Annotated in this window: 95 protein-coding genes, 3 tRNA genes, 1 other RNA gene and 4 pseudogenes (2 of these 103 cut by a window edge); 32 read left to right on the top strand and 71 right to left on the bottom strand. The window is 36.7% G+C overall.

Going from position 1 to position 115,343, the window contains the following annotated elements; translation table 11 throughout:
* The 4 genes from ACFX5U_RS04785 to ACFX5U_RS04770 all read right to left on the bottom strand — a co-directional run.
* Nucleotides 1-474: the 5' portion of a porin family protein gene (locus ACFX5U_RS04785; RefSeq protein ID WP_400262644.1), read on the bottom strand. Its footprint begins 297 nt before the window's first position; the window shows 474 of its 771 coding nt (coding positions 1-474); its start codon is at nucleotides 472-474; its stop codon lies off the left edge, out of view.
* Entirely contained in the window at nucleotides 471-1,538 is a 1,068-nt protein-coding gene (locus tag ACFX5U_RS04780) for a PCMD domain-containing protein (protein WP_400262643.1), read from the bottom strand. Before ACFX5U_RS04780 ends, ACFX5U_RS04785 begins: the two co-directional genes overlap by 4 nt.
* A 329-nt stretch (nucleotides 1,539-1,867) precedes the next feature.
* Nucleotides 1,868-2,149, bottom strand: a complete 282-nt coding sequence (locus tag ACFX5U_RS04775) for a hypothetical protein (protein WP_400262642.1) — start codon at nucleotides 2,147-2,149, stop codon at nucleotides 1,868-1,870.
* Between the two features lies 1 nt (nucleotide 2,150).
* On the bottom strand, nucleotides 2,151-2,666 hold the full coding sequence (locus ACFX5U_RS04770) for a type I methionyl aminopeptidase (protein ID WP_400262641.1): 516 nt from the start codon (nucleotides 2,664-2,666) through the stop codon (nucleotides 2,151-2,153).
* A gap of 248 nt (nucleotides 2,667-2,914) precedes the next feature.
* Between ACFX5U_RS04770 and ACFX5U_RS04765 the strand changes: the two genes are divergently transcribed.
* A complete protein-coding gene (locus ACFX5U_RS04765; RefSeq protein ID WP_400262640.1) occupies nucleotides 2,915-3,757 on the top strand; it encodes a helix-turn-helix domain-containing protein in 843 nt (280 codons plus the stop codon).
* Between the two features lie 141 nt (nucleotides 3,758-3,898).
* Here the strand turns inward: ACFX5U_RS04765 and ACFX5U_RS04760 are convergent, their stop codons facing one another.
* The 8 genes from ACFX5U_RS04760 to ACFX5U_RS04725 form a co-directional block, all read right to left on the bottom strand.
* Nucleotides 3,899-6,160, bottom strand: coding sequence for a GH92 family glycosyl hydrolase (locus tag ACFX5U_RS04760; RefSeq protein WP_400262639.1), 2,262 nt, complete (start codon nucleotides 6,158-6,160; stop codon nucleotides 3,899-3,901).
* A gap of 78 nt (nucleotides 6,161-6,238) precedes the next feature.
* Complete coding sequence (locus tag ACFX5U_RS04755; RefSeq protein ID WP_280569856.1) at nucleotides 6,239-6,940, bottom strand: DUF3823 domain-containing protein; 702 nt, start codon at nucleotides 6,938-6,940, stop codon at nucleotides 6,239-6,241.
* 17 nt (nucleotides 6,941-6,957) lie between these two features.
* Complete coding sequence (locus ACFX5U_RS04750; protein WP_400262638.1) at nucleotides 6,958-8,856, bottom strand: RagB/SusD family nutrient uptake outer membrane protein; 1,899 nt, start codon at nucleotides 8,854-8,856, stop codon at nucleotides 6,958-6,960.
* A gap of 1,257 nt (nucleotides 8,857-10,113) precedes the next feature.
* Nucleotides 10,114-12,036: a SusC/RagA family TonB-linked outer membrane protein gene (locus ACFX5U_RS04745; RefSeq protein ID WP_400262637.1), complete on the bottom strand. Its 1,923-nt coding sequence runs from the start codon at nucleotides 12,034-12,036 to the stop codon at nucleotides 10,114-10,116.
* A gap of 312 nt (nucleotides 12,037-12,348) precedes the next feature.
* Nucleotides 12,349-14,868 (bottom strand): hypothetical protein, encoded by a 2,520-nt coding sequence (locus tag ACFX5U_RS04740; protein ID WP_400262636.1) that lies wholly within the window; start codon nucleotides 14,866-14,868, stop codon nucleotides 12,349-12,351.
* Nucleotides 14,869-15,156: 288 nt separating this feature from the next.
* Nucleotides 15,157-15,981, bottom strand: coding sequence for a DUF5694 domain-containing protein (locus tag ACFX5U_RS04735; RefSeq protein ID WP_400262635.1), 825 nt, complete (start codon nucleotides 15,979-15,981; stop codon nucleotides 15,157-15,159).
* Nucleotides 15,982-16,266: 285 nt separating this feature from the next.
* Nucleotides 16,267-16,914 (bottom strand): flavodoxin family protein, encoded by a 648-nt coding sequence (locus ACFX5U_RS04730; RefSeq protein ID WP_400262634.1) that lies wholly within the window; start codon nucleotides 16,912-16,914, stop codon nucleotides 16,267-16,269.
* Nucleotides 16,915-17,034: 120 nt separating this feature from the next.
* On the bottom strand, nucleotides 17,035-18,018 hold the full coding sequence (locus ACFX5U_RS04725; RefSeq protein WP_400262633.1) for an aldo/keto reductase: 984 nt from the start codon (nucleotides 18,016-18,018) through the stop codon (nucleotides 17,035-17,037).
* A 395-nt stretch (nucleotides 18,019-18,413) separates the two neighbouring features.
* Here ACFX5U_RS04725 and ACFX5U_RS04720 point away from each other — a divergent pair, with 395 nt between their 5' ends.
* The 4 genes from ACFX5U_RS04720 (at nucleotide 18,414) to ACFX5U_RS04705 (ending at nucleotide 21,245) form a co-directional block, all read left to right on the top strand.
* A complete protein-coding gene (locus tag ACFX5U_RS04720; protein WP_400262632.1) occupies nucleotides 18,414-19,106 on the top strand; it encodes a histidine kinase in 693 nt (230 codons plus the stop codon).
* Nucleotides 19,081-19,419 carry a sensor histidine kinase gene (locus ACFX5U_RS04715; RefSeq protein ID WP_400262631.1) on the top strand — a complete coding sequence of 113 codons (339 nt, stop codon included), beginning with the start codon at nucleotides 19,081-19,083 and terminating at the stop codon, nucleotides 19,417-19,419. Before ACFX5U_RS04720 ends, ACFX5U_RS04715 begins: the two co-directional genes overlap by 26 nt.
* Nucleotides 19,420-19,425: 6 nt before the next feature.
* Nucleotides 19,426-20,178 carry a LytR/AlgR family response regulator transcription factor gene (locus tag ACFX5U_RS04710; RefSeq protein ID WP_400262630.1) on the top strand — a complete coding sequence of 251 codons (753 nt, stop codon included), beginning with the start codon at nucleotides 19,426-19,428 and terminating at the stop codon, nucleotides 20,176-20,178.
* 197 nt (nucleotides 20,179-20,375) lie between these two features.
* Nucleotides 20,376-21,245 carry a helix-turn-helix domain-containing protein gene (locus ACFX5U_RS04705; protein WP_280569878.1) on the top strand — a complete coding sequence of 290 codons (870 nt, stop codon included), beginning with the start codon at nucleotides 20,376-20,378 and terminating at the stop codon, nucleotides 21,243-21,245.
* 117 nt (nucleotides 21,246-21,362) lie between these two features.
* On the opposite strand, the gene ACFX5U_RS04700 is transcribed toward ACFX5U_RS04705, so the two are convergent.
* The gene (locus ACFX5U_RS04700; RefSeq protein WP_280569881.1) at nucleotides 21,363-21,932 is read right to left on the bottom strand and encodes a sugar O-acetyltransferase; all 570 of its coding nucleotides are present in this window, start codon (nucleotides 21,930-21,932) and stop codon (nucleotides 21,363-21,365) included.
* 381 nt (nucleotides 21,933-22,313) lie between these two features.
* Nucleotides 22,314-22,976 (bottom strand): alpha/beta hydrolase, encoded by a 663-nt coding sequence (locus tag ACFX5U_RS04695; protein ID WP_400262629.1) that lies wholly within the window; start codon nucleotides 22,974-22,976, stop codon nucleotides 22,314-22,316.
* 545 nt (nucleotides 22,977-23,521) lie between these two features.
* Between ACFX5U_RS04695 and ACFX5U_RS04690 the strand changes: the two genes are divergently transcribed.
* Nucleotides 23,522-24,076 (top strand): ferritin, encoded by a 555-nt coding sequence (locus tag ACFX5U_RS04690; RefSeq protein ID WP_235212356.1) that lies wholly within the window; start codon nucleotides 23,522-23,524, stop codon nucleotides 24,074-24,076.
* 110 nt (nucleotides 24,077-24,186) lie between these two features.
* On the opposite strand, the gene ACFX5U_RS04685 is transcribed toward ACFX5U_RS04690, so the two are convergent.
* Nucleotides 24,187-26,379 (bottom strand): FUSC family membrane protein, encoded by a 2,193-nt coding sequence (locus ACFX5U_RS04685; protein WP_400262628.1) that lies wholly within the window; start codon nucleotides 26,377-26,379, stop codon nucleotides 24,187-24,189.
* Nucleotides 26,380-26,648: 269 nt separating this feature from the next.
* On the opposite strand from ACFX5U_RS04685, the gene ACFX5U_RS04680 reads away from it, so the two are divergent.
* Entirely contained in the window at nucleotides 26,649-28,823 is a 2,175-nt protein-coding gene (locus ACFX5U_RS04680; RefSeq protein ID WP_400262627.1) for a DPP IV N-terminal domain-containing protein, read from the top strand.
* 64 nt (nucleotides 28,824-28,887) lie between these two features.
* On the opposite strand, the gene aroQ is transcribed toward ACFX5U_RS04680, so the two are convergent.
* Complete coding sequence (gene aroQ / locus ACFX5U_RS04675) at nucleotides 28,888-29,310, bottom strand: type II 3-dehydroquinate dehydratase (RefSeq protein ID WP_038696676.1); 423 nt, start codon at nucleotides 29,308-29,310, stop codon at nucleotides 28,888-28,890.
* A 21-nt stretch (nucleotides 29,311-29,331) separates the two neighbouring features.
* Nucleotides 29,332-30,978, bottom strand: a complete 1,647-nt coding sequence (locus ACFX5U_RS04670) for a hypothetical protein (protein ID WP_038696674.1) — start codon at nucleotides 30,976-30,978, stop codon at nucleotides 29,332-29,334.
* 197 nt (nucleotides 30,979-31,175) lie between these two features.
* On the opposite strand from ACFX5U_RS04670, the gene ACFX5U_RS04665 reads away from it, so the two are divergent.
* Together ACFX5U_RS04665 and murI are read left to right on the top strand one after the other, a co-directional pair.
* A complete protein-coding gene (locus ACFX5U_RS04665) occupies nucleotides 31,176-32,600 on the top strand; it encodes a glycoside hydrolase family 125 protein (RefSeq protein ID WP_400262626.1) in 1,425 nt (474 codons plus the stop codon).
* Between the two features lie 53 nt (nucleotides 32,601-32,653).
* Entirely contained in the window at nucleotides 32,654-33,484 is an 831-nt protein-coding gene (gene murI, locus ACFX5U_RS04660) for a glutamate racemase (protein ID WP_280569895.1), read from the top strand.
* A 236-nt stretch (nucleotides 33,485-33,720) separates the two neighbouring features.
* On the opposite strand, the gene ACFX5U_RS04655 is transcribed toward murI, so the two are convergent.
* Together ACFX5U_RS04655 and asnB are read right to left on the bottom strand one after the other, a co-directional pair.
* Nucleotides 33,721-34,269 (bottom strand): asparagine synthase-related protein, encoded by a 549-nt coding sequence (locus tag ACFX5U_RS04655; protein ID WP_400262625.1) that lies wholly within the window; start codon nucleotides 34,267-34,269, stop codon nucleotides 33,721-33,723.
* Nucleotides 34,270-34,354: 85 nt separating this feature from the next.
* On the bottom strand, nucleotides 34,355-35,410 hold the full coding sequence (asnB, locus tag ACFX5U_RS04650; RefSeq protein ID WP_400262624.1) for an asparagine synthase B: 1,056 nt from the start codon (nucleotides 35,408-35,410) through the stop codon (nucleotides 34,355-34,357).
* Nucleotides 35,411-35,704: 294 nt separating this feature from the next.
* Between asnB and ACFX5U_RS04645 the strand changes: the two genes are divergently transcribed.
* The 3 genes from ACFX5U_RS04645 (at nucleotide 35,705) to ACFX5U_RS04635 (ending at nucleotide 37,311) form a co-directional block, all read left to right on the top strand.
* Complete coding sequence (locus tag ACFX5U_RS04645) at nucleotides 35,705-36,268, top strand: Crp/Fnr family transcriptional regulator (protein ID WP_038702201.1); 564 nt, start codon at nucleotides 35,705-35,707, stop codon at nucleotides 36,266-36,268.
* A 219-nt stretch (nucleotides 36,269-36,487) separates the two neighbouring features.
* Nucleotides 36,488-36,931 carry a VOC family protein gene (locus tag ACFX5U_RS04640; RefSeq protein WP_038696665.1) on the top strand — a complete coding sequence of 148 codons (444 nt, stop codon included), beginning with the start codon at nucleotides 36,488-36,490 and terminating at the stop codon, nucleotides 36,929-36,931.
* Nucleotides 36,931-37,311, top strand: a complete 381-nt coding sequence (locus tag ACFX5U_RS04635; protein ID WP_038696663.1) for a VOC family protein — start codon at nucleotides 36,931-36,933, stop codon at nucleotides 37,309-37,311. The genes ACFX5U_RS04640 and ACFX5U_RS04635 overlap by 1 nt, the downstream gene beginning before the upstream one ends.
* 103 nt (nucleotides 37,312-37,414) lie before the next feature.
* Here ACFX5U_RS04635 and ACFX5U_RS04630 read toward each other — a convergent pair whose 3' ends face one another.
* The 10 genes from ACFX5U_RS04630 to ACFX5U_RS04585 form a co-directional block, all read right to left on the bottom strand.
* A complete protein-coding gene (locus tag ACFX5U_RS04630) occupies nucleotides 37,415-38,386 on the bottom strand; it encodes an arginase (protein WP_038696661.1) in 972 nt (323 codons plus the stop codon).
* Between the two features lie 246 nt (nucleotides 38,387-38,632).
* A complete protein-coding gene (locus tag ACFX5U_RS04625; protein ID WP_400262623.1) occupies nucleotides 38,633-42,475 on the bottom strand; it encodes a TIM-barrel domain-containing protein in 3,843 nt (1,280 codons plus the stop codon).
* A 313-nt stretch (nucleotides 42,476-42,788) separates the two neighbouring features.
* Nucleotides 42,789-45,173, bottom strand: a complete 2,385-nt coding sequence (locus ACFX5U_RS04620; protein ID WP_400262622.1) for a mechanosensitive ion channel family protein — start codon at nucleotides 45,171-45,173, stop codon at nucleotides 42,789-42,791.
* 307 nt (nucleotides 45,174-45,480) lie between these two features.
* Nucleotides 45,481-46,158: a M15 family metallopeptidase gene (locus ACFX5U_RS04615; protein WP_400262621.1), complete on the bottom strand. Its 678-nt coding sequence runs from the start codon at nucleotides 46,156-46,158 to the stop codon at nucleotides 45,481-45,483.
* Between the two features lie 188 nt (nucleotides 46,159-46,346).
* A tRNA-His gene (locus tag ACFX5U_RS04610) sits at nucleotides 46,347-46,420 on the bottom strand.
* A 301-nt stretch (nucleotides 46,421-46,721) separates the two neighbouring features.
* Entirely contained in the window at nucleotides 46,722-48,500 is a 1,779-nt protein-coding gene (locus ACFX5U_RS04605; protein ID WP_038696657.1) for a long-chain fatty acid--CoA ligase, read from the bottom strand.
* Between the two features lie 222 nt (nucleotides 48,501-48,722).
* Nucleotides 48,723-49,220 carry a thioredoxin family protein gene (locus ACFX5U_RS04600; protein ID WP_400262620.1) on the bottom strand — a complete coding sequence of 166 codons (498 nt, stop codon included), beginning with the start codon at nucleotides 49,218-49,220 and terminating at the stop codon, nucleotides 48,723-48,725.
* Between the two features lie 79 nt (nucleotides 49,221-49,299).
* The gene (gene fbp, locus ACFX5U_RS04595) at nucleotides 49,300-50,316 is read right to left on the bottom strand and encodes a class 1 fructose-bisphosphatase (protein ID WP_038696653.1); all 1,017 of its coding nucleotides are present in this window, start codon (nucleotides 50,314-50,316) and stop codon (nucleotides 49,300-49,302) included.
* Between the two features lie 32 nt (nucleotides 50,317-50,348).
* A complete protein-coding gene (pckA, locus tag ACFX5U_RS04590) occupies nucleotides 50,349-51,917 on the bottom strand; it encodes a phosphoenolpyruvate carboxykinase (ATP) (RefSeq protein ID WP_038696652.1) in 1,569 nt (522 codons plus the stop codon).
* Nucleotides 51,918-52,181: 264 nt separating this feature from the next.
* Nucleotides 52,182-52,556, bottom strand: coding sequence for a YkvA family protein (locus tag ACFX5U_RS04585; protein ID WP_400262619.1), 375 nt, complete (start codon nucleotides 52,554-52,556; stop codon nucleotides 52,182-52,184).
* Nucleotides 52,557-52,694: 138 nt separating this feature from the next.
* Here ACFX5U_RS04585 and ACFX5U_RS04580 point away from each other — a divergent pair, with 138 nt between their 5' ends.
* Nucleotides 52,695-52,886 carry a hypothetical protein gene (locus ACFX5U_RS04580; RefSeq protein WP_038696650.1) on the top strand — a complete coding sequence of 64 codons (192 nt, stop codon included), beginning with the start codon at nucleotides 52,695-52,697 and terminating at the stop codon, nucleotides 52,884-52,886.
* Nucleotides 52,887-52,936: 50 nt separating this feature from the next.
* Here ACFX5U_RS04580 and ACFX5U_RS04575 read toward each other — a convergent pair whose 3' ends face one another.
* From ACFX5U_RS04575 to ACFX5U_RS04560, 4 genes are all read right to left on the bottom strand, one after another.
* Nucleotides 52,937-54,391 (bottom strand): L,D-transpeptidase family protein, encoded by a 1,455-nt coding sequence (locus ACFX5U_RS04575; protein ID WP_400262618.1) that lies wholly within the window; start codon nucleotides 54,389-54,391, stop codon nucleotides 52,937-52,939.
* Nucleotides 54,392-54,553: 162 nt separating this feature from the next.
* Complete coding sequence (locus ACFX5U_RS04570; RefSeq protein ID WP_038696646.1) at nucleotides 54,554-54,973, bottom strand: SH3 domain-containing protein; 420 nt, start codon at nucleotides 54,971-54,973, stop codon at nucleotides 54,554-54,556.
* A 20-nt stretch (nucleotides 54,974-54,993) separates the two neighbouring features.
* A complete protein-coding gene (locus ACFX5U_RS04565; RefSeq protein WP_280569942.1) occupies nucleotides 54,994-55,488 on the bottom strand; it encodes a BON domain-containing protein in 495 nt (164 codons plus the stop codon).
* Nucleotides 55,489-55,576: 88 nt separating this feature from the next.
* Nucleotides 55,577-56,041 (bottom strand): GreA/GreB family elongation factor, encoded by a 465-nt coding sequence (locus ACFX5U_RS04560; RefSeq protein ID WP_235212355.1) that lies wholly within the window; start codon nucleotides 56,039-56,041, stop codon nucleotides 55,577-55,579.
* Nucleotides 56,042-56,187: 146 nt separating this feature from the next.
* On the opposite strand from ACFX5U_RS04560, the gene ACFX5U_RS04555 reads away from it, so the two are divergent.
* Nucleotides 56,188-56,275: transfer RNA gene (locus ACFX5U_RS04555), tRNA-Ser, on the top strand.
* Nucleotides 56,276-56,680: 405 nt separating this feature from the next.
* Here the strand turns inward: ACFX5U_RS04555 and ACFX5U_RS04550 are convergent.
* The 3 genes from ACFX5U_RS04550 to ACFX5U_RS04540 all read right to left on the bottom strand — a co-directional run bounded on the left by ACFX5U_RS04550 (nucleotide 56,681) and on the right by ACFX5U_RS04540 (nucleotide 58,210).
* Nucleotides 56,681-56,839 (bottom strand): hypothetical protein, encoded by a 159-nt coding sequence (locus ACFX5U_RS04550; protein WP_400262617.1) that lies wholly within the window; start codon nucleotides 56,837-56,839, stop codon nucleotides 56,681-56,683.
* Nucleotides 56,826-57,470 (bottom strand): NIPSNAP family containing protein, encoded by a 645-nt coding sequence (locus tag ACFX5U_RS04545; protein WP_400262616.1) that lies wholly within the window; start codon nucleotides 57,468-57,470, stop codon nucleotides 56,826-56,828. Before ACFX5U_RS04545 ends, ACFX5U_RS04550 begins: the two co-directional genes overlap by 14 nt.
* A gap of 515 nt (nucleotides 57,471-57,985) precedes the next feature.
* Nucleotides 57,986-58,210: a CDGSH iron-sulfur domain-containing protein gene (locus ACFX5U_RS04540; protein WP_038696638.1), complete on the bottom strand. Its 225-nt coding sequence runs from the start codon at nucleotides 58,208-58,210 to the stop codon at nucleotides 57,986-57,988.
* A gap of 370 nt (nucleotides 58,211-58,580) precedes the next feature.
* Between ACFX5U_RS04540 and ACFX5U_RS04535 the strand changes: the two genes are divergently transcribed.
* From ACFX5U_RS04535 to ACFX5U_RS04520, 4 genes are all read left to right on the top strand, one after another.
* Complete coding sequence (locus ACFX5U_RS04535; protein ID WP_400262615.1) at nucleotides 58,581-58,985, top strand: hypothetical protein; 405 nt, start codon at nucleotides 58,581-58,583, stop codon at nucleotides 58,983-58,985.
* A gap of 122 nt (nucleotides 58,986-59,107) precedes the next feature.
* Entirely contained in the window at nucleotides 59,108-60,391 is a 1,284-nt protein-coding gene (locus ACFX5U_RS04530) for an efflux RND transporter periplasmic adaptor subunit (RefSeq protein ID WP_400262614.1), read from the top strand.
* A gap of 16 nt (nucleotides 60,392-60,407) precedes the next feature.
* The gene (locus ACFX5U_RS04525) at nucleotides 60,408-63,503 is read left to right on the top strand and encodes an efflux RND transporter permease subunit (RefSeq protein WP_400262613.1); all 3,096 of its coding nucleotides are present in this window, start codon (nucleotides 60,408-60,410) and stop codon (nucleotides 63,501-63,503) included.
* A gap of 10 nt (nucleotides 63,504-63,513) precedes the next feature.
* Nucleotides 63,514-64,692, top strand: coding sequence for a TolC family protein (locus ACFX5U_RS04520; RefSeq protein ID WP_400262612.1), 1,179 nt, complete (start codon nucleotides 63,514-63,516; stop codon nucleotides 64,690-64,692).
* A gap of 139 nt (nucleotides 64,693-64,831) precedes the next feature.
* Here ACFX5U_RS04520 and ACFX5U_RS04515 read toward each other — a convergent pair whose 3' ends face one another.
* The 6 genes from ACFX5U_RS04515 to ACFX5U_RS04490 all read right to left on the bottom strand — a co-directional run bounded on the left by ACFX5U_RS04515 (nucleotide 64,832) and on the right by ACFX5U_RS04490 (nucleotide 71,929).
* Nucleotides 64,832-65,503: a hypothetical protein gene (locus tag ACFX5U_RS04515; protein ID WP_400262611.1), complete on the bottom strand. Its 672-nt coding sequence runs from the start codon at nucleotides 65,501-65,503 to the stop codon at nucleotides 64,832-64,834.
* Nucleotides 65,504-65,663: 160 nt separating this feature from the next.
* Entirely contained in the window at nucleotides 65,664-67,517 is a 1,854-nt protein-coding gene (locus tag ACFX5U_RS04510) for a cytochrome-c peroxidase (protein WP_400262610.1), read from the bottom strand.
* 29 nt (nucleotides 67,518-67,546) lie between these two features.
* A complete protein-coding gene (locus ACFX5U_RS04505) occupies nucleotides 67,547-67,849 on the bottom strand; it encodes an alkaline phosphatase family protein (RefSeq protein ID WP_400262609.1) in 303 nt (100 codons plus the stop codon).
* Entirely contained in the window at nucleotides 67,782-68,891 is a 1,110-nt protein-coding gene (locus ACFX5U_RS04500; RefSeq protein ID WP_400262608.1) for an alkaline phosphatase family protein, read from the bottom strand. The genes ACFX5U_RS04505 and ACFX5U_RS04500 overlap by 68 nt, the downstream gene beginning before the upstream one ends.
* Before the next feature lie 318 nt (nucleotides 68,892-69,209).
* Nucleotides 69,210-71,048: a UbiD family decarboxylase gene (locus ACFX5U_RS04495; protein ID WP_038696625.1), complete on the bottom strand. Its 1,839-nt coding sequence runs from the start codon at nucleotides 71,046-71,048 to the stop codon at nucleotides 69,210-69,212.
* Nucleotides 71,049-71,125: 77 nt separating this feature from the next.
* The gene (locus ACFX5U_RS04490) at nucleotides 71,126-71,929 is read right to left on the bottom strand and encodes a hypothetical protein (RefSeq protein ID WP_400262607.1); all 804 of its coding nucleotides are present in this window, start codon (nucleotides 71,927-71,929) and stop codon (nucleotides 71,126-71,128) included.
* A gap of 271 nt (nucleotides 71,930-72,200) precedes the next feature.
* Between ACFX5U_RS04490 and ACFX5U_RS04485 the strand changes: the two genes are divergently transcribed.
* From ACFX5U_RS04485 to odhB, 3 genes and pseudogenes are all read left to right on the top strand, one after another.
* Nucleotides 72,201-73,460, top strand: a complete 1,260-nt coding sequence (locus ACFX5U_RS04485; RefSeq protein ID WP_038696621.1) for a deoxyribodipyrimidine photo-lyase — start codon at nucleotides 72,201-72,203, stop codon at nucleotides 73,458-73,460.
* A gap of 173 nt (nucleotides 73,461-73,633) precedes the next feature.
* A pseudogene (locus ACFX5U_RS04480) lies at nucleotides 73,634-76,373 on the top strand (2-oxoglutarate dehydrogenase E1 component).
* A gap of 64 nt (nucleotides 76,374-76,437) precedes the next feature.
* Nucleotides 76,438-77,674: pseudogene (odhB, locus tag ACFX5U_RS04475) on the top strand (2-oxoglutarate dehydrogenase complex dihydrolipoyllysine-residue succinyltransferase).
* Between the two features lie 70 nt (nucleotides 77,675-77,744).
* Here odhB and ACFX5U_RS04470 read toward each other — a convergent pair.
* On the bottom strand, nucleotides 77,745-78,164 hold the full coding sequence (locus ACFX5U_RS04470) for a SufE family protein (RefSeq protein ID WP_038696615.1): 420 nt from the start codon (nucleotides 78,162-78,164) through the stop codon (nucleotides 77,745-77,747).
* Between the two features lie 15 nt (nucleotides 78,165-78,179).
* Nucleotides 78,180-79,418: a cysteine desulfurase gene (locus ACFX5U_RS04465; RefSeq protein WP_051959770.1), complete on the bottom strand. Its 1,239-nt coding sequence runs from the start codon at nucleotides 79,416-79,418 to the stop codon at nucleotides 78,180-78,182.
* 183 nt (nucleotides 79,419-79,601) lie between these two features.
* On the opposite strand from ACFX5U_RS04465, the pseudogene ACFX5U_RS04460 reads away from it, so the two are divergent.
* A pseudogene (locus ACFX5U_RS04460) lies at nucleotides 79,602-80,604 on the top strand (acyl-ACP desaturase).
* Between the two features lie 62 nt (nucleotides 80,605-80,666).
* Here the strand turns inward: ACFX5U_RS04460 and ACFX5U_RS04455 are convergent.
* The 8 genes from ACFX5U_RS04455 to ACFX5U_RS04420 all read right to left on the bottom strand — a co-directional run bounded on the left by ACFX5U_RS04455 (nucleotide 80,667) and on the right by ACFX5U_RS04420 (nucleotide 92,132).
* The gene (locus tag ACFX5U_RS04455; RefSeq protein WP_038696611.1) at nucleotides 80,667-82,199 is read right to left on the bottom strand and encodes a peptide MFS transporter; all 1,533 of its coding nucleotides are present in this window, start codon (nucleotides 82,197-82,199) and stop codon (nucleotides 80,667-80,669) included.
* 52 nt (nucleotides 82,200-82,251) lie between these two features.
* Nucleotides 82,252-84,018: a peptide MFS transporter gene (locus ACFX5U_RS04450; RefSeq protein ID WP_400262606.1), complete on the bottom strand. Its 1,767-nt coding sequence runs from the start codon at nucleotides 84,016-84,018 to the stop codon at nucleotides 82,252-82,254.
* Between the two features lie 183 nt (nucleotides 84,019-84,201).
* Complete coding sequence (locus ACFX5U_RS04445; RefSeq protein WP_051959769.1) at nucleotides 84,202-85,794, bottom strand: peptide MFS transporter; 1,593 nt, start codon at nucleotides 85,792-85,794, stop codon at nucleotides 84,202-84,204.
* A 59-nt stretch (nucleotides 85,795-85,853) separates the two neighbouring features.
* Nucleotides 85,854-87,437, bottom strand: coding sequence for a peptide MFS transporter (locus ACFX5U_RS04440; protein ID WP_081918310.1), 1,584 nt, complete (start codon nucleotides 87,435-87,437; stop codon nucleotides 85,854-85,856).
* Nucleotides 87,438-87,793: 356 nt separating this feature from the next.
* Nucleotides 87,794-88,681, bottom strand: coding sequence for a sugar phosphate isomerase/epimerase family protein (locus tag ACFX5U_RS04435; RefSeq protein WP_280570001.1), 888 nt, complete (start codon nucleotides 88,679-88,681; stop codon nucleotides 87,794-87,796).
* Nucleotides 88,682-88,711: 30 nt separating this feature from the next.
* A complete protein-coding gene (locus ACFX5U_RS04430; protein ID WP_038696605.1) occupies nucleotides 88,712-89,440 on the bottom strand; it encodes a (Fe-S)-binding protein in 729 nt (242 codons plus the stop codon).
* 24 nt (nucleotides 89,441-89,464) lie between these two features.
* Nucleotides 89,465-90,763, bottom strand: a complete 1,299-nt coding sequence (locus ACFX5U_RS04425) for an MFS transporter (RefSeq protein WP_038696603.1) — start codon at nucleotides 90,761-90,763, stop codon at nucleotides 89,465-89,467.
* Between the two features lie 52 nt (nucleotides 90,764-90,815).
* Nucleotides 90,816-92,132, bottom strand: a complete 1,317-nt coding sequence (locus ACFX5U_RS04420) for a D-alanyl-D-alanine carboxypeptidase (RefSeq protein ID WP_400262605.1) — start codon at nucleotides 92,130-92,132, stop codon at nucleotides 90,816-90,818.
* Nucleotides 92,133-92,418: 286 nt separating this feature from the next.
* On the opposite strand from ACFX5U_RS04420, the gene ACFX5U_RS04415 reads away from it, so the two are divergent.
* The 3 genes from ACFX5U_RS04415 (at nucleotide 92,419) to ACFX5U_RS04405 (ending at nucleotide 94,435) form a co-directional block, all read left to right on the top strand.
* Complete coding sequence (locus tag ACFX5U_RS04415) at nucleotides 92,419-93,543, top strand: CofH family radical SAM protein (protein ID WP_038696599.1); 1,125 nt, start codon at nucleotides 92,419-92,421, stop codon at nucleotides 93,541-93,543.
* A gap of 3 nt (nucleotides 93,544-93,546) precedes the next feature.
* Entirely contained in the window at nucleotides 93,547-94,107 is a 561-nt protein-coding gene (scpB, locus tag ACFX5U_RS04410; protein ID WP_038696597.1) for an SMC-Scp complex subunit ScpB, read from the top strand.
* 154 nt (nucleotides 94,108-94,261) lie between these two features.
* Nucleotides 94,262-94,435, top strand: a complete 174-nt coding sequence (locus tag ACFX5U_RS04405; protein ID WP_158500266.1) for a hypothetical protein — start codon at nucleotides 94,262-94,264, stop codon at nucleotides 94,433-94,435.
* Nucleotides 94,436-94,545: 110 nt separating this feature from the next.
* Here the strand turns inward: ACFX5U_RS04405 and ACFX5U_RS04400 are convergent, their stop codons facing one another.
* The 7 genes from ACFX5U_RS04400 to ACFX5U_RS04370 form a co-directional block, all read right to left on the bottom strand.
* The gene (locus ACFX5U_RS04400; protein ID WP_038696596.1) at nucleotides 94,546-94,875 is read right to left on the bottom strand and encodes a helix-turn-helix domain-containing protein; all 330 of its coding nucleotides are present in this window, start codon (nucleotides 94,873-94,875) and stop codon (nucleotides 94,546-94,548) included.
* Nucleotides 94,876-94,948: 73 nt separating this feature from the next.
* The gene (locus ACFX5U_RS04395; RefSeq protein ID WP_400262604.1) at nucleotides 94,949-95,365 is read right to left on the bottom strand and encodes a hypothetical protein; all 417 of its coding nucleotides are present in this window, start codon (nucleotides 95,363-95,365) and stop codon (nucleotides 94,949-94,951) included.
* Entirely contained in the window at nucleotides 95,346-96,320 is a 975-nt protein-coding gene (locus tag ACFX5U_RS04390) for a Mur ligase family protein (protein WP_400262603.1), read from the bottom strand. The genes ACFX5U_RS04395 and ACFX5U_RS04390 overlap by 20 nt, the downstream gene beginning before the upstream one ends.
* Before the next feature lie 4 nt (nucleotides 96,321-96,324).
* Entirely contained in the window at nucleotides 96,325-97,167 is an 843-nt protein-coding gene (gene prmA, locus ACFX5U_RS04385; protein ID WP_400262602.1) for a 50S ribosomal protein L11 methyltransferase, read from the bottom strand.
* 9 nt (nucleotides 97,168-97,176) lie between these two features.
* Complete coding sequence (gene tpiA, locus ACFX5U_RS04380) at nucleotides 97,177-97,944, bottom strand: triose-phosphate isomerase (protein ID WP_038696590.1); 768 nt, start codon at nucleotides 97,942-97,944, stop codon at nucleotides 97,177-97,179.
* A gap of 6 nt (nucleotides 97,945-97,950) precedes the next feature.
* Nucleotides 97,951-99,171, bottom strand: a complete 1,221-nt coding sequence (locus ACFX5U_RS04375; protein WP_280570016.1) for a putative sugar nucleotidyl transferase — start codon at nucleotides 99,169-99,171, stop codon at nucleotides 97,951-97,953.
* Between the two features lie 78 nt (nucleotides 99,172-99,249).
* Nucleotides 99,250-99,498, bottom strand: coding sequence for a type B 50S ribosomal protein L31 (locus tag ACFX5U_RS04370; RefSeq protein WP_021189727.1), 249 nt, complete (start codon nucleotides 99,496-99,498; stop codon nucleotides 99,250-99,252).
* A gap of 238 nt (nucleotides 99,499-99,736) precedes the next feature.
* Between ACFX5U_RS04370 and ACFX5U_RS04365 the strand changes: the two genes are divergently transcribed.
* Nucleotides 99,737-100,075 (top strand): DUF2853 family protein, encoded by a 339-nt coding sequence (locus tag ACFX5U_RS04365; protein WP_280570025.1) that lies wholly within the window; start codon nucleotides 99,737-99,739, stop codon nucleotides 100,073-100,075.
* A 23-nt stretch (nucleotides 100,076-100,098) separates the two neighbouring features.
* On the opposite strand, the gene ACFX5U_RS04360 is transcribed toward ACFX5U_RS04365, so the two are convergent.
* Complete coding sequence (locus ACFX5U_RS04360; RefSeq protein WP_400262601.1) at nucleotides 100,099-100,749, bottom strand: carbohydrate-binding family 9-like protein; 651 nt, start codon at nucleotides 100,747-100,749, stop codon at nucleotides 100,099-100,101.
* 62 nt (nucleotides 100,750-100,811) lie between these two features.
* Nucleotides 100,812-101,924 carry a phosphotransferase enzyme family protein gene (locus ACFX5U_RS04355; protein ID WP_400262600.1) on the bottom strand — a complete coding sequence of 371 codons (1,113 nt, stop codon included), beginning with the start codon at nucleotides 101,922-101,924 and terminating at the stop codon, nucleotides 100,812-100,814.
* Between the two features lie 252 nt (nucleotides 101,925-102,176).
* On the opposite strand from ACFX5U_RS04355, the pseudogene ACFX5U_RS04350 reads away from it, so the two are divergent.
* Nucleotides 102,177-103,521 (top strand): annotated as a pseudogene (locus tag ACFX5U_RS04350) (Gfo/Idh/MocA family protein).
* Nucleotides 103,522-103,657: 136 nt separating this feature from the next.
* Nucleotides 103,658-104,956, top strand: coding sequence for a hemolysin family protein (locus ACFX5U_RS04345; RefSeq protein WP_038696577.1), 1,299 nt, complete (start codon nucleotides 103,658-103,660; stop codon nucleotides 104,954-104,956).
* Nucleotides 104,957-104,968: 12 nt separating this feature from the next.
* On the opposite strand, the gene trxA is transcribed toward ACFX5U_RS04345, so the two are convergent.
* Genes trxA through ACFX5U_RS04330 form a run of 3 tightly spaced genes read right to left on the bottom strand, consistent with a single transcriptional unit; the run spans nucleotide 104,969 to nucleotide 106,854 of the window.
* On the bottom strand, nucleotides 104,969-105,265 hold the full coding sequence (trxA, locus tag ACFX5U_RS04340; RefSeq protein ID WP_038696576.1) for a thioredoxin: 297 nt from the start codon (nucleotides 105,263-105,265) through the stop codon (nucleotides 104,969-104,971).
* Nucleotides 105,265-105,996 (bottom strand): rhodanese-like domain-containing protein, encoded by a 732-nt coding sequence (locus ACFX5U_RS04335; protein ID WP_280570038.1) that lies wholly within the window; start codon nucleotides 105,994-105,996, stop codon nucleotides 105,265-105,267. The genes trxA and ACFX5U_RS04335 overlap by 1 nt, the downstream gene beginning before the upstream one ends.
* Nucleotides 105,997-105,999: 3 nt before the next feature.
* Nucleotides 106,000-106,854 carry a glycoside hydrolase family 25 protein gene (locus ACFX5U_RS04330; protein ID WP_038696573.1) on the bottom strand — a complete coding sequence of 285 codons (855 nt, stop codon included), beginning with the start codon at nucleotides 106,852-106,854 and terminating at the stop codon, nucleotides 106,000-106,002.
* 275 nt (nucleotides 106,855-107,129) lie between these two features.
* Here ACFX5U_RS04330 and ACFX5U_RS04325 point away from each other — a divergent pair.
* A tRNA-Ser gene (locus ACFX5U_RS04325) sits at nucleotides 107,130-107,217 on the top strand.
* A gap of 344 nt (nucleotides 107,218-107,561) precedes the next feature.
* On the opposite strand, the gene ACFX5U_RS04320 is transcribed toward ACFX5U_RS04325, so the two are convergent.
* Together ACFX5U_RS04320 and ACFX5U_RS04315 are read right to left on the bottom strand one after the other, a co-directional pair.
* Entirely contained in the window at nucleotides 107,562-108,221 is a 660-nt protein-coding gene (locus tag ACFX5U_RS04320; protein WP_235212354.1) for a sterol desaturase family protein, read from the bottom strand.
* Between the two features lie 166 nt (nucleotides 108,222-108,387).
* The gene (locus ACFX5U_RS04315; RefSeq protein ID WP_280570045.1) at nucleotides 108,388-108,885 is read right to left on the bottom strand and encodes a hypothetical protein; all 498 of its coding nucleotides are present in this window, start codon (nucleotides 108,883-108,885) and stop codon (nucleotides 108,388-108,390) included.
* Between the two features lie 236 nt (nucleotides 108,886-109,121).
* On the opposite strand from ACFX5U_RS04315, the gene ACFX5U_RS04310 reads away from it, so the two are divergent.
* The 3 genes from ACFX5U_RS04310 (at nucleotide 109,122) to ACFX5U_RS04300 (ending at nucleotide 111,406) form a co-directional block, all read left to right on the top strand.
* Nucleotides 109,122-109,496 carry a hypothetical protein gene (locus ACFX5U_RS04310; protein WP_038696567.1) on the top strand — a complete coding sequence of 125 codons (375 nt, stop codon included), beginning with the start codon at nucleotides 109,122-109,124 and terminating at the stop codon, nucleotides 109,494-109,496.
* 159 nt (nucleotides 109,497-109,655) lie between these two features.
* Nucleotides 109,656-110,111, top strand: coding sequence for an acyltransferase family protein (locus tag ACFX5U_RS04305; protein WP_400262599.1), 456 nt, complete (start codon nucleotides 109,656-109,658; stop codon nucleotides 110,109-110,111).
* Between the two features lie 626 nt (nucleotides 110,112-110,737).
* Complete coding sequence (locus ACFX5U_RS04300; RefSeq protein ID WP_038696563.1) at nucleotides 110,738-111,406, top strand: HAD family phosphatase; 669 nt, start codon at nucleotides 110,738-110,740, stop codon at nucleotides 111,404-111,406.
* A 15-nt stretch (nucleotides 111,407-111,421) separates the two neighbouring features.
* Here the strand turns inward: ACFX5U_RS04300 and ACFX5U_RS04295 are convergent, their stop codons facing one another.
* The 5 genes from ACFX5U_RS04295 to ACFX5U_RS04275 all read right to left on the bottom strand — a co-directional run.
* Nucleotides 111,422-112,837: a sigma-54 dependent transcriptional regulator gene (locus tag ACFX5U_RS04295; protein WP_038696561.1), complete on the bottom strand. Its 1,416-nt coding sequence runs from the start codon at nucleotides 112,835-112,837 to the stop codon at nucleotides 111,422-111,424.
* Between the two features lie 57 nt (nucleotides 112,838-112,894).
* Nucleotides 112,895-113,275: RNase P RNA component class A (gene rnpB, locus ACFX5U_RS04290), an RNA gene on the bottom strand.
* Between the two features lie 68 nt (nucleotides 113,276-113,343).
* On the bottom strand, nucleotides 113,344-114,537 hold the full coding sequence (locus ACFX5U_RS04285) for an aminoacetone oxidase family FAD-binding enzyme (RefSeq protein ID WP_280570057.1): 1,194 nt from the start codon (nucleotides 114,535-114,537) through the stop codon (nucleotides 113,344-113,346).
* A gap of 11 nt (nucleotides 114,538-114,548) precedes the next feature.
* Nucleotides 114,549-114,875: a Gfo/Idh/MocA family oxidoreductase gene (locus ACFX5U_RS04280; RefSeq protein WP_400262598.1), complete on the bottom strand. Its 327-nt coding sequence runs from the start codon at nucleotides 114,873-114,875 to the stop codon at nucleotides 114,549-114,551.
* A gap of 4 nt (nucleotides 114,876-114,879) precedes the next feature.
* Nucleotides 114,880-115,343, bottom strand: partial view of a Gfo/Idh/MocA family oxidoreductase gene (locus tag ACFX5U_RS04275; RefSeq protein WP_400262597.1) — the 3' portion only. It continues 286 nt past the right edge of the window; 464 of the gene's 750 nt are visible here — the last part of the coding sequence; its start codon lies off the right edge, out of view — the gene reads right to left on this strand; it ends in the stop codon at nucleotides 114,880-114,882.

The following is a 115,343-nucleotide window of genomic DNA, read 5'->3' as shown; positions in this document are numbered from 1 at the left end:
GAAATACATTCCGAACTTAAAATCCCATTCTCCTTGACGATAACCTGCAAAAATAGGTAAGGTTAAATATACATTTCTAGATATTGTCGCATTTGTCCCAGTAAAATCACCTTCGAATGACCCAAGTTCACCATTTCCATTATCCACAGAAATGATGGTATGAAAATACTGAACACTATCTGTAACTTTCATGCCTTTAACATCCACCCGCAATCCTACTCCCATCAACCACTTTGAAGAAAGATCATAGGTTGCTTGGTATCCAAAAGATGGTGTGAATAACGGAGCATAGCTATTGATTTCCCGAATCGTATTCGGTAAGGAAAAAGGAACTGTAGCGCCAATATTATATCCTAAAGTAATGGCATGTTTAATATTATTATATTTAAATTTCGGTTGTATTTCCTGTGCATTTAGAATACTTGAAAATGCTATTGAACAACAAAACATGGATATTGCTATATATTTCTTCATAATAGAGGTACAATACTTAAACTATCCACAACCAGTCGAGATCCTATAGCTCCTCTATATTGATCACCTTCAGCACTAGAGGACGTCACAATCGCCATCATCAAATTTTTACTAATAACAGCCTGCTGTTTATAAACAAAAGGAATATCAAATCGTGTAAAATTTGCTTTATCAGAACCATCCCGAAGCTCGGCCATTGCAATCACCTGATCAGAGGTCATGATATTAGTGGCATTGAGTCTATCCGGACCATTGAACAAAACAGCATATATAGCACATTTATCTTTAACACCGGGCTGAACTTGCCCTGCTTTATTAATAAAATCTGGTCCAGCACTATATTTATAGTACCCCGTAAACGATTTAGGTAAACCTTTATAGGGTACTCCAAATTCTGTCGCTTTAAGGGGGTTGAGCATTGCTTGTGAGGCATTGAAATTCCCTAAAAATAAGGACCCAGCGTACAATCGTATACCAATGAGCTCCGACAATGGAGTTCCTTTGATAGTGACCAACTCGGCTGCTTTTGTACCCAGATAACCATCAGTTGTCGATCGCGTAGGATACGCATCACTACGTGCAGGTACTCCAGAAAGGGCAACTCCAGCATTACCCGAAGACCAAAGCTGTAGCCCATCGTCATCTACAGGATATTCATATTTATCGGTTGAGTGACTTTTCCAATTTTCAAAGGCAAAATCCCAATGCCCGATGTTTACGACTTTAACCGTATAGCGTTTCGTATTTTCACCCGACTCGGATGTGACATCATATACAACATCTTGATCAGCATCAAACTTGATTAGGGTACCACTAGCAGGTTTTACAGATGCTCCCTTAGATAAAATCAATACTGGCGATATGCCCGATTCATAAGCTTCGTTGGTTAGATTAAGAGTTATTGTCCGATTTACCTGATCGACAAAGATATTACCTGTCAACAAATGTGGATCAACTACAACGGTTTCGATATCTGCTTCCGGATTTAGTGGAGCATCCTTAATACATCCCTGTAGCATCAGAGCATATAAAAACAGGGGGGCGAATAGCCAATTTCTCATCATTCCTCGATTAGTAGTAATAATCACATTAGCATATGCATCCATAGTAAAACTTAGTATAGGCCTTATTCAGTAATTGGGTCTCATAAAGTATGAGAGCAATAACGGTTCAGTGTTAGTTCCTATTCAAATCTAACAATTTATATTCAAGTTTTTCACTGTTAATTCATGTGTTCTCAACAGATTAACAACTAATACATAAGCGCCTTAATAAAGTAAACCTATACTACTACAAAAAATGAAATCAGCACAAATCAAAAAAAGGATATTGGTAATTCCTCTTCTTAAAAGTTAACATCAATTTTAGACTTCAACAGAGCATATGGGTGTTATTAGTAGTAAGAAGAATTCAAATTATCATTAGCTTTTTCGGATTTTTCAATAATTTCGATATCTGTTAAGATCATGGGTACATTTTTCTTTATGCATACGTCCTGTTCAAAATGAACGGAAGGTTTACCATCGGCAGTTCGAATAGTCCAGCCATCTTCATCAGTATAATTATCTTCCGTTCCTAAATTAATCATCGGTTCGATAGCGATCACCAGATTTTCCTTCAACATTTTACCTTTACCTCGCTGTCCATAGTTAGGGATATCAGGTCCTTCATGCAATTCACGGCCTAAGCCATGACCAACCAGTTTCCCTAACTAAACCATATCCGTAAGGAACAATATGAGATTCGATAGCATAGCCTATATCCCCTATTCTATTACCATGTATAGCTTGCGCAATTCCTTTTGCCAATGATTCCTTTGTTATCTTAACCAATTGGATTAACTCTTCAGCAACGTCACCAATGATAAATGTATAAGCCTGATCACCATGAAATCCATTTTTATAAGCCCCTACATCTATGGAAACGATATCACCTTCTTTTAAGGGCTGATGATTTGGAAAGCCATGTACAATGGCATCATTGACAGAAGCACAAATATGGAAAGGGAATCCGCCAAAGTTATGAAAGGAAGGAAGCGCTCCATGGTCACGAATAAATTCATTCGCATATCTATCAATATCAAGGGTTGACATACCCGGTTTGATGATCGAGGCTATAGCAGCCAAGGTGCCACTCGTCAATTTGGCACTTATTTCCATTAATTCGATTTCTTCGTCTGTTTTATAAATCATGTGATTCTTTCTAAATATTCATTTAAATTTTCTCCTTGTTATTTGAAAATGACTTGAAGAATAATTATTCTTTGTCGTTTGTATTACATGACGAAAATTTGCACATAGGCAAATACCCACGCCACATGTAACCAACTGACTCAATGATCATTTTAAACAAAAATAGTAATATACCGAGGAGCCAAAAAGTAAAAATTGGACAATATTTCAACATGATATTGACATTATTTTAAGTAATTTTGCAAGGTATGCCCATCAATTTTTTAGGAAATATTAAATTATCAGGCTCCCTTGATATGGGAACGATAGATCACCTGACGGTTTCAGATTTATTTTTTAAATCTGAGCATATCTTAGGTGCTTATGTATTTTCATGTAAGGATTTACAAAGCAGCCAGCCCTTATTTAACGATGGTCTTCCCACCCTAATTTTTATGCCCGAGAAAACCAATGTCGTTCATCTTAAAAAGGCCGATGTAGAAATTAAGTTAAATGCAGCATGGGTCTGTTGTGGCGTTATAGAAAACACCTACTGGCAATTACCTGAAGACTTGCCGTATATAATCGTTCTACGCTTTAAACCTTCATCATTTTATGAAATTTTTAATGTGGAGCCAGCATTCTTTCTTACAAGACCGTACTGTAGTCTAAGTGAAATCATGAGTAATCGTTGGATTCAGATCATCGATCAATTGTATCAAAAGGAAACTATCTCTGACCAGTTCGAACTATTGAAAGAGACCCTTAGCACCTACACTGTAATTGAAAACCGCCCCTACCTATTGCAGGCTGCTTTAGAAAAAATTGATTACAACAAAGGCAATATAACTGTATCAGAATTAATTCATGATCTTGGTGGAAAAGTTAACCGCAAATGGTTGCAAAGAAGTTTTGTGAAATATATCGGTATTTCACCTAAAAAATACATCTCTTTACAACGCTTTATATTTATGTTCGGCCATTGTCAAAACAAGTCCCAAAAGGAAATAATAGACAATACTTTTTTATCAGGATACTACGACTATAATCATTTTTTAAAAGAATTTAAACAATATATTGGCGTCTCTCCAACAAAATACAACTGGGAGTAAGCAAATTAAAGTAACGTTTTCTTCACCAGTTTAATAACTAAGCAAAAATTATAAAAAATTAAGGAGTATAGTGCCAACACAGATAAAGCCCAATGACATCATTGGGCTTTATCTACTTTGACGCAATCATCAATAGCAACGCTAGTATTTAAAGGAAGGTGGTGCATCTTCCATTTTCGCCCCCCATTCCTTATTGGGGTATTGTCCCATTACAAATTCAATTAAGCCACCGTTTACGATATCATCATGCGCAAACCAAGCCTTATTCCATTCCTTTCCATTGATTTTAGCAGACTGGATATACTTATGTTGTTTCGATAGATTTTCAGCTTTGATCATCAATTTTTTACCTCCTGATAATGTAATCTGCGCCTCCTTAAAGAAAGGAGTTCCGATTACATATATAGGCATACCTGGAGTCACGGGGTAGAACCCCAACATGGTAAACACAACAAATGCCGACATACCACCACCATCTTCATCACCGGGCATACCCATTAGGTCATTTCTAAACCATTGATGTACCAATTGATGAATCCTTTTTTGAGATTTCCAAGGCTGACCCACATAGTTGTACAAGTAAGGAACATGTAGACTGGGTTCATTTGCCATCGAAAACTGTCCAACATTACCCGTATGATCGGGAAGTTGACTGTAAAACTCAAACTTACTTTTCCCCAGAGGTTCTCTGAACGTCTGATCCAGATTTTCAATGAATTTATTCCGCCCTCCCATCAGATCGATCAGATCTGCAATATGGTGCGGTACATCCCATCGGTATACCCAGCCATTATTTTCTCCATAATACTCGCGCGCTCCCTGCCCTCCATCATACCGGTAATCAAATGGTTCTATAAATTTTCCATCTTTATCTTTAGGATGAAAAAAGCCCGTTTTGGCATTAAAAACATTTCTATAGTTGAGCGCACGTTTACTATACTTTTCATGATCTTCCTTTTTACCCAATTGCATTGCCAACTGGGCCAAACACCACTCATCGTATGATGTACCCAAGGTCACAGCAATGGGTTGACGTTTTTCAAAATGATGCACTTCAGGTACTGTCTCTTCCTCTCCAGGTTTCAATGCAGGGATGTATCCATGAGTTTTATAAAAATCATCCAACCAACCCGCAGGTTGTGCCGACCAAGGTGCTAATGTTTTATCTTCAATTGCTCCTTTAGCACTTTGGTATGCTTTCTCCACATCGAATGAACGCAATCCTTTGGAATAGGCATCAGCTATAGTCGCCACACCATGGTTAGAATTCATACGGCGCGAATCGCCGGTAATCTCAGGAAAAGTAGGTAACCAAAACTGGTCCATCTGCTCTGCCATCCTAACAAAGGATTGAATCATATCAGACTCAACGTCCTGATCGATTAATAACCGTAACGGATGCGTAGCACGATACGTATCCCAAATCCAATCATCGGTATAAAAAGGTCGTTCAGCCGCATGCACCTGACCATCAAATGCACTGAAATAACGACCATCTTCAGTTATATTAACCGGTCTTTCATAACAGCGATAGGCCGAGCTGTAAAACAAAGCCTCATCATCTGGAGATAATCCTTTCACTTGAATTTTACCCAAAGCATTATTCCATATATCACGCCCCTTATTAGCAAGCACTTCCAGATCATAATCCTTTATTTCACGTCTTAGATTTAACTCCGCCTGCTCCTCGCTGATGAATGATATACCATATCGTATTTTCAACAACTCCAATCCGGGTTCAAAATGAAGAATAGCAGCGACCTGATCACCCGATTTGGAAGTCATTTGATCATCCAACTGCCCTTCGCCATTTAATGTCCCTATTTTAATTGGCTGCTGGTCTACCTCAGCATATAGATAGACAATTGTCTTATTATCCAAGTTCTGAGAAGCTTTAATCTTATTTCCACTCACTGATATTGTTCCAGATTGGGTATTTAGGATTAGTGAAGGTGCATAGCGTTCCCTAAATCTGATTTCATACAATGCCGACTGATGGGATGGTGCATATTTGACATCCATATCCCCGTTCTGCAGATTTGACGTGTATAAATAGGGTTTTATCACCTCATTATCATAGTCTAAGGCATATACATTATTAAATTGTGTTTTCGCAGTTCTATCTAGCGGGCTCAGGTTAAAAGCAGACCGTCCCCGATGACTGGTCACAATCATAGGTAAACCATAGAGTTGATCCGTGGTGAAATCTTGTCTTTCTGGATATACCCGAAGCATACTATTAGGTAGATGTATCGTCGGATATGTGGGCACCAACAGGTGGCTGATATTGCCCATATAAGGATTGACCTGGTCTACTGGCGAATCAATTTTTTTATTCGTTGCACAGCCCACGCAAAGCATCGCCAATACATATAAGCGTCCTCTTTTTAATATTGTTATCATATACTTTCTCATAAAGAGGTTGCGCAAAGCATACATACTTTGGCAACCTCCATTAAATTAACTTAAAACATTTCGGCACTACAGGACAGTCAATTGAATCGTAGAAGCATAATTATACTTTGCTTCACTCGCATCAATCAGTGCACCAACCCTAAAATAGTACGATTTTCCTTTGACTAGTTTAGTGTTGTTAGCCACTAAGTCTATTTCCAATTGATAAACCTGACTTTCATCCAATTGCCCATTGATATCCTCTTGCTTATTCACAATATTCAAAGGTTCACCAACATTAATCTCTTGATGCGCAAATAGTCCGATACGTTTTACAGCGTTCGCTACTGTTTGCTGCACCTTAAATGTGGCCACTACCTGATCTCCTACTTGCTTAATTACAGCATCTTTGATACGGATATAAGGTTGCACCTTAAAATCCATGACTGTATTACCAGCTACCGCAATCTCCTGTTTTTCGATAGGCACAAAATTTCCTCTTACAGGTTGTACCGTATACCGATTTGCAAACATGATGTTATTACGGTAAGTACCGTCATTTTTTACGACAATGTACTGCGTCTGTGGATTTTTAAATCCGAGTTCAATATATTCGATCTGCGAACCTCTAATGATATCTTGCTGGATAAGCTCACCAGTCTCCACATCATATAGGCCACCTGATATCGTGGCATTTGGTCCTTCATAATTGTCAATATCACTGAGACCGCAAGCTGTAAACAACGCAAGCTGCAGCGAGACGAAGGATAGATACAATATTCTTTTCATAGCTTTCATTTTAGGTGTTATTGTTGTGGATTTTGGACTACGCCATTTCCAGCGACATTTGGAATGTGTCTATAATAGTCCTTTTCTGGAAAATTCTGACTATTGGATCCTGCCACATTTTTACGGACATAAATATACTGAGGTTTATTTCCTCTCAAGTCGATTAAAGGAACCAGTGCCTCTTTTATCTTATTTTTAAACGTGGTATGGAATGTTCTCCTGCGTATCAAATCCCAAAAGTTTTTATTCTCAAATGCGAGTTCCACCGTACGTTCTCGAAGCACATTTTCTAAATTAAGTGTTATCGCTACCGTATGTCCAGCTCGAAATCGGATATCATTAATCGCTTTTGTCGCCAAACTAACAGCATTTTCCTGGGTGTATCCGCTTTCCACTACCGCTTCGGCAAAATTGAGCAACACTTCTGCATAGCGCATATCCATGTAGTCCGTGGTTGATTGTAGCCATGTCGTGAACCGCATATTTTCATTCAAGAACTTACGCATCAAGAATCCAGTTCTTGTCATATCCGCAGAGCCATCAAAGCCCGAATACTGATTAGGTTGTTCCTTACCATATGTAAAATAAGTAATGCCTTCATGTTCAAAAGAAGTTCGACTATCGATCAAAGAGCCGTCTGGTTTAACTATTCCACCATTGATCACAATAGTTTGGTTTTTCCAAGTGGCATTCGGATAAATAATCGACGCAAAGAATCGTGCATCCTTATTTTTAAAGATTTCATCTGGTGAATCGAAATGGCGATAAGCAACCCCTTCTTTGTACCCCTCAGCCGATGAAACTTGACCATCAGCTGTCGTCACAACCGGTGAAGCATGACCTGGGTTATCATAACTTTCGTATAAATCGACCATCTCAAGGATTGGATTAGTACGTCCACGATGTGGAAAACCCTCCCCAGTCTGATTCGGCCCATTCCAACCATCAAGATCGTGCGAAAGATCATTACCGACCTGTGCATAGCCTTTAATTAATATCGCTTCTGATGAGGCAATACTGGGATCGACAAACATCTCCTGATAGTTTTTGATGGCTTCAGCTGGGTTAGCAGGAGTTGCTTTATACAAACTGAATCTACCTGAACTAATCAACGCCATGGATGCGTCTATACAGGCCTTATAATAAGCTGCTGCTTGCGAAGCCTCCATGCCTACAAATTTCAATGAGACCGCTTCTCCAGACAAAGGAGCATTATTCCAATACTTAGCTACCGATGCTGCATGTAATGCTGCTCGCGATTTAAGGGCATAAGCAGCCCATTTGGTTGCTCGACGCTTACTTTCATCGCCATTAGCATGCTCCTCAGGAAGCAACTCTATCGCGCGATCACATTCACTTAAAACCAGATCCCATGTTTCCTTTTCAGTACTTCGAGGTACTTTCAACATTTCAAAATCATTGGTAAAATCCTGGTTATCCAAAATCAGAGGTACTCCGCCATAACGTTTAGCAAGTGCAAAATAGGTATACGCTCTTAAAAATGCGGCTTCACCTGCCAGTACCTGCTTTTCTTTATCCGCCATATTCAACGTCGGTATAGATTGGATAAGAATATTGATACTTCTATTCAGCTTATAGCCCTTCTCCCACCAGTCATTTTTATATTCATTCCAATTTGGCCACTCCGAGTGGATCGCTTCCATACCATACTGTGCAAGAGAAAGAAAACCCGTATTACCTCTGGCATTGAATCCTTCTCTAGGGAAATAAACATGATCCTCGATTGGTGCTTGATAATATAAATTGGCTAAGAAAGCTTTCACACCGTTGGGATCCGATAAGACCGCATCTCCAGGTATCTTATTACGCGGCGTAACATCTAAAAAATCGGAACATGAAGTCGAAAAAGCCAATAATGCTCCACAAAATATGCTGGATATATGATGATATTTCATAATTCTAAATATTAAAATGTAAGATTAACCCCTAAGTTGTAACTCTTGATCAGCGGATAGTTATAGCCTGCATTGTAATCCCCCTCAAAACGCTCTGGATCAAACTGCTTGATAAATGAATCGGCAAAAGTGAATAGGTTATGAGCATTTCCATAAACCCTTATCTTTTTGATAAATCGTTTATTCGCTTCGCTTAAAGGAACGGTATAACCGAGCTCTATACTTTTCATACGGAGATAATTGGCCTTCATACGCCAAGCATCACTCTCTCTATAAGATGAACCCATATATTCAGAGAATCGGTTAGCTGGCCACTTCCCTGCTATCCACTCACTATTAACATCATAGGGATCTGCCAGATGCCATCTGTCATAGAAATACTCAGGAAGATTACCGTTATTGAAAAACATCTGTGAAAACACTTCGTTATAGCGCATGGTATATAATGATGCTCCTTGCATCACCATATTCAAATCTATATTCTTCCATTCCGCATTCAAGGTAAATCCATAGAACATCTTCGGATCACGATTCCTGAAAATAGGCATTAAGTCTTTATCATCGATAACGCCGTCTCCATTAACATCCTCATACGTGAAATCACCTGGCAGGATTTGTGTATTGCCACGATCACCACCATAGACAATAGACTGATAAATTTGTTCCATATTTTGAAATTGACCCGTGTTATTAAATCCCCACTCCAAATCATTCCAACGGTCAGCATATCCATTTCGCCAACGATCATAACTGCTATTTGCTTCAGGCTTATCTACAATCAAGTGTTTAGTACGTGCTAGATTCATATTAATACTAATACCATACTTAAAATCATTGACCTGATTTTGATGTGAGATGACGAAATCAAATCCGCGTGTAAGCTCACTTTCAAAATTTTCGATAGGCATATCGCCCCCAAATGTATTTGGTAGTCCTCCGCTTCTCTGAATTAATTTCCCAGTTTTTTCACGTTGATAGTAATCGGCCTCAAAAGCTATTTTCCCACCAAACAATGCTCCTTCTATACCAACATCGGTAATCTTGGATTTGATCCAGGTAAAATTCGGATTGATTACTCCTGGAGCTCCCAGGCCACCTACATAGGAACCATTCACAAATTCAGCCCCCTCCTTTGGTCGTGGAGAAAAACCTAAAATATGTTGAAATGCATTTCCTTGGTTCTCACCAATCATCCCATGTGAAGCTCTAATCTTTAGATTATTTACAAAAGGGAGATTATCTTTCATAAATGCTTCTTCAGACAATCGCCATCCGGCCGAAATATTGGGAAAGAAACCCCATCTTTCTCCTGGGGCATAACGATAAGAAACCATCGTATCGAAAAGAAGCGCCCAATAAGTACTTCCCTTTGAAATCATAATTAACACGACCAATGTATGACATGTTCCGTTCCTCAATTTCATCACCATTATTGGTCTGTCTTCCCGAAGCATAATCCATGACATCAGTGGTATAAAAATCATACTCACGCCACAGATAACTATGTTTTTTGGTATACTGCTTCATTTCAAATACACCAGTTGCGCTTAGGTTATGGTGCGCCGCAAAAGTACGGTCATAATTAAGTTGCCCCTGAAACACAAGACGTTCGGCATCATCAATATTATTAGCAATCCTTGGATTATTAAAGACCATGGAAGTGAGGTCCTCATTATAGATTCTATAGTTCTTCCATACGTTCTTATTGTAAACATTATAACTATCGTAAGAAACAGTACCAATAGCCTTTAAACCGTCAATTCCAGGCACGTCATAAGTAAGTGCGATGGACGATTGGAAACTTTTATTCCGATCTTCCGTGTAGCCAGCATAGTCCTTCTGAGACATGATGACGGCATTTTGTTGATTATAGATATTTGCCGGATAATTTGGATCTCCATTGATAAAAGGGCTTTCAGTTGGATGACTGATGATGGTTCCCTTATACATCCAGATAAAACCATCTCCTCCAGGAAATTCACGTTTAGATCGACGACCAGATACCATGACATCCGCCTTAAGTCGGTCACTAAGTTTAGCTGAAAGATTGCTTCTAAATGTATAACGATCATAGCCCATATCACCACTTTTGAAGAGTCCACCTTCGTTAAAATAGCCAACACTTGTAAAATAATTAATAGCGTCGGTACCACCCCTTACCGAAAAATCATGTTGATGCTGCGGTGCTGTATTCTTAAAAGTCTCCTTATACCAATTGGTACTCTCATAACCTGGTCCACCTTCACGCCATTTATTCAATTCTTCCTCAGTTATATTATGAACACCATCCCTAAAGAATAGCGCATTATCGTACATTTCCAAATATTGGGCAGCATTCGCCATCTTAGGCACATTAGTCGGTTGCTGCAGTCCTACTGTTCCAATATAATTAAAAGCAGGTTTTCCATTAACACCTTTTTTTGTCGTCACCAGGATTACGCCATTAGCAGCATTCAATCCGTAAATAGCTGCTGAAGCATCCTTTAGGATCGATATACTTTCGATATCATTTGGATTTAACTGTTGAAATTCAACTCCCCCATCACGCACGATACCATCAATGACATAAAGAGGTTCACCAAAACCTCTAATATTGATACTGGACCTAAATGCTCCTGGTTCTGAACTCTGCTGCCTAATTTGCAACCCTGGTATTTTTCCTTGTAGACTTTGGGTTAAACTTGAACTGGTCGTGGTATTGATATCTTTAGCCTGTATGGTGGAGATCGCAGCTGTTACATTCCCTTTCTTTTGAGTTCCAAAACCGACTACTACAACTTCCTCCAATCCCGTTTGATTCAATTCCAATTGAATATTGATATTTTCGCCATTGATGACTGCACTTTTTGTCGCATAACCGACATAGGTCACCTGCAATATATCCCCATTGTTTGCTTGGATACTAAATACTCCATTCGCATCAGCAGCCACTTGTCGATTTGTTCCAACAACTTTGATGCTAGCACCACCAATCGGTATACCACTGACATCAGTTACCTTACCACGCACTTGCTGTTGCATAACAACAAATCTGTTGTTTTTATTTAATGGTATGGAAGATCCTTCAAACGGCATAATAACCGTTCCGATGAGCAAAGCACATCCCGACATCTGCTTCGTCCACCTGAATAATACACTCCCCGTAGTCCATAATTTTCGATTACTTTCCAAATTATTCATATGATTTATAGGTTTTACTTTGGTTATAGATAAGCACCCCATCTGATTAGATTCGTTAAACGACCAAATCAAGGGCTATTAATCCTGCATATTTCACTATTAATACGTGATCATCAAGACGCAATAAAATAGGTCATCATATCATAAAGTCCTCCTGTTTTTAATTGGTTATACAAATGAAACTGGAAGAGCTTAATTTTGACTTAATTTTATATTAATTTGAAACAACCGCACAAATTAATAATACAACAAGCTGATTGTCAGGTTAATATTTTAATAAAATATACCACACTAGTGGCCTTGATAAACGTTTTAGGAACGTTTTAAAATTTCTTTAAGGGATATAGGATAGGCTTCTCCATAAAGCTTAAGGTATTCTTGTGCAAAGCTTTCATAAGTTATTCGAGCTTCCTGATGCATACCTGATTTAGACATCAACAGACAACCTACATACATCGCTTCTTCATTCATCGGATTAAATTGCATAATCTTATTAGCAATCATGAGCTGCACATCTTCTTTTTCATTTCCTGCATCCATCACTTCCTGATAGCCGGTGTAGACCTCCGTCACAATTGTCGATACCTCGCTTTTATATTCATCCATCCATTCGTAATTCATATCCTCTAAAAAGCTTCCTTTTTGAACGATATCTGCGATGACCATCATTTTTTCACGAAAGTCTAATCTTGTATTTTTCGACACTGCTTTAAAATATGCATAATCGATATAAGCGTTATCCTCACCCAGTTTTATCGCCCAATAACCCGTTTCTTTAGAGATCTCGAGTCCAACAACATCCGAAAGAAGCGTTTTTAACTTACCCATATTGACCAATAGATTATTACGCGCACTTTTAGTAGATTTATCCGACCACAACAATTCATATAAACGCTCGGAGCTAATACCCTTTTTAGATGAAAAAGTATATAAGCAAATACTGAGAAATAATTGTCTAAGAACAGGAGTGAATTGACGAGTCACCTCCAATCCCATGTGATCAAACACGCGAAACGGGCCAAATAAATAGATGTGATTGACTACTTGTGGCTCAACATGTAATTCTGGTTCTATTTTTAAGGGTGAAATCAATTCTTTCTTATCAGGAGTATCCAATCTACTTGGTATCTTTTTTCTAATTCTCCACAAGAATGCCATTGAAATTATTACTCCACTCAAAAGCAATAGGAGAAATATCACACCTTTACTCATGAATGAACTACCACTGATAGAAACACGATCTAAAAACTGGGGAGGAAAATTAAGACTATATATTTTCACCTCCGTTTGTTCACCATTATCAAACAAAGTAACCGCCAAGAGTTTTTGAGAACGAGAGGCAAAAAAGAGATCCGAATAAGACTTAATATCACTAAATTTATACGGTATACTATCCTCAAGCACTTTAATATCTGTACCATCTAATCCACCACCTAAAAGTCGGATACTGGTGTCGAATACATTTTTCGTATGCATCAGGGTATAGAATTGCTGACCAACGATGACCATAGAATTACCAAAAATATATTCTTCGTCAGTCATAGGAAGGTTTGCAACCTTACGGATTGTGGCTTTTACAGGATCAAAATAGAGCAAATCATAATAATAATGTGGATTCAACTCCTGCTTACCTGACTTATTACCATATCCACCCAAAATATAAGCACCTTTATCAGTTACACCTAGGCTAGACAAATATCGAGGTGTATAAGCAGACTCCTTCAATATTACTTCCTGCCATTGACCATCTTTCATTGAAATTTTGGAAAGCTGATTTTTATAGGTAAAATATCCATAACCACCTAAGACATAAATTGCGGAATCAGACTTACTAAAAAATTTATTGGAATGCCAATAAGCAGTCGTTTGTCCAGTTGTATATCTTTTGCTCCAAGTTCGAGTTTTCTCATCAAAGGAAGTCAGTAACTGTTGGTCTGGGAAATAATTAAAGACCTGGTTCCCCTTACCAACATAAAGAGATTGATTGCCTGGCAAGAGACCCAATGGTCCATCAGCATATATTATACGTTCCTGTTTACCTGTTGCTATAGCATATTTAGTGATGTATTCATTGCCCACAATATAAAGGATTTCCCTTTCCTGATCAAAACATACACTTGCAGCTGGGCTCGCATAAAGTGTATTCGAAGCTAACCATTTACGATGTAAAGACTGTACCCATACTGGGTTAATAGCAATCGCCTTTTCATTTCGCAGTGTATCTAAAAGATTTCCTTCTTCCAGGAGTGTCCATTTATAGCGCTCTTTTCCCCCTTGATACAATTGAATATCTTTTACATAGATTGGTGGTACATCAGTAGTAGAGTACCTTGTCATATTGTTCGCACCAAAGGAAATCCGAGCTGCAATCTGTTTAGGAAACGACAGAGGAATATCAACTTGTTGTTCACCAATGCTAAAGTGCAAATTTCCTGATTTCAAATCCAACATAATATGCACATTGAGCCATTGATAGGGATCAAGTGCATTATTTTTCAATGCAATCGTATACTCTTGATCACCAACCACTAGACTTAACTTTCTATTTTGCGTACTATAGTCACGGCTGATTAAGTCTATATTATATTGATCGTTAAGGATAATCCGAAATACGTAACCAAAATAAGTCTCCTGACCTGGACGGTACTTCAATGCAAACTTCATATCAAATTGATCCTGTATGGAAAGCACATTTTCGCCAAATAATTCAAGTCCAGTTCGTTTATTCTGTACCTCTTCATGACTTACAAAATACAAACCCTGAGCATAACTAGATATTGTACCGATACCCAGCATCCAAATACATAACAACGATATTACTATACTCTTCATATTTTTATAGACTCCCTCTCCAACTTCGTTCAGCTCCCCTTCAAATCATTCCGACTTATATACCCACACAATATAACTTTTAAGCGAAAAATAGCTATCCTACCCTAGACAACTCGAATATCAAATTAAAAGCTATAAATAAAATGAATTTGATGACAATTGGTTCAATTACAGAGCTCCCTTCTTATCTGGATACTGTATTTTATATTCCATTTTAATAGTCTTTAAACTTAGATAATTTTGCTTAGATACACAATATAATTGTATTGATATTAGCATCAGATATGTCTAATCCTTTAAATAATCAAAAACATCATACAAAATATATTTAGGGCTTCTTTTCATCAATTCTTTCAGAAATGCCGTGTGCGTAGCTCCCATTAAAATGAATATTCGGTCCTTTTCAGTTACTTCAATTTGATTCAGATTGGAAAAAATAACTAAATTTCGATGGTAAAACTTGGCGGCCTCATCCGCCCCCTCAGCCTTACCTTTGGTCGAGACATAGGTGAGCAGATCTGCATTGGCATTGATTAGGAAATTCAAATATTCAGGCTGGTTAGTTCCTATCAACATATCCTGAATAGTCGGTTTTCTATCTAGTTTTTTAATATACTCTGACTCATGATTTTGCATCATTTTATAATAAGCTGGGAAAGTTATTGCGTCCACCTTGTTTTTTAAAGAATTAAACAGATCGTAATTGTATTCTTCTTTATAATCTATGCCATAGATGCGTTGCGTTCCTGCCAATCGACCTATTTCAAATGCTAACAATTCAATTTCATCAGGTCTCTCAAATTTCATATCAGGTTGATGAAGATACTTCTGATACGATTGCTCCAAATTATCCTGATTTTTCAAAAGTGATTCGACAATAAGAATTGTAGGTTTAAAAGCAGCCAATTTCTTTGCTATCTCATGAATTTCTTTAACATTATCCTCGTTATGCTCATCAAATTCAACTTTGCTTGCATCCGTAGTTTCCCCCATATGGAAAGTTCCCAAATTAAGAACAGGTATAGCATCTTTAAATTTTACATTCAATTTTTCCTGTGCTAAAATCATTGTTGACAATAGCACAAAGTTAATTATTAGCGTGAGCTTGGTCATAATTTAGGATTAAAGATGGCACCAGTTTTTGTATAGGCTCAAGTTAAAGAAATAATGTGAATCGCTAAAGCATGTCAATAAAATTAACGACTATTTTTTATAAAAATCAAATAGTAGTCTAGATGTAGATATTACAACAGCATAGAATGAAATTTTCAAAAATTTCAATGATAAAAAAAGCAGGAAATATTTCCTGCTTATCCAAAATAGAGCTTGAATATCATATCGAGCGCATCATATCCTCTTAATACTTTTTCTATATGATGTAACTATACGTTGTGTCCTCTAATTTATGCCTATTTTCATTAACCATTTTTTAATATTGGCCTGAACCTCCAATTCTTTATCCCCCTTCATCACCATAAATAACCCTTCTTTTTCTTTGCCCCCTTTTGTAGAAAATCCTTCCAAAATGGTGCTATTAGGGCATAATTGCTTTACCATTTCAAAACTATTCCCAATACCATAACCCGCATTGGTATTAAATGTGACGACAGTTTTTCCGCTTAAATCATATTGGTTCAAAAAACTTTTTATAGGTGGAGGCAACTGCATTCCCCAGGTCGGAAATCCAATAAAGACAATATCATATTGTGTTATATCGGAAATTATAGTTTTCAAAGGAGGCAAATAACCACTTTCGTTTTCTCGGGCAACCTGATCTACCGTAGTTTGATAGTCTAGGGGGTAATCTTTTATCAATTCGACAGCCACAAGATCACCTTCAACTTCTTGATGAATCATCTTTGCAATGGCCTTAGTGTTATTAGTACGAGATAAATAAACAATCAATATCTTCTTACTTTGCTTCCATTTATCCTTTTGGGCATGCGGTTTAGATCGATCATTTACGGTATCATTTGCATGAGTACAAGCCATCATCAGGAATAAACTTATACATATTAGTAGACCATACTGTGTTATTGCTTTCATCTTTAACTTATTTTAATAAACAAATATCCCCACAATCAACCTAAAGGTTAGTATACCCTTTACTGAAGTTACTACCATTATTACTTATCTAAACCCCTAATCCGTCGCCAATCTACCTTCCTATTTCCCTACCCTATTTTGCAGAGCCTCAGGATACCTTGCTCCCTGAATAGAAATTTTTGATGCTGCCAATTTAATCTGCTCAAGATCTGTTGTTGACAGTCTGATGAAAGCAGAACCGATATTTTCCTGCAAACGGTGTATTTTTGTCGTTCCAGGGATAGGTACGATCCATGGTTTTTGTGCCAATAACCAAGCTAATGCAATCTGTGCAGGTGTTGCTTCCTTATCGATAGCAATTGCTTTCAATAAGTCGACCAAGGCCTGATTCGCTTTTCTATTCTCTGGCGAAAAGCGAGGTACTATATTCCTGAAATCAGTAGGATCAAATTGTGTGGTTTCATTAATCGCTCCTGTCAGAAAACCTTTACCTAAGGGACTGAACGGAACAAAACCAATCCCGAGCTCTTCCAGCGTCGGAATAATTTCTCTTTCCGCTTCGCGAAAGAATAACGAATATTCACTCTGTAAGGCAGCTAAAGGTTGCACCGCATGGGCAATACGGATCGTCTCTGCTCCTGCTTCCGACAATCCCCAATGTCTTATTTTCCCTTCATCTATAAGATCTCGAATCGTTCCTGCAACAACTTCAATGGGTACTTTAGGGTCCACACGATGTTGATAAAACAAATCAATATAATCTGTTTTGAGCCTCTTCATGGACGCTTCTACCACGGCTCTTATCCGTGCAGGACTACTATCCAATTCTTTTTTAGAGTCGCCATCCTGAAACCCAAATTTGGTCGCAATCACGACCTTATTCCGAAAAGGAATTAAAGCCTCGCCTAGCAATTCTTCGTTCGTAAAAGGACCGTAACACTCGGCTGTGTCGAAAAAAGTGATCCCTTCATCATACGCTTTCTGTATCAAATGAATTGCTTGTTGCTTATCCGTAGCAGATCCATAGCCGAAGCTCAACCCCATACATCCCAGTCCCAAAGCCGAAACTTCAAGTCCGCTAAGTCCTAATTGTCTTTTTTCCATGTTTCTATTTTTTTATACATGAAAGATTCATTTTCTTTCACTACATGTTTATAATTACCTGTTATCTATCACTTGAATAGATTTTATGATTCAAAGTTCGAATATGCTTTTCACTACTCCTGTATACAGATTACGGTTTCCCTTACCATTATTACTGACTACAAGCCACTTAATATTATACTTACATCATTATGCATTCTTTTGTTTCAGAAAAAAATGCATGGGCCAAGCTAATAACCGCACCACTATTGATTAGGGTACACGGTATACTTCGATTAGATTTCGCTTTCATACTATATTTTTCGCTTTAGTTCGATTAGGTATTCCTTTTAGAAAAAGAAGATCGTACCTTTATCTTAGGTACTATTTTATTGTTGTACAAAATCGAATAAACATTGTTAACAAAATACAACTCATGGCAATTACTGCTAATAAGTGTCGCTGCTGCTATATTTGTTATATATCCAGATATCACCTGGTTGCCCTTTGAATTAAAAAATCTTGACGAATCAAGAAAAATGGCTCATATCATTTTTTTTCTGTTTCGTTATGCATTCTTTGTGTCATTGATTTTTTTATTGATCAAAACCAATTTAGCAAATCTTAAAACCTCCTCTTTCAAAAAAAGATTTGGATATAGCCTCTTGATTTCTGCTATTGCGTACGTTGTTTATGGTGGTATTTCAGTGTTACTCTTTACCAAGGTGAGGCATTTCGGAAGTTTTGTCCTTTTCCAATTCTTTGTTGTTTCCCTATTAAGTTCATTGATGGGACATATTATACAACTGTATATCGAAAGGAGGAAAAAAGAACAGCAGATTGAAGAACTTACAGTCAAAAATCTGGAAAGCCGCTATGACGCACTTACCAATCAGATCAACCCCCATTTCTTTTTCAATTCGCTCAATGGTTTAACCTCTTTGATACGAAAAAAGAATGATGAAGTCACATTGACCTATGTCAACAAGTTATCCGATGTATTCCGATACATCCTACAGAGTGATAAAAAAGGGCTTGTTACCTTAAGGGAAGAAACTAGCATTTGTAGATGCCTTCAAGTATATGATGGAAATCCGTTTTGCCAATAAGCTGGCATACCATATCCATATTGACCAAAACGTATTGGATTACACACTCCCCGTCCTCTCCATCCTTCCCCTGCTGGATAATATTGTTGTTCACAACACAATAGACAGCGACCATAAAATGGTTATTGACATCTACTTGAACGAGAATAATGAACTGGTTATCTCCAATCCGATTTATCCTAAATTAACAACAGCCAATACCAATGGTACAGGACTCAAAAATCTGGAGAGCCGATTTTTATTATTGTTAGAAAAGTCAATCCGGGTAGAAGATGATGGAAAGACATTCACCGTTTATTTACCCTTAAAGTAATTATTTATGCAGGTATTGATTGTAGAAGATGAAACTGCAGCTTACGAAAGCCTAGTTGAAATATTAAAAGAAATCGACCCTTCGATACAAGTTTTAGGAAATACAGAGAGTGTAAGCCAAACCATCAATTGGTTAAATACACATCCAGCACCCGATCTCATTTTAATGGACATTCACCTATCCGACGGATCTGCATTTTTGATATTTGATCATATCCAAATCGAAGTACCCATCATATTTACAACAGCTTATGATGAATATGCCATCGATGCATTTAAAGTCAGCAGCATCGGCTACTTACTCAAGCCCATAAAATCAAGTGATCTCGAGCGAGCGCTTCAAAAATTTAAACGGTTTTCCCAAAATGATCTGGTTTCTTATATCACAAAGATCACACAATTGGCTCCTACTTCGCAGTACAAAGACAAACTCCTTATTTCCGTCCAGGACAAGCTACTTCCTATTGATTTACAAACTGTTGCTTTTTTTTATACGACGGATAAGAACACCAGCATTTATATAAAAGATGGCAACAATTATCGCTATTCGAGAACACTCGATTATATCTTTACGACTTTAAATCCGACAAAATTTTACCGTGCCAATAAACAATTTATTATTGCCAGAAGTTCAGTTCAGAGCATCACGATCTGGTTTGATAATCGTCTCCTTATCACACTTGACATAGATACTCCCGAACGTATTTATATCAGTAAAAACAAAGCATCGGATTTCAAAGAGTGGATAGTTAGTGGATAAAATCGTTTTCAGTAACCAATTTTTCGTTTTCCTCCCCTTCCATATATTGACCTTAACTAATTTCCTGATGTTTGTTGATATCTATCGGGATAGCTTATTATAGGTCTTGTCAACTTCCACACTAGGATCGAATAGCTATGGAGATTAGATATCTATCTCAAATGGCAAAAATTAATCAAATAGTAAATGTCAGTAACATGAAAACACTCACTCATCTAAACACCGTTTCTGCATTCAATACTTTCAATCAATTTGAAACTCGTCATCCACTCGTCAATATCGTAGACTGGTCTAAGGCGATAGTACGTCGAGACAGTACTGTGCATTTAAATCTATATTGTATCGCACTATCTGTTCTTGACAATCATGAAGGGCAATTAGCGTTTATTGCTCCTGGACAAGTTATCGGAATAGAGCATAATACTGCTGAAATTAAAGGCAAAGGACATGCACTTGTATTCCACCACGACTTAATAACAGGAACGTCTCTTGCAGAAAAACTGAGCGCTTACTACTTTTTCCATAAAGACTGTCATCAGATCATACAATTATCAGAACGGGAAACAAAAATTGTTGCCGACTGCTTTTCTAAAATCGAATATGAATTGAGTCAATCAATAGATAAGCACAGTAAAAAATTACTGACTTCGAATATTGAACTGTTCCTAAATTACTGTGAACGTTTTTACGATCGTCAATTCATTACGCAGGAAAGTCTGAATCAAGGTATGGTGAAAAATTTCAATGATTTGCTTAACCAATATTTCTCATCTGAAGATCTCATCGAAGTCGGAATACCTTCCGTTGCCTATTTTGCCGAAAAACTGAATATATCAGCGAATTATTTTGGAGATCGGATAAAAAAAGAAGCTGGAAAATGTGCCCAGGAATATATCCAAAAAAAAATCGTAGCTGAAGCAATAAATAAGATACATGACCGAAGTAAAACTATCAATGAGATTGCTTACGAATTAGGCTTCAAATACCCACAACATTTTTCTCGATTTTTTAAAAAAAATGTTGGAATCAGTCCAAATGAATTTAGAACTGCAGGGTCGGATTACTAAATCATAAAACTTGTACGTTCATCTGCAAATAAGAAAAATGAACGTACTATTTATCCGCAAGTATAACAACCAGCATTCATCAGCTTGAGAAAGTCTTCCTGCATAAGAATAAGGCAATCATTCGGTAATCTTTTTTATAAATTTAGCAGGTATACCACCGACTACTACATTATCTGGTACATCCTTTGAAACAACTGCCCCCGCAGCAACCACCGAATTTTCCCCAACTGTTACTCCTGGCAATATTGTAGCCCCCGCCCCTATCCAGGCTTTACGCTTGATGAGGATAGGTTTTGTAACTAAAGCGCTTCTGTCAGCTGGATTTAAAGGGTGGTTTTCTGTAATGAGATTTACTTTAGGACCAATTAATGCTCCGTCCTCAATCGTTATCCCCCCCATATCTAAGAAAGAACAGGCATGGTTAATAAAAACATTTTCCCCAATCGAGATAAAACGTCCAAAATTAGTATAAAATGGAGGAAATATAATGGTGCTATCGGCTACTTTTGTCCCGATTATTTCACTCAAGCAATTGCGTAATTCATTGGTATCTGCTGAACTATTAAGTTTTTGAGATAACCTGATTGTGTTATCAACAACCTCATAGATTTTATAGTAATCAGGATCACTTAGGCTTACTTGTTCCCCAGCTTTAAGTCTGTCAAGAATGTCTCTTTTGGATGTCATGCTTATGTTTAATTTATAGATATAATAAAGTTAACAATTAAACGGCATATGGACAGTAAAACACAACAAAGCAGTATTAGAAACTGTATATTTCTGAATTCGATATTAAAAAAACAAAGTTTACCAACTGATATCGGGTTCAACGCAACATCAATCTGATATAAACATCGTTTGATTTATTACAAGAAGATTCCGAAGAATTTTGATTTCAGCAGCGCAGCTCTTTCTGCAGCTAGTTATTTTGATTGCTTTTCAATCCAATTAAGCATTAACAGACAGCCAGGTGCATAAACGCCTCCATGATCAAAACCTTGCAATTGATACAATTGTATATTAGGGTGTTTTAAATTTTCTAATACAGCAGCCAGATGGGCATTCTCTTCATATCTCGCAGGCAATTCCAACTTTGGATCTCCAGTAATCAATAGAAACCGGTGGTGCATCGTTTCTAGCAAAGGTCAATGGGGCATACTGATCGATAATTGGAATTTCCATCGATTGTCCTCGTTCTTTCTTAATGGTATAATGCGTATTGGTTTGCCCACTGATCGGAGCCAGTCCCTTAATGCGATTAGCATCTATATTATACTGTTTAAGGTATGCTTTATCCAAACCAACCATCAATGCCAAATACCCACCAGCAGAATGACCTGAAACATAGATTTTTGAAGGGTCACCCCCATGAGATGCAATATGATTAAAAGCCCAAGCAACAGCTGCCGCAGCATCGTCAATATAAGCCGGACCCTGTACTTTCGGACTTAGTCTATAATTAACTGCGATAACCGCTACTCCTTTTTCTTTAAGCTCCAATGGAATGAATTTCTCCCCTCCTTCTAGTCCTCCACCATGAAACCACACAATGGTAGCAAAATTGGGTTTACCCTGCGGAAGATAAAGATCGAGTTTACATCGCTCTTTTTTATACGCATCATTTTCATTTTTTTCTCGGTAGGATATATCCTTTATCAAGGTATACTCCTGCGCTGAAGCAGAAAATTGTGCGAAGATTAAAAAGAGAATTACAATAGTCTTATGTAGCATTTGGTTTTAATTTAGTAAGGTTATATGCTAAGATACCAAAAAAATAAAAACAGATCAGTAAATTTTCATAGAGACTATTATTTCAGTATTTCTAACGTTAGCGGAAAAAATGTTTTTATATCAGCACATTAAGACTCCTAAAGTAAGAATATGTTCCCTGTTCTTCAGATTAATATTCCGCAGATATTTACGCTAAAAAGCAAAGGAGATAAACAAATCGATAGATAATTAAAACCAATCGAATGTGAACTATCAAAACAATCTGATGGAAAAATTTTAAAATAAAGTAAAGCTTCTATAAAGCAGTCTGAAGGGATAAAAAATGCTGTTAAAAGTTGCTCAAAATTGTAGACAAAAGAACACGAATCATATTTATTGATTTTATTAAACAATGGGAATCAATAATTGCTAAAAACATTTATACTATCCAATTGTTACTTGATAAAGAGCCTGAATTTCTAACTTTCATGCTTTATTGAGGTTATATTTCTTTAACATTTCACCTGGATTTACACGGTAAATTTGAGGTACTAAATCTTACAATAATGGCAATTAAAACAGATCGATTATCAAAAACACTTTGTAAAGCTTTAAATGAACAAATCACACTGGAAGCCTATTCAGCACAAGTATATCTAATGTTAGCCTGTTGGGCTGACGACAATATGCTGGACGGCGTCAAATCTTTTATGATGAAACACTCTCAGGAAGAGCGCGTACACATGGCGAAAATCATCGAGTATGTACAAGAAAGGGGAAGCTCGGTGAAGATTGATGCAATCAAAAAACCAGAACCAGAGCCTAAAAACACCTTGGAATGCTTTGAAATGGTTTTGCAACAAGAGATTGAGAATACCGAATCGATTTACAAAATCGTAAATATGAGTATGAAGGAGGGTGATTGGGCAACTTGGAACTTCCTACAATGGCTAGTCAATGAGCAACGTGAAGAAGAAAAATTAGCATTGGAATTATTGGATAAAGCAAAACTTGCCGGAGGCAAAGACATGACAGACAATGCACGCTTTGAGTTGAACAAACTAATTGGCAATACCGGACAAGAATTTCCTGTAGCCGATCATATCAATCCACTCGCATAACGATACAAAACACAATAAAGGTAGCTTGAAAAGTAGACCGAACAAATAGCTTTTTTTGATCCATCTAAATATCCCGCTACCTTTATTTCTAATTTTTCAGAAAATCTAATTTACCGCTTCGACAATAATGATATATCCAGAGAGGTATGATACAATTTTTCAACTAGGTCCAGCATCAACTCCAACTGCTCCCTGACCAATATGCCTTCACCTACATCATCATGACCAGGTTTTAACCGGTTAGACTTTAACCCCATACCATCCCAAGTATCTGTTGCAAACAATGCATATGATTTCTTTAATTTCGAAAGAATCTTATTCATCAACCTTTCATGTTCATCCTGAAAACTCAAGCCAGATTTATGGTCTAACATATTGGTAAAGGCCATCGCATATGAAATCAATTGATGCGTAAAAATCGAAAAGTCGTTCAATTCTTTAGTAAAAGGACGTTGATAACTCGGTTCATTCACTATTCTTTCATTCAAGGCATTTAATTCTGCTAAACTTAAGTACACTTCTTTACGGGCAAACTTATAATCTGCAAGGTCTATCCCATCACCAGAAAACGTTCTAAAGCTAACAGATAAGAAATGTAAATTAGCGTGTATTGCCTTCTTCAAATAAATATGAACAGAATCGCTCTCCCACGTAGGAAGAATCAGATGAAAAGCTAAAAAAGAAAGCACACATCCTATAACAGTATCTATCAAACGTTCTTTCAATAAGAGCACCCCAAAATCATTTACTCCCGTAAAAAAGTAATACGCAATCAGAAAAAAAGCGGTCAGAAAAAATGATCCATAGACGTACTTACTGCGCAAAAAAGTAAATGTCAGCAGCATATAGACTAACATCACAGCCAATAACATAAAGGCATTAGTTATAAAATAGATACTTAACAACCCTAAGATCCCTCCTAAGAAAGAACCTTTCAGTCGATCGATACTTCTTTGCTTACTTAAACTAAACCCTGGTCGTAAAATAACAATAATGGTGATATAAATCCAAAAACTATGCTGTGTTAAAGCAAGGTAAGCCGGAAAATAAACCGGAAGTGCCTTTGTAATCACAAATGCGATTAACATCACTATAGCGACACGTAGTGAATGTCTAAAAATTGGAGATTTGATATTCAAATGAGCCTGTAAAGCTGGCCAAGAAAACGTACGTTGTTTAAAAAATCTTTCCTTATGTAACAGTAATTTAGAATGATCATCCACATCTCCCGATTTAGATAGTATGCGATGTATTTCCCTAATTTTCTGCATTACATAACGGATATTGACGAGAATTTTCTTCAGGACGATTGTCGTACTCTGCTCCTGATTTTCCAATGAAACAATTTCCTCATAAGCTTTATCCCATTGTCCTGTAAATTGTATCGGATATTTTGGTGATTTTAGTAAACTTATAGCGGTAGAGAGCAGCTCCAATTCCTGGGCACAACTTACCAACAGATCCGGAACCATTTGATAGACCTTTGTATGTCCATATTTTTCACGAATCTGATAATAATCATGATGTGAGGCATTTATTCGTTCGAATAATTCCATCAACGTAGCGAAAATAAAAGTGAGTTGCTTATACTGATCACTGGCAAATTGTTTCTCTGTAGCCGCAGAGAACAAGAGCTCCCGTACATTTTCTTGACGTTGATTAAGGATAACATTCACCTGAATAACACGTTTGTGTGTCTTTGCAATGGCAGTAGTAGCATCAAAAAAATCAGCTTTAACCCTTAATAAGAGACCGATTCGATATGCACATTCAGCCAAAACCTGCTGACTGACCCGATAAGGTCTTAAGTAACGCACCAACAATACAAACAACATATACCAAATTGCACCAGCTGTCAACAGTAAAGCTTCCGTAATCGGATGACTACTTTCATGCGTAAGTGTCAAACTAAAGAATAGCGCCAGTAAACAAGAAGCACCTATCCCCATTGCCCTAATTCCAAAAACCGTTAGCATGCAAGCAGCAAAAGAGAAAAAAGTAATAAATAACCCTAAAAACAAATCTGAAAACGGGAGAATACGAGTGAGCATACTCATACAAAACACGACAACAACAGTGATAAGCAAAGATTTACGACGTTCTCGGTAGGGACCTACCAAATCTGGTGTACTCGCAATGATACTACCTATGCCTAACGTTACACCATAATGCAATTGACCAAAACAAGTAAATATAAGAACAGGAATTAGGACAGCAATGGTAATTTTTAATCCTTCATGAAACGGTTGGCTATTGATGAAAAACCGAGTCTTTTGCCATACTTTTTCTATACGTTCACGCAATGTAGGTTATCTTATTAAAGTGGATATTAAGCGATAAAAGACTAAACACATGTTAATCGTTTTACTTTCGCAAAAGTACCAAATTAAATATTACAAAAAGAAATTATCATTTGGCAGATAGTTTACAAATAGAGGTAAAACATATATATAATATTGTTTTTAATCGAAATTCAATATCTTACTCCCTGTAAAAAAGTTGTGTTTTATCTGGAATATGATAAATAGTCAAAAGAAAACAATAATTTTAGGCACTAAAAATTTTTATAAGCATGAAAAAACTCACGCTACTTTTATTATTAGCAAGTTCAATGGCTTACGGCCAGCGCAACTTGAACATAGAAGAGACAGTCTTCGGACCCCGTACATATGCACCTACTGCCCTTGTTAGCAGTAATTGGATTCCAAATAGCAATAACTTTAGCTATTTAGACAAGAGCTATCAAAATTTGGTGCAAAAAAGTGCCAATGGCAATGGTACCGAAACAATTATAATAAGTAAAGATGATTTACAATCTGCTTTAAAAGCAAAGCTTCCAACAGAGCAAATTAATTTGCAAACTTTCCCAAGTGATTACCAGTGGGAAGACTCCAATACCATTAATTTTACACTGCGCACAAAACTATCCTTGTATCACATCGCTTATGATGTTAAAAATAAACAAGTCGTTCATGCACTACAGTCTGACCAAGCAGGTAGCAACCAAGAATATGCTGCTAATTACAGTAAAGTTGCCTTCTTAATTGGGAATAACATCAACTTAAAAACTGCTGATGGCAAATTAACGGCAGTAACAACAGACACCACCGATGGCATAGTCAATGGTAGCGACAATACACATAGACAAGAGTTTGGCATAAAAAAAGGTATGTGGTGGAATTCGCAAAATGACAAGTTGCTATACTATCGCAAAGATGAAACCATGGTGAGCAAATATCCATTGATCCAATGGGATACACGTGTGGCTTCTGTCAAAGATATTCGTTATCCTATGGCAGGAATGAAAAATGAAGAAGTTACTTTAGTAATATATAACACAAAGACAGCTGAAAAAGTAACCCTGGCGATAGGTGAACCACGTGATCATTTTTTAACAGCAGTAACATGGGATCCCTCTGGACAAAGTATCTACGTTGGTGTACTGAACCGCGAACAAAATCATCTGAAGCTGAACCAATACAGTGCTCAAGATGGTCGTTTTATCAAAACATTATTCGAAGAAACGGCTTCCACTTGGGTCGAACCACAAAATGATCTTCTATTTTTACCCAATAACCCAAAACAGTTTCTTTATCAGTCTGATAGAGAAGGGTTCAATCAATTGTACCTGTATAATACAGACGGTAAATTGATAAAAAAACTAGGTCATGAAAATCTTATCGTACAGCAATTAGGTGAATTTTCACCAAAGGGAGATAAAATTTCGTATACCGGTGTTACCAATGATGGTCTAGACCGTCAACTATTTGAACTGGATATCAAAACGGGAAAAACGACACAGTTGACCCAAGTTAGAGGGACGCATAATGCGAAATTAAATAGTGATGGTACGTATGTATTGGATCAATACAGCAACCTAACAACACCCAACATTGTACAGGTAAAAGGTATAAAGACAGGTAAAGTTGATCAAGTAATCTCTTCCCCTAATCCATTTTTAGGAAAAGTCAATCCGCCTAAAATCGAATTTGTGACATTGACTTCTGCAGATGGTGCTACTCCTTTAACAGGACGTATCATTTATCCAAATGATTTCGACCCTGCTAAAAAGTACCCCGTCATGTACTACCTATACGGAGGTTCTCATTCGCAACTGGTAACCAATAAATGGTTAGGTGGTGCTGGTTACTTCGATATGTATATGGCACAACAGGGCTATATCGTATTTACAATGGACAATAGAGGTACCGATGCAAGGGGGCGTGCATTTGCAACCGCAACACATCGCCAATTGGGACAAGCAGAAATGGCCGATCAGATGAAAGGTATTGAATACCTAAAATCGAAGTCATTTGTAGACCAAGAAAAAATGGGTATTTTCGGATGGAGCTTTGGGGGATTTATGACAACTTCATTTATGATCCATCACAACGACATCTTCAAAGCCGCTGTAGCTGGAGGTCCGGTCATGGATTGGAAATACTATGAAATCATGTATGGAGAACGTTATATGGATATGCCTCAGGAAAACCCAGAAGGTTATCAGTTGACATCGCTTATCAATAAAGCCGACCAATTGAAGGGCGATCTTTTGATTATTCATGGTGCACAAGATCCGGTTGTATTGCAGCAGCACAGCATGGAGTTTGTAGAAGCTTGTATCAAAGCGGGGAAACAAGTTGATTATTTCCTATACCCTACCCATGAGCATAATGTTTCAGGTAAAGATCGTATTCATATGTACGAGAAAATAGCCAAATATTTTGATATTCATCTTAAAAAGTAAAAGACAATCGCATAAAAAAACCTCTTGATTTAGTTATCAAGAGGTTTTTTTATTTCACTATATATCAACGTGCTAATAGCGCTTCTAAGCCTAATCGATAGCTATCTAGCCCAAAGCCACAAATCACCCCTACACAATTTTTTGCAAGATAGGAATGGTGCCTAAAAGCTTCCCTAGTATGGACATTAGAAATATGCACCTCTACAACGGGAGTATTGATAGCAGCAATGGCATCTGCTATTGCGACAGAAGTATGTGTGTAAGCCCCTGCATTGAGTACAATGCCATCAAATTCAAAACCTACTTCATGCAATTTATCAATAATAAATCCTTCTGTATTACTTTGAAAATAATGCAGTGCGACAGATTCATACTTACTTTTTAACGTTGAAAAATAGCTTTCAAAATCTTGCGCTCCATAAATCGACTTTTCGCGTACGCCTAATAAGTTGAGATTAGGACCATTGAGGATTAATATTTTTTTCATCAATTATATATTTTTCAAACCTTAAAAATCTCTGTACATCGATCTAAAGCTCGAACGAAGACCAATACTAAACACACCAGATTTATTTGTAACTGGAGTTTCATATTCAATTTTTTGATAACGTTGCGTATAGCCAAGTTCAAATCTCAAGTTATATTTAGGATTCAACACATAAGCTGCTTTTGCATCCGCATAGACGACTTGACTTTTGAGTCCTTGCCCAATATGATTACCATATTTATTTGCAAAAGTACGATAAGATTGAAAAATATCACCGCCCATATTCGAGCCGTCCTCTAAATCCAAGCCTTTTTCATTATAGTTGAGTTGTGCCGAAAAATCAAATCTTTTCCAAGCATAATTCGCGATACCGACCACTTCTCTAAAGTTGGCACCTAAAGGATGCGCCAATGGCTCAGCATTATTACTATAATTTGAACCCGAATCAAAATGCGCATAGGTATAAGGTCTCGCTGTATTATATTCAACTAAAAAGTTTAAGTTTTTAACGTCAAAAATATCATAGCCCCTTACACCCAACTGTGCTCCCCATTTGTTATGCACATAACCTTTTCCCGCAAAAAACTCCTTTGCTGTAAATTCTCCTAGTAAGAATTGTCCATAAGCAGTTACATTTTTAAGTACTTTATATTTAGAATTCAATCCCAAAAACATCTTATCAGGCGAAGAGGAGTTATTTGACTCCACAGGGCGTAAGAACATCACTGGATTGATATAGGTGAAATCAAAGCCTCTTTTTCCAGCAGCATCTTGGTTAGCCCAAGTGATCGACTGAAAGAAACCTACCGAAAATCTGTTTGTCACATTGTAGTCAATATACTGAAAAACACCCCATTTCTTTCCATCACCATAACGCTCTGTTGCTCCCATATCATCCGCTCTTTTATTGGTCGGATCGTTCATATAGGCCCATACCGAAGTATATTGAACATTCCCGATTGTTCCCGTAAATTTCAAATGCGTGTAGTTCGAAGAAAAATCAGATAATAACATCGAACGATAACCGTCACCGATGAAGTTCTTATCATACGCTACAGTTGCCTGAAAATGCTTGCTAAAATCATAAGTCATACTAGCAGTAGCATTCATCCAATCTTTCTTATTGTTCGACTGGTGTTTAGTATTTCCCTCACCAGGTATCACTTTTCTATCATCGATATATTCCGATAGGTATTCTGGAAAAACAGCTTGGTTCTCAGTTGCACTCGTATAGAATGTAAATTTATCGCCTAACGTAACACCAGCTTGAAAACCTCTTGAGTTCATCCAAGTATTGCGCTTATCCCCTAATCCGTCTTTCCCAATGATCATATCGGGCAATAAATCGGCATAAAAAGTATAATCTTCTTTCGCCACTTCGATTAGATGTTCATTAAATAGCTTACGCATAAACCAGTTATCTGAGGCTACCGGCTGATTCGATTGAATAGAGTCGAACTTTACCAATAATTCATCCTTAAATAGAAATGGTTTAGAAGAGGTATGTAATCGCGTATTTGGCGAATACAAAACATCATTCATTTTTTGAGAAAATTGATAGGAATAGGGCTGATTCTTAATTTGTGCATGCACTTCATCTTGAGACAACATTCCAAGCGAGATCACTCCAGCTATTGCTAAATATTTTAATGACCCTTTTTCTTTCATGAGATTTTTTTAAACATTAAAAAGAACAGCAAAATCCATTCCTAAAAACAAAATAACGGTTTTTTAAACTTATAACAATTACTAAATATAAAATAATCATGCTAAAACGTATTTGCTTTCTCTTTTAACGTTTTTTTATTACCTTGCCTTTAGTATAGAACCAGTATGATAATAAATAACCTTATTGATATTTAACAATGAAACGCAGAACATTCATTCAAAATTCAGCCGCATTGGGTGCTGGATTATTTGCGAGCAAAGTATCTTTTGCAACGATGCAGACTTCATTCCCCACGGTGCGTACTCCCCTAGGTAAGCGTCTATTCTCCAGTAAAGCTATTGAAAATACAATTGCAACATTTGGTAAAGCGACTACAAACAAAGAATTGGCATGGCTTTTCGGGAACTGTCTTCCAAACACTTTAGATACGACTGTATTTCCATACGTCGAAAATGGCCGTAATTACACCTATGTAATTACAGGTGACATAGACGCCATGTGGTTACGAGATAGTAGTGCTCAAGTGTGGCCGTACCTAGCTTTTATGAAAGATGATAAAAGTCTCAAAAATCTGATTTCGGGTTTAATTCATAAACAAAGCAAGTGCATCAACATCGACCCTTATGCAAATGCGTTCTATAATGATCCAACAAAAAAAGGAGAATGGTTCAGCGACCATACGGACATGAAACCAGGGATTCATGAGCGCAAATGGGAAATCGATTCTCTTTGTTACCCAATTAGACTTGCTTATCACTATTGGAAAGAAACAAACGATGATAATCCCTTTAATGAGGAGTGGGAAGCAGCACAAGAAAAAATTTATAAAACATTTGTAGAGCAGCAGCGTAAAGAAAATTTAGGTCCATACAAATTTATGCGCGACACACCTCGTGGATCGGATACCCTACAAGTGGATGGATATGGATACCCTGTTAAACCTGTTGGCCTAATTTGTTCCAGCTTCAGACCTTCAGATGATTCTACTGTATTTTCTTTCTTGATTCCTTCTAACCTTTTTGCCGTAGTCAGTTTAAGACAATCTGCAGAGATTTTAAGAAAAGTAAAAAATAATACGACTTTAGCCGCCAAAATGGAAGCTTTAGCTAATGAGGTAGAGACGGCTGTTCAAAAATACGGAATAATAAACCATCCACAATTTGGTCAAGTATATGCTTTCGAAGTTGATGGCTTCGGTTCATTTTTGATGATGGATGATGCCAATGTACCTAGCTTACTTTCGTTACCTTACTTGGATGCTGTTAAAGCAGAAGATCCAATCTATCAACGCACACGTCAATATATCTTATCAGACAACAATCCCTTTTTCTTCAAAGGTACTGCTGGAGAAGGTATTGGAGGACCACATATCGGTCGTGACTTCATTTGGCCAATGTCCATCATGATGCGTGCCTTTACATCAATTAATGATCAAGAAATCGTAGATTGTGTTAAAATGCTGATTGCTACACATGGAGATACAGGTTTTATGCACGAATCATTTCATAAAGATGATCCCAAAAACTTCACCCGTAAATGGTTTGCATGGCAAAACACTTTATTTGGAGAATTAATATGGAAAATATACAAAGAAAAACCATCTTTGCTTAAACAAATATAGTTTACCTTATAGAAACCAAAGTGCTATAAGGTAATTCTTATAGCACTTTTTTTATGGAGCAAGAAAAACAGCATATTGGTCCAATAGGGATTTTTGATTCTGGATACGGTGGTTTATCGGTATTCAAGGAAATCAAAAAACAACTACCACAATACGATTATATCTATCTAGGCGATAATGCTCGCGTACCCTACGGTACACGCTCATTCGAAACGGTATATGAATTTACTAAACAATGTGTTTTTAAGTTATTTGAACTTGGATGCAATCTGGTTATCTTAGCCTGCAATACAGCTTCAGCAAAAGCACTACGCTCTATTCAACAGCACGACCTTCCTCCCGGAAAAAGAGTATTGGGGGTCATACGCCCTACAACAGAAATTGTAAAAGAATTTACAAAAACCAATCAAGTCGGTATTTTGGCAACAACAGGCACCGTAAAATCAGAGTCTTATAAAATTGAAATCAATAAGTTCAATCCTGAAATTCAAGTTTTTCAGCACGATTGTCCTTTTTGGGTTCCCTTAGTTGAAAACAATGAAATCGATACCGAGGGGGCTAAATATTTCGTTGGAAAAGATATCAAGGAATTGTTAAAACAATCGCCCGATATCGATACGATCATCTTAGCTTGCACCCATTACCCATTGTTGCTACCTGTGATCACACAATTCGTGCCCAAGCACATCAGCATCATTTCGCAAGGCCCACTCGTTGCCAAGAGCTTAAAAACATACCTGCAAACACATTCAGTAATTGAGAACAATAGTTCCAAACAGGGAACATTACAGTTTTTCACAACAGATGATCCTCGAAATTTTGAATCAAAAGCAGAAATATTTTTCGGAGAAAAAATCAAGGCCAATCATATCAAAGTATCTTAGTAAGGTAACCAAAGGAATAAGAAAACAAGACCATTCCTGACGCTCACCACACTGGTCTTTTAAGTAAAAAGGAGTAGAATTATAGAACTCCACTCCTTTTTCGCTAAATACAGCGCTATTCCTAGAAAATGTGCGACACATCCTTAGCGCTGTTTTTTTAGTTAACCACGCGCTTATTTTACATGACTTTTCGAGGGCTGCATATTTGAAACTGGATAAAGAAACATTGACGGCTTTTAATCCATTAACACTTCTTTTTTCGCATAACTATCAAGATGCACAGCCGCAACTGCTCTTCCCGATGGATCATTTAAGTTTTGGAAGGAAGCATCCCATAGCAATGCTTCTGGAGTACTGCAAGCAACTGACTTAACCGATGGTACCGTTCTCGAGGCAGCTTCTGATGGAAAATGAGACTCAAATATGCTGCGATATAAAAATTCTTCTTTATTTTTAGGTGTATTGATTGGAAATCTATCTGCTGCACCTGCAAATGCAACATCGCTTACTTTACGCTCAGCCTGTTCTTTGAGGGTATCGATCCAACTGTATCCAACACCATCAGAAAATTGTTCCTTTTGTCTCCAAGCGATACTTTCTGGCAGGTAATCCTCAAAAGCTTTACGTAACACCCATTTCTCCATACGCCCATCTTTAATCATTTTATCCGTTGGATTCATGGTCATGGCTACATCCATAAATTCCTTATCTAAAAATGGTACTCGTCCCTCAACACCCCATGCCGCCAAAGATTTGTTGGCACGTAGACAATCATATAAATACAACTTCTTTAATTTCCGAACTGTTTCTTCATGAAATTCCTTCGCATTCGGTGCCTTATGAAAATATAGATATCCCCCAAACAACTCATCAGAAACCTTCTCCAGATAACACCATTTTTATTCCCATCGATTTAATGACGCGAGACAATAGGTACATCGGTGTCGAAGCCCTGATCGTGGTCACATCATAAGTTTCTAAATGGTAAATGACATCACGGATGGCATCGAGACCTTCTTGAATCGTAAAGTTGACTTCATGATGGATCGTACCAATATGATCAGCTGCTTTTTTGGCTGCAATTAAATCTGGAGCACCTTTTAAGCCAACTGCAAAAGAATGTAGTTGCGGATACCATGCCTCGTCCTCATCGCCAGATTCGATACGTTTTGAAGCAAACTTCTTTGTAATAGCAGCGATAACAGACGAATCTAATCCACCTGATAGCAATACGCCATAAGGTACATCGGACATCAATTGACGGTGTACAGCAGCCTCCAAAGACTCGCGCAGCCTGACGATATCAGTTTCCGCATCTTTGACCACATCGTAAGACTCCCATTCCCTTGAATACCATCTTTTGGGTTCCTTACTCTCGATACTATACATATAATGTCCTGGAGGAAATTGATCCATCGTGGTACAGAATCCTTCCAACGATTTTAATTCCGATGCCACAAAAAACTGTCCTTTTTCATCAGAACCATAGTAAAGCGGTATGATGCCCATATGATCGCGAGCTATTAAAAAAGAACCGTCGCGGGCATCGTATAAAGCAAAACCAAAAATTCCGTTTAGCTCTTCTATAAACTGAGGACCTTTTTGCAAATACATCGCTAATATAACCTCAGAATCTGATTCAGTCGCAAAATCATAGTCGGGCAAACTGGCACGCAATTCTTGATGATTGTAAATTTCTCCATTTACCGCCAACACAACCTGTCCATCGGGACTATATAACGGTTGACTTCCGGATTTTGGATCTACAATAGCTAAACGCTCATGCGCCAATATTGCCTGTTCTGAGCTATAGATACCTGACCAATCTGGTCCACGGTGACGTATACGTTTAGACATTTCTAAAACTTGAGGTCTAACGACTTCAACAGAATCTTTCAAATCAAATGCTCCAATGATACCACACATATTATTATTTTTTTATTGTTTCTATCCTTTAGTTGAACTATTGGCACAAATTAAAACAAATAATAATTAAATTCATAATGTTTTTTAAATTTTATTAAAAAATTAACATTAAAACATCAGATTACTTATCATTTATACATCAAAATGACTAAATCAATATTTAAATTAAAAAACAACACCTCCCCCCTATCCCCTATCTGTCATGATATTAAAATAATCCTTTTCATTTTTTTAATAATTTTCGCCATTTTTTACATAAATTCATATCAAGAAACGCACGATAAACGACCGATTATGAAAGCTTTACTCCATCATTATGAAAATCTTAACATCAAACCAAGTGACCTTAAAAAAATTATAATGGGACATGAACTTGTTCATTTTTCTAAAAATGAATATTTGCTTCGTAAAGATGACAAAGCCCATGAATACTATATCTTAGAAGGTGGTTTGATACGTTCCTTTATCCATGATTATAATGGTAATGAAATTACAACAGATTTTTTTGGAGACCATGATATCGTCATCGAAGTCACTTCCCTTTTCCTCCAATTCCCATCGCCTGAAAATCTACAATGTTTAACAGATTGTACCCTGTGGAAAATCGATTTTAATACTTTTCAAGCGTTATATCATACGATTCCTGCATTTAATGAATGGGGACGCTCCTGGATGACCTATGCTTTACATATTAATAAAAAACGCTTTATTGATATGGTTTCACTTTCTGCTTCCGAGCGTTATCATAATCTAATCAGTAACAAACCCCAAATAATCAAGCAAGCTGCACTAAAATACATCGCCTCCTATCTTGGCATAACTGATACCTCTTTAAGTCGAATAAGAAAGGATTTTTAATGATTTTTCATCACTTGCATTTCTTGTCATATGCGAAGTGTTTTGGCTATATATTACCTTAAATTTGAAAGAGATGGCATATTAAACTCAGCTATTTGGAACGCTATTCTAAGGGAGATTCACGAATGTAAATAAATGTCTCCCTTCATTTACCTCCTGACATACAGTTGTCAATAGAACGATTACTTTTGATTTAACTTAAATATAAAAAATAAAATTATGGCTATTTTACATGCTTATCTAAACTTTAATGGTAATTGCGAAGAAGCATTCGAATTTTACCAATCTGTCTTCAATGCACCTTCATTAGGCGTATATCGTTTTGGAGATATGCCTGCCGACCCCAATTTCCCTACACCTGCCGATGCTGCTAATAAAGTAATGCATACGGCAATCAAAATCAATGATACGGTCATGCTGATGGGGTCTGATTGTATTGAAGGTTTCGGACACAAGGCAACAACTGGTACCAACGCTTATCTGATGTTGGATACTCAAACAGCTGAAGAAGCGAAAGATTTATATGCTAAACTTACTGCTGGCGCCCAAAATATTGAAATGCCTTTAGGCGAACAATTTTGGGCAGAATTATATGCATCATTTCAAGATAAATATGGTATCTCTTGGATGGTTCACTTTGAAGGAAATAAAAAAATGCAGTAATGAAAAACACTGTTGTTTACTTTGAAATCCAAGCAACGGAACCGGAAAAACTAATTGAATTTTATGCCCAAGTTTTCGACTGGAAGTTTTCAAAAGAAGAAAATTTACCAATTGTATACTATCGCATAGAAACTGCGGGAATGATGGGCGGGTTGTTACAACGACCAGCCGCTATTCCCCCGACACATTGTGGAACCAATGCATTTACCTGTTCCATGGAAGTTGAAAATTTTGATAAAATAGCGGCTCTAATCTTAAAAAAGGGCGGACAGGTTGCGCTTCCTAAATTTGCGATACCGGGACGATGCTATCAGGGTTATTTTATCGATACCGATAACAACGTTTTTGGAATATTTGAAGTAGATAGTCAGGCACATTAGTACATAAAAAAGGATGAATAATAAGTATTCATCCTTTTTTCATCTATTTATAAATACTCGAATCATAAGTGAGCGATACCTGTAAATTGTTTTCCAAACATATTTAATGTACCAGTTTTACCGTTCGTTCGATTGATTTTGTTACTTTTTCCAAAATATCAAAAGCAACCTCAGCAGCCTTATTCCCTTTATTGTCCAATAGCGGATTAACCTCTACTATTTCAAAACAAACGACTTTTTTAGCACTTAAAATCCCTTCAAGAAGAGCCACAATTTCTGTTGGAAAGAAACCCTTGGGCACAGGTGTACCGGTTCCATTAGAGATCAGTTCGCTATCCATGCTATCCACATCAAAAGAAACATAGATCATATCGCAATTTTCTAGTTTCTGCAATACTTCGATTACACAACAGCTCACTGTTTTATTTCGTACCTCATCTACCGTATAATTTTTCACTTCCAGTTCACGCATCAAAATATCCTCTGGTTCTTCGGTATCGCGAACACCAAAATAAACGAGATTCTTGGATTTAAACTTCCCTACCTTTCCCCCAATCTCTTTTAACTTATGCCAATATTTCTTTGTGTCCTCGTCAATAGCATTCACCGCACATGATAGGTTGTCTTCATCCATAGTTGCAGCCAAAGGCATCCCATGCATATTACCTGAAGGTGTTGTATAGGGAGAATGTATATCAGCATGTGCATCGATCCAAATGATGCCCAAAGTCTTATGAGGAAATGCAGCCTTTATTCCAGAAATAGTCCCAATGGCAGAAGAATGGTCACCGGAGAAAACAAGTGGAAAATGGTCATCCTCCAACGTTTTTTCAACAACGGATGCCACCTCACGACATTGTTTTAAAACTTGTTTAATTCTTTTGGCGAATGGATACAATGTACGATCGTATATAGCATCGTTACGGGTTTTAACATCAACAAAAGGATAATCATGAAAATATTGACTTCCTTTATTAATTGCCGCAATTTCAATTGCATCTATGCCTAAGTCGGAGCCTCTGGTACCGGCCCCAATATCCGACCTATTCTTGATGATTTTAATGGATCTTTTCATATTACAAATGTAAATGCCAAGCTATTGATGATACACAAAACCAATATGATATGCTTGTCTGTCAAATACCCCAAGTATAATTCGTGTTCAAAAGAGGAGTGTAACTATCATAGTTAGTTATAAAGATATATATTTTACCTGAACAAAGCTCATTTACATGCCAATTTTAAGTCTAAAATTAGCATAAAAAAAGGGCTAAGAAATCTCTTTCTCAGCCCCTTTTGCAAATCAAAAAAATTAATAAAATTAGAATTTGACTGTGTTTAGATATTTATCAACTAAAAACCCTTGAACAGCTTTCAAATTATAAAGAACATCTTTTTTCGCTCTTAATTTCAAGATGAAGAGATCTTCATTTCCATTTATTGCTTTCTTATCGCCAATGTTTACAAAAGTCGGGTACAACACTTTTTCTCCACTTGTATGTAGACGGTCATTGGTCAGATTGTCCATATCCTGAACTGCCAATGCTTGAACAGATACAAACTCATAATCCTGAGACTGATAAGGTAATCCAAAACTAATAGCATTCACAGATTTCAAATCTTTACCTTTTACTGTAACTTCAATGATCTCTCCCTTTTTATAACTTTGTTTTGCTGTTGTCAGGCTGATCTGACCAGCCACTTTATCTAGCTTAGCATCGTTAACTCCGCCATCCAATTGGGTAGCCACGATCGAAATATCATAAGCGTCGATCACATCATTTTTATTGATATCACCATTACTCACATACCCTTCAAAATCAGCATCACCCCTTTTCAATCCGGTGTAATTTGTATAAGATGTTAAATCATTTCGATCAATAAGTCGGTCATTATTGATATCTCCAGGGATGTAACTTTCCGTTCCAGGTACTTTAAAAACATAAAGCTCGCGACCTGAACCAAAGCCACCTACACCTTCAGTAATCGCCAATTTTACATAACGAGCTGTTGGATGATCTTTAAAGTTGAAAACCTTCACTTCATCACTGCTTTTCCATTCAAATGGACCAGCTTCCGTCCAATTGTCTTTATCTGTGCTCGAGTACACCTTTCCTTTCAACAGGCTTCCATTACCTTTTCTTGATAAATAATGAAATTTATCCAGTTGGTTCACAGATTTCAGATCCAAGACCATATCAAATGGTAACGAATTTTTACCCCATACGGTATGCCACATATTGCTTTCATCAAAATCAAGCAGCTTATCGATACCTGAACCTTCTTGATTTTCGGCAGTCGTTTCTCCCTTAATATTCTGAATCGCAAATTCCAATGGATTAGATTTGGTTACTGCTTTGATTTCAGTCCAATCTGATTTCGTCTGTTTATTGACTGCGCGTAATTTAAACGTATATTCCGTCTCTGCTTTTAATCCATCAAATAACAATGCATTGTCTTTAATGGTGGTGTAAAACATGTCATTAAATTCGATTTCATAATAATCGGCAAGATCCACCTTATTCCAAGAAGGAGTCAATGTATATGCTGCTTTATTCTCTTCGGTAACCACCGCATTTTGCGGTGCTACTAAATCACCTGCCGTCATATGGAAACGATCAGTAGGTGTAAATTGAAATCCTTCGACCGACAAGTTCACTTCATTGACCGTAATATCTGTAGCTGCTAATTTAATATGGACAAGTGCATTTTTAGTAATGACCTGCTTTTCAAATTCACTGCCTTTCGTCGAGAATTTGTTCATATTCGGCATAGCCTCATAAAAATACACGTTCTCTTGGTTTTCCAATTCTCCCAAAGATTTTACTTCAACTAATTTCAACTTTCGTTTCCCGATTGAAGCCGTTAATTTTTTAGGCTTTGCAGTTACATTTATTCTAAATTCCGTTTGCTTATCCTTAATGAATCCATCAAAATCACCTACAGTAGTTTTTACAGTAACAAAAACACGATTTTTGTTATCTAAAGTAGATTCAATCAACGTTGAAGTTCCTTTCCCTAATTTATAAGCCTCGGAAATACCATCATCATCATATTCAGTAAACGAAGTTTTTCCTGCCGGATAAATTTCATAGATCCGAAGACCCTGGTTTATCTCATGCACATTATTATTCGGATTTGTCATCGGGATAATAGCACCTCTTTTTACAAAAACAGGCAATTTCCATATTGGAGCATCAAAATTATTGAGGATAACATTACCATCAAATTGATCCCCTGAAAAATAATCAACCCAAGTTCCTGCTGGTAAATAGATTCCATTGCGGATATCATTCCCTTTATCATCAGATTTTGTAGCTTGATAGATTGGCGCCACTAATAATGAAGGTCCATAAAGGTATTCATATTGGGTAGCTGTCCCTTGCGTATAGGCATTAGGATATTCTAAAAATAATGCCCGTATCATAGGCAAGCCATCTACCGCTTCTTTCGCAATACTATAAGCATAGGGCATCAATTCTGACTTCAACTTCAAATAATTTCGATTGATAGAAGTAACAGGTTCGCCCAATGCTTGCGGATACTTTTCATTCGAACCCCAACCATCCATATTCAATTCCATAGGCGTAAATGTTTTCCATTGGAAGTCACGGATATTGACAGCATTATTTTTTCCACCAAAAATACCATCCATATCAGAAGTGATATTTGGCTGTCCAGACAAGCCAGACCCCAGATATGTTGGGATATGAAATCGAATATACTCCCACACACCACCAGTCTGATCTCCAGACCAAATTCCTGCATAGCGTTGTGTACCTGCCCAGCCGTCTAATGAAATTGTAAACGGTCTAGCATCATTCCCATAATAAGGGATGATATGACCAACATCGGCTACGCCATTCAATCCAAAAGAATAACCAGCACCTACCCAAGCCACATCTGTTTTCAATACACGTACACCCGCATCTCTCACTTCCTTCACAATATCACGTTGCAACAGTGCACTGATTTCAGATTTCGGATGTAAGTCAGACTGTGTCCACAATCCAATCTCAACACCATTTTTACGCGCATAGTCGCCTAAACTCTTTAGATTGGCAATATTACCATCCAAAGTTTCTGTCTGTCCATATCCCGCTCCGTAACCATCGTTGGGCAATAACCAGCCAAATGGCATATCATGCTTCTTATAACGATCAATAACGGCACGAGCCGAGAATTGATAATTATTCAACTCACCATTCAATGATTCCTTGATACCGCCATTTTCCTTTTGACTTTCTTTATAGCGTTTTCCATCTTCAAACAGAATCCCCTTCTCATCTTCCTTCCAATAATCACGATTATAAGCATTCAAATGTCCCTGATAAAAGCCAAACTTCGGCAGTAAAATAGGATTTCCTGTCAATTGATAAAAATCATTCAATAAGGGCACAGCTCCCTCATTGACCATAAAGAAAACATCCAAATATTCGCTGTCATGTGCTAACTGAACCTGTCCTTTCTCCTTAGCCCCAAAATCATATTTACCAGGCTTAAAGGTGTGCCACATAAATCCATATCCTTTCGAAGACCAATAATAAGGAGTAGGAGAAGCGACACCGCCATCCGTCCAACTATTTTGATTTTCAATCGAAATAATTTTCCCTTTATGAGAGAATCGTCCATTCTGGACACCGCCACCATAAAAATATTCCTCCGGATTTTCTTGAAGACTTAAGGTTACTTTTCCTTTTTCAAACTGAATCGGCTTCGTAAAAACAATGGCCTCTCCATTGCTTTTCTGATTGATGACTTTCAGTAAATTGGTTGTTTTATCAATCAGAACAGTAATTTCACCTGTTGTAATAGTTATCTGATTATTAGCGTCGCTAAGGTCTAACTGCTGGATGGGACTTCTTGGATTTGAAACTAATATTTCAGCTGCTGGCTTCGCTTCGGGATTACGAATGATACCGCCTGCATTATCCTGAAATAACCGAAAAATATGACCTCCATAAAAGTCGAAAGTCAAACGTTGATTATCGGAGAATAGCACCTCAATAGTCGACGCATTTATTTTTTTTGCACTTACAATAGTTAGTTCAGGGTTTGTTTCCTGTTGAATAGCTTCAGACCTAAAATTGGCTTGCGCTGGAGCAATACTCACCATTAAAGGCAATGTTAAAGCGAACATCACCTTCCTGTGTTGTTTATACATTATATAACAATTTTGTGTTTTTCCTATTTTATTTATAGCTGTTTAGACGTTAAATAATAATTTGTTTTAAAACTGTTTTTAGGTGTGTAAATGTAGGAAACAGAATTGAAAATAATAGATTGTATCCATTAAAATACACGTTACCACCTATAATGGATACGATATACCGTAATACGTACCAGAATACTTGCACGATAATCTCCGATTATAGAAAATAGTTGTGAAGCAGAGCAAAGAGCTCAAAAATGAAAAAGGCCATAACTGCTTCGTTATGGCCTTGTATGTGATGCTATATATTCAGCTATTTCGATAATTAAGCAATACTGAAAAATTTCAATCCTTCCTTTTTGAAGCGATCATCCAATTCGATCAATACATCATTTTTAAAACCACCAGCGTTACCCGAATTATCAATCCAACAACTAATGCTTAAATAAATCATCCCCTCACTGATGTCCTGAACACTGATTCCCGTTCCCAACTCAGGTTTACTGTATTTGCTATTTTCAACCGCTTTTTTAATCCATGATTTTAATGTCTCAAGATCGGCAGAACGATCTACCTGCACCACAAAACTAGTTTTTGCATCATCATTAGATAAAGTCCAATTGACAACACGACCGGATAACAGATCTCCATTGGGAATAATAACCTCAGCACCATCACCCGTATTCAAGACACTCGCACGAATCCCGATTTCTTTGACGCGACCCTTTTTGTCAGCCAGTTCGATACGATCGCCAACCCGAAAAGGCTTATCAAAAGCCAAGATAATTCCAGACACAAAATTATTGATGATGTTCTGCATCCCAAGTCCAATACCAACACTCAGTGCCCCTACGATTACCGTTAACTTATCTAAACTTACTCCCAATGCCGATATCGCTATGAAAAATCCAACAACGATAATAATCAACCTAAATAGCGGAAATAAGGTCATCTTTTGATCGTAATCTTTACTTATTGTACCATTTTCACCTCCGATCAAAAGTAGATTCAAGTTCTTTTGAAACCAGTTTGCAGCACTTAGTATGATAACAGCCAATACCAAATTACCAAATGTAAAACTGATACCACCCAATTGATGGTTATTGCTTAAAAAATTGGAGACAGAAGATGCCAATGAAGCTGCAAACTGTAAGTTATTCGCCAATACAATGATGGCCAGCAGTAAACATACAAACTTCAGTACATCGCCTGTAGTTTTCAAAGCACGTTCCTCACTAAACCGTAACCAAAAACCTTTTTTAATCCTATTTCTCGCAAATTGATTCCTGACATCATCTTTTATCATTTGCATAAAAAATGTCAATGTAAAAGATTGCGCCAAACCAACCACACCAGCAATACTAAAACTACGCGAATGGTCTACATACCCTAAAATATTCAAAAGAATAGCACAACCATTTAAAATAGCAAATACAATAAAAACAGGAAGTTGAATGTATCCAGCAGCAGCACTATCTTTGATATTTTTCTTTAAATAGAAACCAATGTATAAGGCTGCAATATTAAATACAATACATACAATTCGCAAGATGAGGTCACCACTGACGACAGAGTTGACAAGTACATCGCAGATATAAAAAAGGAGTAAAAAACCAACAATCTTGCGGTGTTTTAAAGTAATTTTATTCTTCAACAAAATCCCAAACAGGGCAATAATCAGAAATTGGGTGCCCTGAATAACTAATGTTGGCGTAACAATAGCAACAATAGGCAAAAGCGTTAATAATAAAACCAACGCCTTTCCAATCTGGACCCACGGATTAAAGGGCAATTTTGTATCTAACTTTGTATTATTATTTTTATTTAAAACATAAGCTGTAGAAGCAATCCAGTATAGATAAGCGAGCACGAGCATAACCAATAAAACCCTGCTTGTCCAGGTAGTTTTATTCACATAAGTATCTAGAGACTTGCTCTTACTATAGTTATTTTTTAAGTTATTTAAGATTTTCTCCTTTGTAACTGTCGCGCCACCAGCTTTCCACAAGGAGCTTTTCACCGTGGAAGAATCAGCACGTTTCTTATTTATATTTTTTGCAACAGTTTCTTTAACATGATTCGAAACACTACTGTAAGCTCTCAAATCATCATAAGTCATGTCTACAGAAACTTTCACAGAGTCTATTTTACTTTGCACCTGTTGCTCAGACGTCGTCAAATATTGATTTAATCGTTCATTCGATTCACTTTGACTATATTTCGTTCGGAAATCTTTCAATTGACTTAAGGTCAGTTCAAGACTTTGATTGTAGCTCGCTAAGCTGCTTTGAAAGGCGTTTAAGTCTGCTATTTGAGTTTTTATATAAGTTGTCCATGCAGTGACCGAATCTGCTGGTAAGACCTCTTTAAAGGCATGCACCTTGTCAACGAATTGAATGCGGAGGTCGCGTTTATGCATAGCCTCTTTTTCCAATGCTCCAGCATGGATATTAGCAATATATTTTACATTAATTTTTGATAGATCTGTACGCAAACTATCAGCAGCCACATCCTTCTGTACAAGAGTAGTATCGCTATTATTGCGACGGGATTTATTTTCTCGCCGATTCAAATTATTGCGGTTGCGCGAATGACTACCTAAAGCGCTCTCTTGCTTCGCATGAAGGGTATCAACTGCTACCTGAGCCGGGCTCTTCTCACAAAAGGACAACAGTAAAAATAAAATCAATATATATTTAGATAGTTTCATGCAATAATTTCAATAAAAAAAATGTAATATAAACGTATTCAGGACTAACACATTAAAACGAGTTCTGGTTTTCAAGCTTAGATAAATTTGTTTTATTTACCATTTTAGTGGTGTCCTATGTAAAGCAAAGTTATCCATTTCTCCTGTTCCATCAAGAGAATTTTTAGAGGGAAAATAATTAATTATGTCCGATTAAAGCGGATTAACAGATGGAAAATTTCCGTAAGTATCTGATCATCCTTAAAAATAAGATAGATAAGGTGAATCGCATACAGTCTCAAGACTTCAAGCGAAAGTCTGTTTATTGTTATTTAACATCGAAATCAAAATACGTTTTTTGATAAGGCTCATCGACCAGTGTATAATGCCACCATTCCTTAATATATCCTTTAAAACCATATTTCGACATGACATTTTTCAATAACAATCTATTTTCCTTTTGAGTACGATTGATTGCCGGGCTATTGAAATGTGAAACAGCTCCAAAAAAATCAAATGCTCCCCCCATATCCAACTCCTTGCCATTTTCAAGTTCCATAATAGTCAGGTCGACAGTACTTCCACGACTATGTCCAGATTTATTTGCAATAAAGCCCAACTTGAATAAATTGCGCTTATCGATATGCGGATAAAACTCTCTTTTCCCTAGCGTATCGTCAATTTGTACTGCCCATTTTTGAAAATGTGAAACTGCTTTCTGCGGCCGGTAACCGTCAAATATTTTCAACGCCAAACCTTGCTTATTCAACTCCGCCTCTATTTTCTTTAATGCATAGGTCGCCTTAGTACTTAAGATAAGTACAGGAGCATTATATCCGTCAACTTTTCTACCGACAAAGTTATGCGAACCATAATACCGCAAATCAGTATGTATATGAGGTATGACTTCCTTAACATAACTAAAGCCCTTCGGTAGCTGCTGCTGTGCAGATACAGGTTCAAACCCCACTATTAAAACCAAAAGAAGATAGAAGTGTGTTTTCATCAGCATAAATTGTTTCTCAAGACCAGTGAGCTATCATCAATATATGTACCAACATTTGCGAGCAATATGCACATGATGATGCAAAAGGTATAATACTTAAAACGAATAAAAAAGTAGGCTAATGATGAAGGAATATGGGATTTGAAATCGTATAAAAAACAAAAGCCAGTACTTTCGTACTGGCTTCGGGTAAATGATGGGGCTCGAACCCACGACCCTCGGTACCACAAACCGATGCTCTAACCAACTGAGCTACATCTACCATGTTTGTGCTACAAAAGTAGTACATTTATTGGTATTTAAAAACTGTTTATCATATTTTTTAACAATAAATTATTACATCGTTCATAATTAAGATTTTAAATTTAATTTAAAAATTAATCACCTCAATTTACAGGTACTATTTCACGAATTTGGACCACAAAAATGAAACTAAATGGAAGTACTCAGCACCTAAATTTAAATTTTAACATTAAATAATCCATTTAAAAATGGTTGAACAGGTATTTTAAATCAAAAAAATATCCCAAATCTAACCTAAGGATATGACTATTTCTTGAAATTTAATCGTCCGAGTTTTGATATAGCTGATCGTACTCTTGCTTATATTTCTTTAAGATTACCTTTCGCTTTAGTTTGAGTGTCGGTGTCAATTCACCCCCATCAATTGTAAATTCATCTGCAATAATCATGGGTCTTTTTATTTGTTCCCAATTACCGAAGTGTTGGTTTGCAATTCGAACCTCTTGATTTATTTTCTTTATGATTTTATCTTGCTTCAAAAATTCTTGTTTAGATAAATGTACAAGACCCGGTTCTTCCGACTTAGCCCAATCCATGAGGTGTGCATAACTAGGAACGATAAAAGCAGAGGCAAATTTCATTCCATCACCCACGACCATTGCTTGTTCGATAAACTTAGATTCTACCAGTTTTTTCTCAATAGGTTGAGGCGTGACATACTTTCCGCCCGATATCTTAAAAAGCTCTTTTTTACGATCGATGATTTTTAAAAATATACCATCTTCCCAAGCCCCAATATCACCAGTATACAACCATCCGTCAATAATGGTCTTATTGGTTTCTTCTGGGTTTTTATAATACCCCATCATCACATTTGGACCTTTGACTAAAATTTCCCCATCCTCCGCTAATTTTATCTGAACATTTTTTACTGCTAACCCCACTGTGCCCACACGGATACCTTTCAAATAATGATTTACCGAAATAAGTGGCGAAGCCTCTGTCAAACCATAGCCCTCATAAATGGGAATTCCAGCGGCCAAAAACACACGAGTCAATTTACTTTGTAATGATGCACTACCAGATGCAACTGTTTGTAATGCCCCACCAAGACCTTCATACCATTTATTCAGTACCAGTTTTCGAGCAAGGTTTAATTTGAGGTCATAGACGAAACTTCTTTTTGCTGGATTCGGATCATACTTTTCCCCTACCGATACTGCCCAGTCAAATATTTTACGTTTTACACCATGCAGATCATGCCCCTTTTTGATAATCTTTTCATATACTTTTTCCAATATCCTAGGAACCGCGGTCATGATATTGGGCTTTACTTCCATTAAATTTTGACCAATCTTATCAAAAGATTCTGCAATATATACGGTAATACCAATATACAAATAGGTGTAGATTACCATCCTTTCATAAGCATGACAAGGAGGTAAGAATGTTAAGCCTCTATCGTATGCTTTACAGGGCGTGATCTCTTCTGCAGACCTCACATTTGCGATGATGTTATCATGAGACAACATCACTCCCTTTGGCTTCCCTGTAGTACCAGAGGTGTATATCAAGGTGGCGAGGTCTGAAGACTTCACTTGATTCTTCAGTTCTTGTACATGTCCATCCTCCACTTGTGCACCAATCTGTACCATTTCATCCCAATTACGCACTTGGTCGTGCGAAGCAATACAAAAGATATACTTTAAGGTGTAAATTGAATCTTTGAGATTCACGATTCTTTGGTAAAGACTTTTAGTACTAACAATAGCAACTCTAATCTCTGCATCATTAAAGATATACTGATAATCAGCATCTGTAATATTGGGATAGATTGCGACTACTACTGCTCCAATTTGTTGGATTGCAAAATCTATGATGTGCCATTCCACGCTACTTTCCGCTATCAATCCGACCTTTTCATTGGGCTTAACACCTAATGTTATTAAACCCTTTGCTATCGCTTGGACTTTATCTAAAAATTCTTGAGTCGTAATCGTCTCCCATTCCCCATTTATCTTATTCGAAAACATGGTCAGATCCGGATATAACTCCAACTGCCTTTCTGCCAAATCAAATATTCTCAATTTTTCTTCCATGATTACTTTTCCTAAAAACACTTGCGAAACCCTGCAAGAATATCTCTTAAACAACATGTCAAGAGAATAAGTTTACAAAACTAACCAATTGTTAATAGAAATATAATCTCCAAATACGATATCGTCCTAATCGCTATTCCATGACCTATACAAAATGAATCTATAAAAAAACAAAAAGGGCTTTAGAATATACCCTAAAGCCCTTTTATTGCTGTATTATATTTATTTTTTAGCCCAAGTTGTGAAAAACTGCATCACTTTCGCCTTATCATAACTTTTACCGTCTTCAAAGCCGCCACTTTCCTGTATTTTCAACACCTTACCGTTGCTATCCAGCACGATAAAAAATGGATAACCTAATTTTAACGAATCAGGAACATATTTTTTGAACACATCTTCATTTTTGTTCTCTTTCGAGTAATTGAGATGATAATACAAATAATTATCTTGCAGATACTGATTGATTTCTGGTGTTTTATGAATATAATCATTGAAGCGCAAACACCAGATGCACCAATTGCCACCTGCTTGAATAACGATATGCTTAGACTCTTGACCAGCTTTCGCAATTAACTTTTGTAGATCTTCCTCTGCATTAGCTTCTGGATGATATGGATAATTCAATGTATCCTTCTCCACGATTGAATTGACTTGTGCTGCTGCCTTTTGGACACTAAAACAAACCAAGCACAGCATGATAATCCCTATAACCTTTTTCATATAATAATGATTCGACTGAAATATAAAATCAAATTTAAGCAAAGGATATCTAAATAAGGAACAACTTAGCCCAGTTTATTTACACATTTAATGATGATTCAAGTTCCATACTATAGAAATATTCAACCTGCTCCACCATTTTCCTACTACCGATGACTATGGGGATACGCTGATGTAATGCTGTTGGTTGAATAGTTAAGATACGATCGCTACCAGTAGTGGCCTTCCCCCCTGCCTGTTCAATTATAAAAGCCATCGGATTGCACTCGTACATCAACCGCAGCTTCCCATTGGGAAAAGATAAAGTTTCAGGATAAATAAACACCCCTCCACGGATTAGATTACGATGCACATCTGCCACCATAGAGCCGATATAACGTGACGTATAAGGACGTTTTGAAGCCGAATCTTCAATCTGACAATATTTTATATAGTTTTTGATTGCTTGTGGGAATTTTATATAATTCCCTTCGTTGATAGAGTAAATCTGTCCATTTTCCGGTATTTTCATATTTGGATGAGACAAACAAAACTCCCCTATAGAAGGGTCCAAAGTAAAGCCATTTACGCCATTGCCGGTTGTATAAACAAGCATGGTCGAAGAACCATAAATAATATATCCGGCAGCTATTTGTTTTTCACCCTTTTGCAGCAGATCATCAGCCATTGTTACCTGTTCTGTACTTGCTCTTCTATAGATTGAAAAAATAGTACCAACAGAAACATTCACGTCAATGTTTGAGGAACCATCCAAGGGATCAATACAGACGATATACTTTGCGTTTTTGGAGACATCACCTTTTGATAAGTCGATTCCAAATTCATGCTCCTCCGAGGCTACATAGCAGCACTCTCCCCCCTGTTGAAGAGCCGATATGAATTGAACATCGGCATATACATCCAATTTTTGCTGATCTTCACCTTGTATATTCATATCACCACAAGCACCGAGCAGATCTGCTAACCCTGCTTTATTGACTTCACGGTTTACTAATTTTGCTGCTATGGCAATATCTCTTAATAAACGGGATAACTCCCCCTTTGCAAATGGAAAATCTGCTTGCTTTTCAATTATAAATTGACCTAACGTCTTCATATATCAAATTATTGATTTAATAACGGCTGATATTAAACAGTTGTAAAGTAGGTATCTTGGTATTTTTTGAAATTATTTTCAAAAAGTACTTTTAAAGATTTAGCCTGTTCGTCATAAGCCTCATCATTTCCCCAGAGCTGCTTGGCATCTAAAACCTGCTTAGGAACAGCTTCGCAAAATGTCGGGTATTTCAATTCAAATACCGGATGCACATCCATTGGGAATTCTTCCAATTCGCCTGATAAGGCCGCTTGGATCAAACTACGTGTATAGGATAACTTAATTCTTCTACCAACACCATATGGTCCACCGATCCAACCGGTATTCACTAACCAAACTTTAGTTTTGGGGTTGTGCTTTAATTTATCGCGCAAGAGTTCGGCATATTCCATAGGATGCAAAGGCATGAAAGCCTGTCCAAAGCATGCTGAAAATGTAGCAGTCGGCTTTGAAACACCCATTTCTGTCCCCGCTACCTTTGCCGTATAACCGTTGATAAAATAATACATGGCTTGCTCCACCGTTAATCTAGATATTGGCGGAAGAACACCAAACGCATCAGCCGACAAAAAGAATATATTATTAGGTGCACTCACGAGCTTGACATCGCGATAAGATGATATATAAGACAAAGGATAAGAAACACGCATATTTTCGGTTATCTCTGAATCCTGAAAATTAGGTATTGCTGTACCCTCATGAAATTTAACATTTTCCAGTAAAGACCCCGACTTAATTGCGCCACAGATTTCGGGTTCATGCTGAGGGTCCAGCCCTAAGCATTTCGCATAACAGCCCCCTTCAAAATTAAATATTCCTTTATCGGACCATCCGTGCTCATCATCACCTACTAAATAACGATTTACATCGGCAGATAGCGTAGTTTTTCCTGTACCAGAAAGACCAAAAAACAAGGCCGTATCTCCATCTTTACCCACGTTAGCCGAGCAGTGCATGGATAAAACACCATCTTCAACAGGTAGTATAAAATTTAAAATTGAAAAAATACTTTTCTTAATCTCTCCAGTATAACCCGTGCCAATGATCAAAACGACATGTCGGCTAAAATCTATAGCCACACAATTTGAAGCATTGAGGCCCAGTTGCTGAAAATCCGAGACCTGCAGATCTGAAGCCACGAGTACTGTCCAATCCACTTCCGAATTTTCTATACCTGCTGCTTCAATAAACATGTTGGAAGCAAAAAGATCTTGGGTCGCCTTTGTCGATACTACTAAAATGTGTTTGGCCAGGTCATCACTCGACACCACTTGACAATCTCTTACAAAAAGCTCTTTAGCGGATAAATAAGCAGTGGTCAGATCATACAATTTATTAAAAACATCTTTGGATATCGCTTGATTAACATCATTCCAAAAAACTCTATTTTCGGTGATTTCATCCTTTACGAGATAGCGATCCTTAGGCGATCTTCCTGTAAATTTTCCTGTCAAAATATTCAAAGCTCCATTCTCGGCTAGAGAAGCTTCTCCTTTTTGAATAGCATATGCCGTGAGTGCAGTTCTATCCAATTGACAAAATACTTCCTTAGGCTGGTGGATACCTAAAGCAGCTAACTGTTTAATCTTTGATAAAGTCATACTTTTGTTTTAAAATATTGACCAAATCTAGCTAAATATAATAGATAGATAAAAACAAAATTTAGCTTATTGTTTAATCTACACATTTCAAACACGCTCTAAATCAAATAATTATGATTTAAAATAAAATTGAAACTTTTTTAAAAAGCTAAAATAAAATATTAAAACATGCTAAAATAAAAAGCAACAATAGCGGTTAAAAAAAAGCCCTTGCTGAATGATTTCAACAAGGGCTTTTTTGCTATCTATTTTCGAGTTAACACATTAATTTTCTGCAGGTAAAACCTGCTTTTTAAACAGCTTATATTTTGATATTTCTTCCGATAATTTTGTTATAGCATATCCGATTATGGTAATATCATCTACCCATCCCAATACCGGAATTACGTCCGGTATAGCATCTAAAGGCGACACCACATAGGCTATTGTAGCCACAATAACCGATAAATTCCATTTATCCATTTTATAACGCCCCGAAAATGTGTCTTTACACATGGCAATCAAAAGTCGAAAATCTTCTTTTCGCGCATCTAAATTTTGAGATTTTACCTCAGCATTTTCGAGATCTCCTGCTGTAATTTTATGTGTTTTAAATACTTCAAATAAAGTTAAGGCTTTACTTAAAAATCGTTTCTTCATCTGTTGAAATTATAAAGTTCAAAATACTAAGACGTATATAATGCAAAAAAGTTTAATCTTAACTCCTGCATTTAGACATCATTACTCATATTATCTATTTTCAGTAAAATACAAAAAGGTTACTAAACAATTAAAAACATGTCAATAGAGACAGATTCTTATTTATTATTAGTAGCTTTAGTAAGAAATATTATTATTCACTTAAACATAACTGTTATGGCTAAAGAACAAAATGCGGTAAAGAATGATAAAAAGAAAGCTGAAAAGACGCTAAAAGAAAAAAGAGCTGAAAAGAAAACTAAAAAAGCGACTAAAAGCAAATCTGAATAAAATAAAATCCCCTTTATATCAAAACGTAAAGGGGATTTTATTTTATCGCTTTACTCTTTAATTACATATTTATTCAGCGCAACTCTTAACCTTTCATCATAACCATAAATATCTGGGAAGTGCTGAATTTTATTATCTCCATCCAACCAAGTGGTATAATAAGATAAATAAACCGGAACCCCTTGTTTCATTTTAACCCATCTTGAGTTGTTTACAGAATCTTTTATTTCAGTCGCAATCTTAGAAGCCTCTTTTTCATTATTAACCAAAAAAGACGCCAAACTAGTAGGATCTTCAACCCGAACACAGCCATGGCTTAAAGCACGGTTACTAACTTTAAACTTCTGTTTTGCAGGAGTATCATGCAAATAAATCGCATAAGGATTAGCAAAGATAAATTTGATATTTCCCAATGAATTGTCAAAACCAGGATTTTGTTTAAACTTAAAATTTTCAACAGAATCTGCTTGCCAGTTGACGTTATATGGATCTACAAGCTGTCCCTTCAGATTATAAACAACCATATTTCGGCTTTCAAGATAACTAGGGTTGGCTCTAACACTTCTTAATAACTCTTTTTTAACAATACTGCTCGGTATATTCCAAACAGGATTCACCTGCATTCGGTCCAATGTACCGCTCATGATCGGTGTTTCATGGTTTTCACCAGTTTTAGCATAAGCTTTATTCTCCGTTTCACCTACACATACATTCATGATCTGCTGCATGGCCCCGTCGTCAATCATCTGCAGCTTCATTTCAGGAATATTGACAAACACATATTTCTCAGGAAAGTCCTGCCCCATCCAGCGCAATCTTTCCATCGTCATCAAAACATCATTATAGTCCTCAGAACGAACATTTCCCTCGGTTAATAGTTGTTGAAATTTCTTATAATAAGCGTTCGTTGGCTGAGCTTCATGGATTACTTCCGAAACAATGAGATTACTATCCAATAATTGTTTTGCTTTATTTAAAGAATAGCGACTATGCTCAACAAAGTATCTTCCGTAAAGCCTTTTGGGGTTAACAATACCATTCTCCAACATGTTAACGTAAGCAACTAACGCATCAGAAGATAGCAATTCAATTTTTGCCAATACAGTATAAGCCTCATCCAAGTCTGCTATATTGTTCTTTTTCAACTTATGCAGTGCATTTTGAATTTCTTCTGTATGAAAAATGGATGATTTAATACCATGTTCATCTGCCCTATTCAAATAATATAGCAAAGTATCCGTACCACCAGTAAGCAATTGGCCATGTATCCAAGTAAATCCTTTAGTTGAATCCGCGATTTCACTCATCCATTTTGGATTAAAAAAACGAATCTTTTCGTTTTTTAATTCCCTTTGTACAGCAGTAAAGTACGCTGTACTATCAAAATCTTTAAATAGTTTTTGGTCATAAGATGATGCCAAAATATCGCCGAAAGTAGGCGGTTTTGTTTGACAAGAACTAAAAGACAGTAAAATTAAAAGACATCCAAATACAAGATTTCGCATAATATAATTAAGATATTGCTCAAAAAATCAAAGATAACAATGTTTCAAATGATTTTGAAATTAGTTCTATAGGGAGCAACAATTGTGGTGGTTCCGCTACAGCCTAAAAAACAACAAAGCCTAAAATAAAAATTTTAGGCTCTGTAAACACATATAATTAACTTACACAGTCTGCAAATACTGCGCATAACAATATCCTTCTTCATTATCCTTTGTGCGAACAAGCCACCATTGGTCATTCGCCTTGCTAATAAGGGTTATTATCTCGTCTTTAGCGGCTTTTCCAACAATTTGTTGGTCAGTACCCGGGCCTTTACGAATATTCAAATTTGAGCTATCAGTAATGACCTTAACTTGGCTGCCTGGGACTTCAGTTGCCACTTCAACATCCATTACGACATCTCCAGTAGCAAAATTAGGATCTATATCGCCATATATTTCCCACAATTTATTTTTCACTTCTGCAGTAGGCGCTGTTCCTCTAATCTGTAAAACACCATCTCTTTCAGCAAAATTCAAGTCATTAATTCCTGATGATTTCGCAGTATCTAATAATACTTTATATTTTTCTTCTAAAGCCATAATATTCAATTTTGAAATGATTAATTAGTAGTAACAGCACTCAAATCCACTCTCTTCGGATGTAAATTATCTAAAGCTTGTTTAAGTGTTACTAACTTAGCTTTTTCAATGTTTCCAGTTACCGATATTACACCATCTTTAACAGTAGCTTTTACAGTTGGAAAATCTTTTGTTGCATCAACGATACCTTTTGCCAAGGATTCATCCACTGTATTAACAGAAATTTCTGCTGGCGCAGTTACTTGAACTATAATATTATTAACCACAGACTTGATTGATTTATCAGCTGTTTTAACATCTGTCTCAATTTGTGATTTCTCGGACTCTGAAGATGCAAAACCTTCTAGCGTTACGACCGCATCCTTAACTGAAGTTGTAATACCTTGATGTCCGCTTATTACTGTTTCCACCTTAGCCTTCAGATCAGCGTCAGAAATTTTTGATTTACACGAGGGCATTGCAACAACTAAAGTGCCCGCCAACATTAACATTGGAAATACTCTTTTTAATTCCATAATCACAGTTTTTATTTTGTCAAAAGCCTAAATATTAAATAGACACCTTGATAAAACAATTAAAGCTGCAAATAGTTTTATTTCCAGATTAATTTATAGCAAGTACATGCTGTTCTACATTATTAAAAGAAAAAGATTCCCCAATTTTCTTTTTTAGAAGCAATTTACCGATTGGTGAAAGATTTGAGATAACAAACACTTTCTCCTTATCAATAGGCACTACCCCTATGCTAATCGCAATAAAATAAACCCCCAAATTTGTATTGACAATACTACCATTCTGAACAAAACCTAAGGGCTTAGGTTGCGACAATCCATTCAAAATAGATTCATCTTTTTTAGCTTCTGCTAATTGCATTTGACATCTCGCGATATCCTGTTGCATCATTTCCCGAGTTGTTTCGTATTTATCGCCCGCACTACTTTTCGTATCATCAGTACTTGCCTCATGAGCTGATTTTAATGCCAGTTCTAAATTCGCAATCCGATCTTCAACATGCAATTTACATGCTGCCATTAACGATGATCGTAATAAAGTATAATCCTTCTCCATGTTTGCAAACTAGGGATAAAGATTTAAAGAAAAAAATCAAAATTAAAGTGACTTTAAAACAATAAGATACGGCTTGAAATGGATTAAAAAGGCCATAAATGTTAAAATAAATTTGGTAGCACCGTTAAAATTTGTACTTTTGTCGCGGAGAGCTGGCAGAGTGGTCGAATGCGGCAGTCTTGAAAACTGTTGACTGTCATAGGTCCGGGGGTTCGAATCCCTCGCTCTCCGCCAACAAAAAATAAAGCCCAACTGCAAAGTTGGGCTTTTGTTGTTTATAAGATTTTGTAAGCTTGCTTAAACAAAAGCTATAAGCAACAAAAAAATGAGCGAAGTGAATGGCTTTATTTTTTGATGAAGCCTCCCCCATTTAGGGTTCATAGAATAATCCCTCGCTCTCCGCCAACAAAAAACAAAGCCCAAAGCAAAGTTGGGCTTTTGTTGTTTATAAGATTTTGTAAGCTTGCTTAAACAAAAGCTATAAGCAACAAAAAATGAGTGAAGTGGATGGCTTTTTTTTGAATAGCACCTTTAGTCAACGAAATTAAGGTATGAAATTCTACTTTGAGCCTATCCCAATTGCAAAAGCCGCACTGCCAGTGACAATACTGCTTACACAGCAATCGTAATCGGGATATCTTATATATCCGAATAATCGGTTGGATACAGAAACCAGGTATTCCCTTTAGAGACATTATTCTGATACTCGGGCATTGCAGAAAGCTTTTTCCAATAATCGTCCTTTCCAAATGCATCCCAGTGCTTGTCACGATCAGCACGGTTCTCAAAAGTAGTCATATACATCAGGTTCGGCATAGAAACTGCCTGCAACCACCTGTCCATAAAATACAGCATTAAAACCCAAACGCTTAAACAACCCAACCTCATCACCTGAATTAAACATATCAATCTTATTGGTCGAGATGTTCTCTGTCGGACCTTCATAACTCCTCAGCTCATAAACTCTATCCTTTTTTACCGCACTTAGATTCGGAAGACCGAACCTCGGGTTCTTTTCAAATGCATTCAGCAGGATTGTCTCCAATCTGTTGTACGGAGGATCATTATGTTTGGCATCTAGATAGTCGGCACCATTCTGCTGATATTTCTGATCTTTGTTTAGTTTTGCATCCAGCTTAAAAAAATCATCATGTGAGGTAAACGGAATCAGTACATAGATCAGCTTCTCTTCACCCGCCTTACTGTCGTCAACAATGGGCTTAAATACACCAACACTGGATATACCCGCCCTGTGCAAGGCAGGAAGATAAGCATCCTTTAAAAACTGATCCACTCGACTCTCCTGCTCAGCAGTCTTCAGGTGATAGATTTTAATCTGGTAAAAATCAAGCTTTGCAGCTGCCTTTGAAATCTGTGGTACCAGTACAGCAAGCAGCATAGAAAATAACAGTAATACTTTCTTTGACATATGGTTTAATATTTGGTTTGTATGTGAATAAAGATTAAAGTTAATAAATACCTTTCTTAATGTATTACTCAAAAGTATTAATCATACTAAAGAAATCAGCCTCACAATAACTTCTTCAGATTATCTTCCATTAAATTCTAATCTTAAAGGGACCTGAAGGATAGCAGCTACTAGATTAATTAAATAATTAGTGAGTTATAATAGAGATATAACAGAGGTTTTATAGTGTTTTACCTCTATGAACCCTCTAGAAACCCTCTATTACTACTGTATTTACCCACTGTTATATAGAACGCATTTCCGAATCAGGATTTAACTTGATAAGGTCAATACTTTTCCAGCATTCTCTTAATCACCTATCAAAATAGCGTTTCAAAAAGGTAACCAACTATCTTAGAAAATCTCTAACTCATGGTTTGAAAAAAAAACACCCATCTGCAACGCTTAACATTGTGCAGATGGGTATCGTATATTTATAATAATGACTCGTAATCAAAATAGATTACACAGCATGCTTATACTTTCTTTGGAGGAAGGTCAAAAGCAATCGCTTCATGTTCAAAGTGACCATTATGGGCACCATCGCAAAAAGGTTTGTTTTTAGATAATCCACAACGACAGATTGAAAGTACTGTTCTGCCCTGCAAACCATATGCATCACCATTTCTATCAACGATTTCGAAATCGCCTTCTATTTTTACCGATCCATTATTGTTAATGGTAAGTTTCGTCTTCGACATAGCTATTTAATTAATATTCTATACAAAACTAGGGATAATGAAATGACTTTACACAATCTCGTTCCTATTTAGAAGCGTTCCTTTTAACAAGCGGAAACATGTTTAGTTTTTCCTAAATAACTTTTGGATAAACCAGCATCGGCACATACCGCAATAACCATAAGTTTGCAACATCTATATGACCAAACCGTAAAACAATAAATAATTACCTATATTTCCAGTAAAAATCATTCCTTGATGGAAGAGGAAAAATCGGTAATTGCATAGCATTCATGAGTCCTAAATAAAAAGACTCAAACGAATAAATTTACTTGATGTGACACAATTAAAACTGTAATTAAGATAAATTTATCTAAATTTGGAAATATTTATGAAATTCAAAAGGCACTTATTCAGTACAACAATAGCGACGATACTCTTATTATTAAGTATCACCATGCCCCATCACCACCATGGGCTTGCGACTTGCTTTACTGTAGAAGAATGCATCGATTCCGTAGCTGAAAATCGCGATTCACAAGAAACCGAACCTTGTGTCCTTGAAAAGGAATTTCTAACCACAAACAACAATCAGGATCTTGAATTTAAATTATCTGATTGGGATTTTTACAAGCAGCTGAATTTTTTGGTAGCTTATTTTTTTCAGGAATATTATAACCAGCAAGAAAACCTCTCCGCTACAGATAATGGGGGGCTATATGCTTATCAATATCCAATTTACTATAGATTGTATTCCCTTAGCATGGGTTTACGAGCTCCCCCAGCTTATTCTTAAACAATCCGAACAAAAAAGAACAACGTGCTCATATAGCAGTTGTTAATTCACTTTATTATCGATTTTATTTTTGATACATCGACCTCATAGAGCGTCGCGTATCTTCCTATATCTATACAAAAATGCGTATTAAGTTATATGCTTTCTGCCTTTTTATGGCTGGAACTATCTTCGTTCTGTCGTCTTGCCAAAGCACAGAAGCAAAAAAAACAGAAAAACAAAGTATTAAACAGGATGGACATGACCATGCTGAACACGACCATAGCCATGAAGGACACGAAGGTCACGATCATGAAGGACATAACCACAGCCATGACGACGGAGAGAAAGTCGCTAAAGATAGCCATGCTGGTCATGACCATAGTAGTGAAGAAGGCCATTCCGACGGTGAAATCATTTTCACAGAAGCACAGGCAAAAACAGCACAATTAAAAACAGAAGTAATTGAATTACGTGATTTCCACCGTGTCATCCGTACCAGTGGTCAGATCGAAAATGCAGTTGGCGATGATGTCACCGTAGTGGCGACCACCAATGGTGTGGTATCCTTTAGCAAGTCAAACTTTACAGCAGGTAGTGCCATCAAATCGGGCGAAAATCTATTGGCCATTTCCTCTAAAAACCTACTTGAAGGTGACCCAACCAACAAAGCAAGTGCCGAATACGAAAGTGCTAAAAATGAATGGGAAAGAGCACAGAGCCTAATAGAAGATCAATTGATTTCACAAAAAAATTATCAAGATGCTAAATTGCGCTTTGAGAATGCAAAAACAACCTTCAATGCATTATCTGCAAACCGCAGCAGCAATGGTGTGCTTGTGAAAGCACCGATTGCCGGATTTGTTAAAAACAAATTGATCCAAGACGGTGACTACGTAACCGTAGGACAGCCAATTGCTACGATTACGAAAAACAAAAAGCTGCAGCTTCGAGCAGATGTAGCAGAAAAATACTTCAGCGATATGCATAGCATCAAAACCGCATATTTCCGTACTTCTTACGATAACAAAACACTGAAATTAGAACAACTCAATGGACGACTCGTCTCCTATGGTAAAGGCATCGAGAAAAATTCATTTTACATACCCATGTTATTTGAATTTGATAATGTGGGCACCGTTCTTCCGGGTGCATATGTCGATATATCGCTCATTGCACACCCTATTCCGCAGGCGCTCACCGTACCAGTATCTGCATTAACCGAAGATCAGGGCGTATACTTTATATATCTAAAAAAAGGAAAAGAAGTATTTAGCAGACAGGAGGTCAAAATAGGTCATAGTGATGGAGAACGTGTTTTGATTACTTCAGGACTAAACAAGGGCGAAGAAATCGTAACAAATGGTGTTTATCAGGTCAAGATCGCAGCAAATGCATCGTTGATTCCTGAAGGTCATGTACATTAATTAAGGAATCAACAAGATGTTAGATAAAATAATTAAATTTTCACTGAACAACAGATTAGTTGTGCTAGTGGCGTCTGTCTTATTGATGATTGCAGGTGTATATACTGCAAAAAACATGGAGGTCGACGTTTTCCCAGATTTAAATGCGCCAACCGTCGTTATCATGACTGAGGCTAAGGGTATGGTACCAGAGGAGGTGGAACGATTGGTTACTTTCCCTGTCGAAACCGCCATTAATGGTGCAACAGACGTACGTCGTGTACGCTCCAGTTCCACCACAGGATTCTCCGTAGTGTGGGTAGAATTTGAATGGGGAACCGATATTTTTAAGGCCAGACAGATCGTATCCGAAAAATTGACGGTTGTTCAAAATGACTTACCAGATAATGTGGAGAATCCCACATTAGGTCCACAGTCCTCTATATTGGGAGAGGTCATGATCATTGGGCTTCAATCCGACAGTACCTCGCTCCAAGAGTTGAGAGCATTGGCCGATTGGACAATACGTCCTCGTCTATTAGCTACGGGTGGAGTCGCACAAGTCGCCGTATTGGGGGGTGATATCAAAGAGTACCAAATTCTTCTCCATCCCGAAAAGATGAAACATTATAAAGTATCCATGTCCGAAGTAATGGATGCTGTAAAGTCAATGAATCAAAACGCAACGGGTGGAGTACTTTACGAATATGGTAACGAATACTTGGTTCAGGGGATTATCTCCACCAATAACTTAGAAGAAATCAGTCTTTCGGTCATCAAATCGATTAACAATACACCTATTTTATTATCTCAAGTTGCCGAAGTACGTATCGGAAACAAGGAGCCTAAAATAGGTTTAGCCTCGGTGAAGGGAAAACCTGCGGTATTGATCACCGTCACGAAACAACCGAATACAGGTACGATCGAACTGACCGAAAAAATAGATATGGCGTTGGAAGATTTAAAGCGAAATCTACCTGATGATATACAAATCTCATCAGATATCTTCCGTCAATCGCGTTTTATCGACAGTTCGATAAATAATGTCAATAGCGCGCTGATTGAAGGCGGTATATTTGTCGTCATTATTCTATTCATCTTTTTGATGAATGTACGTACGACCTTGATTTCTCTAGTTACCATTCCCCTATCGCTCGTAGCTTCCATACTGGCACTCAAAGGAATGGGACTTACGATCAACACCATGAGTCTGGGTGGTATGGCTATTGCTATCGGCTCGCTTGTGGATGATGCCATTGTCGATGTCGAAAATGTCTTCAAACGCCTTCGAGAAAACAGGCTATTGCCTATTCAACAGCAGTCCCCTCTACTGAAGGTCATTTACGAAGCTTCACGAGAAGTGCGCATGCCGATCTTAAACTCGACACTCATTATCATTGCTAGTTTTGTACCCCTATTTTTCCTTTCTGGGATGGAGGGACGTATGTTGGCACCATTGGGTATAGCTTTTATCATCGCACTTGCTGCCTCGACAGTTGTGGCGCTGACTCTTACCCCCGTATTGTGTAGCTTTTTACTCAACTCAAAATCTGAAAGTTCGAAAAAAGAACCTTGGGTAACTTTTCATCTAAAAAGAGTATATGAAAAATGTTTGCTCTGGAGTTTGAAATACAAAAAAAGTATCATAGCCGTGACCGTCGTTATCTTTATGGTATCGTTGGGTTTATTCTTTACGCTTGGAAGAAGTTTTCTTCCTTCTTTCAACGAGGGTTCTCTGACCGTCAATGTCAATACATTACCGGGTGTATCTCTTGAAGAATCGGATAAAATCGGTAATCTGGCGGAGAAAATATTGTTGTCAATTCCTGAAATAAAAACAACAGGACGAAAGACGGGGCGTGCAGAACTAGACGAACATGCTTTAGGGGTGAATGTTTCGGAGATTGAAGCTCCATACGAGCTTTCGGACCGGACACGTGAAGAATTTGTTGCTGATGTTCGCGAACAGTTGAATCTTATCCCTGGAGTTAGCCTGGAGATCGGTCAACCGATATCGCACCGCATCGATGCCATGCTATCAGGGACGCAAGCTAATATCGCGATAAAAATATTTGGGTCAGATTTGCATCAACTCTATGAAATTGCCAATAAGATTAAAGGCTCAATTGGTGGCGTTGATGGACTTGTCGATCTGAATGTCGAACAACAGATCGACAGACCGCAGTTGAAGATAAAACCAAAACGTGCTCTTTTGGCCAAATACGGCATTACGCTGCCGCAACTTTCAGAGCAAATCGAAGTGCTACTAGCAGGAACGGAAGTATCCAGTGTATACGAAGGGAATCAGGTTTATGACCTGACCGTAAAAGTGAACCCGGACCATCGTACTAATATGGAATCCATAAAAAACCTGATGATAGATGCCAATGGCCAGAAAATTCCATTGGAGCATGTCGTGGACATCACTTCTTCTACTGGTCCTAACACCATCAATAGAGAAAATGTATCCCGCAAGATTGTCGTCTCTGCCAATGTTGAAGGACGCGATTTAAGAGGTGTCGTTAATGATATACAAGAAAAAATCAAAACAGATGTACCCTTACCAGAAGGATATAGTATTGAATATGGTGGGCAATTTGAAAGTGAACAGGCTGCCTCGCGTATCCTACTTCTCACTTCGATATTCTCCATTGCAGTCATTTATTTGCTGCTTTATAATGAATTTAAGAGTGCTAAACAATCGTTTTTAATTTTGGTCAATCTTCCTTTAGCATTAATTGGCGGCATTTTGACGCTATTCTTTACAGGTAATGATCTGAGTATCCCTGCCATCATCGGATTTATATCGCTATTTGGTATCGCTACTCGGAACGGTATGCTACTGGTATCACGATTCAATGATCTGCAACAACAAGGTATGAGCGTCATCGACAGTGTCATTCACGGTTCGACGGACCGTTTAGCTCCTATCCTCATGACAGCTTTCACCTCGGCACTTGCCTTGATACCGCTAGCAATGGGGGGAAGTCTACCCGGTAATGAGATCCAAAGCCCCATGGCACAGGTACTACTTGGCGGATTGATAACCTCTACACTGCTCAATGCTTTTATTGTACCGATTGTGTACACCATGATGGGCAAAAAAGAAAAAAATACAATAACATTAGATTAATTCGGAAGACATGAAATATTTAGTTTTCATATTCATCTTATCTCTGAGCTATTCACCCTCATTTGCACAAACTGTCTATGAGCGCATACTACAGGATATAGATCAAAACAATACAAGCTTGCGTGCTTTAAATACGCAAATCGATGCCCTCAAAGTACAGAACTTGACAGGCATTTACCTGAATAACCCAGAAGTAGCATACAGCTACCTCTGGGGGAAACCAAGTGATTTGGGCAAGCAACAAGACCTGAGCATAACACAGGAATTTGATATTGCTACGCTTACTGGCAAAAGGAAAACGCTTGCCAATAGCCAAAACAAATTGGTGGAGTTGGATTACAATACCCAACGGATCCAAATCCTACAAACGGCAAAGGAAAGCATCATTACGGTTATTTATTACAACAATTTAATCGCACAACTCGAAACGCAACAACAACATGCTCAAGAGATTTTCACCCTCTATAAGAAAAAGCTCGCTCTTGGCGATGCTACCATTATAGAGTTCAACCGATCTAAAGTAAATTTAGCCAATATACAAGGACAGATTGCGCAGATTCACACCGAACGAGAACGTACATTAGGGGATTTAAAGCAACAAAATGGTGGTGTTGAAGTAGCAATACTGGAAACCGAGTATCCTTTAGAAGCATTACCTACCCATTTTGAAACTTGGTATGCTGAAGTCATAAAACGCAGTCCAATATTGCAATCGCTTCAACAAGAAATTATCGTCGATGATCAGCATATTGCTGTACAGAAATCGGCTAATCTTCCAACGATCAATGCTGGTTTCGCCCGAGAAAAGATAATTGACGAAGATTTTAAAGGGGTTACTTTAGGCGTATCAATACCGTTATGGCAAAATAAAAACAAGGTAAAACATGCTAGATTAGCAAAAATAGCTTCCGAGGAAAGACTAAAGGATTTTCAAACACAAGCGTTTACGCAATTACAATCCTTATATCAGAAAGCAAATAACGATAAAAAAACAATGGAAATATACCGTAGTTCCATCGATAATAGCAGTACGAACCGATTGTTGAAAAAAGCACTTGATGCTGGCGAAATCACCCTTTTGGAGTATACCGTAGAACAGAATATCTATTACGAAAATTACAGCAAATCGGTAGAAGCACAGCAAAACTACCAGCTTGCACTGGCAAAATTACACGAATTTTTATTGTAATAAATAAGTCCTTAAATGAACTGGAGGCTCATCATCTTAACGTGATAGGCCTCCAGTCTTCATTTCCCCTAAATGCTATAGCAATGGTAGCATGCTATTTTCGTTATTCAAAAATGCTAACCAATCATCAGGCTTAGCCTCAAACTCTTGCTTTAGAAGTTGATATAGTACCACCTCTTTGGCCTCTCCACATTATTAGCAAAAGCACATGCGCAAGTATAGCAATAGGAACAATAATCGTTGGTAGTAAGGCATAGGGATAAACAAGTACCGCCACATTTGGTTGATCAAAACCAAATTGCTGAATGGGCACAGGTGAAGATAGCACACCAATTGAAACAACGATAATCAAAGATAAAATTCCAAGATAATTCCATAATCCAAATACCCAACTCTTTAAAACATCATACTGAAATAGGTAAACGAATAGGAACAAAATACTAGAAAACCCTATTAAAATATCAAAATTCATCCCTTTAAAAGTCATCAATTTAGGAATCATCTTTTCGAGGTATAACGCATATAGGAATAACTCAACAATCACCCTTAAAGACTGAATGACCAACAAGAGCTGGATGTTTAATCGGGTATCCTTTATTTTTCTAAGTAGCAGGGCATTTAAAAGAATAGTGCCAATCAAACCAATGATAAATAACTTTGGATTAGAAATAAAAACACCTAAAAAAGCCAATGAACCTATCATTAATGCCCAAGCTATATTCAGAAGCAAGACTTGTTTATTCCGTCCATTTGCAAAGTAGAAAATCAATATAAAAAGAAGTGTTAAACCTAAAAAAAGAATACTATTCATGTTTTATCTTGAATTTAAAGTACAGTAATTTAAATATGGCCCTAAACTCGCTATCCTTATCAACAATTAAATTGCCATAGGACAAGAAATAATAAATAGAAAATTAAAGACTAGAATCAAATGGCTGATGAAAGGAATGAAAAAATAGGCCTTACCGGTGTTAGAACACGACATGTGTACTTTCCAAACTCTCCATAAACGCAATAACATCCTTTATTTCTTTTTCAGTAAGTTGCAGATTTTCATCAGGAAGCGTTTGATTCGAAAGATTCATTCCTAACCCTACCCCTCCTGCGTTATTATAAAATTCCATTACTTGGTCTAACGTTTCATAAACACCATTGTGCATATATGGTGCTGTTTTTTTGACATTCCGAACAGTAGGTATTTTAAATGCATTTTTATAGGAATCAATACCAATCACACTATAATAGCCTAAATCAGCGTCCAGCGTGGAGTCTGCCAAAGAGACTGGAACACCCAATACTTCTGTTTCGCTCGAAACGTATTTTGGAGGGGTAGCACCATTAAACAAAGGAACGAAATGACAGGTGGCGCATTTCGCTTTCCCCATAAATAAATTAAAACCGTTCAATTCCTGTTTTGATAACGCATCATCATTACCACGCATATAAGCATCAAACCGACTGTTCAGCGTAGTCAAACTACGGATATAAGAAGCTAGGGCATTGGTTACTTGATCCGAACCGATTCCATTTTCTGAGGTGGTAGAAAAAGTCTTTGCGAATAAAGATCGGTATGACCTATCTGCAGAAACATAGTTTATGACCGCCTCCATCGCGCCATCCATCTCGTGTTTGTTACCGATTACATCACGCACCTGATCCTCCAACGTTAACGCTCTCATGTCGTAAAAGTAATTTGATTGTAAAGCTGCGTTGAGTAATGTAGGTGTGTTTCTTGTCAAGAGTTTCGATGGATTATGAATATTGGTGTTTTTAACGAGTCCGTCTGTAAATGCTAAACCTGGATTATGACAGGAAGCACAGCTTCTCGTACCTGTACCCGATAATGCGACATCATAAAAAAGCTTTTCTCCCAACTCCACTTTTGCATCTGTCATATGAAATTCAGGACCGGGAGTAAATGCATCTACATTGAATGCATCGGAATCAAACATTGTTCTTGCCTCCTGCCTAAGCATTCGGTTGTATTTAATTTTACGCCCCGGTAAATCCTGCTCCAGTTGCGCTATCCCAGTACTGACCTTATTTCCAAAGCGTTTAATAAAAAAAGCTCTGTCGAAGGAGTTAAAATCAGGGTGCTGTGAAAGATAAGCAATCGAGGCATCTAGATCTTGTAGTAAGGAAGTTTTTCTCTTTTTATTGATATAAAGAGAAAGGATATCACGAAGACTTTTTAAGGATTCCGAACACTCTTGCATACTGTTCAAAGAAAGTGCATTATCAAATCCAGTGATACCTAAAGCGATTATCCTAAAAACCTCTAACTTGCTAGCATCCAATATTCGCCAATCGGCAAGCTGCTGATCATGGAAATAAGAAATCAGAAATGCTGTATTGGATACTAAATGCCTAACTTCACTGATGAGCTCTTCTTTTCTTGATGTATCGTAATTTGGGTAAATAAACTCCTCAATCACCTGTAAGCCCATTGGATCAATAGCACGTGCTAAAGAAGGGTCTAATAAATCAGCATTCTCAATCTCCTCTACGGGTGGGCCATTTAATCGCTTACTCAAGTCTGCAGAAAAATATTCTGATGCCCATTCAAATTTTTTGAACAACAATCTAGACTTTAAAAATGCTTGCCGAACATTTTGTTCATCAACCTGATTTTTGCCAACCTCCACTAAAAGCGTATCTCTTACATAATCTTGGAAGGATACAAGTTGGTTGAAAACTTCGTTTTGAATTTTTCGCTCACGTGAACTGACATGTGATTGTTCTGTATCTTTCGAATTAATAGAAGTAAAACTTACAATAAAGATTACGATAAACAGAAGCGCTACTATTCCGGCCTTCTTACACATAACATATTCCTCTTCCTGACCAATAATGATTAGTTAAATATCAAAGCATTCCTAAATGGATTTGCATTTTTATCTCGTTCAGCAAGTGGTTCTATCCCCCAACGATGCTCTATAAAAGAAAGAATGCTGACGGTCTCATATTGCGTATGATCGACTACACCTTTTTTGGCAAATGGCCCAATAACAATTGCTGGAATACGGCTCCCAGGTCCCCATCTATCGATAACAGGTGGCGCAACATGGTCAAAAAATCCACCAAATTCATCATAGGTTAAGATAACCAATGCATCCTTTGCGTTTGGACCGTCTAAAACTGCGTTGATCAGATTCACGGCAAGTTCTTCTGATGAATATACTGCAGAAACCACCTGGATGTTCGTCATTCCCACCGCCTGGTTTCACAAAGGAAACGCTGGGAAGAGTACCTTCTTTCGCTGCTTTTATGAAATCATTTTGATCCTTCATATGTTTTCGACCTGCTGTTCCCTCTTCATAATTGGCAAAATAAAGGAAGGGTTCATGGTTATAAGCAAAATTATTTTTCCTTCCTGCCACCGCATCATCCCAACCCTCAGAATACCAAGCCCAAGAGATATCTTTTTCGCTCAAACGATCTCCAATAGTCGGCATCGTCTGGGATGGCAATAATTTGGAAGTGTCCGATTTTGCTGGATAAGGGGCATTTCGTGAAAGAATATGGTTGACAACATAACCATCAGAAGTAACAGCTCCATCTTTTATCATCTTGCCATCAGCATCGAATTTCGCTATTAATGATTCTGGAGCATCCGGCCAAACTGGCGCAGCAGCTGCTATCATATATACATGATTAAAATAAGAACCTCCAAATACGCTTTGAAAAAAATTGTCACACAGTGTGTATTTTTGAGCAATCGGATATAACGGTATTTTTTTCGTGTTATAATAACCCATCGCTAATCCTTTGGTGTCGTTATATAACGCAAACTTGTCCATCTTTCCACCGTTGATTTGCATCTTGTTATGAAAAAACCGATGTGTAACATCAGGTGTTGCTTTGTCTGAAGGAACATACTGATCTATATTAAAAAGTGCGTTGGGGAGATTGGTCGGAAAGGAATTGTTTCGAGGAATTTCAGGAAGATACTGATATGGTTTACCATTCTCGTCAACCTGTGCAAAATTGCCTTTTCTAGCATTTTTAATACCGTTCGCTCCTTTAAACTCTCCATATAGATTATCAAAACTACGGTTTTCCATATAAATTACTACCAGATGCTTAATCTGCCCGATACCTTCATCAAATGAGGTTTCCTGATGTTGGGCTTTTTTACTAGCGCAACTGCTGATGAGCAAAAGAATAAAAAGCATATAAAAAAATCGTCGTAAAGGCATTCCGTTTTATTTTAGATGAATCGATTATAAAAAATTAGTTTAACACAAATTATTGGATTTTCAAATGCTATTAATAGTCCTCGAAATCCCCGTTTTGTATTACAAACATACAGTATTATATTTTATCACCAAGTCTCACAACTAGCATATGGTTAATATTTTATGTATCATTTTACTGACAAAAGTTAAAAAACAACCTATTAAATCCCCTTTAATTTCTATCTAAATAATAAAAGAATTAAACTAAAAAACGGGTATTCGCTTTACTGCAAATACCCGTTTTTTCATGTTTTTAACAATCAATAACTCCGCTACATATTATATAATACCATATAATGAGCCACCTTTTGCACCCAGAGCATCAACCTTTTTTTCAACAGCTGGGTCTTTGATTAAATCTGGTGCATGATGTGGTTTACGTCTGGCATCAATAATAAACGGTCCGTGACAGCCCCAGTGCTTGTATTTTGTAAAGCTATTGACTCCATAGATATCATAAGCTGGATTTGATCTCGTAAAAGTCACCCAAACAAAATTATTCTCATTTGCAGCTGTAAAGTTCGCATCATCTGCCAGTACAATCATTTGGATACCTTCAAAATCGATATCCTTCATCGCTTCACACCAATTCCTCATGACGATTTCTTCTTGCTCATAGGTCGTAAATGCCGCACCATCGACAACAAGAATACCAGGTATAGCCATTTTAACGTTGTTAAATGGTCTTGGGATGTCCAATCCTACTGGAATTTCAGTCTTTAATGTCCTTTTCTTGCTACCTGCTGCTGCAAATACCACTTTCGACCCTGCATTGAGACCATCGCCAGAATAATCCAATGTATCGATGGTTGTATTGGTGTGAAAATGCAAGTCTCTGGAAAGATCGATCCGCTCTAACATATGTTTAAAAAATCCGGAGACATCATATATATCCAATTTGGGATCATCTTCAATAGCGGCAATAAATAAATATTTAGCCAAACTCAATTGATTCTTACCCAATGCTTGATTGGCGATTGTCAAAATTTCTTGGGGACGATCCACCTCTTGGTAAGGTGTATAGCTTTCTCTACCGATAGCAAACAACAGGGGGTGCACACCAGCTGCATCCACAGCATGAACGGCTTGAAGACCATTTATCTCCTTCGGAATTGCTGCTCCTGTAATCTCATGAATCAAATTGCCGAAACTCGTATCTTCCTGTGGAGGTCTACCAACGACAGTAAAAGACCAAATGGGATTTTTCTTATGGTATACATTGTGCACCTTCATCAAAGGAAAAGGATGCGTCAAACTATAGTAACCGATATGATCTCCAAATGGTCCTTCAGGCTTATTTTCATTCGGATAAACAGTGCCTGTAATTACAAAATCTGCGTCTGCTGAGATACAAAAACCTTCGTTATCATAAAAATATCGAAAACGACGATTTCCCAATGCTCCTGCAAATATCATCTCCGATAAGCCCTCGGGTAATGGCATAACTGCTGACAATGGATGTGAAGGAGGTCCTCCTATAAATACGCTGACTTTTAAAGGTCTCCCTAATTGATTTGCTTTCTGCTGATGGATACCAATGCCACGATGCAACTGATAATGTAAACCAATCTCTTTATCTTGAATATAATCATTACCCGAAAGTTGTATGCGGTACATTCCTAGGTTTGCCTGCATGATCCCCGGCTTTGTGATGTCTTCTGTATATACCTGAGGCATGGTGACAAATGCACCACCATCCATAGGCCAGTTGACAATCTGCGGTAACTTGCTTATTTCGGTCTTACCATATAATATAGGCGCATTAGCCTTCTTTTTCCATGGTAAGGCCCCCAATGCAACTGCAGAGGAACTTAAATATTTAAAAGGATTTTTTAAAACTGCGGTAGGGTCCATTTTAACATCGACCAATTTTTTGATATGGTCTAATGTATCTCTAAACATAAATTTAGAGCGATCCAGAGTTCCAAATAAATTAGAGACGGCAGGAAATTCAGAACCCTTAATGTTTTCAAAATATAAGGCAGGCCCTTCTGCGTCGAATACACGCATATGTATGGCTGCCATTTCTAAATAAGGATCAACCTCTTCTTTTATTCGGATTAAATGTCCATGCTGCTCTAGATCGACAACACATTCCGCTAAACTTTTATACCCCATATAGCTGCATTCTATTGTTCTAATACAAAATTAGTAGAATAATCGGCATGAAAAAGTTTTAAACGTTATAATCAGTTTTATTGATCTACCAACATGGTTTGATTCATGGGTGTAAATGTAAAAGGAGCTGTTTTAGACCAAGTGCTGTTATCCACTTCCGACTCGTAACGCATAACGCGTCTAAATTCATCAAAGTTTTCTTTATGAATCTTAAAAAAACGTGTATAGACCAACTTAGCCATCCATTTGCTAATAGCAATAATCTGGTAACCACTGTTTGGATGATTAATCTGCATATATCTTAAAAAAAGCTGCTTACAACTCAGCGACTCCTCCCCTCCCAAATAGATGACCTCACCTATGAAATGTTGTTCCCATGGCATGGTCCTTATCCAGCGATACACATCTAATAAGGGAATAGGTCTAAATCTGAGATTAGCAATCAATCCCCAATAAGGGATATATTTACTTTTGGATAGTTTTCCAAAAATATCACTTAAAATGGTTTCTTTACCAACTGCGCTACTTTGTAAAACAACGGTATATTTCACCCTATACTCTTTAAATAGGTTTTGGATAGCATCAATATAGCTCGAATCCATTAAGCGCGCAATATAGATCACGCGATCACATCCATTATCCTGACATAACTGAATAAAATTGCGAAGAGAAATAAGCTCCATCTGCATATTCAATTCATCGTTCAATCCCGGTACTTGGGTAAAATAAACTCCCAGTTGTAATTTCTTTATAGAGAAATTCATGGGAGTACGATGCGTTTTGAACAAATCAATCTCCAGCAACTTTGCGGTTACCGGTTTCCAGTATGCGCTTATTAAAAAGGGGTAAATTCCTGACCAATCCAGTGACTCTAAATTCATCAGAATTTAGATGGCTGACAGCCCTTCTTCCCAAATATGTATTTAATCCTGTAATTAATACTTCCATGAATGAAACATTCAAATTTCGTTAATTAAAGATTAAACAAATAAAATACACGAAGGTTTAATTTGCCCTGCTTTTTATTCCCCTTTTTCTTTGTCCTTTTATTGTAAATATCTAAATATTGTCCCTAAAACAAACAATAACCTTATATATTTGTACTTCCTATATGCTTTTTTGAGGAAAATAATATAAAAAAATTATATCTGTATGGAAAAAAGGGCTGCTTTGATTTGGTTTAGAAATGATTTGAGGCTTCATGATAATGAAGTGTTTTTAGAAGCATCCTCAAAAAGTTCCTTCATCATCCCTATCTTTTGTTTTGACCCCAGATATTATGCTAAAAACCAATACGACTTTCTAAACACAAATGTAATTCGAGCAGCGTTTCAGCTTGAAACAGTAAAAGCACTAAAAGAAAAACTTCAATCTTTAGGTAGTGATTTAATAACTTTTGTTGGCTATCCGGAAGATATCATACCGCGTATCGCCCAAAAGTATGAAGTGGATGAGGTTTATCACCATCGTGAAGTAGCTTTCAGAGAAACATCAATCTCTGAAAAAGTGGAAGAGGAACTTTGGAAATGTAAAATTAATTTAAAGCATATTATCGGTCACACACTCTATCATAAAGAGGATCTACCATTTCCAATACGCGATATTCCGAATTCATTTGCGACGTTCAAAAAGAAAATAGAGCGTGAAAGTTTTGTCAGACCGACGGCCGAATTCCCTTCCAATTTTATGACCGCCCCGCATCTTGAAAAAACAACACTCCCAACACTGGAAGATTTGGGATACAGTATTGAGGAAATAGCACTGGTCAAAAATAAATTGATAATAGGTGGAGAAGATCTCGCTCTTGAATTGATGCAAACGGTATTGAATGACCCAAAGGGGTCGGAAAATGACTATACCTTATTATCTCCTTTCATTGCACAGGGTTCGTTATCTCCAATAAGTCTATTTCATGAAATCAAAAAACGAGATAACGGAAAGAAAAATAAAAGATTTGACCGCATCGTCGATATGTTACTCTGGAGAGACTATTTTAGATTTATGCTAAAAAAATATCCTAACGTTTTCTTCAAAGAAAAAGGATTTAAAAAGGTACTGACCAGCAGCACCAACGACCAATTGCTATTTGATAAATGGAGATTTGGTGAAACAGAAAATGATTTTGTGAATCAAAGTATGATTCTATTGCAAAAAACGGGGTATTTGCCTTATTTTGCCAGAATTATTGTCGCTAGTTTTCTAGTACAGGAATATAATATCAACTGGTTAAAAGGGGCCTATTGGTTTGAACAAAATATTTTCGATTACACACCTGCAACTAACTATGGTACGTGGTCCCATATCGCTGGTGTGGGAACGAGCGATAAAGATAACAACCCGATAGATTGGCGTAAATTAATTAATGCACATTACCCGAAAGGTATTCAAGTACCTGAGGATTACACGGACTAAATAACGAAATGTCTTTTTTGGATAACTAAAAAGACTATAGATGATATAAGGTCATTTTTTAAAGCTTAATAAAAACAAGAATAAATTGAATTTCGTCACTAAAATAATCAATCACAGTGCCTAAAACTCTATTTTTATTCCTAACTTTGACACATTCATATTTTTTCAAATAGATGGACAAACTTACATATTTGAGTAACGCTGACTCGAGCTACATCGACGGCTTATATCAAGCGTACACACAAGATCCAGAATCTGTAGATTTTGGCTGGCAAAAATTTTTTGAAGGTTTTGATTTTGGTCAAAATGCGGGCGAAAGTGTTGGTGCTACTGCGGATGCAACACCAGATCATGTTTTAAAGGAAATAAATGTATTGAACATGATCAATGGCTACAGAGACCGTGGTCATTTATTTACGCAAACAAATCCTGTACGTGAGCGTCGCAAATATTATCCTGGAAAAGAATTAGAGACATTTGGTCTTTCTGAAGCAGACATGAACACGATCTTTAATGCTGGTGTTGAAGTTGGCTTAGGCCCTGCCAAATTAAAAGATATTAGGCAATTAATTGAAGACACTTATTGTCGTTCTATTGGTGCTGAGTTCAAATACATCCGTAACCCTGAGAAAATCAAATGGTTGCAGGACCGTATGGAAGCTGACCGCAACAAACCAACCTATTCTTTAGATATCAAAAAAAGAATCTTAGATAAATTAAACCACGCAGTTGCTTTTGAAAGTTTCTTAGGAACAAAATTCTTAGGTCAAAAACGTTTCTCTCTTGAAGGTGCTGAAAGTTTAATTCCTGCTTTAGATGCTGTTATTGAAAAAGGATCTGAGTTGGGTATTCAAGAATTTGTTATCGGAATGGCTCACCGTGGCCGTTTAAATGTATTGACAAATATCATGGGTAAACCTTATAAAACTGTATTTTCAGAATTTGAAGGTAAAACTTATGCGGAAGATCCAGAAGTTAACTTTGGTGGTGACGTTAAGTATCACTTAGGTTATTCTACAGATGTCAAAACAGATGATGGCAAAACAATTCACTTAAGTTTAGCTCCAAACCCGTCTCACTTGGAAACAGTAGATCCAATTGTTGAAGGTTTGGTACGTTCTAAAATTGATATGAAATATGAAGGCGATTCTTCAAAAATCGCTCCTATTGCTATTCACGGTGATGCTGCTATTGCAGGACAAGGTGTTGTGTATGAAGTAACGCAAATGTCCAAATTGGATGGTTACAAAACTGGTGGTACGATCCACATTGTGATCAACAACCAAATTGGTTTTACAACAAACTATAAAGATGCACGTTCGGGTACTTATTGTACCGATGTTGCAAAAATCACTTCTTCACCTGTGTTCCATGTGAATGGTGACGATGCTGAAGCATTAGTATATGCGATTAAATTAGCCGTTGAATACCGTCAAAAATATAAAACTGACGTTTTCATTGATTTATTATGCTACAGAAGATTTGGTCATAATGAGGCTGATGAACCGAAGTTCACACAACCATTACTATACAAATTGATTGAAAAACATCCTAATCCAAAGGAAGTTTATGCAAAAAAATTAATCGAAGAAGGTAGCATCGATGAGTCTTATGCGAAAAAAATCGAAAAAGATTTCAAAGCTATATTACAAGAGAAATTAGAAGAATCGAAAGAAGTTGTCAATTTAACAGAAGAAACACCGATGTTTCTCCGGAGCTTGGAAAGGCCTTCGCCCTGCTAAAAAAGGTGAATCTTTCGAAACTGTTAAAACAAATGTTTCGGATAAAACATTTGTACAGTTAGCGAAAGAAATCACAACACTTCCTACTGATAAGAGCTTCTTCCGCAAAATCTCTCGTTTATTCGAAGATCGTGCTAAGATGATTGAAAAAGATTCTTACGATTGGGCAATGGGTGAGTTGATGGCTTATGCTACTTTGTTAAATGAAGGAAGTCGTGTACGTATTTCTGGTCAAGATGTACAACGTGGTACATTTTCACACAGACATGCCGTATTGACTTTAGAAAATTCTGAAGAAACATATACGCCATTAGCAAATATTAATGGTGGAGATAAATTCTCGATCTACAACTCACTACTTTCTGAGTATGCAGTATTAGGTTTCGAGTACGGTTATGCTTCTGCTAACCCACATGCTTTAACAATATGGGAAGCTCAATTTGGAGATTTCTACAACGGTGCACAAATCATAGTTGATCAGTATTTATCTTCTGCTGAAACGAAATGGAAACGTTCAAATGGCTTGGTCATGTTATTACCTCACGGTATGGAAGGTCAAGGCCCAGAACACTCTTCTGGTCGTATCGAAAGATTCTTAGAACTTTGTGCTGATGAGAATTTAATATTGGCAAACTGTACTACACCTGCTAACTATTTCCACTTATTACGTCGCCAACAGGTTCGCGAATTCCGTAAACCATTGGTTGTATTTACACCAAAATCGTTGTTGCGTCATCCAAAAGTTGTTTCTCCTTTGAAAGATTTTACTTCAAATACTTTCCAAGAAGTGATCGACGACGTAAATGTAACTGCGAAAGATGTAAAACGTGTATTATTCTGTTCAGGTAAAATATACTACGATTTATTAGAAAAACAAGAAGTTGACAAACGTAAAGATGTCGCTATTGTAAGATTGGAACAATTATTCCCTATTCCTGAGGAGCAATTGAAAGCAATCCATAAAAAATACAATAAAGCATCAGAATTTGTTTGGGTTCAAGAAGAAAACGAAAATATGGGCGCTTGGTCTTACTATTGCCGTAAACTAATGAATACAGAAATTGCGTTTACTGGATTTGTAGCACGTAAAGAAAGTGGCAGTACAGCTACTGGCTACATGAAACAACACATAGCGCAACAAGCTAAAATTTTAAATAAATCATTCGAATAAAAACAATTTTTATCCAATTGCGTCTTTTATCAAAAGACGCAATTGTCTGTAAAGAACATTATATATGAGCTTAGAAATTAAAGTACCAACCGTAGGTGAATCCATTACTGAGGTAACCTTGTCACAGTGGTTGAAACAAGATGGCGATTACGTTGAAATGGACGAAAACATCGCAGAATTGGAATCTGATAAAGCAACTTTTGAATTACCAGCTGAAAAGGCAGGTATCTTAAGAATTATTGCTCAAGAAGGTGATACTTTAGAAATTGGTGCGCTAGTTTGTACTATCGAAGAAGGTGGTGCTCCTACTGGTGATTCAAAACCTGCAGCTGCTGCTTCTGAAGAAAAAGCAAGTACACCAGCTACAACTAACGTTGCTGATGAGAATCCAGATTCTTATGCTGCTGGTACTGCTTCTCCTGCTGCTGCAAAAATTTTAAGAGAAAAGGGAATTGATCCTGCTACGATTAAAGGTACAGGAAAAGAAGGTCGTATTACTAAAGAGGATGCTGAGAAAGCAATTTTAGCTCCTAAAGCTGCTGCTGCTGCACCTGCAAAAGAAGCTCCTAAAGCTGCTGCTCCAGTTGCTGTAGCTGGTGCTCGTAACGAACGTCGTGAGAAAATGACTTCATTGCGTAAAACTATTGCTAAACGTTTAGTTTCAGTGAAAAATGAAACTGCTATGTTGACTACTTTCAATGAAGTGAACATGCAGCCTATCATGGACTTACGTGCTAAATACAAAGATTCTTTCAAAGAGAAACATGGTGTAGGCCTTGGGTTTATGTCATTCTTCACTAAAGCGGTAACAACTGCATTGCAAGAATGGCCTGCTGTAAATGCGAGAATTGAAAACAATGAATTGGTATATTCTGATTTCGCAGATATCTCAATCGCAGTTTCTGCTCCTAAAGGATTAGTAGTTTCCTGTGCTTAGAAATGCTGAATCGATGTCTTTGCAAGAAATCGAAAAAGGAATTGGTGCGTTAGCTGTAAAAGCACGTGACAATAAATTAACGATTGATGAAATGACTGGTGGTACATTTACAATCACCAATGGTGGTGTTTTTGGATCGATGATGTCTACTCCAATCATCAATGCTCCACAATCGGCAATCTTAGGTATGCACAACATCATTCAACGCCCAGTTGCTGAAAATGGTCAAGTAGTTATCCGTCCGATGATGTACATCGCGTTATCTTATGATCACCGTGTAATTGACGGTCGTGAGTCTGTAAGCTTCTTAGTACGTGTTAAACAATTATTAGAAGATCCAGCTCGTTTATTATTACAAGTATAATAATAAATAGCATTATAAAATAAAAGGCCCATCTGACTAATTCAGATGGGCCTTTTATTTTATAACTAACTTAACCTCTAGCTTGTAGCGCTAAAGCGTATAATTTCATTTGCTTCACCATGGATAATAACCCATTTGCGCGCGTTGGGGAAAGATGTTCCTTAAGGCCTATCTGATCTATAAAATATAAGTCAGCATCCACAATTTCCTTTGCAGTATGTCCTGAAAGTACTTTCACCATCAAACTGACCAACCCTTTTGTAATAATAGCATCACTATCTGCTGTGAAGTAAACCTTTCCATCCTTTACTTCTGGAAACAACCATACTTTTGATTGACAGCCTTTGATGATAAAATCATCTTTTTTATGTTCTTCACTTATTAATGGAACTTCTTTTCCTAACTGGATGATGTATTCATATTTTTCCATCCAATCTGTAAAAAAAGAAAAATCATCAATTAATTCATTTTGTATTTCGCTAATAGTCATTACTATCTATAATTTTTAAACCAACATACTTGCTGCCCTTTTCAAGCCAGCGACTAAGATATCTACTTCTTCTTTCGTATTATACAATGCAAAAGAAGCGCGTATGGTGCCTGGGATTCCAAATTGATCCATCACAGGCTGTGCACAATGATGTCCGGTTCTAACAGCAATACCTAATTTATCGAGGATAACGCCTACATCATAAGGATGTGTACCGTCAATCAAAAATGAAATGACCGAACTTTTCTGTGCTGCAGTACCAATAAAACGTATACCTGGTACCGTTGCTAACTGCTCTTGTCCGTAAGATAATAACGCTTCTTCATAGGCAGCAATTTGCTCAATGCCGATCGCATTGATATATTCAATTGCAGCATTCAAACAAATTCCGGCTTCGATATTGGGTGTACCAGCTTCAAATTTAAAAGGCAATTCATTGTAAGTAGTCTTTTCAAAGGTCACTTCTTTAATCATATCTCCCCCACCTTGGTAAGGTGGAATTGCATTTAAAGCCGCTTCTTTTCCATATAAGACTCCAATACCTGTAGGTCCATACATTTTATGTCCTGAGAACACAAGAAAATCGACATCCAAATCTTGAACATCCAATTTAATATGTTGGATAGCTTGAGCTGCATCCAATAAAACAGGGACTTGATGCTCATGTGCTATAGCAATCATCTCCTTTACAGGATTGATGGTTCCTAACGAATTGGAAACGTAAGTGAAAGAAGCAATTTTAGTTCTATCCGAAAAAAGTGCTTTATAGGCATCTAAATCTAGTTCTCCTTTTTCATTCATGGGGATCACTTTCAAAATAGCTCCCTTTTCTTCACAGATCATCTGCCATGGGACGATATTAGAATGGTGTTCCATAGCGGAAATAATAATCTCATCGCCAGCAGAAATATTCACCTTGCCAAAACAGGTGGCAATAATATTTATACTATGGGTAGTACCGGTAGTAATGATGATTTCGTGTTCATGCTTTGCATTGATGAAAGCTTGAATACTACGTCTTGTCACTTCAAACGCATCGGTAGAAATTTGGCTTAAATAATGAACTCCTCTATGGACATTACTATTCATCTGGGAATAATAATGCGTAATCGCATCAATAACAGACTGCGGTTTTTGAGTAGTCGCTCCATTATCCAAATAAACTAAAGGCTTTCCATTGACCTCTCTTTTCAAGATTGGAAAATCAGCCCTAATCTTATTTACATCGAAATCTTTCAATTTTTTTTGCTCCATGATATAAACAAAGTTAACAGTAATTTAGCGAAAAAATGTCTTCATTATCTACTTTTTAAATATAGATTGAGATTTCTACAGCATTTTTTAAGAAAGGTGGATTCTTGCTTTTTATCATATAAACGTATAATCTTTCTTTTAATACAATTTATATTGAACCGATTTAATTATCTTTGTATTGATATGCAAGAATTACCTCTAAATTTACCCGAAGGCTCACGAAGAGAAGTTATGAGCTATTTGGAAACCGTTCATGCTAAATGAGATGAGCGAGTACTTAAAGCCTGTAGATGAAATGTGGCAACCTGCAGATTTTCTACCTGATGCTTCTAGGGATACATTTTTTGACGAAATTAGAGATTTACAAGAGAGTGCAAGAGAACTTCCATACGATTTAGTTGCTGTTCTAGTTGGAGATACCATTACAGAGGAAGCTTTACCTACATATGAATCTTGGTTAACGATGGTTGACGATGTAGAGAAAAACGAGCAAGGTGGCTGGATGAGATGGGTACGTGCTTGGACTGCTGAAGAAAACCGTCACGGTGATCTTTTGAATAAGTATCTATATTTATCTGGAAGAATTGACATGCGTCAATTTGAAATATCTACTCAATATTTAATTAAGGATGGTTTTGATATCGGTACTGGTGCCGATCCGTATCGTAACTTTATCTATACTTCCTTTCAAGAGATTGCGACCAATGTTTCTCATCGTCGTGTCGCTGGACTTTCTAAAAAGAATGGCGATAAATTACTGGCGAAGATGTGTGGTGTGATTGCTGCAGATGAAGCGCGTCATGCAAAAGCCTATATGTCTTTTATATCGAAAGCTTTTACGGTAGACCCAAGTGAAGTTATGATTGCTTTTGAGGATATGATGCGTAAGAAAATTGTGATGCCTGCGCAGTTCTTAAGAGAATCGGGTGAGCCACAAGGTGAAGCATTTGCACACTTCTCTGATGCAGCGCAACGTCTTGGTATTTATACTGCCCTCGATTATGTTGATATTTTAAAAGAATTGAATACGGATTGGAAAATAGACCAGGTAACTGGTTTAAACGAACAAGGTGAAAAAGCAAGGGATTATTTAATGAAACTTCCGGATCGTTTATTACGGTTGGCAGATCGCATAAAAATACCTGAAAAAGAATATAAATTTAAATGGATCTACGATCAGAAATAAAAAAAAGCTCGATATTTAATTATCGAGCTTTTTTTTATGTTTAATAATCTGTCATGATCTGATTATTTCACTCCTCCCATTAATTTCTTCACGAATGGGGAAAGTGCGATTAATACAATACCTGCAATCAAGGAGTAAAGTCCGAGCTGCTTATAACTATCGGTATAGGTTACCAATTTATCTGCCAAGGAATCTCCCTCTCTGGCTTCTGCCATATGTGCGCCAATTAAGCCAGCAACATATTGTCCATATGCACTTGCTAAAAACCACATCCCCATCATGATGCCTTGAAGTCTCCCTGGAGACAACTTAGTCATTATGGATAAACCGATAGGCGACAAGCATAATTCGCCGACAGTGATAACAAGAAGAGCTAAAGTAAAGATGTCCAAAGAAGCAATGCCATCCTGTGCGAAAAACTTGGTACCAAATAACACATAATAGCCCAATCCAAGAAAAATAAAACCTAATCCAAATTTAATGATCGTATTTGGTTCCATCTTTCTTTTTGATAACCAAATCCATAATAATCCAAAAATTGGTGCTAAAATAATGATAAAGAACGCTCCTCCAGAATTATTGACTCCATTTGGATCCAAATGAACCAATCCTCCCATCATGGAATCATTCAGATTCTTAGCAGCAAAAATGCTCAAAGAACCTCCACTTTGTTCGTAAATACCCCAAAAGATAATGGAAAATAAGATGAAGACTAACGCCGCAATCAATTTATTTCTTTCGACTTTAGAGAGCTTTGTCATTTCATAAAACAGATAGATCAACGTTAATGGACCTATTAGGTACATAAAATAATCTGTATATTCCGTTTTAGAGACCATCACCTGAACAAGAGGAATCATGAGCAAAGTACTGATATAAACGACATACTCAGCCCATTTAGGTAATTTTTTGGCTTTTATGATTGCATCTGGATGTCCAGGTTGTAAACCAATAGGTCCTAGATGACGTTTCGTAAATTGAAAATTGATTAAACTGACAAACATACCGACAGCAGCTAAACCAAAAGCTACGTTCCAGCGATGTGCTTCATCAATGATGGAGGTCAACATATACCCTTTTCCAATCGCCACACAGATATAACCACCAAGGAATGCTCCCAAGTTTATTCCGGCATAGAATAAAGAGAAACCTGCGTCACGACGGTTGTCATCCGAACGGTACAACTCCCCTACCATCGTTGAAATATTAGGTTTGAAAAACCCAGTACCAATAATAATAAATGCGAGTCCAAAGAAGAAAAACTGATGTGGATCTGTTGCTAACAAAGCACTTCCTATTATCATCAAGCTACCTCCCCAGAAGAGCGACTTTCTAAATCCCAATATTTTATCTGCAAATAGACCGCCGATAAAAGTAAAAGCATATACAAACGCTTGTGTCGCGCCATACTGCAAGTTTGCCTCTTTTTCTGCGAAATTAAGCTGGGTAATCATAAAGAAAACCAGCATACCTCTCATGCCATAAAAGCAAAATCGTTCCCACATTTCCGAGAAAAATAAACTCCAAATCTGTTTCGGATATTTACCTTCAAAATGTTGAACCTGTTCTAAAGTTTGTTGTCCTTGTTTTGACATTTCTATTATTATTAAAAAGAGCTTCCTTAACAGGAAGCTCTAACACATTTTATTATTTAACGCCGTGCATTAATTTTTTAATAATGGGATTGAATACCATTACTAATAAACCTGCGGCAGCTGGAATTGCTGTGAACAAAAAGAAGAAATGGCTCAACGAATATTCCTGTTGGATCGTCTCTACTTGCCCCCCTAATACGGCGGCCACTTTCTGTGCGATGGCAATCGCTAAATACCAAATTCCAAACATAAAGGCTAACATACGTGCTGGAACCAATTTCGACACATAGGAAAGACCTACAGGCGAAATGAACAGCTCGCCCAATGTATGGAATAAATAAGTTAGTATTAAAAAAATCATGGAAATCTTAACTCCCTCTCCTATTCCCCAAGAACCTAAACCGATTACCAAGAATCCTATGGCGACTAAAATTAAACCATAACCGTACTTCATCGCAGCAGATGGGTTGTATTTAGATTCCCACAACTTAGAAACAGTAGAAGCCAGCGCAATGATAAAGAATGAATTTAAGGTAGAGAACCAAGAAACTGTTATTTCTGATGCTTCTTTAGAGAATTCGTTTTTCAACATCCAGATAGCTGCACCCCATATTAACACAAAACAAAGAATCAAAATGATATTTGACAAAGCAATCTTTTTCCATGTTGCTTTGGCTAACTTGAGCAAAACCCATGAGATCAATGCTAAAGGTACGATTGTCAACAAAGCATTGATAATATTGAATGTCGCTAAAGCGGTTCCTGTTAAACTCCGATCAATATAGTCGCGAGCAACAATGACTAAAGATGTAGCACCTTGTTCAAAACTCATAAAGAAAAATATCAAAAAGAACGCTAAGAAGACCACAGCAATCATTCGATCTCTCACTATTTTATCATAGCGTCCGATACGGGAAGCAATCAGATAGATGAAAAGAATTAACGCCACAATGATCATGAGGTACTGCCCTCTTAAAAATGGCAGATCCAATGCACTGAACATATCTATAATTCCATTTTTAGATAATGGATCATTGAAAGCATATAGAAAACCGATAATTGAAACGATGGAAATTAAAATATAATCAAGGGAAGTAAAAGGGTTTCTCTTGTCAGAATCTGCTAGTAACTGCTCTTCGTTGCTCAATTCTTTTGAGGTATCTAGGACTCCTAAATTACCCATAAGAGGCTTAGCAAATACAAACTGTAATGTGCCTAAAAGCATAAAAATACCTGCTAGTCCAAAACCCCAATGCCAGCCTTGCGTTTCTGCGATATAACCACAAAGCATCATACCAAAGAATGCACCAGCATTGACTCCCATATAAAAAATCGTGTAAGCACCGTCTTTCTTTTCTGGTAAGTCTTTGTACATTTCTCCTAAAATAGAAGGCATATTCGGTTTGAAGAAACCTGTTCCGATAACAAGACAAGCTAAGCCTATAAAGAACATAACCTGGGTATCAAATGCCATCGCAGCGTGTCCTATTGTCATGATAATCGACCCGATAATGACTGCTTTTCGAGATCCAATATATTTATCAGCAATAATTCCACCTAATATCGGCGTCAAATAAAGCATCATCGCGTAAGTACCATATAATGCACCTGCCTGTTCTGCACTCCATGCCCATCCTCCTTTTATGACCGCAGCTGTTAGAAATTGGATCAATAGTACCCGCATACCATAGAACGAAAAACGTTCCCACATTTCGGTGAAAAATAATACAAATAACCCCGACCGCTGTCCTAAAACATTTGATTTATAAAAATCCGTATTCGTCCCTCCTGAAAATGAAGCCTTAGATGCTTGACTCATATTTATATTTTAATCTAATTATATGTATTAAAAATATTGAATTAATAGTCTACAAAGAAACAAAAAACAATCGCATTTTTTAGGGAATAATTGTATTATATCTATTATAAGACCACATTTTTGAATCAAAAAAAGGCGTTCCAGATGGAACGCCTTTTTAATACGATATAAATGCAACGCAAGTTAATTAATACCGTGCATCATTTTCTTCAATTTAGGATTTAGAATAAGTAATATTAAAGCAGTTGCTGCTGGAACAATGGCAAAAATCATAAAGAAATAAGACATAGAGTGTTCTGCAGTAATTCGATCAATATATGAGCCTAAGTAACCTCCAATAAAATTGGCAATTGCTGATGCACAGAACCAAAATCCGAATAATAATCCTAACAATTTCTTAGGTGATAATTTGCTCACGTAAGACAATCCAACTGGTGATAAACAAAGTTCGCCAGTAGAGTGAAAGAAGTAAGCAATAACTAACCAAAGCATACTCACAGTAGCTGTCTTAGCTCCTTGTGGGACCTCACTAGCTCCATAGGCTAAAGCTGCAAAACCAATACCAACCATAACAAGTCCAAGGGCAAATTTCACTGGTCCTGATGGGTTCCATACTTTTTCCCAGAATTTACTGAAGGAGTTTGCTAATGAGATAATAAAAAAGGCATTTAAGATTTGAAACCAAGAAGCCGCTACTTCGGTTTCCGTTGCTCCAAACTCTCTAAAGACTTTCCATAGGCCCAAGCACCAAATCACAGCAAATGATATTGCTGTAAAGATGATCGTTAAAGGATATAGCTTATAGATTTTTTTTGCCAAGGCATATAAAACAATACTCACAATCACCATAGGTGCAATTGTCAAAATGGTATCGATCCATTTAAAAGTTGTTGCTGCACTTCCTGAAAGTACACGTTGTGTATAATCTTTGGCAAAAATAGACATCGATCCACCTGCTTGTTCAAATGCTAAAAAGAATACAATACTGGCAATCATCAAAACAGCGATAACGATCAAACGATCTCTAACAACATTTGCAGGAATCACCTCTTCTGCTTCTTCCTCATGATTTTTTATTTTCTCGTCATGGAAAGCTTTGGTTGCTTTTGGAGATTCCCCGATAACGCCAAAAATCCGTTGCGCAAAGTAAAACTGCAACATACCAAAGAACATGAATACACCTGCTAATCCAAAACCAAAGTGCCAGCCAACTTTCTCCCCGATGTAACCACATAATAACATGCCTAAGAATGAACCTGCATTGATTCCCATATAGAATATGGTGTAGCCTGCATCTTTCTTAACGCTGGCATCTGGATAAAGATTACCAACCATGGAGGAAATATTAGGTTTGAACATTCCATTACCAAGAATCATTAAACCAAGGCCGATATAAAAGAAATTTGGATTTATTCCTTCAAAGGCCATTGATAAATGACCCATCGTCATGATTAAAGCACCTATGAGAATGGCTTTTTTGAATCCTGTCAATTTATCGGCAATCATTCCACCGATCAATGGTGTCAGGTATACCAATCCAGTATAAAGACCATATAACTTCATGGCCTCTTCATTACTCCAACCCCATCCGTTGTCAGCAAGGGAACTGATTAAGAACAATGTTAATAAGGCACGCATGCCGTAATAACTAAACCGTTCCCACATTTCGGTAAAAAATAGGACAAATAATCCCGCAGGATGTCCAATTACCATCTTATCGTCCACACCTTGTTTTTTCAAATGGATAACAAGAGCTTCATCTCTTTCTTGATACATATATTTATTTATAGGGTTATCTAAGATAAAATTTTAACAAAATAATAAAAAGATATGGATTAATGAATTCCGTGCATCATTTTCTTGATACCAGTATTACATGCAACCAAAACTAGGGCAAATATAAAAGAAACAACCGTAAACATCCCAAAGAAATAAGACATAGAATGTGTAGCCGTTATATCATCTATGTAAGAACCTATAAAACCTCCTATAAAATTGGCAATTGCATTTCCACAGTACCAGAGTCCGAATAAAAGACCTATCACTTTTTTAGGAGATAATTTACTTACATAAGATAGGCCTACAGGTGATAAGCATAGCTCACCAACAGTTTGTAGGAAATAGGCCAATACGAGCCAGATCATGCTTACTGAAGCTGTTTTAGCTCCTTGTGGAATAGTTAAACTGCCGTAAGATAGGACAGCAAAGCTTAAACCGACAATAGCCAGGCCTAAGGCTAATTTAATTGGGCCCGATGGGTTCCATACCTTTTCCCAAATGCGACTAAAAGAAGTGGCTAATGTGATGATGAAAAAAGAATTCAACATAGGAAACCAGGAGACTGTGATTTCAGAACTTAAAGCATGGTATTCGCGAAATAATTTCCACCCGCAAAGAATCCAAATGATCAGAAATGATAAAGCTGAACAAATAACAATAAAGGGGTACTTGGACCATATTTTCTTGGCTAAAGCAAATAAAACAGTCGAAACAACAAGGATGGGAAATATGGTCAATGCTGCATCTACCCATTTAAAGATTATTGCGTTCTGCCCCTCCAGCATCCGTTGCGTATAATTTTTCGCAAAAATAGTCATCGAACCTCCTGCTTGTTCAAAAGCCAAATGGAAGATAATACTTGCAAACATAAATATACCGATGACTAGGAGACGGTCTCGCGTCACATGTGAAGGTGTTTTTGATTCATTTGGGTTAGTCGCCTCTACTACCTTCATCTCTTCGCCAACATGAGGTGAATCACCTATGATGCCAAATATTTTTTGAGCAAAATAAAATTGCAACATGCCTAGAAACATAAATATACCCGCCAGACCGAATCCAAAGTGCCAGCCTACCTTCTCTCCGATATAACCACAAAGCATCATTCCTAAAAATGCTCCACCGTTAATACCCATATAGAAAATAGTATAACCCGCATCCTTCTTACTACTGGAATCAGGATATAACTTACCAACCATGGATGCAATATTGGGTTTGAACAGTCCATTTCCTAAAATCATCAAAATCAAACCAAGGAAGAAAAAATTGGCATGTAATCCTTCTAATGCCATCGCTAAATGGCCCATCGTCATAATAAAAGCCCCTATTAATATTGCTTTTTTATACCCCGTCAAGCGATCTGCTATCACTCCTCCAATAAGCGGAGTGAAAAATACAAATCCAGTATAGAGGCCATACAATTTCATGGCTTCCGCATTGGTCCACCCCCACCCTCCATTTGTAATCTCACTGATTAAAAAAATCGTCAATAAAGCACGCATGCCGTAGTAGCTGAATCGCTCCCACATCTCGGTAAAAAACAGTACGAATAGTCCTGCAGGGTGTCCCTTGACTAAAATATTTTCTATTTGTAATTCCTGCAAATGTGAAGCAAGTGCCTCATCTTTTAACTGACTCATATTTGGGTTTGTTACGATATTGATTACTGTTCTTTTAAAAAGGAGCTGCAAATTACTAATTTATTTCAGATGCCCAATCAAACCATATAATTATTCCTACATCGAACGATAACCTGCATAGAAAGCGGATGAACATAACGATTCATAGGAAAAGGGATTGCCAGCTTCTTTATCAGAAAATAGAACTTTTAAATTTGGAACTTGGGCAGATCAGACCGAATAGTAAATCTGGCACACGGATATGGAGAATGGAGAAAAACAAGAAGGTGATAAAACATACCCCCCTAAATTATGCTGGCGCATCGTTTAGGGGGGTAGTATCAACAATTATAGCGTTGATGGTTGGCATCAAAAGATTAAATTGTAGGGCGCAAACGCTCTAATAATTTTTTGGATGCGATAATACCATCTACTTCACTCAGTTTACTTCCTTCGTATTCGATACCGATGTAACCTTTAAACTTAGCGTCTTTAACGATTTTAAGCATACGTGTGTAATCAATTTGAGTTTCATTACCCTCTGCGTCAAAATCGTGTGTTTTTGCACTCACACCTTTTGCATACGGCATTAAATCAGTAACCCCTTGATAACGGTCATACTCATAGAAGTTTCCTAAATCAGGTAAACTTCCACAATTCTTTTTACCAACAGTCTTTAGCGTATCTGCTAACCAATCACCGTGTGATGAAATACCACCATGATTTTCAACGATAACGCTAATTTTCCCTTTTTTACCATAATCCGCTAACGTTGATAAACTTTCGACAACTGCCTTTTTCACTTCTTCTGGTGTTCCTTTACCTGCAGCGTTTACACGTACGGCATGACAACCTAAGAAATTAGCTGCATCAATCCATTTATAATGGTTTTCAACAGCTTGTTTACGTTTCGCTGGATCTTCGTCTCCTAAATTACCTTCACCATCAATCATGATAAGCACGTTGCGTACCCCATTGTCTTTGGCGCGGTTGTTTAAGTCTTTCAAATAGGTCATGTCCTGTGCTTTATCTTTAAAGAAAGCATTGACATATTCAACTCCATAAATTCCGAACTTTTTAGCTGCTAACTCAGGGAAGTCGATATTTTTCAAATCACCTTTAAATAATGTTTGGTGCAATGACCATTCTGCTAATGAAATATCAAACCAATTCTTTGGTGCAGCAAACAAATCTAGGCTTGGCATTAAAGCTACTCCTGCAGCTGTCAATCCTAAGTTTTTCAAAAAATCTCTTCTTGAATTCATAATTTTAGTATTTAGTTTAAGTTTCTATTTTTAAATATTTCCCCAACCAGTTGTTAAAACATCGACCAGATGAATGGTCTTGATTGGTAATCTATGTTGATCGATATAAGCTTGCAATTGAAGTAAACAAGAGGCATCCGTCGAAATAATATAATCGGCATTCATATCCAGGGCATTTTGCACTTTCTGCTCTGCCATTGCTGATGATATTCCTTCAAATTTAACCGAAAAAGTTCCCCCAAATCCACAACAAACTTCACTATCTTTTACTTCGACCATTTCCAAGCCGAGCACTTTGCTCAACAGATGTCTGGGTTCATCTTTTATTTTACATTCTCGCAATGCAGAACAAGCATCATGGTAAACAGCAATTCCTTCTAATTCTGCTCCAAAATAATCTTTCTTAGCTACATTCACCAAAAAGTCGGAAATTTCAAATATATTTCGTTGTATTGCTTTACAATGTGACTGCTCGATGGAGCTCTTAAATAAATCATTATAGCTGTATTTGACCATCCCTGTGCAAGATGCTGAGGGTGATACAATATAATGTTCGGCACTAAAATCTTTTAAAAATTTCTGACCTACGACTTTTGCGTCATCCCAGAAACCGGCATTGTAAGCAGGTTGTCCACAACAAGTTTGCGCTGCGTTATAAGAAACTTCACATCCTGCTTTCTCTAACAATCGTATGGTATTAAAAGCCGTTTCCGGATACAATTGATCGATAAAACAAGGAACAAAAAGTTCAACTTTCATATTTTATTTTTCTAAAATTTAAAATTAGGATTTATTGTACCTCAATAGACGCATTAACAGTAACAATCCAATTACAAAAAATAAAGATAAGGATAATGCCGAATATCTGATGTTATGCGTGATTTGTTCGATCAACGCAAATGAAAATAACCCCACTACAATTGCTAATTTCTCTGTTACATCGTAAAACGAGAAAAAAGCGGTGGTGTCTTGTATATCTTCAGGAATCAATTTTGAAAATGTCGATCTCGAAAGTGATTGAATACCTCCCATTACCAATCCAACTAAGGCCGCTAATATGTAAAATTGCAACTCGGTTTTTAGAAAATATGCCGAAACGCAGATTCCAATCCAGATAACGACCACCAACATCAATACTTTAATATTGCCAATCCGCGCGGACAGTGCTGACATCAGATAGGCCCCCGCAATCGCAACCAGTTGAATGAGCAGAATCGTACCGATCAATTTCGTAGCTCCTAAGTGTAATATCTTTTCTCCAAAAGCTGATGCTACGATCATCAGAGTTTGAACCCCTATACTGTAAAAAAAATAGGCTGGTAAAAACTTTTTTATCTCTGCTATATGCTGAATATGTCCCCATACCGATAGGATCTCAGACTTTACTTTTCCCAATAAAGACAATCCCAATCCTTTACTTGTTGCTGGAATATTGGGAAGATACTTAAAAGGAATAAGAGAAAATCCTAACCACCAAAGACCAACCATTAAAAATGATATCCTTGCGGGTAGAGATGGATCGGATATACCAAACCATTCGGGTTTCAATACAATTATAAAGCATAAAATCTGTAGGGTAACACAGCCAACATAACCATATGAAAAACCCTGCGCACTGACTTTATCTTGCTGATCGACCGTTGCGATAAGTGGGAGATACGAATTGTTAAAAAGAACGCCCCCAATATAGCCCATAGCAGCTATCACAAAGCAGATAATGCCTATTTCTAATGTTTCTAACTTAAAAAAGAATAATCCCATACAGGCAATAGCGCCAATCACGGTAAATAATTTCATGATTTGCTTTTTCTTGCCATTTGCATCGGCATAGGAAGAAATGAATGGTAACGTCAATGCCATTAACAAATAAGCAATCGCTAATGCAAAATTGGAGAGGGCGGTATTGACGAATTCTATCCCAAAAAAGTGAACCACATCCCCATGCTCTTTTGTATTGGTAATCGTTGTATAATAAACTGGAAAAATTGTCGATGTAATCACCAAATTATAGGCCGAGTTGGCCCAATCGAACATCGCCCATGAACGAATTAATTTTTTATTGTTTTTTTGTACAATCGACATATTCAAGGTTTAGAAAAATAAAAGTAAGAATTAAGCTTTGCAAATTGAAATATTAATAATTTTGTCTTATATAGGTCATGATAGCGACCATTTCCTGGCGTATTTCACTGTTCTTTTCGTCGATAAAATTATTATTTAAGAACGAGAAGGCCAGCTTCTTACCTGATCTGGTGATGAGATATCCACTCTGACAATAAACAGAAGTGATCGTACCCGACTTCGCGAATACAAATGGGACACCTCGGTCTGTGCTATATGCCCTTTTCAACGTTCCATCGACACCTCCTGCTGAAAACAGCTTAAACCGATTCGATTCATCTGGAACTTTTTGTTTCACAGCTATCAAAAGCTCAATCATACTTTTAGGTGTGACTTTATTATAGCACGACAGACCTGAACCATCATGCAAGACAACTTCATCAGCAAAACGCTTATAATAATTTTGCTTCATCCAATCTCGAACTAGATACGTATCAAATTTTTCAAACTTTTGCAGGGAGGCCATCATCAGGATTTGTTCCGCCAAATAATTATCGCTGGGTAGCATCATTTCGCGCAGAACATAGCTTGTAGCATTGGAATAAATTGTTTTTACCGTAACTGGCTTATTATAGTCTATAATCTCTACCATTTTCCTCAATGTATCTGACAACAATTTAACCACTAAAGATGCTGAGGATTTAAAAGGGACTTCGTTGACATATTTATTCGGCACCGTTTCTCTCGATTTTAAAAATCTATTTTCAGTAAACGACCTACTCATTGAAAATTTACCTTTATCGAGCGATTCTTCAGTGTGCAGCATATCTTGAAAATAAGTAGGGACTACACGCATTTGATTATTAGCGGTACCTCGAAAGGTAACTACATTCCCATAAATGGGAAGTGTGGCAATCTCCGGTTGGTAATAGGCATCAAAATCATCCATGGCCCAACCCGCTGCAAAAAACTTATTCTGCATCTTGGTTGGTACATAAAAAAGCTTCTTATTTGAGTTTTTCAAAAAGTTGTATACAATATGGGAATCCATTTTACTATGTAAAAATGTAGGATCACCGGTTCCCCAAAACAAAAGCGAATCTCCTTTTTCAATGTACTGAATACCTGGTATAGAATCGCCAAGCATTTCTAATGCAGTATAAAGTGTGAAAATCTTAGTGTTAGAAGCTGGTGTAAAATATTTATGCCCGTTTACATCGACCAGAAATTGATTTTCATCCAAATCATAGAGTGAGAAACCAAAAAAATGATCGTTCAATATCTTAGACTGTTGCAACTTCTCATAAACATCAGCAAAGTCCTGAGCATAAACACCGTAACTATTTATAATTAAAATAAGAATAGTTACTACTTTCTTGAATCCTATCATCTCTGTAAAAATACAAAAATTGGAACATAAAAATAGTCTAACAGATTTTGTATTGTTCTACTTAACCGTTTAAAATTGGAAAAATGAGTCCCGAATCATGAGTAGCTCATAGCCTATTTTGCTATTCATGATTCGTAAGAAAATAAGCTAAATAAAAATCGTTAACTTAGGTAAACGAGCGTTATCGTAAAAAAGATAGAGACTTTTTGATTATTCCGATCACTATTACTGAAAACTTACAGCCAATCAATAAATATAATGCAAAAGGTGCTTATATTTGTTCTTAATGAATGTAAACAATTTATTAGAAAAAGCCTTAAAATTTGAGTTCTTAACCAAAGAAGAAGGCATGTATTTATATCACCATGCAGCTACGGCAGACTTAACTTATGTTGCTAATGAATTACGCAAGATACAAGTGCCACATGGTAAAGTTACTTGGCAAATCGACCGTAATGTAAATACTACAAATGTGTGTATTGCAAACTGTAAATTCTGTAATTTCTTTCGTCGCCCTGGTCATGAGGATAGTTACATCACAGATATTGAAACCTATAAACAAAAAATTGAGGAAACCTTCTTATATGGTGGAGATCAATTATTGTTACAGGGTGGACATCATCCAGATCTAGGTTTGGCGTTCTATACCGATCTTTTCAAGCAATTAAAAGACCTTTACCCTACGCTGAAACTACATTCCTTAGGCCCTCCGGAAATAGCCCATGTCGCTAAATTAGAGAACTTGTCCCACATTGAAGTTTTAACAGCAATGAAAGAAGCTGGCTTGGATTCACTACCTGGTGCTGGAGCTGAAATCTTAAACGATCGCGTAAGACGTTTGATTTCAAAAGGAAAATGTGGTGGTAAAGAATGGTTAGATGTTATGCGTGCAGCACATCAAATAGATCTTCCTACTTCTGCGACCATGATGTTTGGCCATATCGAAACTATCGAAGAGCGTTTTGAACACTTTGTTTGGGTAAGAGAAGTGCAAGCTGAGAAGCCAGAAGGACACTTCGGTTTTACGGCATTTATTCCTTGGCCATTTCAAGATGATGGTACTTTATTAAAAAGACTCCGAGGAATTACAAATGATGTGACTGGGGAAGAATATATCCGTATGATAGCTTTAAGTAGAATCATGCTTCCTAATATCAAGAATATTCAAGCTTCTTGGTTGACCGTTGGAAAAAGAACTGCTCAACTATGTCTACATGCTGGGGCTAATGATTTTGGTTCGATTATGATTGAGGAAAATGTTGTTTCTGCAGCTGGTGCCCCACATCGATTTACGGCTAATTCAATTCAACAAGCAATAAAAGAAGCTGGTTTTGAACCGCAACTTAGAACGCAACGTTATGAGTTTCGCGAACTTCCTGAACATATGGTTGAACAAGTTATCAATTATTAATCGGTGAAGGATATTATACGCAACATAGAAGCTATTATATATGCTTCGGAAGACGGAATTGCATTGCAGGACATTAAGCATGTGCTTCAAGAAGCGTTAGCGATTGAAATTTCTAAAGAGGAATTGCAAAACTTAATCGATAAAGTTGTTGAGAAACATGCAAGTGAGGATGAGGTATTGGAATTAAAGGTCATTAATAATGCCTACCAATTTTTGACAAAAGCTATTTATCATGATACAATCAATCAATTGCAGATTCATCGTGACAAGAAAAAGCTCAGCCAAGCAGCGCTCGAAACTTTGGCTATCATTGCCTATAGACAACCTATTACCAAATTGGAAGTTGAACAAATAAGGGGTGTCAGCTGTGATTATACGATTCAACGTCTTTTAGAGAAGAAGCTGATTCAAATTGCTGGGAAGGCTGATTCAATTGGAAAACCATTATTGTACAGCACAAGCGCACAATTTATGAATCACTTCGGAATAAATGGTGTACGAGACTTACCGCAACTAAAAGATATCGTAACTGTAGAGAATGAGATTGGCGAGGTGGTCGAATAACGACAATAGTCATTTTTTATTTCATATACAAATACCTTAACAATATTAATAATCAACATTTTACGTTGATTATTTTTTTTAAAAAAAAGTTTAAAGTTCGAATTTTGTTACATAATTTTACATTATTAAATAAGCAAAAATAAAGTATATTTTTATGAACACGGCAATGATGAAAAGTGAATCTATGACTGTAGTAGATGATGAGAAATTTGGTTCATTTAATGGACCTGATGATGATTCTGACGACATCTTAGAAGATGACTTTAATTTAGAGGACATTGATTCTATTGGTGGATTTGACGATTTCGGAGACGAAGACGACTTTTAACGTAAATCAATCCCACGTATAGAAAAACAACTTAACGTTGTCAATCAAAAAGTAAGAAGGCTTGCAGAGATGATCTGCAAGCCTTTAATTATCCCAAAGGTGAATAAACCTTATTTTTTGTGCAATTGTTCGTAAAGATCGATTACTTTCTTTTGCAAGTCAATAACTTCGGTCTCACGCATCTGCACTTTTTTAGTTAATTCAGCCAACTCATTCAACGCTTCTTTATCTTCTTCCATATCGGAAGTCGATAATAGTTGAACTACTGACAAATTAAATAATTTTGAAATCTGGTTTAAACGAGAAAGATTAACATCTGTAATTCCTGTTTCAATTTTTGAAAAAGCTGGAATAGAAATATCTAGTCTTTTCGCTACATCTTCTTGGCTCCATCCTTTTTGATGGCGCAGTAATCTGATTTTTTTTCCTAATGCATTCATTTGGTAGATTTTTTTATTTACAAAACAAATATAATATAAAATAATTCCCAATCAAATAGCTTACGCAACTTTATTAATAATTCTTAAAAAAATGATCCGCGAGTTCGGTCAAATTAACCCCACTGTAATTGCCCGAACTCATCAGCAATAAATTATTGCCTTTTGATTTAAAATTCTCAAGGAATTCGTACAGGTCTTTTATATTCGTTACAATGTCCAAATCTGACCGATTAAAGGCGATTCTAATATCTTCTAGCAAATGTGTCGTACACTTATTAACCTCTTTAATTGACTCCATATTGACAAACACAACAGGGAGATCAGCTTCGTTCATCGTATCCTTATACTGGTTGACAAACTTCTCATCCAGACTGTCGTAAGCGTTCAATTCAATGATAGCAACCAATTTTTGACTTGGAAATTGCTCTTTGATTGCATGAATACTTGCCTTCAGCTTTTTGGGTGTATGATCAAAGTCTTGGTACACCACGGAAACCTTCAAAACTTGCTACAAACTCCAAATAACGGATGGAACTCTTGAAAGTCTTAATGGCTTCAAAAAAATCATCTTTCTTAATCCCAAGCCACTCACATACGGTATATGCACCAGCAATATTCGACAGGTTATATTTTCCAAAAACCTGTAATGGGATATCACCTTTAGTAGCTTTTACAAATGTTGTTCCCTTATTTATCGTATATTCAGGTATTTGATAACCATGTCGATTAATTTTACAGGATTTTGTATCATTGATGATTTTCTGAATGTATTTATCTTCTTTATTATAGATCAATGTCCCTTTTGATTCTATGGTATTGATAAAATCTTCAAATTGTTTTAAGTAGTTATCAAAGGTTATCGTAGTACTGTATTCATTCCAATTAATGCCACTAATAAGTGCAATATTAGGTTTGTAAAACATAAATTTTGACTTGCTACTCAAACTGGAAGCTACATTTTCATCGCCTTCAATTAAAATAATCTTATTTGTCTTTGTTATTTCGATTAAATTATCAAAACCCTCCAACTGCGCACCCACTAAATAATCAAAAGGTCTTTCAAAAGTTTTTAACACATGCATAATCATGCTCATAATTGTGGTTTTCCCATAACTACCGGCAATGACTACACGTGTCTTATCTTGAGAAAGCTCTTGAATAAACTCCGGAAATGAATAGATCTTGAGGTCCAATTCTTGGGCCTTTAATAGTTCTGGATTATTCACAAGAGCATGAGCCCCTAAAATAACAGCATCTATATCATCCGTAATTTTTTCTTCAAACCATCCTAATTGTTCAGGTAGTAAACCTGCATCAATAAGGTGGCTACGGGAAGGTTCTACAATTTGATCATCAGACCCTGAAACCTGATGACCTTGCCTCTCCAGAGAGATCGCAAGGTTGTGCATGATACTTCCTCCTATCGCAATGAAATGTATGCGCATATTATTATTTTACTTTCACGAATTTAGCAGAACACCAATTGTCCAAAATTTTATTAGAAATAAGTTCAAAACCGATGGATTCTGCACGTTCTTTCAAAATTGATAAATCTTCTCCTTCGAAAAATCCACTAATATACAACTCCCCATTTAATCGTAAAGACTTGCTATATTGAGGAAATTGTTCCATTAGAATATTACGATTAATGTTGGCCAAAATGGCATCGAACTCGCGTCCAACAATAGTTTCATAAGATCCTAATTTTGCTTCAATATTTGTGATGTTGTTCAGGACTTTGTTTTCCTCGACACTTGCAACACAAACATCGTCAAAATCCACCGCAAATATTTCTTTTGCTTTTTTCTGCGCTGCTAATATAGCTAATATACCTGTACCACAACCCATATCCAACACTTCCTTGCCTTGAAATTCATTTTCAAGAATATAGCGAAGCATCATTGTCGTCGTTTGATGATGTCCTGTTCCAAAGGACATTTTGGGGTCAATAACGATTTCATGTGGTATTTCTGGTTTGGGATCATGGAAAGTAGCTCTAACGTAACACTGATCATCAATCATTATAGGATTAAAATTACTTTCCCATAGCTTATTCCAATTCTGTTCTTCAATGTCTTTCACCGCATAACGAACCTCAAAACCATCTTCTTGTTTCAAGATAACTGTTTCCAAAGCTTGAAGATCAAGGTTTGCAGTAGGTATGAACCCTGCAAACCCCGATTCTCTATCTTCAAAAGTATCAAAACCTATATCAGCTAGCTCGGCAATAAACAGATCCTGTTGCCACTCTTCTCCTGCTATTCTTGTGAATATTACCTCACTGTATTTCATAATAGATTTTTACTTATTAAAAACTTTAGCAATGTCTAAGAAATCTCTTGATTTTAGAGATGCACCACCAATTAAGCCACCATCAATATCAGCTTGAGCAAATAGCTCACCTGCATTTTTAGGGTTACAGCTACCACCGTATAGAATACTCGTTGCATCTGCAATAGCTTGTCCGTAGTGCGCCGAAACAGTTGCACGGATAAATGCATGTACTTCTTGAGCTTGTTCAGGAGAAGCCGTTAAACCAGTGCCAATTGCCCACACAGGTTCATAAGCCAAGATTACTTTTGAGAACTCTTCTTTTGACAGGTGAAACACAGCTTCTTCTAATTGTGTTTTTATAACGTCAAAAAACTTTCCAGACTCTCTTTCTTCTTTTGTCTCACCAATACAAAAAATCGGTAACAGACCATGCTTCAATGCAGCATCTACCTTCTCGCTTAAGATCGCATTTGTTTCTCCGAAATAAGCTCTACGTTCTGAATGCCCTAAAATAGCATACTCAACACCGATAGATTTAATTTGACTTGCAGAAATTTCACCTGTATAAGCTCCTGATTCAGCTTGGTGAATATTTTGAGCACCAACGGCAACATGAGATGCTGTTTTTGCCAATTGTGCAATACTATGTAAATGAATGAATGGGCTACAAACAATCAATTGTTGATCACCAACGATTTCATCCTTAGCCATATTCACTACTTCAGAGAATAAGCTAATTCCATCTTGATAATCCAAATTCATTTTCCAATTTCCTGCTACAATTTTTTTACGCATAATAGTTTAGTTTTTAAATGTTGATTGATTAATTTCTATAATTCTTTCAATTAGCTTTTCGTCTAATTTCCTATTTTTTGATAAAAATACAACTTCTAAATCAGAAACAAACTTTTGAAGTTGATATGCTTGTTTTCCTTTCTGATAGAGCCAGCTAAATGAAGGAACAAATTTTGGATAAAAATCTGTTTCAGATAACATACAGCCCATACCTACCACCGTTCCTGTATTAAAAACAGACTGTATACCCGATCGACTAAAGTCGCCCATAAACAATCCGCATTTCATCAACCCGGTATCTCGCACAGTACCCAAACTATAATCAAACAGTTGAACCGACGATAGGTTATTTTTCAAATTTGAATTTGTTGTTCCAGCTCCTAGATTGCACCAATCACCGATAACCGAACAGCCTAAATACCCATAATGTCCCTTTGCACTAAAGTCACCTATACTCGAATTTGCGACTTCTCCTCCCACAACAGCCCCCTCACCTATAGAAACATTCCCATAGATCGTTGCCCCCATTTTCACGACTGCATTTCGGCCAATATATAAAGGCCCTCTTAGATGAGCTCCTTCCATAATATTGGCACCTTCATCAATATAGATCGGTCCTGTCTTTGTATTTAAAGTTACGCATTCCATCTCAACAGATTTTCCTACATAAAGCTGATCACCCAAAACCGTATTACTGTCTGAGTAGGCTTCGGAGAGACGCTCCCGACATAAGTCTTCATAATCTTTTGAAATTTCCGCACCAATGTTTAAATACAGATCTTCGATGAACTGTAAACGATTCAGATCTTGCCCATAGGGCACTTTTTCCACCAGTCCATTGGAGGGGTTTTCAAAATCTACTCTTAGCGCGAGCAAATCTTCGCCAGATTGAAGAGATTGACCCTTAGACAGCGATGCTAATTTTTCAATAAAAGATTCGGAAGGAATGATATTGGCAGAAACGAAATAAAGTCTGTCAGCCTTATCTGAGGATAATACAATCTGTTCGTCGATCGTCAATTTGCTCCATATGGAGTCATATAAAAAATCGGCATCTAATGCGCGTTCCCATTTATCCAATAAAGATAAAATGCCCACACGAAGTAAGGCAGTGGGTTTTACACAAGTAAATGGCCACAAAGTCTCTGCGTTAAATAGATTTTTGGATCCATTAAAACCTTGCAGATAACATGACTCTGTAGATTGATCAAATAATACAACTATCACCCTATAAAAATAACAAAAAAAACTCGATAATGAGCATTATCGAGTTTTAATATTGTGACATCCTTAGGATAACAAAAATTATTTTTTGTTATAACGGCTACGGAATTTATCAATACGACCAGCCGTATCAACCAATTTCATTTTACCAGTATAGAAAGGGTGTGAAGTATGAGAAATCTCTAGTTTCACAACCGGATATTCATTACCATCTTCCCAAGTGATTGTCTCTTTTGTATCAACACATGATTTTGTGATGAAAGAATAGTCATTTGACATATCTTTAAACACAACTAATCTGTAATTTGAAGGATGCAAATCTTTTTTCATTTTTATCTTATGATTACGTATATTCAATAATTGAGGTGCAAAGATAATTTATTAAAACCTTATTTGCAAGAATATTCCGTAACAAATATTCTAAATAAGTTATTTATTTTTTATCCTCCACGCCTACTGCAAAGATAGGTAATTTCGCATTAAAAAAGATAATTTTTGTTTCTTATTTGAGGAATATTGTTTAATTTGAACATGAATTAGAAACCGTAAATTTTAACATCACCACATTATGAGCAAATTAGATGAAAAAATCGCTGCATATATTGCAGAAGCAAAAAAACTAAATTTACCTTTGGAAGACTCGCTCATCGAGTCGGTTACGAAAGGATTAGGGCCCTCCATCTACAAAGCGGACGCTGAAACCATCGCCGCCTCCGACCCCGAAGAAATCAAGAGATTGAAATCTAATTTTCTAATCAAAAAATTAGGCTTACCTGACAACGCGAAGTTGGACACAGCAATTGAAGAAGTCCTAAATCAGATGGGAAAATCAAATCGAAACAAGTACAGGGCACTGGTATACGCCTTGCTTGTGAAAAAATTCAAGAAAGAAAGTAGCTATAAATAACTTGAATAAGAGTCATCCAACTCTTATTCAAATACTAATTCACCAAAGAATTCGGGTAAATGAAAATTTGGAGTTGGATGATTTATTTTATTCCAAGATAAAAAATGTGGATGAGGTAAATGATCCCCACATTTATAAAAATTAGCGAAAATCGTATTTTCTTTCAAAAATGCAGACGTAATTTTATCGTGTATAAAAGCTTCAAAGGGTATATATTGAATCATACTCCATTTTGACGCTAAATGACCCCGCTCAATACATGTAAAAACTTCTACGACGTCTATCTCCTCTTCGGTCAATCTAGAGCGCTCAGCCTTATTATTTGTACCATAGCCAATCAAGCCTGCACCTATAGGGTTAAACTCAAAGTTGTAGTAGTGGTTTTTGCTGTCAAAAGAAACAAAGAATTCTACACAGCTGTCTTCCCAAATATTATCATTATGGCGATGATATTGGGCTTTTATGACCTCTTCTTCTATTTCATACTGAATAATAACTCCCCTATCATCATAAGCTATTTTAAACTTGGCTTGCGGGAAATAAGGATAATCCTCTTTCCAATTGGCAACCTCTATATTATTCCAAGAGATTGATGATAACAGCCCATTTAATGATTGATAGCTTCTTAAATTATCCTGATGATCGACCGATCGAATACTGATTGATTTTGTCATATACAATAATACTAAATATAAACAAAAAGAGAGCAGAGGTAAATGCTGCTCTCTTTATTTAGTTAATCTTGTAAAACATTGCTGATAGCTGTCTTCAGCTCCTCTTCCTGTTTTTCCATTTCCTCAACTAGTTTAAGTTGTGTTTTTGTTCTAACAAGGTTATGGTCATCATACTTTGTTTTAAAATAATGATCTCCCTCTAGGTAATCGGTTAAAAAACGTACCGCTTGCATATAAGGCAGCAAAAATACCCCTTCTAACAAAGATTCCACTTCTACATCGGTCAAAAACTCCTTAGCTTCATTTAAATAACCTTCAGCATAAGCCGCATACAAAGGTATATTCAATACAATCTTAGCCAGGTCTTTTTCATCCTCCTCTACCGGATTGATAATCGTTCTGATGGCATCACCAAAATCATAAGCCACATATCCTGGCATAACCGTATCTAAATCAATTACACATTGCGCCTGATCATTTTGATCTAACAGCACATTGTTAAATTTAGTATCGTTATGCGTAATACGCAACGGAAGTTCTCCTTTGGACGCAAGATTAAGGATCGTTTTCATCCGTTCTTCTCTCGTAAATATGAAGTCTAAAATTTCTGTGACTTCCTTAACCCGTCCCTGTGAGTCTGCAGCAATTGCACGTTTCAAATTATCCAATCGAAACTGGATATTATGAAAATTAGGCAATACTTCAACAATTTTAGTGGCATCTAAATCTGCCAACTTTAATTGAAAATCACCAAATGCTTTTCCCCCTTCAGAGGCTTGCGTTGTTGTTTCAACAACATCGTAGCTTTTTGTACCATCTATAAGAATAAACATACGCCAATAATTTCCATCCTCATCCAAAAAATATAAATCATTGGATTTTGTGGGAATAATGGTTAGCACCTTCGATTCTTGAATTTCAACCGGCAAATGGGCAATTTTTGTTTTTAAATGGTCGGTCACATGCTTAATATTTAGCATAAGCCCTTCCACATTTTGAAAAATATGATGATTAATCCTTTGTAACAGAAAGGATTTACCAATTGTATTTTTTGTTGTTACACGATATGTATCGTTGATATGTCCTGAACCAAAAGCATCTACACTAATGATATCTTCACCTAAAGAAAACGCAGTTGCAGCTCTCAGACCATTTATTTGATTCGAATTTGACATTAAAAATTATACTAACTATAAATAATTAAGTTTTTAACTGGATTGCAATATCCCAAATAGTTGTGAAAAGTGCTAATTAAATATCAACACAAACGTTTGTTCTTTTTTTTCATTTTAGACAAACGTTTGCATGTTAAGTTTCTATTACCATTTTTATATATTTGTTTAATAGCGAATTAAGTTATATCGCACTAAACTCATAAAGTAATTAAACGGGGCAATTTAATACCCTGATTATAAAGTACAAAAATTATGGACAGAAGAAATTTCATAAAATCTACAGCACTTACAACTGCTGGATTGGGTATCCTTTCCAGTACAGATTTATTTGCAAAAGGTGGTAAGGTAAGATTAGCATTTATAGGTGTGGGTCTTAGGGGGCGTAACCATGTTGCTATCGCATTAAATCGTGAAGATGTAGAGATTGTTGCAATTTGCGACACACAAGAAGAGTCTTTATCTCAGTGCCGCAAGCAATTTGATAAAAAAGGAACTAAACTTCCTAAAGAATATACTGGTGGTATCGATGCTTACAAAAAAATGCTAAGCAAAGAAAAACTTGATGCTGTCATCATTGCTACGCCATGGGAATTTCATAAAGATCAAGCAATTGATTCTATGAAAGCTGGATTATATGTTGGTTGCGAAGTAATAGCAGGTTTAACAGTACAGGACCACTGGGATGTTGTAAAAGCGTCTGAAGAAACAGGAAAGCCTTACATGACTTTAGAGAATGTTGCTTACCGTCGTGATGTCCTTGCTGTTCTAAATATGCACCGTCAAGGCTTATTTGGTGAATTACTTCATTTAGAAGGTGGTTACCAACATGATTTACGCGAAGTACTTTTCAATGATGGTAAAAGCTATTACGGAAAAGGTGTTGAGTTTGGTCCGCAAACAATTTCGGAAGCGCAATGGCGTACAAAATATAATGTTGAACAAGACGGTGATTTATACCCTACACATGGTTTAGGTCCTATCCTTCCTTTTATCGACATCAATGCAGGAAATCGTTTTACACATTTAACTTCTTACTCAAGTAAAGCTAGAGGTTTGGCATCTTACGTAGAAAAACAATCTCCAGGCCACCCGAATGCAAAATTGAATTATAAAAATGGGGATATCACCCAAACTATGATTCAATGTCAAAATGGTGAAACGATTTTATTGACACACGATACGCATTTACCAAGACCTTACTCAATCGGTTTCCGTGTACAGGGTACAGAAGGTATCTGGATGGATGTGGCTCAAGGTATCCATATTGAAGGAAAATCAAAACCACATACTTGGGATCCAGCAAAAGAATGGGTAGATAAATACGACCACCCTATCTGGAAAAAGTATGAAGAGTTAGCAACGGGTTTCTGGACACGGTGGCATGGATTGGTTTGTATTCAACTCCTTCATCCAAGCGACTAAATTAGGAAAACAAACTCCTTTTGATGTGTACGACTCTGTTACAATGAGTGCCGTATTCCCATTATCTACTGAATCAATCAAACAAGGTAATAAAACTGTTGAATTCCCTGATTTCACATCAGGAAAATGGAAAACAAAGAAAAACACCTTTATGCTAGATGATAGCGGTTTATAAACACAAAAAAGGCTTCTAAATTAGAAGCCTTTTTTGTTTACCAAGAGCGTTAATGTGCTTAAAACAAAGCCTCTTATTTTTTTTTACGGTTAAACTTCCTAAAAATCACTATATTTAGCCTAAGTAGAAAAAAAACATGCTCACAGAAGTACTTATTATATTAGCTCTTATTATCCTTAACGGAGTATTATCGGCATCCGAAATTGCTATCGTTTCCAGCAGAAAAGCGAGATTACAAGCAGAATCTGACAAAAACAATCCGGCTGCAAAAATAGCCCTGGCCCTCAAAGAATCTCCTAATAACTTTTTATCAACCGTCCAAATCGGGATAACATTAATCGGTATTCTAACGGGTTTCTTTAGCGGGGGAAGTGTTGCCGTTTACCTTAAGGAAATATTTAGTCAAATACCTTTATTAGCACCCTATAGCGAACAACTTTCTGTTATAATCGTGGTGTTCATTATTACTTTCTTTTCTTTGGTACTAGGAGAACTCGTGCCGAAAAGAATTGGTATGTCTATTCCCGAAAAATATGCGATGATCATTGCTTACCCAATGAATCTTCTGAGCAAAATTGTTCGTCCATTTGTATGGCTGCTCAGTATTGCAACAGACTTTATCGTCAAATTATTGAATATTAAAATAACACACAATGCAGTAACTGAGGAAGAAATCAAAGCTTTGGTAGATGAAGGAGTGGACAGTGGAGCTATTGAAGGAATCGAACATGACATTGTAGACCGTCTTTTAAGCCTAGGTGATAAAAAGGCTATGAATCTTATGACGCATAGGAGCAATATCGCTTTCTTGGATTTAGAAGATAGCTTCGAGGAAAATCGTCATATTATCATGAATACCGAACATACGATGTATCCTGTTTGCAAAGGGAACTTAGATAACATCATAGGTGTGGTACATGTCAAAAAATTACTATCGCAATACTTGAAAGAAAAACCTATCGATCTGAATCAATTGGTAGAACCGATAAAGTTTGTAAATGAGCATAGTTCTGCTTATAGTATTTTAACCGCTCTTAGGGCTTCGCATATTCATCAAGCAATTGTTATTGATGAATATGGGTCTCCACAAGGGATTATTACGCTTCGAGATATTCTCTCGGACCTTGTTGGTAATCTTCCTGAAGATCAATCGAAGGATAGGCCACGTATTAGAAAGCGTGAGGATGGCTCATATATTGCAGATGGACAATACCAGTTGGATGATTTTTTAGAAAAGTTTGAAATAGGCCTTTCTGAAGAGGATGAAGATGAAATAAATAACATCACCACATTGGGTGGATTGGTCTTTTTACTACTTGACCATGTACCTCTTGAAGGCGAGCAGGTTAATTATAAAAATATAGAATTCGAAGTGCTGGATATGGATGGCAATCGAATTGACAAAATTTCATTCAGAATAAAAGGAGATGTTTAAACATCTCCTTTGTTATTTGTGTGAATCAATAAGTTTATGCAGATCAGCTTTAGTAATCATTCCACTTTGCCTCCATATTTGTTCACCATTTTTGAACAATACGAATGTCGGAACTCCACTAACCTTATAGATAGAAGCAATCTTAGGGTTTTTGTCCACGTCAATTTTAATAATTGACAATCCTTCATCATAAAACTCTTTTACATCTTGTAAAATTGGCGCCATCGTCTGACATGGACCACACCAAGTTGCGAAAAAGTCTACCAATACAACCTCATTAGATTTAATTATCTCATCGAATGTAGCCATTATTTATCCTCCTTTATTTTTTTCAATGCTTGATACCCTCCTTGGACATTAATTACATTTTCAACACCCTTTGCTTTTAATATGGATATGGCAATCATACTGCGATATCCGGAAAGACATTGAACATAATAATTTTTATCATGAGGTATATCAACATTAAAGTTATAAAAATCTTTCAAGGGAAAATTCATCGCATTGTCAATATGCTCATTTATAAACTCTTTTTCGGATCTAACGTCTATTATTTGACCTGAGGTTGATAAATCATAATAAGCTTTTGCGGAAACTTCGACAATCGAATCAAGTCTATTTTCAAGTTTATAAGCTTCAACCCCTTCCGCAAGATATCCTAAAACATGGCTATAGCCCAATTCTAAAAGTGTAGCAGTTACCTGAGCAAGCCCTGCTTGATCAGAAATCAAAACAAGTGATTGATCCTTATTCGGAAATACTTTTGATACCCAAGCTTTAAATGGTCCATTCCATCCTACATAAATAGAATTTGGTACATGACCTGCTGCAAATTCTCCTGTTGAACGCGTATCCAAAACTATTGCACCTGATGCGACCAAATCTTTGAATTCATCTACATCTAAACGAGCTAGCGGAATGCTGTCTATGGGTAAGGCACAAGCTATATTTAAGGAATTGGGTTTAGCGTAACTAACCTGTAGATTAGCTACTGTAACCAAAACCAATAATGTGCTAATTTTTATATAAGTATTTTTCATTTTCTAATTTTTAAAAGGGATTGTTAATGCTTCCAACTCTCCAATAGAACCATTAAAGATATTTAAATCTACATTTCCTCTAATTCCAGTCACTGTTCCTTTTTCTGAAAATTGCCAAAAATTCCAATGATCCCTTAAATCCTCTACCCAAAAATTATAATTCGCAATCCACAAAACGTAATTACTAAATTCTTGCTGTAAAAAATCACTGAAATATTTATCTCCAGAATACAAAATAGGCTTAACTTTATAATGCACCTCGACTTCATCTAACCAGCGCTTTAAACCGACTTTTAAACTATCCATGGATTGTCCTTTAGGCATTTCCTCTATATCTAAAACGGGTGGCAAGTCGCCTGGCTCAAGCTTAACAGTCTTTATAAAATTCTTAGCCTGTTTGACAGAATTCTCGTTGGGTCTGAAATAATGGTATGCTCCCCTCAGATTTGCTCGCGTAGCGGCGGCATTCCAATTATCATCAAACCGTTCATCTTTATTAACCTCGCCCATCGTCGCCCTCATAAATACAAAATCTATAGGAAATTGATCATTTATTGTATTCACTTCAATCCACTTTATTTCGCCTTGATATTGCGAAATATCAATACCAAAAACTTTATCTGAATGTCTATTCATAATCTCCACATTCCGAATATCGTATTTCGCTTCCTTATCAACAATCCCATGTTTCCCCTTCCATGAACCTATATAATAACGAATACCAGCACGATAATGCCAAGAAAAAATCAAAAGAATCAACAGTACAAATATGCCTAAACATACGATGTAATGCCATTTTTTGGTTTTAAAACCTGTCAGACGATTCGTTTTTTGACCTTGCGTTTTTTTCTTTACCATTCGGCAATGAATTTAACCTTTGTTTCACAAAAAATCAAAATAAATATTTTAAATCAAATGATCTTCAGTCTAACATAAAATCCAAATAAATAAATCGTCAATAAAAACTCAATAATCCAAATATTTCCAATTTTCAAAAGCCATTTTCATAGATTATAATGCCCTTTTTAGCATTTTTTATGCTAAAAAAAACATCACAAAAATTAATCTACCTCATTTTCAATGGAGTAAAAAATAAGTTTTGGTGACTAAATGAATTTTTCTACTTTTGTGGCGGAGAGCTGGCAGAGTGGTCGAATGCGGCAGTCTTGAAAACTGTTGACTGTCATAGGTCCGGGGGTTCGAATCCCTCGCTCTCCGCCAACAAAAGCCCAACTTTACAGTTGGGCTTTTGTTGTATATAGGTTTTTGCAAGCTTGCTTAAACAAAATCTATATACAACAAAAAAAAATGAGCGAAGCGAGTGGCTTTATTTTTTGATGAAGCCTTCCCCATTTAGGGCTCAAGTATTAATCCCTCACTCCCCGCCAACAAAAAAAAATGAGCGAAGCGAGTGGCTTTATTTTTTGATGAAGCCTTCCCCATTTAGGGCTCAAGTATTAATCCCTCACTCCCCGCCAACAAAAAATAAAGCCCAACTGGTAAAGTTGAGCTTTATTCTTTTAAGACTTCCCCGTTTAAGGTTCATATTTCATTTTCACGAACCTTTATTTATCTGTCTGCACTTTATCGCTATGTTCCTTCTCTTTTGGAAAGCCCGAACGCATCACTTCATCCCACAAAGCAGAGCTAACACCAAATCCATGTTCTGGATCAGAATAATGGTGTAACATATGATGCTGTTTAATACGCTTGAAAATTCCACTTTTAAAATTCGCATGGTGCATCGCATAATGACATTCATCATATATTAAATAACCAATCATAAAGCCAGAGAAAAAAGCTGCTAATATGATATCCGAACTAAAAAAGAACGTAAATAAATAATATACCAATGCAGCTAGTGGAATACTAGCAGATAAAGGCATAACCAATCTTAGCCTATCCTTAGGATAATCATGGTGAACACCATGGAAAATAAATGCAATTCTCTTACCCCATTGACTCGTCGGATGATAATGAAAAATCCAACGGTGCAAAGCATATTCAAATAATGTCCAGAAGGCAAGTCCAAACACAAAATACTGCATATAACTCAGAATACTGAGATCACCGGGACCTATTGCTTTCCATGTAAAATAACCAATCACAGGTAAATAGAATATAAGAGGAACGCTCCAATGGACTTTTGTCAATGACTCTAAAAAATCATTTTTAAACATTCTCGAAGAGTCGGTCGAATTCGAAACAAAATTACGCTTAGCCATACTATCAAATTATGAATACAACAGTTATAGATTAACTCCTGCAAAAATAATAATTAAAAAAAATATATAAACCTCGATTCATCAAGTTAAAGTCAAATTACTGACTTTTCATAATAAAAAGTTAAATTGACGAATAAAAAACATTTTAGGTAAAACATGTAAATTGTTACCTTAACATCTCTTTTAGTTCGGCATCACTGAAACAATTTGCTCCTTTTATATATTTATATATAATCTCCTTTGCATCATGAGGTTGGAGCGTATAAAGATTAGCTACAATATATTTTTTATCTTCATTGATGTCACCGCTATAATTTAAAATAGATGGTGCATGTATCTGTACGCTCCACCTTATAAAACGCAATTCCACATTATTCGGGTTTTGCTTAATTAAGCTTTCTAATAAATTTTTCCCTTTCTTAAATTGACCAATCTTCTTAAATGGATTGCCCATATGTTTTGCATATACCATTTCATACACGGCTAAATACCCCTTATCCGTAGTTGCTTTAGCTTTCGCTCGCAGTACATTCAAATTATTTTCACAGATGTCTTCATCTTTTACTGCTAATGAATATTCTTTACGAATCTTAAGAAGGTTTAAATCCTGAGCAGAAACCTGTGATGAAATCATTAAAAAAAATATCAGAATCTTTACTGCCATAATTGTAGCGTTTAAATGAATAAAATAAGTCTATATTCTAGCTCTCTTAAAACTAGTGAAAAATTACTTTTAATTTCAAAAAATCATTTAACATATTCAATTATCATACCATATCCATATAGAAGCCATACAAATAGCTTCTGATTAAGTTCTAAAATAAATAAAAACAAAATTTGATTACTAATTGTTTTTACTTATATTTATATAACCGATTATATAAAAAAAACAGCTGAACTATGGAAGCATCTGTAGAATATGAAATTTGGGATAGTATTGTTAATAGTGCCAAAACAAGGTTTGACTACAATCATATTTTATCCCTATTTAAAAACACCGATAGTGAAATTATAGATAAATTTTTATTTCATGTACTTGTGGCATTTGCTTGCGGTGAAGAACATGCAACAATTTCAACAAATCTATTCAATGAATTACAACAAATCGGCTTTGATTGCTCTGAGCAACAAATTGATCAATTCATTGCAGATAAACATGAAAGATTTAATATTGAAATTTATGCAACCTATATTGCTTTTTCACTTCTCGAAGATGGTGAAGATCCGGAAACGATTACAGCTACTATTCATAATTTATTAAAAAAACCAGAGTGATTTAAAGTCATAAATGACTTTAAACTTACGATGTGATTGAATAGTTAATCATCATATCAACTTATTTTTCAGCCTGATAAATTTTATTTTCGAAAATAAGAGCATTTTGTATATTTCGAAAGTTAACCTATTTACTATCTTCGCAAAAAAAAGATGGTGGTGGAAAGAGATAAATCAATTGATATTATTCGCAGTATAGGTCTAATCTGCATTATACTGGCACATATCAATCCACCATTTACAATCTTTCAAATCCGTAATTTCGATGTTCCCTTGATGATTTTCATTTCGGGCTATTTATTTGGTGATAAGAATCAAACTTTCAATTCTCTGAATGATTTCAGCTCATACCTGTGGAAACGTTTTGTACGTCTTGTGATTCCTGTTTGGTTATTTCTATCGGTATTTTACAGCATTCAATATGCATTCCCTTTTCTATTCAAGATTAATTACACAGATTTTCCAGACATTATGATATCCAGTTATATGCTGATGGATGGATTTGGCTATGTTTGGATTATACGTGTTTTTTTAATGATTGCTATTCTAGGGCCATTGTGTAGTCGTATCATAAAGAAACCAATGGCAATTATTGTTATACTACATTACCTATGAAATCATTATTTATTATTCGGCACAACTCTTTGAATCAAGTACACAAAAATATATTGATCAATTCGGGACATACAGTCTAGGTTTTCTGATTTTTTTCATGTTAGGAACACAATATAAAGGATATACCAAAAAGACAAAATTTATACTGTTTATTGCCTCAGCACTCATTAGTATCATTGGCCTAAGCCATTCTATATGGTGCTTAACTGAGCCGTTTGATATAGGTGCGCTCAAATACCCCCCACGCTCTTTCTATATCTCTTATGCCATTACAATTTTTTGCCTTATCTTTTGGTTCAAACCAATTATTCAAAAAATGAATGTGCCCATATTAAATTTCATTGGGTCCTCAACGATTTGGATTTATTTGTGGCATATCTTATTTCTACTTCTAATAAATTTTGACCTGTGGTATATAAATGGCATAATGATCCTATCTCTTTCTATAGTAACAACATTCCTACAACAAAAAACAGTTGAAAAAGTCATAATGAGGTTTAGAATATCCAATAAGCATGCTAAACATATTCGCATCATCTTTTGTTCATAGATTATTTCATGCAGAGATGACATAACATTAACCATGTCTGTTATTGATTCTGGCACCAAAGATGTAACTTAGCTGTATGAATAAGTATGCCGTCATTTTTGATATGGATGGAGTAATATGTCACACCAATCCCTATCACGCAAAAGCTTTTGAAGCTTTTTTCAAAAAATACAATATTGAAAGTAATGAAAGAGAGTTTGAAGAGCACATGTATGGAAAGCATAATAGCTACATCATGCAACATTTTTTCAAAAGACCTATATCACCTAAAGAGCTAATTGATTTAGAATCAGAAAAAGAAGCATTATTCAGAACTATTTATAAAGATGAAATTTCTCCAATAAATGGTTATTTAGAATTTTTGGAAGAGTTAAAAAGTAATGATTTTAAGACCGGAGTAGCGACTTCAGCACCAAGACAAAATATGAATCTAATTTTGGATGCTCTTGATATTAGGTCTAAAATGGGTTCTCTTTTATGTAGTGAGGATGTCACTTTACATAAACCTCACCCTGAAGTTTATTTAAAATCAGCTGATAATTTACAGGTAGACCCAAAAAACTGTATCGTTTTTGAAGATTCATTCTCAGGGATTACAGCAGGAATTAATGCAGGAATGACAGTTGTAGCAGTATTATCTACTCATACTAAACAGCAATTACCTCCTTGCCCTGCCTATATCAATGACTATACAGAAATATCAGTAAGTAAAATATTAGAATTAAAAAAAGGACTTGATTACTAAAATCAAGCCCTTTTTTTAATCTCTTTTTAAACCGAATTTTTCAATTTTGCTATACAAATGACTCCGTTGTATATCTAAGTCATCAGCCGTCTTGGAAACATTCCAGGTATTTTTTTCTAATTTATATTTGATAAATTCTTTTTCTGCGAAATCTTTAAAATCCTGAAAAGATGCGAAATGGTCCAAATCGACCTGTCCTCCATTTTGCTTTCCATTGTTAGATCCATTCTCGATATCCGCATGAGCAGAAATAGCATTAACTGTATTCGAAGGATTTGCGAATGCAATAACATCTCTATCTGTAATTGATTTATCACTTAAAATAATCAAACGTTCGATCATGTTACGTAATTCACGAATATTACCTGTCCATGGCAAGTTACATAATTCCTTTAATGCGGCAGCAGTAATTTCTTTAATCGGAACGCCATACTCATTACAGATTTCTTCGCAAAAATTCTTCGACAATAAAGGAATATCATCTACTCGTTCAGTCAAAGAAGGTACGTGAATAAGAATAACAGAAAGACGGTGATACAAGTCCATTCTAAAATTTCCTGCATCAATTTCCTTAAGTAAGTTTTTATTTGTAGCTGCAACAACTCTTACATTGACCTCGATTTCCTTATCACCACCTACCCTTGTAATCTTATGTTCTTGCAAAGCCCGGAGCACCTTCGCCTGAGCTGAAAGGCTCATATCGCCTATTTCATCCAAAAATAGGGTACCATTGGTCGCTAATTCAAATTTACCAAGACGTTGCTTTATAGCAGAAGTAAAAGACCCTTTTTCATGGCCAAACAACTCAGACTCTATAAGTTCAGAAGGAATTGCAGCACAGTTAACCTCCACAAGAGGACCTTCTGCACGATTAGATTTCTCATGTAACCATCTTGCAACCAATTCTTTACCCGCTCCATTAGCCCCAGTGATCAGCACACGTGCATCAGTTGGCGCAACACGGTCGATTGTTTCTTTGATTCGCGTAATAGCGTCAGATTTACCTAGGATTTCCTTGGTCTTATAACTTGTTACCTTTTTCTTTAAAACTTTGGTTTCCGTTACTAAAGAGACTTTTTCTAAACCATTTCTTACTGTAATCAATAAACGGTTTAAATCAAGTGGTTTCTCTAAAAAGTCAAAAGCACCTTTTTTTGCAGCCTCGACAGCAGTTTCTATTGTACCATGACCTGAAATCATAATAAAAGGAAGATCGGGGTTTGTTTTTTGAGCGGTTGCCAAAACCTCCATACCATCCATCTTATTCATTTTTATATCGCAAAGAACAAGATCAATTTTCTCCTTTTTAATGATTTCTAAGGCATCAATACCATTATCTACATCCAATATATGATAATCTTCATATTCTAAGATATCTCTTAGTGAATTTCTGATTGCCCGTTCGTCATCAATAATTAATATTGTACTCATAAATAAGTGTTATTACTCTTCTTTAAAGGTTATCTAAACTATTGGTAATATAGTAAAAAAGAAGCAAACCTTATAAGCCGGGTTCTGTAAACCGAAAAAATCGGAGTTTCTATCATTTATCTAGGCTAGTCATTACTGACTAGCTCCATCAACCTACCCATTACGAATCTTAGCCTAAACTAAAAGAAGACGAGCAGCCTTCGAATTTCGTAACCTATTTGGTCTTTCAACACACGAGGTTTACCGCAATGCATGTCGCCATGCAAGACCGTGAGCTCTTACCTCACATTTTCACCCTTACTCCGAAAAGCGGTATATTTTCTGTGGCACTTTCTGTCTACTATTAAATAGCATCCTTCCCGTTAGGAAGCGTGTTGCTCTGCGTTGCCCGGACTTTCCTCTCCTCCTCAAGGGAGCAGCGATAGAACCAGTTTGCTTCTTCTGCAAAGGTAGGATTTAGATTGATAATATAGGACCTTTAAATAAAGAAAAGATACAAGTTCTTATCAAAGTGCCTGTGCGATCGCATAACCCGATGCCCAAGCCCATTGAAAATTATAGCCCCCTAACCAGCCTGTGACATCCACCGCTTCACCTCCAAAAAACAAACCTGGGACCTGCTTGCTCTCCAAAGTCTTAGCACTTAGTTCAGCTGTTGACACACCCCCACGCATCACTTCTGCTTTATCGTAACCCTTATCACCAGCAGGTTTCACTCTAAACTTATGAATGGTATCAATGATTAATTTTGCATCTGCCTTACTTAAAGACGCAATTTTAGTTTCTAAGGGTAAAAACTTACCTAATGCCTCTACCATTCGCTTCGTAAAGTAATCATTCAGCATATTAGACACCAATCGCTTGCCACCTTCATTACGTTCTTCTTTTATTATTTTCTCCAATTTAAACTGCGGCAATAGGTCGATGTAAAGCTCTTCACCAGCTCGCCAATAAGACGAAATCTGTAAAATAGCAGGACCACTTAATCCCCAATGGGTAAAAAGTATATTCTCTTCGAAACTAATTTTTTGATTGTAAACTCTTGAAAAGACCGAATTTCCTGCTAGAGAAGCATACCACTCCGCTTCTTTCCCAGTAATCGTTAAAGGGACTAGAGCTGGTGCTGTTGGTATGATTGACAGATCAAATTTCTTTGCCGTACGAATGGCAAAGTCCGAAGCTCCCAATTTAGCTACAGGTAAACCACCACTTGCCATAACCACTTTTTTTGTCCTTAGCTGTTGTTCACCTTTCACACCTTCAATTGTCAAAACAAATCCGTCATCTGACTTATCTATTGCTTTAACAACAGTATTTAACATTATATCCTGATCGGTTTCAAACAAAATTTTAGTGAATATTGCGACCACATCTTTTGCTTTATTAGTTGAAGGAAATAATTGTCCCAGGGTTTTCTCCTCTCCATAGATACCATGAGATTCAAAAAAAGCCAAGGTATCCTCGACTGTCCATTGGCTAAAAGCGGACTTTAAAAACTGTGGATTTTCAGAAACAAAATTATCAATGTTGGTGCCCAAATTGGTGTAATTACATCTGCCTCCACCTGAAATTAAAATTTTAGCACCTACTTTTTCATTTCGCTCAATTACTAGGGTACGTTTACCTAACAATCCAGCTTGAGCAGCACACATAAGCCCACACGCTCCCCCTCCCACTATAATGGCATCATACTGCTTCATATTCCTATTCTTTAATAAGCGATTAATTGGTCATCTAATGAAACAACGCGACGTTCTTCTTGACTCTGCATCCCGAGTTCGATGATACGAATTACATCACGACCTTGCTCAGCAGTAACGATAAGTGAAGCTCTTCCCAGAATAGCATCTGCTATATTTTGGTAATAATCTGGATAGCTACCACGCTTTGAAGGTACGATCTCTTCTACATCTTCACCATTCCAGAGTAAGTTTAACTTTCCATAAATAGATGGATCTTCCTCACCCCAATTTGAATCCTCATCCGGAAATGCTCCTGCGCGCAACAATGCTTCTTGTGGATCTACTCCATTTTTCAAAAAATTACCATTCAGTGCAAAAATCGTGTACCGAGGCGTAGGTTTCTTTTGCTAGCATCCCTCCCTTTAATGAAACACGCATTTCTGGATAGTACAAAAGCAATTCAAAATTATCAATCGCTTTTGCTCCTGGTCTCTGAATTGTCAAATCAGCAAATACGCCATTGGGTTTACCGAATAGTTGTAATGTCTGATCGATCAAGTGTGCACCTAGATCATAAAAAATACCAGATCCCGGTAAATTATCTTCGCGCCACGCATTTGGTCTGAGGTGATTACGAAAACGATCGTAACGAACTTCAAAGTTTTTAATGCTTCCTAGGCGTTCATCGTGGATCACATCGCGAATGGTTCTGAAATCCGAATTGAACCTTAAGTTATGATATACAGATAAAATTTTACCTTTTTCTTTTGCCAAAGCAATCAATTCATCAGCCTGTTCAGATGTATTGCAAAATGGTTTTTCAA

The organism is Sphingobacterium sp. SG20118 (assembly GCF_044740685.1).
Classification (GTDB): Bacteria; Bacteroidota; Bacteroidia; order Sphingobacteriales; family Sphingobacteriaceae; genus Sphingobacterium.
This window is presented reverse-complemented; position numbering and strand designations above follow the sequence as displayed.

What these genes read in the sequence shown, in the direction of transcription:
- ACFX5U_RS04780 (WP_400262643.1), bottom strand. Translation starts at nt 1,538, where the DNA reads ATGATGAGAAATTGGCTATTCGCCCCCCTGTTTTTATATGCTCTGATG.
- ACFX5U_RS04770 (WP_400262641.1), bottom strand. Translation starts at nt 2,666, where the DNA reads ATGATTTATAAAACAGACGAAGAAATCGAATTAATGGAAATAAGTGCC.
- ACFX5U_RS04765 (WP_400262640.1), top strand. Translation starts at nt 2,915, where the DNA reads ATGCCCATCAATTTTTTAGGAAATATTAAATTATCAGGCTCCCTTGAT.
- ACFX5U_RS04760 (WP_400262639.1), bottom strand. Translation starts at nt 6,160, where the DNA reads ATGATAACAATATTAAAAAGAGGACGCTTATATGTATTGGCGATGCTT.
- ACFX5U_RS04755 (WP_280569856.1), bottom strand. Translation starts at nt 6,940, where the DNA reads ATGAAAAGAATATTGTATCTATCCTTCGTCTCGCTGCAGCTTGCGTTG.
- ACFX5U_RS04750 (WP_400262638.1), bottom strand. Translation starts at nt 8,856, where the DNA reads ATGAAATATCATCATATATCCAGCATATTTTGTGGAGCATTATTGGCT.
- ACFX5U_RS04745 (WP_400262637.1), bottom strand. Translation starts at nt 12,036, where the DNA reads ATGAATAATTTGGAAAGTAATCGAAAATTATGGACTACGGGGAGTGTA.
- ACFX5U_RS04740 (WP_400262636.1), bottom strand. Translation starts at nt 14,868, where the DNA reads ATGAAGAGTATAGTAATATCGTTGTTATGTATTTGGATGCTGGGTATC.
- ACFX5U_RS04735 (WP_400262635.1), bottom strand. Translation starts at nt 15,981, where the DNA reads ATGACCAAGCTCACGCTAATAATTAACTTTGTGCTATTGTCAACAATG.
- ACFX5U_RS04730 (WP_400262634.1), bottom strand. Translation starts at nt 16,914, where the DNA reads ATGAAAGCAATAACACAGTATGGTCTACTAATATGTATAAGTTTATTC.
- ACFX5U_RS04725 (WP_400262633.1), bottom strand. Translation starts at nt 18,018, where the DNA reads ATGGAAAAAAGACAATTAGGACTTAGCGGACTTGAAGTTTCGGCTTTG.
- ACFX5U_RS04715 (WP_400262631.1), top strand. Translation starts at nt 19,081, where the DNA reads ATGATGGAAATCCGTTTTGCCAATAAGCTGGCATACCATATCCATATT.
- ACFX5U_RS04710 (WP_400262630.1), top strand. Translation starts at nt 19,426, where the DNA reads ATGCAGGTATTGATTGTAGAAGATGAAACTGCAGCTTACGAAAGCCTA.
- ACFX5U_RS04705 (WP_280569878.1), top strand. Translation starts at nt 20,376, where the DNA reads ATGAAAACACTCACTCATCTAAACACCGTTTCTGCATTCAATACTTTC.
- ACFX5U_RS04700 (WP_280569881.1), bottom strand. Translation starts at nt 21,932, where the DNA reads ATGACATCCAAAAGAGACATTCTTGACAGACTTAAAGCTGGGGAACAA.
- ACFX5U_RS04695 (WP_400262629.1), bottom strand. Translation starts at nt 22,976, where the DNA reads ATGCTACATAAGACTATTGTAATTCTCTTTTTAATCTTCGCACAATTT.
- ACFX5U_RS04690 (WP_235212356.1), top strand. Translation starts at nt 23,522, where the DNA reads ATGGCAATTAAAACAGATCGATTATCAAAAACACTTTGTAAAGCTTTA.
- ACFX5U_RS04680 (WP_400262627.1), top strand. Translation starts at nt 26,649, where the DNA reads ATGAAAAAACTCACGCTACTTTTATTATTAGCAAGTTCAATGGCTTAC.
- aroQ (WP_038696676.1), bottom strand. Translation starts at nt 29,310, where the DNA reads ATGAAAAAAATATTAATCCTCAATGGTCCTAATCTCAACTTATTAGGC.
- ACFX5U_RS04670 (WP_038696674.1), bottom strand. Translation starts at nt 30,978, where the DNA reads ATGAAAGAAAAAGGGTCATTAAAATATTTAGCAATAGCTGGAGTGATC.
- ACFX5U_RS04665 (WP_400262626.1), top strand. Translation starts at nt 31,176, where the DNA reads ATGAAACGCAGAACATTCATTCAAAATTCAGCCGCATTGGGTGCTGGA.
- murI (WP_280569895.1), top strand. Translation starts at nt 32,654, where the DNA reads ATGGAGCAAGAAAAACAGCATATTGGTCCAATAGGGATTTTTGATTCT.
- asnB (WP_400262624.1), bottom strand. Translation starts at nt 35,410, where the DNA reads ATGTGTGGTATCATTGGAGCATTTGATTTGAAAGATTCTGTTGAAGTC.
- ACFX5U_RS04645 (WP_038702201.1), top strand. Translation starts at nt 35,705, where the DNA reads ATGAAAGCTTTACTCCATCATTATGAAAATCTTAACATCAAACCAAGT.
- ACFX5U_RS04640 (WP_038696665.1), top strand. Translation starts at nt 36,488, where the DNA reads ATGGCTATTTTACATGCTTATCTAAACTTTAATGGTAATTGCGAAGAA.
- ACFX5U_RS04635 (WP_038696663.1), top strand. Translation starts at nt 36,931, where the DNA reads ATGAAAAACACTGTTGTTTACTTTGAAATCCAAGCAACGGAACCGGAA.
- ACFX5U_RS04630 (WP_038696661.1), bottom strand. Translation starts at nt 38,386, where the DNA reads ATGAAAAGATCCATTAAAATCATCAAGAATAGGTCGGATATTGGGGCC.
- ACFX5U_RS04625 (WP_400262623.1), bottom strand. Translation starts at nt 42,475, where the DNA reads ATGTATAAACAACACAGGAAGGTGATGTTCGCTTTAACATTGCCTTTA.
- ACFX5U_RS04620 (WP_400262622.1), bottom strand. Translation starts at nt 45,173, where the DNA reads ATGAAACTATCTAAATATATATTGATTTTATTTTTACTGTTGTCCTTT.
- ACFX5U_RS04615 (WP_400262621.1), bottom strand. Translation starts at nt 46,158, where the DNA reads ATGAAAACACACTTCTATCTTCTTTTGGTTTTAATAGTGGGGTTTGAA.
- ACFX5U_RS04605 (WP_038696657.1), bottom strand. Translation starts at nt 48,500, where the DNA reads ATGGAAGAAAAATTGAGAATATTTGATTTGGCAGAAAGGCAGTTGGAG.
- ACFX5U_RS04600 (WP_400262620.1), bottom strand. Translation starts at nt 49,220, where the DNA reads ATGAAAAAGGTTATAGGGATTATCATGCTGTGCTTGGTTTGTTTTAGT.
- fbp (WP_038696653.1), bottom strand. Translation starts at nt 50,316, where the DNA reads ATGAAGACGTTAGGTCAATTTATAATTGAAAAGCAAGCAGATTTTCCA.
- pckA (WP_038696652.1), bottom strand. Translation starts at nt 51,917, where the DNA reads ATGACTTTATCAAAGATTAAACAGTTAGCTGCTTTAGGTATCCACCAG.
- ACFX5U_RS04585 (WP_400262619.1), bottom strand. Translation starts at nt 52,556, where the DNA reads ATGAAGAAACGATTTTTAAGTAAAGCCTTAACTTTATTTGAAGTATTT.
- ACFX5U_RS04580 (WP_038696650.1), top strand. Translation starts at nt 52,695, where the DNA reads ATGTCAATAGAGACAGATTCTTATTTATTATTAGTAGCTTTAGTAAGA.
- ACFX5U_RS04575 (WP_400262618.1), bottom strand. Translation starts at nt 54,391, where the DNA reads ATGCGAAATCTTGTATTTGGATGTCTTTTAATTTTACTGTCTTTTAGT.
- ACFX5U_RS04570 (WP_038696646.1), bottom strand. Translation starts at nt 54,973, where the DNA reads ATGGCTTTAGAAGAAAAATATAAAGTATTATTAGATACTGCGAAATCA.
- ACFX5U_RS04565 (WP_280569942.1), bottom strand. Translation starts at nt 55,488, where the DNA reads ATGGAATTAAAAAGAGTATTTCCAATGTTAATGTTGGCGGGCACTTTA.
- ACFX5U_RS04560 (WP_235212355.1), bottom strand. Translation starts at nt 56,041, where the DNA reads ATGGAGAAGGATTATACTTTATTACGATCATCGTTAATGGCAGCATGT.
- ACFX5U_RS04550 (WP_400262617.1), bottom strand. Translation starts at nt 56,839, where the DNA reads ATGACTACTTTTGAGAACCGTGCTGATCGTGACAAGCACTGGGATGCA.
- ACFX5U_RS04545 (WP_400262616.1), bottom strand. Translation starts at nt 57,470, where the DNA reads ATGTCAAAGAAAGTATTACTGTTATTTTCTATGCTGCTTGCTGTACTG.
- ACFX5U_RS04540 (WP_038696638.1), bottom strand. Translation starts at nt 58,210, where the DNA reads ATGTCGAAGACGAAACTTACCATTAACAATAATGGATCGGTAAAAATA.
- ACFX5U_RS04535 (WP_400262615.1), top strand. Translation starts at nt 58,581, where the DNA reads ATGAAATTCAAAAGGCACTTATTCAGTACAACAATAGCGACGATACTC.
- ACFX5U_RS04530 (WP_400262614.1), top strand. Translation starts at nt 59,108, where the DNA reads ATGCGTATTAAGTTATATGCTTTCTGCCTTTTTATGGCTGGAACTATC.
- ACFX5U_RS04525 (WP_400262613.1), top strand. Translation starts at nt 60,408, where the DNA reads ATGTTAGATAAAATAATTAAATTTTCACTGAACAACAGATTAGTTGTG.
- ACFX5U_RS04520 (WP_400262612.1), top strand. Translation starts at nt 63,514, where the DNA reads ATGAAATATTTAGTTTTCATATTCATCTTATCTCTGAGCTATTCACCC.
- ACFX5U_RS04515 (WP_400262611.1), bottom strand. Translation starts at nt 65,503, where the DNA reads ATGAATAGTATTCTTTTTTTAGGTTTAACACTTCTTTTTATATTGATT.
- ACFX5U_RS04510 (WP_400262610.1), bottom strand. Translation starts at nt 67,517, where the DNA reads ATGTGTAAGAAGGCCGGAATAGTAGCGCTTCTGTTTATCGTAATCTTT.
- ACFX5U_RS04500 (WP_400262608.1), bottom strand. Translation starts at nt 68,891, where the DNA reads ATGCCTTTACGACGATTTTTTTATATGCTTTTTATTCTTTTGCTCATC.
- ACFX5U_RS04495 (WP_038696625.1), bottom strand. Translation starts at nt 71,048, where the DNA reads ATGGGGTATAAAAGTTTAGCGGAATGTGTTGTCGATCTAGAGCAGCAT.
- ACFX5U_RS04490 (WP_400262607.1), bottom strand. Translation starts at nt 71,929, where the DNA reads ATGAATTTAGAGTCACTGGATTGGTCAGGAATTTACCCCTTTTTAATA.
- ACFX5U_RS04485 (WP_038696621.1), top strand. Translation starts at nt 72,201, where the DNA reads ATGGAAAAAAGGGCTGCTTTGATTTGGTTTAGAAATGATTTGAGGCTT.
- ACFX5U_RS04470 (WP_038696615.1), bottom strand. Translation starts at nt 78,164, where the DNA reads ATGACTATTAGCGAAATACAAAATGAATTAATTGATGATTTTTCTTTT.
- ACFX5U_RS04465 (WP_051959770.1), bottom strand. Translation starts at nt 79,418, where the DNA reads ATGGAGCAAAAAAAATTGAAAGATTTCGATGTAAATAAGATTAGGGCT.
- ACFX5U_RS04455 (WP_038696611.1), bottom strand. Translation starts at nt 82,199, where the DNA reads ATGTCAAAACAAGGACAACAAACTTTAGAACAGGTTCAACATTTTGAA.
- ACFX5U_RS04450 (WP_400262606.1), bottom strand. Translation starts at nt 84,018, where the DNA reads ATGAGTCAAGCATCTAAGGCTTCATTTTCAGGAGGGACGAATACGGAT.
- ACFX5U_RS04445 (WP_051959769.1), bottom strand. Translation starts at nt 85,794, where the DNA reads ATGTATCAAGAAAGAGATGAAGCTCTTGTTATCCATTTGAAAAAACAA.
- ACFX5U_RS04440 (WP_081918310.1), bottom strand. Translation starts at nt 87,437, where the DNA reads ATGAGTCAGTTAAAAGATGAGGCACTTGCTTCACATTTGCAGGAATTA.
- ACFX5U_RS04435 (WP_280570001.1), bottom strand. Translation starts at nt 88,681, where the DNA reads ATGAATTCAAGAAGAGATTTTTTGAAAAACTTAGGATTGACAGCTGCA.
- ACFX5U_RS04430 (WP_038696605.1), bottom strand. Translation starts at nt 89,440, where the DNA reads ATGAAAGTTGAACTTTTTGTTCCTTGTTTTATCGATCAATTGTATCCG.
- ACFX5U_RS04425 (WP_038696603.1), bottom strand. Translation starts at nt 90,763, where the DNA reads ATGTCGATTGTACAAAAAAACAATAAAAAATTAATTCGTTCATGGGCG.
- ACFX5U_RS04420 (WP_400262605.1), bottom strand. Translation starts at nt 92,132, where the DNA reads ATGATAGGATTCAAGAAAGTAGTAACTATTCTTATTTTAATTATAAAT.
- ACFX5U_RS04415 (WP_038696599.1), top strand. Translation starts at nt 92,419, where the DNA reads ATGAATGTAAACAATTTATTAGAAAAAGCCTTAAAATTTGAGTTCTTA.
- ACFX5U_RS04405 (WP_158500266.1), top strand. Translation starts at nt 94,262, where the DNA reads ATGAACACGGCAATGATGAAAAGTGAATCTATGACTGTAGTAGATGAT.
- ACFX5U_RS04400 (WP_038696596.1), bottom strand. Translation starts at nt 94,875, where the DNA reads ATGAATGCATTAGGAAAAAAAATCAGATTACTGCGCCATCAAAAAGGA.
- ACFX5U_RS04390 (WP_400262603.1), bottom strand. Translation starts at nt 96,320, where the DNA reads ATGCGCATACATTTCATTGCGATAGGAGGAAGTATCATGCACAACCTT.
- prmA (WP_400262602.1), bottom strand. Translation starts at nt 97,167, where the DNA reads ATGAAATACAGTGAGGTAATATTCACAAGAATAGCAGGAGAAGAGTGG.
- tpiA (WP_038696590.1), bottom strand. Translation starts at nt 97,944, where the DNA reads ATGCGTAAAAAAATTGTAGCAGGAAATTGGAAAATGAATTTGGATTAT.
- ACFX5U_RS04370 (WP_021189727.1), bottom strand. Translation starts at nt 99,498, where the DNA reads ATGAAAAAAGATTTGCATCCTTCAAATTACAGATTAGTTGTGTTTAAA.
- ACFX5U_RS04365 (WP_280570025.1), top strand. Translation starts at nt 99,737, where the DNA reads ATGAGCAAATTAGATGAAAAAATCGCTGCATATATTGCAGAAGCAAAA.
- ACFX5U_RS04360 (WP_400262601.1), bottom strand. Translation starts at nt 100,749, where the DNA reads ATGACAAAATCAATCAGTATTCGATCGGTCGATCATCAGGATAATTTA.
- ACFX5U_RS04355 (WP_400262600.1), bottom strand. Translation starts at nt 101,924, where the DNA reads ATGTCAAATTCGAATCAAATAAATGGTCTGAGAGCTGCAACTGCGTTT.
- ACFX5U_RS04345 (WP_038696577.1), top strand. Translation starts at nt 103,658, where the DNA reads ATGCTCACAGAAGTACTTATTATATTAGCTCTTATTATCCTTAACGGA.
- trxA (WP_038696576.1), bottom strand. Translation starts at nt 105,265, where the DNA reads ATGGCTACATTCGATGAGATAATTAAATCTAATGAGGTTGTATTGGTA.
- ACFX5U_RS04335 (WP_280570038.1), bottom strand. Translation starts at nt 105,996, where the DNA reads ATGAAAAATACTTATATAAAAATTAGCACATTATTGGTTTTGGTTACA.
- ACFX5U_RS04330 (WP_038696573.1), bottom strand. Translation starts at nt 106,854, where the DNA reads ATGGTAAAGAAAAAAACGCAAGGTCAAAAAACGAATCGTCTGACAGGT.
- ACFX5U_RS04320 (WP_235212354.1), bottom strand. Translation starts at nt 108,221, where the DNA reads ATGGCTAAGCGTAATTTTGTTTCGAATTCGACCGACTCTTCGAGAATG.
- ACFX5U_RS04315 (WP_280570045.1), bottom strand. Translation starts at nt 108,885, where the DNA reads ATGGCAGTAAAGATTCTGATATTTTTTTTAATGATTTCATCACAGGTT.
- ACFX5U_RS04310 (WP_038696567.1), top strand. Translation starts at nt 109,122, where the DNA reads ATGGAAGCATCTGTAGAATATGAAATTTGGGATAGTATTGTTAATAGT.
- ACFX5U_RS04300 (WP_038696563.1), top strand. Translation starts at nt 110,738, where the DNA reads ATGAATAAGTATGCCGTCATTTTTGATATGGATGGAGTAATATGTCAC.
- ACFX5U_RS04295 (WP_038696561.1), bottom strand. Translation starts at nt 112,837, where the DNA reads ATGAGTACAATATTAATTATTGATGACGAACGGGCAATCAGAAATTCA.
- ACFX5U_RS04285 (WP_280570057.1), bottom strand. Translation starts at nt 114,537, where the DNA reads ATGAAGCAGTATGATGCCATTATAGTGGGAGGGGGAGCGTGTGGGCTT.